The sequence below is a fragment of the Verrucosispora sp. ts21 genome, from assembly GCF_002879555.1.
In the GTDB taxonomy this organism is placed as follows: Bacteria; Actinomycetota; Actinomycetes; order Mycobacteriales; family Micromonosporaceae; genus Micromonospora; species Micromonospora gifhornensis.
On the sequence record NZ_PNOZ01000001.1, the window covers coordinates 1 to 114,314 of the forward strand.

General features: G+C 70.9%; 105 protein-coding genes (1 of these 105 running past the window's edge). 48 read left to right on the forward strand and 57 right to left on the reverse strand.

Annotation, left to right across the window (positions count from 1 at the left end):
- Window positions 1–868, reverse strand: an 868-nt coding sequence (locus C1A38_RS00005; protein WP_102655870.1) for a poly(ethylene terephthalate) hydrolase family protein, incomplete at its 3' end; no start/stop codon positions are given.
- Between the two features lie 191 nt (window positions 869–1,059).
- A complete protein-coding gene (locus C1A38_RS00010; protein ID WP_233196535.1) occupies window positions 1,060–2,070 on the reverse strand; it encodes a PaaX family transcriptional regulator in 1,011 nt (336 codons plus the stop codon).
- 180 nt (window positions 2,071–2,250) lie between these two features.
- Between C1A38_RS00010 and C1A38_RS00015 the strand changes: the two genes are divergently transcribed.
- A complete protein-coding gene (locus C1A38_RS00015) occupies window positions 2,251–2,781 on the forward strand; it encodes a cupin domain-containing protein (protein WP_102655759.1) in 531 nt (176 codons plus the stop codon).
- 79 nt (window positions 2,782–2,860) lie between these two features.
- Here the strand turns inward: C1A38_RS00015 and C1A38_RS00020 are convergent, their stop codons facing one another.
- The gene (locus C1A38_RS00020; RefSeq protein ID WP_102655872.1) at window positions 2,861–4,252 is read right to left on the reverse strand and encodes a DEAD/DEAH box helicase; all 1,392 of its coding nucleotides are present in this window, start codon (window positions 4,250–4,252) and stop codon (window positions 2,861–2,863) included.
- Window positions 4,253–4,433: 181 nt separating this feature from the next.
- Window positions 4,434–4,652 carry a hypothetical protein gene (locus C1A38_RS00025; protein ID WP_102655760.1) on the reverse strand — a complete coding sequence of 73 codons (219 nt, stop codon included), beginning with the start codon at window positions 4,650–4,652 and terminating at the stop codon, window positions 4,434–4,436.
- Window positions 4,653–5,106: 454 nt separating this feature from the next.
- Between C1A38_RS00025 and C1A38_RS00030 the strand changes: the two genes are divergently transcribed.
- Window positions 5,107–6,081, forward strand: coding sequence for a trypsin-like serine peptidase (locus C1A38_RS00030; RefSeq protein ID WP_308441814.1), 975 nt, complete (start codon window positions 5,107–5,109; stop codon window positions 6,079–6,081).
- An 83-nt stretch (window positions 6,082–6,164) separates the two neighbouring features.
- On the opposite strand, the gene C1A38_RS00035 is transcribed toward C1A38_RS00030, so the two are convergent.
- Window positions 6,165–6,749, reverse strand: a complete 585-nt coding sequence (locus C1A38_RS00035) for a hypothetical protein (protein ID WP_102655762.1) — start codon at window positions 6,747–6,749, stop codon at window positions 6,165–6,167.
- 322 nt (window positions 6,750–7,071) lie between these two features.
- Between C1A38_RS00035 and C1A38_RS00040 the strand changes: the two genes are divergently transcribed.
- On the forward strand, window positions 7,072–8,616 hold the full coding sequence (locus C1A38_RS00040) for an NAD(P)-binding domain-containing protein (protein WP_102655763.1): 1,545 nt from the start codon (window positions 7,072–7,074) through the stop codon (window positions 8,614–8,616).
- Here C1A38_RS00040 and C1A38_RS00045 read toward each other — a convergent pair.
- From C1A38_RS00045 to C1A38_RS00060, 4 genes are all read right to left on the reverse strand, one after another.
- The gene (locus C1A38_RS00045; RefSeq protein ID WP_102655764.1) at window positions 8,600–9,199 is read right to left on the reverse strand and encodes a nitroreductase family protein; all 600 of its coding nucleotides are present in this window, start codon (window positions 9,197–9,199) and stop codon (window positions 8,600–8,602) included. The two genes, C1A38_RS00040 and C1A38_RS00045, sit on opposite strands and share 17 nt — an antisense overlap.
- A 166-nt stretch (window positions 9,200–9,365) precedes the next feature.
- Window positions 9,366–10,523 carry a carboxylate-amine ligase gene (locus C1A38_RS00050; protein WP_102655765.1) on the reverse strand — a complete coding sequence of 386 codons (1,158 nt, stop codon included), beginning with the start codon at window positions 10,521–10,523 and terminating at the stop codon, window positions 9,366–9,368.
- Window positions 10,524–10,579: 56 nt separating this feature from the next.
- Entirely contained in the window at window positions 10,580–11,734 is a 1,155-nt protein-coding gene (locus tag C1A38_RS00055) for a M20 family metallopeptidase (RefSeq protein WP_102655873.1), read from the reverse strand.
- 98 nt (window positions 11,735–11,832) lie between these two features.
- A complete protein-coding gene (locus tag C1A38_RS00060) occupies window positions 11,833–12,390 on the reverse strand; it encodes a carboxymuconolactone decarboxylase family protein (RefSeq protein WP_102655766.1) in 558 nt (185 codons plus the stop codon).
- Window positions 12,391–12,795: 405 nt separating this feature from the next.
- Between C1A38_RS00060 and C1A38_RS00065 the strand changes: the two genes are divergently transcribed.
- Window positions 12,796–13,707, forward strand: a complete 912-nt coding sequence (locus C1A38_RS00065; RefSeq protein WP_013734646.1) for a CDP-diacylglycerol diphosphatase — start codon at window positions 12,796–12,798, stop codon at window positions 13,705–13,707.
- Between the two features lie 64 nt (window positions 13,708–13,771).
- On the opposite strand, the gene C1A38_RS00070 is transcribed toward C1A38_RS00065, so the two are convergent.
- The 4 genes from C1A38_RS00070 to eda all read right to left on the reverse strand — a co-directional run bounded on the left by C1A38_RS00070 (window position 13,772) and on the right by eda (window position 16,456).
- Complete coding sequence (locus C1A38_RS00070) at window positions 13,772–14,224, reverse strand: SRPBCC family protein (RefSeq protein WP_233196536.1); 453 nt, start codon at window positions 14,222–14,224, stop codon at window positions 13,772–13,774.
- The gene (locus C1A38_RS00075) at window positions 14,221–14,559 is read right to left on the reverse strand and encodes an ArsR/SmtB family transcription factor (protein WP_102655875.1); all 339 of its coding nucleotides are present in this window, start codon (window positions 14,557–14,559) and stop codon (window positions 14,221–14,223) included. Before C1A38_RS00075 ends, C1A38_RS00070 begins: the two co-directional genes overlap by 4 nt.
- 133 nt (window positions 14,560–14,692) lie before the next feature.
- Complete coding sequence (locus C1A38_RS00080; RefSeq protein WP_102655767.1) at window positions 14,693–15,793, reverse strand: sugar kinase; 1,101 nt, start codon at window positions 15,791–15,793, stop codon at window positions 14,693–14,695.
- Window positions 15,794–15,799: 6 nt separating this feature from the next.
- A complete protein-coding gene (gene eda, locus C1A38_RS00085) occupies window positions 15,800–16,456 on the reverse strand; it encodes a bifunctional 4-hydroxy-2-oxoglutarate aldolase/2-dehydro-3-deoxy-phosphogluconate aldolase (protein ID WP_102655768.1) in 657 nt (218 codons plus the stop codon).
- Window positions 16,457–16,510: 54 nt separating this feature from the next.
- Between eda and C1A38_RS00090 the strand changes: the two genes are divergently transcribed.
- Window positions 16,511–17,287 carry an IclR family transcriptional regulator gene (locus C1A38_RS00090; protein ID WP_102655769.1) on the forward strand — a complete coding sequence of 259 codons (777 nt, stop codon included), beginning with the start codon at window positions 16,511–16,513 and terminating at the stop codon, window positions 17,285–17,287.
- On the opposite strand, the gene C1A38_RS00095 is transcribed toward C1A38_RS00090, so the two are convergent.
- From C1A38_RS00095 to C1A38_RS00115, 5 genes are all read right to left on the reverse strand, one after another.
- Window positions 17,274–17,903 (reverse strand): hypothetical protein, encoded by a 630-nt coding sequence (locus tag C1A38_RS00095; protein ID WP_102655876.1) that lies wholly within the window; start codon window positions 17,901–17,903, stop codon window positions 17,274–17,276. The genes C1A38_RS00090 and C1A38_RS00095 overlap by 14 nt on opposite strands.
- A 137-nt stretch (window positions 17,904–18,040) precedes the next feature.
- Window positions 18,041–19,309, reverse strand: a complete 1,269-nt coding sequence (locus C1A38_RS00100; RefSeq protein WP_102655770.1) for an ABC transporter permease — start codon at window positions 19,307–19,309, stop codon at window positions 18,041–18,043.
- Entirely contained in the window at window positions 19,306–20,064 is a 759-nt protein-coding gene (locus C1A38_RS00105; protein WP_199180017.1) for an ABC transporter ATP-binding protein, read from the reverse strand. The genes C1A38_RS00100 and C1A38_RS00105 overlap by 4 nt, the downstream gene beginning before the upstream one ends.
- Window positions 20,061–20,843, reverse strand: a complete 783-nt coding sequence (locus tag C1A38_RS00110) for a zf-HC2 domain-containing protein (RefSeq protein ID WP_102655772.1) — start codon at window positions 20,841–20,843, stop codon at window positions 20,061–20,063. The genes C1A38_RS00105 and C1A38_RS00110 overlap by 4 nt, the downstream gene beginning before the upstream one ends.
- A complete protein-coding gene (locus tag C1A38_RS00115) occupies window positions 20,840–21,379 on the reverse strand; it encodes an RNA polymerase sigma factor (protein ID WP_102655773.1) in 540 nt (179 codons plus the stop codon). Before C1A38_RS00115 ends, C1A38_RS00110 begins: the two co-directional genes overlap by 4 nt.
- Before the next feature lie 219 nt (window positions 21,380–21,598).
- On the opposite strand from C1A38_RS00115, the gene C1A38_RS00120 reads away from it, so the two are divergent.
- Window positions 21,599–22,264, forward strand: a complete 666-nt coding sequence (locus C1A38_RS00120) for a YceI family protein (RefSeq protein WP_102655774.1) — start codon at window positions 21,599–21,601, stop codon at window positions 22,262–22,264.
- A gap of 147 nt (window positions 22,265–22,411) precedes the next feature.
- Entirely contained in the window at window positions 22,412–23,044 is a 633-nt protein-coding gene (locus C1A38_RS00125; RefSeq protein ID WP_199180018.1) for an HNH endonuclease family protein, read from the forward strand.
- Between the two features lie 49 nt (window positions 23,045–23,093).
- Here C1A38_RS00125 and C1A38_RS00130 read toward each other — a convergent pair whose 3' ends face one another.
- The 5 genes from C1A38_RS00130 to C1A38_RS00150 all read right to left on the reverse strand — a co-directional run bounded on the left by C1A38_RS00130 (window position 23,094) and on the right by C1A38_RS00150 (window position 27,389).
- The gene (locus tag C1A38_RS00130) at window positions 23,094–24,845 is read right to left on the reverse strand and encodes an ABC transporter ATP-binding protein (protein ID WP_102655775.1); all 1,752 of its coding nucleotides are present in this window, start codon (window positions 24,843–24,845) and stop codon (window positions 23,094–23,096) included.
- The gene (locus C1A38_RS00135; RefSeq protein ID WP_102655776.1) at window positions 24,842–26,533 is read right to left on the reverse strand and encodes an ABC transporter ATP-binding protein; all 1,692 of its coding nucleotides are present in this window, start codon (window positions 26,531–26,533) and stop codon (window positions 24,842–24,844) included. The genes C1A38_RS00130 and C1A38_RS00135 overlap by 4 nt, the downstream gene beginning before the upstream one ends.
- 99 nt (window positions 26,534–26,632) lie before the next feature.
- Window positions 26,633–26,884, reverse strand: a complete 252-nt coding sequence (locus C1A38_RS00140; protein ID WP_102655777.1) for a hypothetical protein — start codon at window positions 26,882–26,884, stop codon at window positions 26,633–26,635.
- Complete coding sequence (locus tag C1A38_RS00145; protein ID WP_102655778.1) at window positions 26,884–27,138, reverse strand: DivIVA domain-containing protein; 255 nt, start codon at window positions 27,136–27,138, stop codon at window positions 26,884–26,886. The genes C1A38_RS00140 and C1A38_RS00145 overlap by 1 nt, the downstream gene beginning before the upstream one ends.
- On the reverse strand, window positions 27,135–27,389 hold the full coding sequence (locus tag C1A38_RS00150) for a hypothetical protein (protein WP_102655779.1): 255 nt from the start codon (window positions 27,387–27,389) through the stop codon (window positions 27,135–27,137). The genes C1A38_RS00145 and C1A38_RS00150 overlap by 4 nt, the downstream gene beginning before the upstream one ends.
- 344 nt (window positions 27,390–27,733) lie before the next feature.
- On the opposite strand from C1A38_RS00150, the gene C1A38_RS00155 reads away from it, so the two are divergent.
- Window positions 27,734–27,973 carry a GntR family transcriptional regulator gene (locus C1A38_RS00155; protein ID WP_013734635.1) on the forward strand — a complete coding sequence of 80 codons (240 nt, stop codon included), beginning with the start codon at window positions 27,734–27,736 and terminating at the stop codon, window positions 27,971–27,973.
- A gap of 112 nt (window positions 27,974–28,085) precedes the next feature.
- Here C1A38_RS00155 and C1A38_RS00160 read toward each other — a convergent pair whose 3' ends face one another.
- A complete protein-coding gene (locus C1A38_RS00160) occupies window positions 28,086–29,516 on the reverse strand; it encodes a thrombospondin type 3 repeat-containing protein (protein WP_102655780.1) in 1,431 nt (476 codons plus the stop codon).
- Window positions 29,517–29,691: 175 nt separating this feature from the next.
- Between C1A38_RS00160 and C1A38_RS00165 the strand changes: the two genes are divergently transcribed.
- The 3 genes from C1A38_RS00165 to C1A38_RS00175 all read left to right on the forward strand — a co-directional run bounded on the left by C1A38_RS00165 (window position 29,692) and on the right by C1A38_RS00175 (window position 32,869).
- Window positions 29,692–31,269 carry a helix-turn-helix transcriptional regulator gene (locus tag C1A38_RS00165; protein WP_102655781.1) on the forward strand — a complete coding sequence of 526 codons (1,578 nt, stop codon included), beginning with the start codon at window positions 29,692–29,694 and terminating at the stop codon, window positions 31,267–31,269.
- 69 nt (window positions 31,270–31,338) lie between these two features.
- Window positions 31,339–31,938 carry a cysteine hydrolase family protein gene (locus tag C1A38_RS00170; RefSeq protein ID WP_199180019.1) on the forward strand — a complete coding sequence of 200 codons (600 nt, stop codon included), beginning with the start codon at window positions 31,339–31,341 and terminating at the stop codon, window positions 31,936–31,938.
- A gap of 7 nt (window positions 31,939–31,945) precedes the next feature.
- Window positions 31,946–32,869: a GlxA family transcriptional regulator gene (locus tag C1A38_RS00175; RefSeq protein ID WP_102655879.1), complete on the forward strand. Its 924-nt coding sequence runs from the start codon at window positions 31,946–31,948 to the stop codon at window positions 32,867–32,869.
- Window position 32,870: 1 nt separating this feature from the next.
- On the opposite strand, the gene C1A38_RS00180 is transcribed toward C1A38_RS00175, so the two are convergent.
- From C1A38_RS00180 to C1A38_RS00190, 3 genes are all read right to left on the reverse strand, one after another.
- Entirely contained in the window at window positions 32,871–33,956 is a 1,086-nt protein-coding gene (locus C1A38_RS00180; protein ID WP_102655782.1) for a TFIIB-type zinc ribbon-containing protein, read from the reverse strand.
- A gap of 25 nt (window positions 33,957–33,981) precedes the next feature.
- Window positions 33,982–35,133, reverse strand: coding sequence for an SPFH domain-containing protein (locus C1A38_RS00185; RefSeq protein ID WP_233196537.1), 1,152 nt, complete (start codon window positions 35,131–35,133; stop codon window positions 33,982–33,984).
- A gap of 172 nt (window positions 35,134–35,305) precedes the next feature.
- Window positions 35,306–35,926, reverse strand: coding sequence for an L-threonylcarbamoyladenylate synthase (locus C1A38_RS00190; RefSeq protein WP_102655784.1), 621 nt, complete (start codon window positions 35,924–35,926; stop codon window positions 35,306–35,308).
- 85 nt (window positions 35,927–36,011) lie between these two features.
- Here C1A38_RS00190 and C1A38_RS00195 point away from each other — a divergent pair, with 85 nt between their 5' ends.
- On the forward strand, window positions 36,012–36,398 hold the full coding sequence (locus C1A38_RS00195) for a hypothetical protein (protein WP_102655785.1): 387 nt from the start codon (window positions 36,012–36,014) through the stop codon (window positions 36,396–36,398).
- A 79-nt stretch (window positions 36,399–36,477) separates the two neighbouring features.
- On the opposite strand, the gene C1A38_RS00200 is transcribed toward C1A38_RS00195, so the two are convergent.
- From C1A38_RS00200 to C1A38_RS00210, 3 genes are all read right to left on the reverse strand, one after another.
- On the reverse strand, window positions 36,478–36,774 hold the full coding sequence (locus tag C1A38_RS00200) for an amphi-Trp domain-containing protein (RefSeq protein WP_102655786.1): 297 nt from the start codon (window positions 36,772–36,774) through the stop codon (window positions 36,478–36,480).
- Between the two features lie 87 nt (window positions 36,775–36,861).
- Window positions 36,862–39,012, reverse strand: coding sequence for an amylo-alpha-1,6-glucosidase (locus tag C1A38_RS00205; protein ID WP_102655787.1), 2,151 nt, complete (start codon window positions 39,010–39,012; stop codon window positions 36,862–36,864).
- 156 nt (window positions 39,013–39,168) lie between these two features.
- Window positions 39,169–42,954 (reverse strand): S8 family serine peptidase, encoded by a 3,786-nt coding sequence (locus tag C1A38_RS00210; protein ID WP_199180020.1) that lies wholly within the window; start codon window positions 42,952–42,954, stop codon window positions 39,169–39,171.
- Between the two features lie 128 nt (window positions 42,955–43,082).
- On the opposite strand from C1A38_RS00210, the gene C1A38_RS00215 reads away from it, so the two are divergent.
- The 3 genes from C1A38_RS00215 to C1A38_RS32115 all read left to right on the forward strand — a co-directional run bounded on the left by C1A38_RS00215 (window position 43,083) and on the right by C1A38_RS32115 (window position 46,307).
- Window positions 43,083–43,760: a class I SAM-dependent methyltransferase gene (locus C1A38_RS00215; RefSeq protein WP_102655881.1), complete on the forward strand. Its 678-nt coding sequence runs from the start codon at window positions 43,083–43,085 to the stop codon at window positions 43,758–43,760.
- Between the two features lie 126 nt (window positions 43,761–43,886).
- Window positions 43,887–44,450, forward strand: a complete 564-nt coding sequence (locus tag C1A38_RS00220) for a LemA family protein (protein WP_102655788.1) — start codon at window positions 43,887–43,889, stop codon at window positions 44,448–44,450.
- Between the two features lie 27 nt (window positions 44,451–44,477).
- Complete coding sequence (locus C1A38_RS32115) at window positions 44,478–46,307, forward strand: DUF2207 family protein (protein ID WP_102655789.1); 1,830 nt, start codon at window positions 44,478–44,480, stop codon at window positions 46,305–46,307.
- Window positions 46,308–46,313: 6 nt separating this feature from the next.
- Here C1A38_RS32115 and C1A38_RS00230 read toward each other — a convergent pair whose 3' ends face one another.
- Entirely contained in the window at window positions 46,314–47,276 is a 963-nt protein-coding gene (locus tag C1A38_RS00230; protein WP_102655790.1) for an ArsR/SmtB family transcription factor, read from the reverse strand.
- 59 nt (window positions 47,277–47,335) lie between these two features.
- Here C1A38_RS00230 and C1A38_RS00235 point away from each other — a divergent pair, with 59 nt between their 5' ends.
- From C1A38_RS00235 to C1A38_RS00265, 7 genes are all read left to right on the forward strand, one after another.
- A complete protein-coding gene (locus tag C1A38_RS00235; RefSeq protein WP_199180021.1) occupies window positions 47,336–48,556 on the forward strand; it encodes an MFS transporter in 1,221 nt (406 codons plus the stop codon).
- Window positions 48,557–48,656: 100 nt separating this feature from the next.
- Window positions 48,657–50,582 carry a DUF8832 domain-containing protein gene (locus C1A38_RS00240; protein WP_233196538.1) on the forward strand — a complete coding sequence of 642 codons (1,926 nt, stop codon included), beginning with the start codon at window positions 48,657–48,659 and terminating at the stop codon, window positions 50,580–50,582.
- Window positions 50,583–50,794: 212 nt separating this feature from the next.
- The gene (locus C1A38_RS00245) at window positions 50,795–53,815 is read left to right on the forward strand and encodes a beta-xylosidase family glycoside hydrolase (protein ID WP_286045558.1); all 3,021 of its coding nucleotides are present in this window, start codon (window positions 50,795–50,797) and stop codon (window positions 53,813–53,815) included.
- A gap of 71 nt (window positions 53,816–53,886) precedes the next feature.
- Window positions 53,887–56,298 (forward strand): family 43 glycosylhydrolase, encoded by a 2,412-nt coding sequence (locus C1A38_RS00250; protein WP_102655792.1) that lies wholly within the window; start codon window positions 53,887–53,889, stop codon window positions 56,296–56,298.
- A 27-nt stretch (window positions 56,299–56,325) separates the two neighbouring features.
- Window positions 56,326–56,958, forward strand: a complete 633-nt coding sequence (locus tag C1A38_RS00255) for a hypothetical protein (RefSeq protein WP_102655793.1) — start codon at window positions 56,326–56,328, stop codon at window positions 56,956–56,958.
- A 94-nt stretch (window positions 56,959–57,052) separates the two neighbouring features.
- Complete coding sequence (locus C1A38_RS00260; RefSeq protein ID WP_102655794.1) at window positions 57,053–57,946, forward strand: hypothetical protein; 894 nt, start codon at window positions 57,053–57,055, stop codon at window positions 57,944–57,946.
- Window positions 57,947–58,011: 65 nt separating this feature from the next.
- The gene (locus C1A38_RS00265) at window positions 58,012–58,539 is read left to right on the forward strand and encodes a P-loop NTPase family protein (protein ID WP_102655795.1); all 528 of its coding nucleotides are present in this window, start codon (window positions 58,012–58,014) and stop codon (window positions 58,537–58,539) included.
- A 12-nt stretch (window positions 58,540–58,551) separates the two neighbouring features.
- On the opposite strand, the gene C1A38_RS00270 is transcribed toward C1A38_RS00265, so the two are convergent.
- The 3 genes from C1A38_RS00270 to C1A38_RS00280 all read right to left on the reverse strand — a co-directional run bounded on the left by C1A38_RS00270 (window position 58,552) and on the right by C1A38_RS00280 (window position 62,094).
- Window positions 58,552–59,187, reverse strand: coding sequence for a response regulator (locus C1A38_RS00270; protein ID WP_102655796.1), 636 nt, complete (start codon window positions 59,185–59,187; stop codon window positions 58,552–58,554).
- Window positions 59,159–61,288, reverse strand: coding sequence for a sensor histidine kinase (locus C1A38_RS00275; RefSeq protein WP_102655797.1), 2,130 nt, complete (start codon window positions 61,286–61,288; stop codon window positions 59,159–59,161). The genes C1A38_RS00270 and C1A38_RS00275 overlap by 29 nt, the downstream gene beginning before the upstream one ends.
- Window positions 61,289–61,395: 107 nt before the next feature.
- On the reverse strand, window positions 61,396–62,094 hold the full coding sequence (locus C1A38_RS00280; RefSeq protein WP_102655798.1) for a hypothetical protein: 699 nt from the start codon (window positions 62,092–62,094) through the stop codon (window positions 61,396–61,398).
- A gap of 225 nt (window positions 62,095–62,319) precedes the next feature.
- Here C1A38_RS00280 and C1A38_RS00285 point away from each other — a divergent pair, with 225 nt between their 5' ends.
- Complete coding sequence (locus C1A38_RS00285) at window positions 62,320–62,751, forward strand: Fur family transcriptional regulator (RefSeq protein ID WP_102655799.1); 432 nt, start codon at window positions 62,320–62,322, stop codon at window positions 62,749–62,751.
- A 66-nt stretch (window positions 62,752–62,817) separates the two neighbouring features.
- The gene (katG, locus tag C1A38_RS00290; protein ID WP_199180022.1) at window positions 62,818–65,022 is read left to right on the forward strand and encodes a catalase/peroxidase HPI; all 2,205 of its coding nucleotides are present in this window, start codon (window positions 62,818–62,820) and stop codon (window positions 65,020–65,022) included.
- A 95-nt stretch (window positions 65,023–65,117) separates the two neighbouring features.
- Here katG and C1A38_RS00295 read toward each other — a convergent pair whose 3' ends face one another.
- The 5 genes from C1A38_RS00295 to C1A38_RS00315 form a co-directional block, all read right to left on the reverse strand.
- Window positions 65,118–66,266, reverse strand: coding sequence for a DUF2332 domain-containing protein (locus C1A38_RS00295; protein WP_158244821.1), 1,149 nt, complete (start codon window positions 66,264–66,266; stop codon window positions 65,118–65,120).
- Between the two features lie 138 nt (window positions 66,267–66,404).
- Complete coding sequence (locus C1A38_RS00300; protein ID WP_102655802.1) at window positions 66,405–67,619, reverse strand: S8 family peptidase; 1,215 nt, start codon at window positions 67,617–67,619, stop codon at window positions 66,405–66,407.
- 127 nt (window positions 67,620–67,746) lie between these two features.
- The gene (locus C1A38_RS00305) at window positions 67,747–68,676 is read right to left on the reverse strand and encodes a hypothetical protein (RefSeq protein WP_199180023.1); all 930 of its coding nucleotides are present in this window, start codon (window positions 68,674–68,676) and stop codon (window positions 67,747–67,749) included.
- Entirely contained in the window at window positions 68,673–70,040 is a 1,368-nt protein-coding gene (locus C1A38_RS00310) for a hypothetical protein (RefSeq protein ID WP_102655884.1), read from the reverse strand. The genes C1A38_RS00305 and C1A38_RS00310 overlap by 4 nt, the downstream gene beginning before the upstream one ends.
- The gene (locus C1A38_RS00315; RefSeq protein WP_102655803.1) at window positions 70,037–70,342 is read right to left on the reverse strand and encodes a DUF6403 family protein; all 306 of its coding nucleotides are present in this window, start codon (window positions 70,340–70,342) and stop codon (window positions 70,037–70,039) included. Before C1A38_RS00315 ends, C1A38_RS00310 begins: the two co-directional genes overlap by 4 nt.
- A gap of 134 nt (window positions 70,343–70,476) precedes the next feature.
- On the opposite strand from C1A38_RS00315, the gene C1A38_RS00320 reads away from it, so the two are divergent.
- Window positions 70,477–70,953 carry a molybdenum cofactor biosysynthesis protein gene (locus C1A38_RS00320; RefSeq protein ID WP_102655804.1) on the forward strand — a complete coding sequence of 159 codons (477 nt, stop codon included), beginning with the start codon at window positions 70,477–70,479 and terminating at the stop codon, window positions 70,951–70,953.
- Window positions 70,954–70,999: 46 nt separating this feature from the next.
- The gene (locus C1A38_RS00325) at window positions 71,000–71,335 is read left to right on the forward strand and encodes a DUF952 domain-containing protein (RefSeq protein ID WP_102655885.1); all 336 of its coding nucleotides are present in this window, start codon (window positions 71,000–71,002) and stop codon (window positions 71,333–71,335) included.
- Window positions 71,336–71,371: 36 nt separating this feature from the next.
- Here C1A38_RS00325 and C1A38_RS00330 read toward each other — a convergent pair whose 3' ends face one another.
- The gene (locus tag C1A38_RS00330) at window positions 71,372–72,145 is read right to left on the reverse strand and encodes a hypothetical protein (protein WP_102655805.1); all 774 of its coding nucleotides are present in this window, start codon (window positions 72,143–72,145) and stop codon (window positions 71,372–71,374) included.
- Complete coding sequence (locus C1A38_RS00335) at window positions 72,138–72,710, reverse strand: RNA polymerase sigma factor (protein WP_102655806.1); 573 nt, start codon at window positions 72,708–72,710, stop codon at window positions 72,138–72,140. Before C1A38_RS00335 ends, C1A38_RS00330 begins: the two co-directional genes overlap by 8 nt.
- An 84-nt stretch (window positions 72,711–72,794) precedes the next feature.
- Here C1A38_RS00335 and C1A38_RS00340 point away from each other — a divergent pair, with 84 nt between their 5' ends.
- Window positions 72,795–74,036, forward strand: coding sequence for a YncE family protein (locus C1A38_RS00340; protein ID WP_102655807.1), 1,242 nt, complete (start codon window positions 72,795–72,797; stop codon window positions 74,034–74,036).
- Window positions 74,037–74,189: 153 nt separating this feature from the next.
- Window positions 74,190–74,600 (forward strand): roadblock/LC7 domain-containing protein, encoded by a 411-nt coding sequence (locus tag C1A38_RS00345; protein ID WP_102655808.1) that lies wholly within the window; start codon window positions 74,190–74,192, stop codon window positions 74,598–74,600.
- A gap of 11 nt (window positions 74,601–74,611) precedes the next feature.
- Here the strand turns inward: C1A38_RS00345 and C1A38_RS00350 are convergent, their stop codons facing one another.
- Window positions 74,612–74,998 (reverse strand): DUF2267 domain-containing protein, encoded by a 387-nt coding sequence (locus tag C1A38_RS00350; protein WP_102655886.1) that lies wholly within the window; start codon window positions 74,996–74,998, stop codon window positions 74,612–74,614.
- Window positions 74,999–75,138: 140 nt separating this feature from the next.
- On the opposite strand from C1A38_RS00350, the gene C1A38_RS00355 reads away from it, so the two are divergent.
- Both C1A38_RS00355 and C1A38_RS00360 read left to right on the forward strand, forming a co-directional pair.
- Window positions 75,139–77,301 carry an alpha-glucuronidase gene (locus C1A38_RS00355; protein WP_102655809.1) on the forward strand — a complete coding sequence of 721 codons (2,163 nt, stop codon included), beginning with the start codon at window positions 75,139–75,141 and terminating at the stop codon, window positions 77,299–77,301.
- Between the two features lie 103 nt (window positions 77,302–77,404).
- Window positions 77,405–78,244, forward strand: a complete 840-nt coding sequence (locus tag C1A38_RS00360; protein ID WP_102655810.1) for an SCO4651 family lipoprotein — start codon at window positions 77,405–77,407, stop codon at window positions 78,242–78,244.
- 41 nt (window positions 78,245–78,285) lie between these two features.
- On the opposite strand, the gene C1A38_RS00365 is transcribed toward C1A38_RS00360, so the two are convergent.
- Window positions 78,286–79,248: a DMT family transporter gene (locus C1A38_RS00365; protein WP_102655811.1), complete on the reverse strand. Its 963-nt coding sequence runs from the start codon at window positions 79,246–79,248 to the stop codon at window positions 78,286–78,288.
- A gap of 82 nt (window positions 79,249–79,330) precedes the next feature.
- On the opposite strand from C1A38_RS00365, the gene C1A38_RS00370 reads away from it, so the two are divergent.
- A complete protein-coding gene (locus C1A38_RS00370) occupies window positions 79,331–80,227 on the forward strand; it encodes a LysR family transcriptional regulator (RefSeq protein WP_102655812.1) in 897 nt (298 codons plus the stop codon).
- Here the strand turns inward: C1A38_RS00370 and C1A38_RS00375 are convergent, their stop codons facing one another.
- The 4 genes from C1A38_RS00375 to C1A38_RS00390 form a co-directional block, all read right to left on the reverse strand.
- Window positions 80,228–80,923 carry a DUF624 domain-containing protein gene (locus tag C1A38_RS00375; protein ID WP_102655813.1) on the reverse strand — a complete coding sequence of 232 codons (696 nt, stop codon included), beginning with the start codon at window positions 80,921–80,923 and terminating at the stop codon, window positions 80,228–80,230.
- Window positions 80,924–81,046: 123 nt separating this feature from the next.
- Window positions 81,047–82,690 (reverse strand): ABC transporter substrate-binding protein, encoded by a 1,644-nt coding sequence (locus C1A38_RS00380; RefSeq protein WP_102655814.1) that lies wholly within the window; start codon window positions 82,688–82,690, stop codon window positions 81,047–81,049.
- Window positions 82,691–82,738: 48 nt separating this feature from the next.
- Complete coding sequence (locus C1A38_RS00385; RefSeq protein WP_233196539.1) at window positions 82,739–83,677, reverse strand: carbohydrate ABC transporter permease; 939 nt, start codon at window positions 83,675–83,677, stop codon at window positions 82,739–82,741.
- On the reverse strand, window positions 83,674–84,657 hold the full coding sequence (locus tag C1A38_RS00390) for an ABC transporter permease (protein ID WP_233196540.1): 984 nt from the start codon (window positions 84,655–84,657) through the stop codon (window positions 83,674–83,676). The genes C1A38_RS00385 and C1A38_RS00390 overlap by 4 nt, the downstream gene beginning before the upstream one ends.
- Before the next feature lie 295 nt (window positions 84,658–84,952).
- On the opposite strand from C1A38_RS00390, the gene C1A38_RS00395 reads away from it, so the two are divergent.
- The 3 genes from C1A38_RS00395 (at window position 84,953) to C1A38_RS00405 (ending at window position 88,771) form a co-directional block, all read left to right on the forward strand.
- Window positions 84,953–85,984, forward strand: coding sequence for a LacI family DNA-binding transcriptional regulator (locus tag C1A38_RS00395; RefSeq protein ID WP_102655815.1), 1,032 nt, complete (start codon window positions 84,953–84,955; stop codon window positions 85,982–85,984).
- Window positions 85,985–86,002: 18 nt separating this feature from the next.
- Window positions 86,003–87,046, forward strand: coding sequence for an acetylxylan esterase (locus C1A38_RS00400; protein WP_102655816.1), 1,044 nt, complete (start codon window positions 86,003–86,005; stop codon window positions 87,044–87,046).
- Between the two features lie 318 nt (window positions 87,047–87,364).
- A complete protein-coding gene (locus C1A38_RS00405; protein WP_102655817.1) occupies window positions 87,365–88,771 on the forward strand; it encodes a glycoside hydrolase family 10 protein in 1,407 nt (468 codons plus the stop codon).
- A gap of 169 nt (window positions 88,772–88,940) precedes the next feature.
- Here C1A38_RS00405 and C1A38_RS00410 read toward each other — a convergent pair whose 3' ends face one another.
- On the reverse strand, window positions 88,941–89,915 hold the full coding sequence (locus C1A38_RS00410; RefSeq protein WP_102655889.1) for an SDR family NAD(P)-dependent oxidoreductase: 975 nt from the start codon (window positions 89,913–89,915) through the stop codon (window positions 88,941–88,943).
- A gap of 90 nt (window positions 89,916–90,005) precedes the next feature.
- Here C1A38_RS00410 and C1A38_RS00415 point away from each other — a divergent pair, with 90 nt between their 5' ends.
- The gene (locus C1A38_RS00415; protein WP_013734582.1) at window positions 90,006–90,914 is read left to right on the forward strand and encodes an AraC family transcriptional regulator; all 909 of its coding nucleotides are present in this window, start codon (window positions 90,006–90,008) and stop codon (window positions 90,912–90,914) included.
- A gap of 101 nt (window positions 90,915–91,015) precedes the next feature.
- Here the strand turns inward: C1A38_RS00415 and C1A38_RS00420 are convergent, their stop codons facing one another.
- From C1A38_RS00420 to C1A38_RS00430, 4 genes are all read right to left on the reverse strand, one after another.
- Entirely contained in the window at window positions 91,016–92,629 is a 1,614-nt protein-coding gene (locus tag C1A38_RS00420) for an RICIN domain-containing protein (RefSeq protein WP_233196541.1), read from the reverse strand.
- A gap of 185 nt (window positions 92,630–92,814) precedes the next feature.
- The gene (locus C1A38_RS00425) at window positions 92,815–94,167 is read right to left on the reverse strand and encodes an extracellular catalytic domain type 1 short-chain-length polyhydroxyalkanoate depolymerase (RefSeq protein WP_102655819.1); all 1,353 of its coding nucleotides are present in this window, start codon (window positions 94,165–94,167) and stop codon (window positions 92,815–92,817) included.
- 137 nt (window positions 94,168–94,304) lie between these two features.
- Window positions 94,305–94,475 (reverse strand): hypothetical protein, encoded by a 171-nt coding sequence (locus C1A38_RS31260; protein ID WP_199180027.1) that lies wholly within the window; start codon window positions 94,473–94,475, stop codon window positions 94,305–94,307.
- Between the two features lie 102 nt (window positions 94,476–94,577).
- The gene (locus C1A38_RS00430; protein WP_102655820.1) at window positions 94,578–95,684 is read right to left on the reverse strand and encodes an L-dopachrome tautomerase-related protein; all 1,107 of its coding nucleotides are present in this window, start codon (window positions 95,682–95,684) and stop codon (window positions 94,578–94,580) included.
- Window positions 95,685–95,895: 211 nt separating this feature from the next.
- Between C1A38_RS00430 and C1A38_RS00435 the strand changes: the two genes are divergently transcribed.
- Complete coding sequence (locus tag C1A38_RS00435) at window positions 95,896–96,471, forward strand: STAS domain-containing protein (protein ID WP_102655821.1); 576 nt, start codon at window positions 95,896–95,898, stop codon at window positions 96,469–96,471.
- 271 nt (window positions 96,472–96,742) lie between these two features.
- Here C1A38_RS00435 and C1A38_RS00440 read toward each other — a convergent pair whose 3' ends face one another.
- Both C1A38_RS00440 and pgi read right to left on the reverse strand, forming a co-directional pair.
- Window positions 96,743–97,042: a BON domain-containing protein gene (locus C1A38_RS00440; protein ID WP_043724991.1), complete on the reverse strand. Its 300-nt coding sequence runs from the start codon at window positions 97,040–97,042 to the stop codon at window positions 96,743–96,745.
- 630 nt (window positions 97,043–97,672) lie between these two features.
- Complete coding sequence (gene pgi, locus C1A38_RS00445) at window positions 97,673–99,307, reverse strand: glucose-6-phosphate isomerase (RefSeq protein ID WP_102655890.1); 1,635 nt, start codon at window positions 99,305–99,307, stop codon at window positions 97,673–97,675.
- Between the two features lie 205 nt (window positions 99,308–99,512).
- Between pgi and C1A38_RS00450 the strand changes: the two genes are divergently transcribed.
- The 7 genes from C1A38_RS00450 to C1A38_RS00480 all read left to right on the forward strand — a co-directional run bounded on the left by C1A38_RS00450 (window position 99,513) and on the right by C1A38_RS00480 (window position 107,690).
- The gene (locus C1A38_RS00450; RefSeq protein WP_373306985.1) at window positions 99,513–100,985 is read left to right on the forward strand and encodes a glucose-6-phosphate dehydrogenase; all 1,473 of its coding nucleotides are present in this window, start codon (window positions 99,513–99,515) and stop codon (window positions 100,983–100,985) included.
- Between the two features lie 161 nt (window positions 100,986–101,146).
- Window positions 101,147–102,163, forward strand: coding sequence for a sporulation protein (locus C1A38_RS00455; protein ID WP_199180028.1), 1,017 nt, complete (start codon window positions 101,147–101,149; stop codon window positions 102,161–102,163).
- 326 nt (window positions 102,164–102,489) lie between these two features.
- Window positions 102,490–104,079 carry an ABC transporter substrate-binding protein gene (locus tag C1A38_RS00460; RefSeq protein ID WP_102655824.1) on the forward strand — a complete coding sequence of 530 codons (1,590 nt, stop codon included), beginning with the start codon at window positions 102,490–102,492 and terminating at the stop codon, window positions 104,077–104,079.
- Window positions 104,046–105,080, forward strand: a complete 1,035-nt coding sequence (locus tag C1A38_RS00465; protein WP_013734571.1) for an ABC transporter permease — start codon at window positions 104,046–104,048, stop codon at window positions 105,078–105,080. Before C1A38_RS00460 ends, C1A38_RS00465 begins: the two co-directional genes overlap by 34 nt.
- Window positions 105,077–105,946, forward strand: coding sequence for an ABC transporter permease (locus C1A38_RS00470; protein WP_013734570.1), 870 nt, complete (start codon window positions 105,077–105,079; stop codon window positions 105,944–105,946). Before C1A38_RS00465 ends, C1A38_RS00470 begins: the two co-directional genes overlap by 4 nt.
- On the forward strand, window positions 105,943–107,037 hold the full coding sequence (locus C1A38_RS00475; protein ID WP_233196542.1) for an ABC transporter ATP-binding protein: 1,095 nt from the start codon (window positions 105,943–105,945) through the stop codon (window positions 107,035–107,037). Before C1A38_RS00470 ends, C1A38_RS00475 begins: the two co-directional genes overlap by 4 nt.
- Window positions 107,034–107,690 carry an ABC transporter ATP-binding protein gene (locus C1A38_RS00480; RefSeq protein ID WP_102655825.1) on the forward strand — a complete coding sequence of 219 codons (657 nt, stop codon included), beginning with the start codon at window positions 107,034–107,036 and terminating at the stop codon, window positions 107,688–107,690. The genes C1A38_RS00475 and C1A38_RS00480 overlap by 4 nt, the downstream gene beginning before the upstream one ends.
- A gap of 70 nt (window positions 107,691–107,760) precedes the next feature.
- On the opposite strand, the gene C1A38_RS00485 is transcribed toward C1A38_RS00480, so the two are convergent.
- Window positions 107,761–109,194: a cellulase family glycosylhydrolase gene (locus C1A38_RS00485; RefSeq protein WP_102655826.1), complete on the reverse strand. Its 1,434-nt coding sequence runs from the start codon at window positions 109,192–109,194 to the stop codon at window positions 107,761–107,763.
- Here C1A38_RS00485 and C1A38_RS32120 point away from each other — a divergent pair.
- The gene (locus C1A38_RS32120) at window positions 109,193–109,315 is read left to right on the forward strand and encodes a hypothetical protein (protein ID WP_286045600.1); all 123 of its coding nucleotides are present in this window, start codon (window positions 109,193–109,195) and stop codon (window positions 109,313–109,315) included. The two genes, C1A38_RS00485 and C1A38_RS32120, sit on opposite strands and share 2 nt — an antisense overlap.
- A gap of 136 nt (window positions 109,316–109,451) precedes the next feature.
- Here the strand turns inward: C1A38_RS32120 and C1A38_RS00490 are convergent, their stop codons facing one another.
- Window positions 109,452–109,685: a hypothetical protein gene (locus C1A38_RS00490; protein WP_102655892.1), complete on the reverse strand. Its 234-nt coding sequence runs from the start codon at window positions 109,683–109,685 to the stop codon at window positions 109,452–109,454.
- A 324-nt stretch (window positions 109,686–110,009) separates the two neighbouring features.
- Between C1A38_RS00490 and C1A38_RS00495 the strand changes: the two genes are divergently transcribed.
- The 3 genes from C1A38_RS00495 to C1A38_RS00505 all read left to right on the forward strand — a co-directional run bounded on the left by C1A38_RS00495 (window position 110,010) and on the right by C1A38_RS00505 (window position 113,195).
- Window positions 110,010–110,945 carry a hypothetical protein gene (locus C1A38_RS00495; protein ID WP_102655827.1) on the forward strand — a complete coding sequence of 312 codons (936 nt, stop codon included), beginning with the start codon at window positions 110,010–110,012 and terminating at the stop codon, window positions 110,943–110,945.
- A gap of 136 nt (window positions 110,946–111,081) precedes the next feature.
- Window positions 111,082–112,611 carry a plasmid pRiA4b ORF-3 family protein gene (locus tag C1A38_RS00500; protein WP_102655828.1) on the forward strand — a complete coding sequence of 510 codons (1,530 nt, stop codon included), beginning with the start codon at window positions 111,082–111,084 and terminating at the stop codon, window positions 112,609–112,611.
- A gap of 44 nt (window positions 112,612–112,655) precedes the next feature.
- Window positions 112,656–113,195, forward strand: coding sequence for a hypothetical protein (locus tag C1A38_RS00505; protein ID WP_102655829.1), 540 nt, complete (start codon window positions 112,656–112,658; stop codon window positions 113,193–113,195).
- A 66-nt stretch (window positions 113,196–113,261) separates the two neighbouring features.
- On the opposite strand, the gene C1A38_RS00510 is transcribed toward C1A38_RS00505, so the two are convergent.
- Window positions 113,262–113,993: an HD domain-containing protein gene (locus C1A38_RS00510; protein ID WP_102655830.1), complete on the reverse strand. Its 732-nt coding sequence runs from the start codon at window positions 113,991–113,993 to the stop codon at window positions 113,262–113,264.
- Window positions 113,994–114,120: 127 nt separating this feature from the next.
- Between C1A38_RS00510 and pglW the strand changes: the two genes are divergently transcribed.
- Window positions 114,121–114,314: the start of a BREX system serine/threonine kinase PglW gene (gene pglW / locus C1A38_RS00515; RefSeq protein ID WP_102655831.1), read on the forward strand. Its footprint extends 4,252 nt past the window's final position; 194 of the gene's 4,446 nt are visible here — the first part of the coding sequence; it begins with the start codon at window positions 114,121–114,123; the stop codon falls past the right edge of the window.

A 114,314-nucleotide genomic window follows, 5' to 3' on the forward strand; every position in this document is an offset into this window, starting at 1 on the left:
GTGGGGTGGTGGGCGGCGGGTCGCCGTCGAGCGTCAGGTTCTTCTGCTGGACGGTCCACTGCGTACGGCACAGGCCACAGTTGGGGCCGACGAAGTTGGCCCCGGCGGCGGTGTCGCCCTTGAGCCGCCACTTGAAGTAGAGCGTCGCCACCCGACCGAACTCCCCGCCGTTGGGCTGGTCGTAGGTGGCGCCGTGCCCGACGTTGAGGTTGCCCATGAAGGCGGGCAGCCCGGCCGGCAGCTTGCCCCAGTCGTCCATCGCGTTGGGGTAGGCGATGTCGCTGGGTCCGCCGATGAAGTAGGCGATCGGCTTGGTCAGCCGCCTGAGCTGGTAGTCGTCGGCGTCGTTCAACAGGCCGCTGTTGAAGATGCCGATCGTGGTGATGCGGGGGTCGTTGGAGACGGCGTACGCCTCCACTCCGCCGCAGGAGAAGCCGGCAACAGCGATCTTGGTGGTGTCGAGCTTGTTGTAGTACTTGCTGCCCTGCCGGGAGTTCTCCGCCACGGCCCAGTCGATGGTCTGGGTCAGCATCTGGGCGTTTGTGGAGCCGCCGCCGTTCGGCGCCCCGTTGGCCACGGCGAGGAAGCCGTGGGAGGCGATCTCACGCAGGAAGTTGTGCTGCGAGAGGCCGTTGCCCGAACAGGCGCCGTTGCCCCAGGCGAGGATGGGCAGCCGCTCGGACGGGAGGTTCTGCGGCCGGTAGATGGTGTGGTTGGCCAGGCTGGGCGAGGTCTCGTAGTCGGCCGGGTACGGGCCGGAGCCGCCGACCGCGGCACTTGCCGGACTCACGCTGATCGCCATGATCACAGAGGTGACCGGGACGACGAGGGCGACGAGTCCCGCGTAGACCTTCGATCTCCTTTTCATGCACCCTCCAGGGGATGTCAATGGTGGCACTCCCTGCGGTGGCGGTGGCCGCTGTTCAGCCGTGCCCTGACCAAGGTCGGCACCGGCCGCGAGTCGATGTGGCTGCCCTGACCGCCCGGCTGCGGTCCCCACAGGCGACTGAGAAGGGGGAGCGGTGTGTGCAGTAACTATTACCAGCGCAACGAAAAGTGTCAATGTGGGGAGCGATCCGGGTCGGCCTGCGACGGCGGGCCGGTCGGCGTTGCGCGGACCGGCTCCGGTCGCGCGGGGTCGCTCGACGCGCGGAAGTGCGTGACCCACGAAGCGGCGTCCGGCCAGTACGGCGTTACCACCTCGACGAGGCGGGCCTGCGCCAGCGCACCGAGCGCGGTGTGAATGTCCAGGAAGGTGTCACGGGCCTGCTGACGCGGCCACGGCTGCGGGAGAAGATGCTGCGGCAGATCGGGATCGGAGTCCGCGAACTTGCGCCAGGAGTCCATGGCGGACGTCCGGGCCACCAGCGCTGCGACCGGGTCCACCTTTCGTTTGCGGGCGGCTTCCCGCAGGTCGGCGTACCGCTTGACGAACCGGGAGTACCCGGCAGCCAGAGCGGCCAGGTCGTACGCGCTCGCGGGTCCGTGCGGTCCGGACTCCTCGTCGAACCGGACGTGCATGACCGACCACCGGGCATCCTCGACGTGCTGCAACAACTCGTCCAACGCCTGACGCACCACAGCGGCGTCGGAGCCCGGCCGGATCCACACGCTGTCGTACAGGCCCACGAAGCGCAGCGCGCTCAACGACCTGCGTACGGCGTGACGCAACGCCTGACCGGAACTCGGAATCGAGAACGACACGAGCACCCAGGCGCCGGTCCACTGCGGGGGACGGGCACCGAAGTTCAGGAAGTGCTGCATCCGCGCGCGATGCTTGGCTATCGCCTGCGGCGTCAGGTGGTAGACCGGCGGCCGCGCATCCCCACGCCTGGCGATCAACCCGCGCTTGACCAGGCGCGACAGCGCGGCCCGGGCGCTGGATTCGCTGATCCCGAACTCCCGCAGCATGGCGATGACCGCGGTCGACGGCAGATCAGCGTCCGACGAGTCGAGATACTCGCCGAGCAGGGTCACCAGCAGGTGTTGCGGGCTGGACCCGGCCTGGGCCCGGGGTAATCGGACGGTATCGACTGATTCTTCGGCGTACACCTCCTCAGGGTGCCGCACCGGGTCGCCCACCGTGCCGCCGGGCGGTCGCCCGACCGCCCTCGGGGCTGTCCGAAAAGGAGTGAAGCTCGCCACTCAAGGTTCAAGCTTGAACTTATTGATCTAAGCTTCAAGCTTGAACCTATCGAAGCGAGTGAAGCGGACTACCGCTGAGTGCCGACGGAAAGAGTGGTGACAGGGATGGACAAGCAGCTGCCCCCCAAGGACGACCCGATCTGGACCGCCGCGAGAGGCTTCGTGACGCGTGACGACGAAGGCGTCCTCAAATTGGTCAACGGCGGGCAGGAGGCGGCCCGCGTGAAGGTCACCGGCGACCAGACCGACGGCCAGCTCAGTCTCCTGGCGTTCGATGTCGCACCCGGGTTCGGGAACCGGGCACACGCACACGGGGCCGAGAGCGAGGCCTTCTACGTGGCATCGGGTGAATTCCGTTTCCTCAACGGCAACCGCACCTTCGAAGCCGGTCCGGGCGACTTCATCTATGTCCCGAAGAACACCCGCCACGGCTTCAAGAACCTGAGCAGCGAGATCGGCAAGCTTCTGGTCTTCTACAGCCCGGCGGGAGCGGAGCAGTTCTTCCTCAAGTACGGTGACGACCCCGACCCGGCCGGGAACCCGCCGCCGGCGTGGACCCCGGAGAAGTTCGCCGAGATCGCGGGCGCCCTCGACGCCCACCACATGATCATGTTGCCGGACGAGGACTGGGGCTAGGCCCCGGGTCGACGTCCGGTCAACCGCCCCGGCGAGGCGCCGGATTCGTGGGGGTGAACCCGGGTGGTGTCCGAGCTGGTCAGCGCCCGCCGCGGCGGGCGCTGGGCCGGGCCCGGGCGGAGAAGGCGGCCACACCACCGCGCGCCGGTGCGGATCGCGTCGACGATGCCGCTGCCGTGGCCGGCTTGCCGCTGCGTCGGCCTCGGCCGCCGTTGGCGGGCGGCGCGTCGTGCCGAACGTCGGCTGCCGGGGTCACCGGCCGGGGGACGAGGGTCCGTTCTCCCGGGGCGAGTTCCCGCAGCAGCGCGTCACCGGGGCGCAGTCGGGTCGTGGTGGCGGTGATGCCGGCCTTGCGGGTCAGTTCCCGCACCTCCGGCACCTGTCCGTCGGTCATCAGCGTGACCACGGTCCCGGCCGCGCCGGCCCGGGCGGTACGGCCCGAGCGGTGCAGGTACGCCTTGTGCTCCACCGGCGGGTCGGCGTGCACGACGAGCGCCACGTCGTCGACGTGGATGCCACGGGCGGCGATGTCGGTGGCGACAAGGGTCTGCACCTGGCCGTCGGCGAACGCCTGAAGGTTCCTGGTGCGCGCACCCTGGGCCAGGTTGCCGTGCAGTTCGACGGCGGTCACCCCGGCGGCGACAAGCCGGCGGGCGAGCGTCTTCGCGCCCCGCTTGGTGCGGGTGAACACCACTGTGCGACCCGGTGCGGCGGTCAGTTCGACAAGCACCTCGAACCGGTCCGAGGGCTCGACGTGCAGCACGTGGTGCGCCATCGCGGTGACCGGCGACAACCCCGAGTCGACGCTGTGCACGGCCGGATCGGTGAGGAACCGGCGTACCAGGACGTCGACACCGGCGTCCAGGGTCGCGGAGAACAGCAGGCGTTGCCCGCCGCGCGGAGTCTGCTCCAGCAGCCGTCGTACGGTGGGCAGGAACCCGAGGTCGGCCATGTGGTCGGCCTCGTCCAGGACGGTGATCTCGACGGCGTCGAGGTGGGCGGCGCCGGTCCCGACATGGTCGGCCAGCCGGCCCGGGCAGGCCACCAGCACGTCGACACCGGCGCGGAGCCCGGCGATCTGCGGTCGCGCGGCGACGCCACCGAAGATGGTCATCGTGCGCAGCGACAGGGCCTGCGCCAGGGGCGCCATCACGCTGTCGATCTGGGTCGCCAGCTCACGCGTGGGGACGAGGATCAGCGCGCGGGGGCGTCCCGCCCGCCGTGGCGTCCTGGAGGCGGCCAGGCGGGTCAGCACCGCCAGCACGAAGGCGTAGGTCTTGCCCGAACCGGTGCGTCCCCGGCCGAGCACGTCCCGTCCGGCGAGCGCGTCGGGCAGCGTCGCGGCCTGGATGGGGAACGGCCGGTCCACGCCGCTCGTGGCCAGCACGCGGTTGAGCGCGTCGGGCACGCCGAGCTCGGCGAAGGTGGGCGCAGGTGATGAGGTGGTCTGGTGTGGGCGGCGTGCCGCCATGAAGGCTCCGAACGTCGAAGGGACGTCCCGCCCGGCGCTGACCATCCGGCCGCGGCGCGTGGCGTGGGACATCGAACCCGGCCGCCATGGTGGGCGGGCCGTGCTGTCAGTCTACTCGACGTCGCCGCCGGGCCTCGCCGCCCGCGCACAAGCGGTGAGCGAGGCCCGTGTCGACGGCCGATCAGGTGCTAACCACCTGCCAACGGCTCTGTTCGTCCATCCACGCTCGGGCCAGGATCTCCGCGGACTGTCGGCCGGGGCACTGGTGGATCTTCGACCGGCCGGCTTCGCCGCCGGCTCGGGCCTCCACCTCCCACGACTCACCGTCAGTACGGATGTACACGTCGCGACGCCCCCGCACGGTGCGGTTGCCGTTCCACCAGTGGCGTTCGGTTTTCACCCCTCGACCGTATAGCACAACTTCCGAGGATGGAATGTTGGCGATCTTGGTAAGCGAGGGCACACGCACAGCGACCACCGCAGGCAGGCGGGCCTGGGCGGGCAACCGGGCACGAAGGGATCATCCCTCGCATGCCGCCCGCCGGCACGGTCCGGGCGCGGTAGTGGCGATTCCGTCAATTAGCTTGAGTCGCAATTGCCGACTGCGGTTCGTCAATTACGTCGAAGCTGTGACAGTGCTGAGTCAGATCGCGATTTGCAAAGTTGATTGTGGTGATCGAATGCTGTCCCGTGAGGGCGAAAGGTGTTTGCTGGCGCGTCCGGAACCCGTCAGTTCCCGTTCATTGCGATCTATACACGCTTATCAATACGATTCCCGTGTTCCCGATTGGGAGCCCAAAGGACGAGGGAGGTCCTCTTTGAAATCCACCCTGCGCTGGTCCGCGATCGCGGGAATGTCGATCGCGTTGGTCCTGGGGGGCGCACCGGCCGTCAGTGCAAGTCCCACCACCACCCAGAGCAACGGCAACACCAGCACCGTCGCCCGTACCCTCGACGGTCGGGCGATCACCAACGACAGGATCGCCAAGGAGGTCGCGGAGTTCTGGACGCCGGAGCGGATGGCCTCGGCCGTCGACCTGACCTTCGCCCGACCCGGCGGCGGCGCGGTCGAGTCACCGGCTCTCGCACCGAAGCCCACCGGGCCGGCGGGCGCGGTGGCACCCATGGCGCCGAGGATCGCCGGCACTGACGACGTCCGGACGATGGTCAACGAGTCGCTTGCCGTCGGGAAGGTCTACTTCACCGTCCCCGGCGGTGGCACCGCCTCCTGCTCGGCCAGCACCGTCGCCAGCGGCAAGCGGCGGCTGGTGATGACCGCTGGGCACTGCGTGCACGGCGGCCGGGGTGGCCAGTGGTACAGCAACTGGCAGTTCGTCCCGCGCTACCGCAACGGCGCCCGTCCGTTCGGCACCTTCGTGGCCTCCAGCCTCAACACCCGTAGCGCGTGGATCAACAACAGCAGCTACGCCGAGGACATGGGCATCGCCGTCATGAACAACGGCGGCTCCTACGGGCTCAAGGTCGTCGACACCGTCGGTGCTCACGGCCTGCGCTGGAACTACGGCTACACCGTCTCGGTGACCGCGCTCGGCTACCCGTCCAACCTCGGCGGCGGCGAGAGCCAGTACTACTGCCAGGGCACCACCTGGAACCCCGGCGGTCAGCAGATCCGGATGTGGTGCAACATGACCTACGGTTCCAGCGGCGGACCCTGGCTCCAGGAATACAACGACAGCACCGGGTACGGATTCATCAACAGCGTCGTGAGTCACGGTGACAACCCGGGCAACGGCCAGTTCGACGGCCCCTACTTCGACGACGACATCAAGAGCCTCTACGACTTCGCCGAAAGCATTTCTCCGGCGTAGGGGCACCTGAAATCATCGGCCCCGGCCAACTGGCCGGGGCCGATGAGTGTCGATTACCGCGAAGTGGCGTCACCGAATGGGGGTCACAGCCCCGCCGCGGCGTCGTACCGGCGGCGCAGGTCGACCATTTCCGAGGGGCTCAGCGCCTCCTTCTGCGCCGGCTCCGCGTACTTCGGCGGGAACATCTGCCGCAGCCGGTCGATGAAGATGACGTCCTCGGTCGCCTCCACCACCTGGACGCCCGGCGGGTCGGTCGAGAAGTCCATGATCACTGGACCGGCCAGTTTGACCGCCCAGTCCCAGGTGCGCTTCTGCTCGGCGACCCCGCAGAGATGGAAACCGTAGACCGTCTGCACGTCGGCGAGCTTGCTCGCCTCGGACGGCTCGTACCCGTAGACGTGCACCCCGCAGATCACCGCCGGCTTCGTCTCCTCGCCGTTGGCCACCTGCTCGAGGTTGTGCCCCGCGTGGTTGTGCTGCGCCGGGTCGGCCTGTTCGAGGAAGGTCCGCATCCGGGTCATGATCTGCCCCTGCAGATCCGTCGGCTCCGCCGGCGAGCCGGCCGTCCTGACCACGACGGCCGCGCCGGCCGACACCGCCACCAGGATCGCCGCCACCCACACGTAACGGTGTCGATACCACCCCGCGAAACTTGCTCGGGAAACCATGACTGCTTCTCACCTCGTCGCCGGTACTGCTGAGTTGGCAGGACGTACCCAGGAAGGTGCCCGGTCGGGCAGTGGCCCGGCGCTACGGCGCGAACGTCCGCCAAGTGGCGCGCTGCCGGTAAACGCGATGCTCCCGCGTGGCCGTTCCCAGCGCGGTTGCCCCCACGCTGCGGCGATGTGAGCCATTCCAGCACGCTTTCACCCGCTGCGGCAACAGTTCGGGCACCTGCCGGTTTGCGCGACGGTACGCGCTGGCATTGACACGCGCCGTCATGCATTCCATGGTCAATGGATTCATCTCTCAGTCGAAGGGGCCCGCAGGATGGTCAGCAACGAGCACAGGTACGTCATCGTCGGCGCCGGCCCCGCCGGGGTTCAGCTGAGCTATTACCTTCAGCAGCACGGCGCCGATTACCTGACGCTCGAAAGTGGTGACTCACCCGGCGGGTTCTTCCGCCGGTTCCCCCGGCACCGCCGGCTCATCTCGCTGAACAAGGTGCACACCGACAGCACCGATCCCGAGATCCGGCTGCGGTGGGACTGGAACTCGCTGCTCAACGACTCCCCGGACCTGCTGTTCCCGAACTTCAGCAAGGAGTACCTGCCGGCCGCCGACGACCTGGTGCGTTACCTCGCCGAGTTCCAGCGGCACTACCAGCTCAACATCTCCTTCGGCACGACGGTCGAGCAGATCACCCGTACCGCCGACGGTTTCACCCTGCGGACCAACCAGGGCGAGGTCCGGGCACGATGCCTCATCGTCGCCACCGGTTGGGGCAAGCCGTTCGTGCCGGCCATCAAGGGCATCGAGCACGCGATCGGGTACGAGGACATGGTCGTCGACCCCGAGGAGTACGAGGGCCAGCGGGTCCTCGTCATCGGCAAGGGCAACTCCGCCTTCGAGACCGCCTCGGCCATCCTCGGCCGGGCGTCGATGGTGCACCTGGCCAGCCGGCACCCGCTGAAGTTGGCCTGGAACACCAAACACCCCGGCGACGTACGCGGCCAGTACGGCGCGATCCTCGACAGCTACCAGTTCAAGACGCTGCACTCGGTGCTCGACTGCACCATCGACGAGATCCGGCCGGTCGACGGACGCTTCCAGGTGTCGATCACCTACACCCACGCCGACGGTGAGACCGCCGTGCTCGACTACCACAAGGTGGTGCGGTGCACCGGCTTCCAGATGGATACCTCGCTGTTCGACGAGACCTGCCGCCCCGACATGGTGCGCGACGACCGGATGCCCGACCTGCGCCCGGACTGGCAGTCCACGAACGTCGACGGCCTCTACTTCGCCGGCACCATCGCCCAGGCCCGCGACGTCAAGCACGCCTCCTCGCCGTTCATCGACGGGTTCCGGTACAACCTGCGTACCTTTACCCGAATGCTGCGGGAACGCTACGAGGACGTGCCGTTGTCGTACGCGACGACCCCGGCCGACCCCGCCTCGCTGACCAAGCTGATGCTCGACCGGGTCAACTGGAGTTCGGCACTGTGGACCCAGTTCGAGTACCTCTGCGACGCGTTCGTTCGCGACGACGCCACCGGCGACTTCCGCCACTACGAGGACCTGCCCGAGGACTACGCGGTGGAACGCTTCGCCGACGCCACCCAGTGGTACACGTTGGCGCTGCGCTGGGGCCGTGACGAGTACGGCGACGTCTTCGCCATCGAGCGTCACCCGACCCCCGACCGCGCCCGGGAGAGCGCCTTCATCCACCCGGTGATCCGGCGCTACCGGGGCACGCAAATGGTCGCCGAGCAGCACCTGCTGGAGGATCTGCTGGCGGAGTGGCGTCGCCCGGACCGGCACGTCGAGCCGCTTGTCGAGTTCCTCAGCAAGGACTTCACCAACGGATCATGACCTCGTCGAGCGGTTTGCGGGTCAGGTCCGGGACGCGGGCGTCCGGCGCGGGATAGCCGACCGGCATCACCACGTACGGGCGCTCCTCCCGAGGCCGCTCGCACACCTCGTTGAGGAACCGCATCGGGCTGGGCGTGTGGGTCAGGGTGACCAGGCCGGCGTGGTGCAGCGCGGTGATCAGCACGCCGACCGCGATGCCCACGGACTCCTTGACGTAGTACGGCTTCGGGCTGTGCGGCCCCTGATGCACCTCGAAGACCACGATGACGGCCGGTGCGGTCTCCAGGAACGGCTTCTGCCAGTCGGTGCCGAGCCCGGAGATCGCACCCAGCCACTCCGTCGAGGCGCGGTGGTCGTAGAACGCGCGCTCCTCGGCCTCCGCCGCCTCGCGCAGCCGGCGCTTGCGGGACGGGTCGGTCAACACGACGAACCGCCACGGCTGCACGTTGGCACCGCTGGGTGCGGTCGACGCCGCCCGGATCGCGGCCTCGATCACCTTCTCGGGCACCGGGTCGGGAGCGAAGTCCCGGACGGATCGGCGCTGCGCCATCCGCTCCGCGAACTCCTCCGCCTCGCGGACCATGTCCGCCGGATGTCGACGCCGGTGCTGGATCGGAACCCTGGGTAACAGATGCGCGTGGGTCACCTGTGGCCTCCCCTGAAACAGGTGGACCGGCCGCCACCGGGGGCGATGCCCGCCGTGCGACGTTCGGTTCCTCCAGCATCGCGGAGACAGGTGCCGTTCGTCGTTACGTAAGTGTGCCTTCTTGTTCCGCCAGCACTCCGGGCGCGGTCTGCGCGACGATCTCGTCGACCACATCGGTCAGGCGACCGCGGGCCGCCGCGGCGGCCCGCTGGCGGGTCGCCCCGTCGCCGTCGCCGTCGGCGCCGAGCCGGGCCAGCCAGTCCTCCACCCGCTGCTGGTCACCCGCCTCCTCCAGGGCCGGCCGGACCAGCCGTACCAGCCGATCGGCGAGCGCGGCGGCGGGCAGCAGCCGGCCGGTGGCCACGTCGACGCCGTGGCCCGCCATCCCGTCGCGGGCCGCCCGCCAGTACGCCAGCCGCAACAGCTCCGGTACCGGCCGGGGCCCCTCGTCGCCGCTGTCCACGGCCTGTCCGGCGACCATCACCAGCGCCCGCACCAGGGCGGCCAGCGCCGCCGATTCGGCGGCGGTGACCGGCACGTCGGTCACCCGCACCTCCACCGTGGGGTGGTTCGCCGACAGCCGCAGATCCCAGAAGATCGTCCCGTGGTCGACAAGCGCCCCCGCCTCGATCAGCATGGCGATGTGGTCGTCGTACTGCTGCGCGGAGGTCAGGAACGGCGGGGGACCGGCCACCGGCCACCGACCCCAGGTCACGCTGCGCCAGCTCGCGTAACCGGTGTCCCGCTCGCACCAGTACGGCGAGTTGGCGGTGAGGGCGAGCAGCACCGGCAGGTGCGGGCGCAGGTGATTGCCGATCAGCACGGCCCGGTCCCGGTCGGGCTCCTCCACGTGCACGTGCACGGCGCAGATCGCGAGTTCGTCGTGCAGCCCGCGGAAGGTGGCGTTGCCGCGATCCTGGCGCGGCCCCTCGGTGATGGGCGGTGGCACGGCGTTGCCGAGCACCGGCGAGGCACTGGCGATCACCCGCAGCCCGGCCGAGCTAGCCGCGCTCTGGACCGCCCGCCGGCCCTCGGCCAGCTGCGCCCCCAGCTCGTCCAGGCTCCGGCACGGGTCGGTGCGGGCCTCGACGTGCAGTTTGGTGATCTCGCCGCCCACCCGGGCACCGAGGGCCGGGCGGGCGCGGTCGATGACGGTGGCCGCTGCCGGGACCACCTCGCCACGGTCGGCGTCGACGACGAAGAATTCCTCCTCGACGCCGATCCGGGGGACGGTCGATCCTGGACGCTGTGCCGTAGTCATGCCGCCGTTGACCTCCCGCTGTCGGCCCGTTGCCGACGGTAGGCAGGTTACGGGATTCAGGCGACGAGTTGCGTGCCGAAACCCTCCATCGAGGACACTGTTTCCACGAGTCCGGCCAGCAGTGCCGTCCGCTCCGGCATTCGGTCCAGGCAGACGTACTCGTCGGCGGAGTGTGCTCCGCCTCCGACCGCGCCCAGACCGTCGAGCGTCGGTACGCCGAGCGCGGCGGTGAAGTTGCCGTCGGAGGCCCCGGCGGCGTACGCCCCGACGAGCTCCGGAATGCCGAGCGCCAGCGCGGTCGACCGCGCCATCTCCAGCAGCGGTTGGGCCAGCTCGGCCGGCATGGGATAGCGGTTGATCCCGCCGCACACGGTCAACGTCGCCTCGGACAGGTGCGGTTGCAGCCGGCGGATCGCGTGGTCGACCCGTTCCAGCTCGGCCTTGCTCCAGGCCCGCACGTCCACGGCCAGGCTGGCGCTCTCCGGCACGGTGTTCGTGGTCGTTCCGGCGGAGAGCAGGGTGGGAGTGACGGAGGTGCCCGCGCTGTCCGCAGTGCCGAGCGCGCCCAGCGCGAGCACCTGGTGGGCGACCTCGACCGTGGCGTTGATTCCCCGCTGGGGTTCCACGCCGGCGTGGGCGGCGCGGCCCTGGATGGTGAGGTGGTACACCGAACCGCCCTTGCGGGCCACCTTCACATGCCCTTCCGGGGTCGCGGCCTCGCAGACCAGTACCGCGCCGGAGCGCCGCGCCTCCCGTTCGATCAACGGCCGGGAGGTGACCGATCCGCTCTCCTCGTCACAGGTGAGCAGCACCCCGACCGTCGAGGTGTCCGCCACCAGGCGCAGGGCGGCGAACATCTGCACGATGCCGGCCTTCATGTCGCACACGCCGGGGCCGGTCGCCACGTTCCCGCGTACGGTGAAGGGTCTGGTCTCGGTCGTGCCGATCGGGAAGACGGTGTCGAAGTGGCCGAGGAGCAGCACCCGCTGGTCGACCGCCGGCCACAGCAGGTGCGGTAGACCGTCGAGCACGACCCGTTGCGCCGGGCGCCCGAGCACTTCTGTTCCCCAGCGGGCGAGCAGGTCGGCACAGGACTCGAGATGGGGCAGCGAGCCCGGTGCCGACTCGTACGCGACGAGGGTGCCCAGCTGGTCGACCATGTCTGCCTGCAGCCTGTCGGCGGCATGGCGCAGACGACGTGCGTGGTCCATCGATCCCTCCGAACTCACGGGTGACGGGCCTGGCCAGGCGTGTCCATCGACCATCGCAGAGGGGGAGGGGTGTAGCCACCCTTGTCCGTGCTGTTTGCTCAGTCAGTGCGAACCGCTGCCCCGTAACCGAACTCGACTACCTGACGCGCGGACGCGGCGTAGGCGTCCCGACCGGCGGGCGCGAAGGTGCCGAGCCCGTCGACGTACCGGTTGAACATGCAGAACGCGGCAGCGATCAGCACGGTGTCGTGGATCTCCGTGTCGGTGGCGCCCTGCGCGCGGGCGTCGGCGACCAGTTCGCTTGTGACGTTGCGGCCGCTGACCTGCACCGCACCGGCGATGCGCAGCAGCGCCCGCAGCTTTGCCGAGATCGGGGCGCTGTCCAGGTCGGCACGTACCTGGTCCACCAGGTCGTAACCCTCGTCGAGCTGTACGGCGGCGAACGCCGAGTGCGAGGCGCAGCAGAACTCACAGTCGTTGCGCCCGGACACGTACGCCGCGATCAGCTCCCGCTCACCGGCCGGGAGAGTGTTCGGGGCCCGCAGCAGCACCTCGGCCAGTTCGTTGAGCGGCTTCGCCGTCTCCGGGCGGTAGCGCATCGGGCCGGTGATGCCGGGGAATTCCTTTTCATCGATTCCTAGATCGATGTGCGCCATGCTCGTCCTGCCTTTCAGCAGTGCGTCGTGGCCCGGGCGGGCGGCGCTCACCGAGGGGCGCTGCCCCTGTCGAGGATCGCTGCCCGTGCGGGGCGGCGTAGGCGACGCCGCGCAGCCACGATCACATCCGGTACCCGGCCGCGCTTCTTCATTCGTGCGCTGTCCGCGCCGGCCCGAGGCGGCCACCGAACCGGCGGTACCGGCCGTACCGGCGCTTGGAGGCGAAGCTTCTGCGTGGCGACCCGAGGCGACACGATCAGGGGATCCGTCCGGCTGCCGATGCAGAGCTCTGGGCGGATCGTCCTAGTCTCGACATGTTCATTCCTCGCATCCGTATTGCTCCCAGCTGGGACCGGGGATGGGCACCGAGCGGTCTGCTCGGGTCGCGACGGGCGGAGGCTGAGGATGGGCGACAACAGGGCAACCGGGAACATCCACCGACGTCAGTTCGTCAGGCTCTCGGGAGCGGTCGGCGCCACGGGCCTGTGGGGTCTCGCGGGAGGTGGTGCGGCGCTGGCCGACGGGGGACCGGCTCCCGGGCCGCCGGCACCGGACCCCGGCGGCCCGGGTGGCTCGGCCTGCCCCACGCCGTCGCAGTTGTGCGGCTACCCGAGCGACACCGGCGGCCGGTACGACCTGTGGGACCGCGTGCAGGTCTGTGAGGGGACGAAACCCGGCCCGCCGTTCCCGCAGTGCCTGGCCACGACACCCACCTACGTGATCCTCAACGGTGGGTCCGGGTCCAACCACGACTTCCTGCTCGTGCCCAGTTGCCGCATCAGCGGCATCGAGTGCCCGTTCATTGCCACCTCCAGCGCGCCGAACTACTGGCTCGACGCCTGGAACAACGCGCAACCGGGGCAGCCGGGTCATGTGGTCTATCCGCACATCGGACTGGGCGTCAACTCGGCCGATCCGACGATCCGGCAGCAGGACCAGTTGCACATCCACCTGGCCGGCATCCACTCGGGCATCCAGACGCAGCTCAACAACCACGACAGCGCGATCACCAACGACCCGGCGCGGTGGCGTACGCAGATCGTGCCGGTGTGGGGACTGACGAGCACCGGCGCTCCGGCCCCCCGGTCGTACCGGGTGTTACACGTGGCGAACCTGAACACGAACCTCTTCACGCTGCTGCGCGACAGTGTGGTGCGCCCGACCGGGGCGAGCATGGCGGCGCAGATCCTGGCCGTCACCCCGCGGCTGGTCGGCAACGGTGGGTTCTACGTCCTGAACAGCGAACCCGGCCTACCCGTCCCGCCGGGCCAACCCGGCGGCACCGGCACGGTCGACTTCCTGCTCGCCTACGCGTGATTGCCCGGCTGTCTGGCCCGTGAGCGGGCGGGAACGACCCCCGTCGACCGTCCCCGACCCGCCCTCAGCGGCGCAGGAACGCCTCGATCCGGTCGAGGGCGCCGACCCAGACCTCGTGGGCGAAGAAGTCGCGCATCTCCGCGGCCGGGAATCCGGTCTGGACCACCGTGACGAGGGTGCCGTCCCCGTCGGGTGCGAAGGTGACCTCGACGTGGGTGGTCATCGTGGCGCCGTCCGGGCTGCTGCCCACCGCCTCGGTGACCAGCCGGTGTGGCCGGTCGATCTCCAGGAAGGTCTGCGTCTCGCGGAACAGTTGGTCGCGGCTGGGCCCCCAGACCGCCGTCTGGGTGCCACCGACGCGCAGGTCGGTCTCGATCTCCACGATGCCGGGCTGCTCGTCGAGAATGCTGAACCAGATCTTCTGCTGCTCCGGGTCGGTGTACGCGTCGAAGACCTCCTCGGGAGAGGCCGGCAGGTGCCGGCTCAGGCGCAGGTGCAGGTCGGGCGTCTCGGTCACTGTTGCGTTCCCTTCCGCAGGGTGAAGTAGGCGTCGAGACCGTCGAGGCGACGTTCCCAGAGCCGTTGGTAGAAGGTGATCCACGCCATCGCGTCGTCCAGTCGCTCGGTGCCCAGTCGGCATTGCCGCGCCCGGCCGACCTTCTCCGTGACCACCAGGCCGGCCTCCTCCAGCACCCGGACGTGCTTCTTCATCCCGGTGAGCGAGATGGCGAACGGCTCGGCGAGATCGCTGATAGTGGCCGGCGCGGCCCCCAGCCGGACGAGCACCTGACGGCGGGTCGGGTCGGCCAGCGCCGAGAAGATCCGATCGAGGCGTGCATCTTGCTGAACCATGTGGTTCACCATAGCGATAGTGAACCACATGGTTCAACGTTCGTGGTGGATTCCGCGATGGTCGGTGAGGCGAGAAGTGACAATCGCCCGGCCCCGATCAGCGTCGGGGCCGGGCGACGGCCTCAGCGGTGGATCAGCGCTGGACGCGGGCGCCCGCGCCGCGCATCAGCGCCTCGACCTCCTTGCGGTTGGCCATCGAGGTGTCGCCGGGGGTGGTCATCGCCAGGGCGCCGTGCGCCGCGCCGTACTCCACCGCGGTGGCCAGGTCGTGCTGCTCCAGCAGGCCGTAGATCAGCCCGGAGGCGAAGCTGTCGCCGCCACCCACCCGGTCCATGATCTCCAGGCCGGGCCGGTGGGTGGCCTCGACGAACCGGCCGCCGCCCCAGGCGATCGCACCCCAGTCGTTGACCGTGGCGCTGCGTACCGTGCGCAGCGTGGTGGCCACCACCCGGAAGTTGTCGAACTCCTTGGTGACCTCCTCGATCATCCGCTGGAAGTTGGTCACCTCCAGTTCTGACAGGCTGGCGTCGGTGTCGGGCACCTCGAAGCCGAGGGAGGCGGTGAAGTCCTCCTCGTTGCCGATCATGACGTCGACGTACCGGGCGAGTCGCCGGTTGACCTCCTGCGCGCGGGCCTGCCCGCCGACCGCCTTCCAGAGGCTGGGCCGGTAGTTCAGGTCGTACGAGATGATCGTGCCGTGTCGGCGGGCGGCGACCATGGCCGCCTCGATGGTCTCCGGCGTGGTCTCCGACAGCGCGGCGTAGATGCCGCCGGTGTGCAGCCAGCGCACCCCGAGGTCGCCGAAGAGGTGGTCCCAGTCGACGTCGTCGGCGCGCAGCTGGCTGGCGGCGGTGTGGCCCCGGTCCGAGGTGCCGACCGCGCCGCGGACGCCGAAGCCGCGCTCGGTGAAGTTGAGGCCGTTGCGCACGCTGCGGCCGATGCCGTCGTACGGCATCCAGCGGATGAACGACGGGTCGACGCCACCCTGGAGGATCAGGTCCTCCAGCAGTCGCCCCACCTCGTTGTCGGCGAACGCGGTGACGATGGCGGTGCGCAGCCCGAAGCAGCGGCGCAGCCCTCGGGCGACGTTGTACTCACCGCCGCCCTCCCAGGCCCGGAAGGCGCGGGCGGTGCGCACCCGTCCCTCACCGGGGTCCAGGCGCAGCATCACCTCGCCGAGCGAGACCAGGTCGTAGCGGCAGTCCTCGGCGGGGCGCAGGTCGAGAATGGACATGGCGGATCAGGCCTCCCGGGCGGCGGTCACGGCGGCGGCGGTCAGGGCGGTCACGTCGTCCCACCGGCCCTCGGCGAGCAGGCTGGGCGCGACCATCCAGGTCCCGCCGACGGCGAGGACCGGCGGCAGGCTGAGGTAGTCGCGCAGGTTGCCGGTGTTCACCCCGCCGGTCGGGATGAAGCGTACGGACCGGAAGGGCGCGGCCAGCGCCTTGATCATCGTGGTGCCGCCGAGTTGCTCGGCGGGGAAGAACTTGACCGTGTCCAGCCCGGCGTCGAGGGCCATCTGGATCTCGGTCGGGGTGGCCGCCCCCGGGAAGACCGGCACGCCGACCTGCTGGCAGTGGGCCACCACCCGGGCGCTGAAACCGGGGCAGACGATGAACTTCGCACCGGCCGCGACGGCGTCGTCCACCTGGCCGGGGGTGAGCACGGTGCCCGCGCCGACGAGCAGCTGTGGGTCCTCGGCCATGGCCCGGATGGCGTCGGCGGCGGCGTCGGTGCGGAAGGTCACCTCCACACTGCGCAGGCCACCGGCGGCCAGGGCGGCACCGAGCGGGGCGGCGGCACGGGCGTCGTCGAGCACGACGACCGGCAGGATCCGGCCCGCGGCGATGGTCTCCGAGACGTCGGCGGGCTGTTCAGAAGGATGAACGGCAGTCACATATGTGACCCTACTGCTGATCCCGCGGATGTCAATCCCGCTACAGTGAGCGCCATGACAACCGCCGAGGGCTTCCAACCGGTCAAGTCGGCCGGGCGCACGCTGGAGGTACTGGAGACCCTGGCCGCCTCCGGCGGCCGACGCTCCCTCGGCGACCTGGCCCGCGACCTGGGCATCCCGAAGAGCAGCCTGCACGGCATCCTGCGCACGATGATGCAGCGAGGCTGGGTGGAGGCCGACGACACCGGTACCCGCTTCGGGCTGGGCGTACGCGCCCTCCAGGTCGGTGCCGCGTACCTGGACACCGACGACGCGGTCGGGCTGCTCGCCGGGGTGCTCGACGAGTTGTCCCGGCAGTTCGGCGAGACCGTGCACCTCGGCCGACTCGACGGCGCGCACGTGGTCTACACCGCCAAGCGGGAGTCGTCGCACCCGCTGCGGCTCTACAGCGCCATCGGACGACGCCTACCCGCGCACGCCACCGCCCTGGGCAAGGTGCTGCTCGCCGAACGCGCCACCGAGGACGTGGAGACGATCCTCGGGCCGTCCCCGGCGGCGCTGACCCGGCACACCATCACCGACCTGGCGGCCCTGCACGCCGACCTGGCGGCCAGCCGGGAACGCAGGTACGCCGTCGACCACGAGGAGAACACCGAGGGCATCGTCTGCTTCGCGGTGGCGGTGCCGCTGCACACCCCCGCGGTGGACGCGATAAGTCTCTCCATCCCGGCGGCCCGCCTGAACGAGCAGGTGCAGCAGCGGGTGGTGACCGCGCTGCACCGCGCGGTAGACCAGGTCCGCGCCGCCCGCGGCCTGCTCACCGCCAGCTGAGCCGGGAGCGGATCAGGACCGGCCACCGACCGTGCCCGCCGCCGGCACCGCGCAGGGCGTAGCCGGTGACGCCGGCGACGAACAGCACACCGACGACCAGCCACGAGACGGTGGCCGACGAGGGCTGCACCGGCCAGGCCCAGATCGCGGTGACCCGGTCGGTGCCGCGCGGGGCGGCGGCGTAGACGGCGCAGCCGTAGCAGAAGGCCGGTAGCCAGGCCAGGCGGACACCGAGCAGCACCGCCGCGCCCACCACCAGACCGGTGTGTCCGAGCGTGTTGCGCACCAGGGCGTACGCGCCGAAGGTGTGCGGGTCGGCCAGCCCGGCCAGGCTGAGCACTGCCGCGCTGATGAGGGCGGCGAGCAGCACATGACAGGCCCGCCACGCCCGCCAGGGCAGTGGGGTGCCGCGTTCCAACTCCTCATCGGCGCCGGCCAGACTCGGACCGAGCAGCATGGCGGCCAGCAGGGGAGCCAGGGCGACCACCGGAATGCGGGCGACCGATCCACCGAAGGAGGGCCGACTGGCCAACCAACCGGCCGCCGCCCAGGCCAGCACCGCGATCACGACCAGCCCGACCAGGAACGTCGGTCCACCGCGCGCGGTCAGATGCAGCGCGAAGCGACGGCCGGTCGACGTGGCCCGACGCGCGTACCCCCGGGACCACGCGACAGCGCCACCACCGTCGGTGGCCGCCCGAGGTTGGTCAACGACGGTGCGGCGCGATCGAGGCTGGTCGGCGTTGCGGCCCTTCACCGGGGCTGCCCGAGCCGGATCAGCGCCGCCACATCGCAGGCGGCCGCCGCGCGCAGGTAGTCGGCGAACCAGGCCCGCTGCGCCGGCATCGGCAGCGCGTAGAGCCGGTCGACCGGGACCACGGGGCTCGCCGGCATCTCGAACAGCCAGGCGTGGGCCAGCCCGCCGGTGAGGTCCGCCCGTTCGTCCTCGCGGTCATGATCATCGTAGCGGCAGTTCAGTTCCGTGACCGCCCGCAGGTCGCTCGCCAGCCAGTCCTGGTTGGCCAGGCCGCCCCGGACGGTGGCCTGCTGGTCCAGGTGCAGCCAGATCGTCCCGTCGCCGGGCACCTGCGGTTGGTCGACCGGCCGGGCGGCATCGTCCATCGCCCGGTCGGGTGTGCCGGGAATGCCCTCGATCCGGGCCAGGGCCGGCTGCACGATCGGGGTCACGTCGTCGAGCAGGAACGCGTGGATCCGGGCGACGCACACCTGCGGGCCGCTGTCCGTGCAGACCAGCGCGACCGCGTCCGGGTCGGTGAGAAGCCGGTTCGGGCCGGGGCCGGTGACGATCGGCACCGCCACACCGACCGCGAGCGCCCCGGCCAGCGCGGCGGCGTACCAGCGTCGGGCGGCGAGCGCGAGCAGCGCGACGGTCAACGCCAGCAGCCACCCCGCCTGCCAGGCCACCACCCGACCCGGCACGACCTGGTACGCGGCCTGAGCGACCTGCACGGGGGCAAGCCACACCGCGCTCTTCGTGTCCCAGTACGTCAGGATCGCCAGCCCCAGGTACGCGGCCAACCCGGCGACCGGTGCGGCCAGGCGCAGCCGCACCAACCGGCCGACGCACATGCCACCGGCGGTCGCCGCGCCCAACGCGAGCACCCCGACGAGCAGCGTCCACCACCAGCCGTCCCCGGCGTACGTCGCGACCGGCGCGACCAGTACCGCCGCCCCGGCGAAGGCCACCAGCACACCGACGGTGCCGGCCAGCGTCACCGCCAGCCACGCCACCAGGACCGGTTGCCAGCCGGGACGCGGGGTGGAGTTCACCATCTCGTCGATGCCCCGCCGCCGCTCCCGGCCGGCCTGCCACACGCCCGCCGCGACCATCAGCGCGCACAGGATCAGCAACGAGGTGCGCAGGTAGTTGACCAGCCCGGCCCACCGGCCGCCCCAGTCCTCCGGATGCACGGCCAGCATCCACACTCCGGCGCCACACATCGCCGCCGCGGCCCACGGCGCCGTGCCCCGACGCAGCTCGGTACGCAGGATCCGCCTCACCGGGCTGCCGTCCGGGCGTCGCGCAGCACCGCGGCGTAGCCGCGTTCGATCGGGGAGTCACCACTGTCACCGACCCCACCGGCCGCGATGAGTTCCGCGGGCAGCCCGTCGAACACCAGCCGTCCCGCGTCCATCAGGCTGACCCGGGTGCAGGCCGCCACGACGTCCTCGACCAGGTGGGTGCTGACCAGCACGACCGCATCCAGCCCCAACTCCCGCAGCAGCGCCCGGAACTCCACCCGCTGCTCCGGGTCCAGCCCGGCGGTCGGCTCGTCGAACAGCAGCACCCGGGGATCGTTGACGATGGCCTGGGCGATGCCGGCCCGGCGGAGCATCCCACCGGAGAGGTGCTTCATCCGGTCGTCGGCCCGGTCCAACAGCCCGACCCGCTCGATCGCCCCGTCCACCGCCAACGGGATCTGCGCCGCCGGCATCTCCTTCAGCCAGGCGAAGTACTCCACGAACTCCCGAACGGTGAACCGTGGATAGAACCCGAAGGACTGCGGCAGGTAGCCCAGTTGGCGACGGGCCGACCGCAGCCCGACCGCATCGGACAGCGGCTGCCCGAGCAGCCGTACCTGTCCCCGGTCGGGTCGCCGCACGGTGGCCAGCACCCGCATCAGCGTCGTCTTGCCGGCCCCGTTCGGGCCGAGCAGGCCGTGCACCCCCGGACCCAGGTCGAGATCCAACTCGTCGAGGGCGGTCCGTCGGCCGTAGCTGACCCGCAATCCTCGTACGCTCACCGTCACGCTCACGCGGTTCGTCTCCCTACTCGATCCCGGCGGGTCCACACCACGAGCACGGCCGCTGCCGTGACCGCCAGCCACACCGGACCGGCCTGCACCAGCACCGCCCACTCGCCGATCGGCGCCAGCACGATCGCCGCCCACGCGCCGGCCACCACCGCCGCCGCCTGGCCGGGCTCGATCAGCGAGCCGAGCGCCAACGTCAGGGCGGCGAGCGCGAGACCGGCCAGCGGCCACACCATCGGCATACCGACGCCGGTCACCGCGCCGGCGAGGAGCGTGACAGGCGCGGTGACCGCGAGCACCGCGAGCGTGCGCCACAGGATGATCTGCAGCCCGCCCTGCGGCGTCGACGCCACCATCTCGTGCAACGGATCGGACCACGACCCGTACGACAGGGCCGTGCCGACCGCCGGCAGCATCGGCGCGGCCAACAGCAGCAGCCACGGCGGCAGCATCACCGGGCTGACCGCCAACCCCAGCGCGGCCAGCCCGGTCAGGGCCACCGCCACCAGCCACGCACCTCGGGCGGCCGGACCGGCACCCACCAGGACCCGGATCCGACGCCACCGGGTCGCCGGGCGTACCCGGCCCGGCGGTGGCAGCGGGGCGGCCCACGCCACCGCCGCCGCCTCGACCAGCCGCCGGGTCGCATCGTCGAGCGTGAGATCGGCCCGGCAGGCAGCGCACCGGTCCAGGTGCGTCTCCACCGACCAGGCGTCGACGTCGTCCAGAGCATCGTCGACGTACGCCGCAAGCGTCCGGGCGTCCAGATGAAAAGCCGTCACGACAGCGCCTCCCGCAGCTCCCGGCGGGCCCGCATCGCCCGGGTCTTGACCGTTCCCTCCGGTACGCCCAGCAGCATCGCCGTCTCCCGTACGGTCAACCCGTCGAGCACGGTGGCCTGCAACACCGCCCGCAGTTCCGGCGACAACCGGTGCAGCGCCCGCTCCAGGGCCGCGTCGTAGGACCCGGCCAGCGCCTCGTCCTCGGCCGACGGCGACCAGGCCGACACCGCCTCCGGTGCCACCGACCCGACCGTGGACGGACGGGCCGCGATGCGCCTGTGGGCGTCGATCAGCCGGCGTGACGCCACCGCCCAGAGCCAGCCGGTCACCGCGCCGTCCTCCCGGTAGCCGGCCGCCGCCCGCCACACGGTCAGGAAGGTCTCCTGGAGCAACTCCTGGGCCAACTCCGGGTCACGGCACCGGCGGCGCAGCCGCAGCACCAACCACGGTGCGTGGCGCGCGTAGAGCACGTCGAACGCGTGGCAGTCGCCCGTCCCGACGCGGCGCAGTAACGCTGCGTCGTCTGAATCCATCACGCAAGGTTAGGACGCAGCCGTCGCCGAAACGGTTCTCTGCGGGCGTGACCCGCCGCCCGCCGTCTCCGAGGCGTCTGGCCTGGTGATTGTCCTCACGATCACCACTGGTCGAGGTCGGGAAACCCCCTCTGACCTCCCTATGCTGGGCGTCGACGATCGTCCGGCCGTCCGGTGCCGGTCTGGGCCTTGAGTAAAAGGCGGGGGAGGAAGTGGCGAGCGATGACCGGCTCCACGCGCATCTGGAACGGCATGTCCATCCCCGCGCCCGGCAGTTACGAGCTTGACGCCGGGCACAAGCGGATCGGGTTCGTCGCCAAACACATGATGGTCAGCCCGGTGCGGGGCGAGTTCCGCCAGGCGACCGCCCGCATCACCGTCGCCGAGGATCCGCTGGAGTCGACGATCCAGGCGACCATCCAGGCCGCCAGCCTCGACACCGCCAACGTCGACCGCGACACCCACCTGCGCAGCGCCGACTTCCTCGACGTGGAGCAGTTCCCGACCCTGGAGTACCGCAGCACCGGCATCACCGCCCTGGACAAGACCGATCCGATCTTCTACTGGGCCAAGCTGAAGAACCACCGGCTCGGTCGCCGGGCGGCGGTGGAGGAGCCCGCGCCGCCGACGCGGCCGGTGACCGCCCGGTTCGTGCTCTCCGGCGAGTTGACAGTCAAGGGCATCACCCGCCCGGTGGACTGCCAGGTCGAGTTCGGCGGTGCCCGACGCGACCCGTACGGGCAGGACATCTTCGGGTTCAGCGCCACGGCGGAGCTCAACCGCGAGGACTACGGCCTGGTCTGGAACGTGGCCCTGGACAGCGGTGGCGTACTTGTCGGCCGCACCGTGCGCATCGAGATCGCCGGCGAGGCCATCCGCCAGGGGTAGGCCGTCCGTCATCCGGATTTAACGATCGGTTCGGTTCGCCGGCGTATTCATTGATCACGATCTTTGCGAGAATCCGACTGTCGCCGGTCACGCCCGTCAGCGGGCCACCCCCACCCGCCGTGGCAGGCGACAGTCAGGAGTCGCCACGTGGCTCACGTACGCAAGGCCGCCGTCACCATGGTGGTCGCCGTCGCCCTGTCCCTGGTGCTGATCCCCCGGCCGGCCCACGCCACCCCACCCAACATCCCCTCGTACGCCACGGCGTTGAGCCGACTCAACGCGCTCACCGTCGCCGCCGAATCCCACCAGTCCAGCTACAACCGGGACCTGTTCCCGCACTGGAGCACGGTCACCGGCACCTGCAACACCCGCGAGCAGGTCCTCAAGCGTGACGGCACGAACGTCACAGTCGACGCGAGCTGCTATCCGACCTCCGGTTCCTGGTACAGCCCGTACGACGGGCTGACCCGGACCAGCCCGACGCAGATCGACATCGACCACGTGGTCCCGCTCGCCGAGGCCTGGCGCTCCGGCGCCTGGTCGTGGACCACCTCACGGCGGCAGACCTACGCCAACGACCTCGGTGGCCCCGAACTGTGGGCGGTCACCAGCACGGTGAACCAGTCCAAGGGCGACAAGGACCCGGCCGCCTGGAAGCCGCCGCGCGCCGCGTTCCACTGCACCTACGCCCGCGCCTGGATCCAGGTGAAGTGGTACTACTCGCTCTCCGTCGACAGCGCGGAGAAGTCGGCACTGGCCTCGATGCTGAACACCTGCTGAGCTGTTGGGCCTGGCGGTGCTTGCCGGCACCGCCAGGCTCCTCGTCAGGTCAGCGCCGCCAGGCCGCCCAGAGTTCGGCGTACCGGCCACCGGCGGCGACCAGGTCGTCGGGGCGGCCGAGTTCGACGATCCGACCGCCGGACATCACCGCCACCCGGTCGCAGGCGTGCGCCTGGGTGAGCCGGTGCGCCACCACGATGGCGGTACGACCCCGGATCACCGCCTGGCTGGCCAGTTCGAGCTGCTGGGCACCGGCGCTGCCGGCCTCCGCGCTCGCCTCGTCCAGCACCACGATCGGCGGGTCGAGCAGGACGACCCGGGCCAGCGCCAACTGCTGGGCCTGACCGGGGGTGAGCGGATGCTCGCCGTCGCCGACCCGGGTGGCCAGCCCGTCCGGCAGGGCGGTGACCCAGCCGTGCGCGCCGACCAGCCGCAACGCGGCGTGCAACTGCTCGTCGGTGGCGTGCGGGGCGGCCAGCCGCAGGTCGTCGGCGAGCGTGCCGGCGAAGACGTGCACCTCCTGGGTCACCACGCCCACGGTGCGACGCAACTCGTCCGGGCCCAGGTCGTCGATCAACCGGTCACCCAGCCACACCGCGCCGTCGGTGGCCGGGAACACCCCGCCGAGAATGGCCGCGAAGGTGGTCTTGCCGGCACCACTTTCGCCCACGATCGCCAGCGACTCACCGTCGGCGATCTCGATCGACACATCGTGCACGACCGTCGGGCCGGCGGCGTACCGGTGCGACACCGACTTGGCGGTGACCCCGGCGGGCCCCCGGGTCGGCGTCTCGGCGGTCCGCTGCGCCGGCACGTCGACCTCGGTGACACCGACCAGCCGGGCCAGCGCCGCGCCGGCCGACTGGATGTCGTTGAACGAGATCAGCAGCATGCCGAGCGGGCCGAAGAGGCGGTGGAACAACAGCGCGGCGGCGGTCACGTCACCGACACTGCTGTCCCCGGCGCGCACCAGCAGGAACCCGGTCAGCAGGACGGCGGTCAGGCCGATCGCCTCGGCGTAGTTCATCATGTTCGCGAACCAGAGGAACCCGCGTACCGCCCGCAGCCGGGCGTCGGCCGCCTCCTGGGAGGCCTGCTCGACCCGCTGGCTCTGCCGCTGTTCCATGCCGTACGCGTGCACAGTCCGGACCCCGCCGAAGGTGGTCAGCAGGCGTTGGGTGCGGACTGCGGCGGCCTGCCGTTCGGCGGCGTAGAGACGCTTGGCCGCCGGCACGAACCGGCGCAGGCTCAGCGCGTACACCGGGAAGACGACAAGGAACGCGGCGGCGATGCGCCAGTCCAGGGCGGTGAAGCCGACGAACGTGACCACGACTGTGACAAGTGCGGTGAAGACGCCGGCGGCCAACTGGATCGAGTCGGTGACCTGCTCCACGTCGTCGGTGACCCGGGAGGCGACATCCCCGGAGCCCGCGCTCTCCAGCCGGGCCGAGTCCATCCGCAGCGCGTGGTCGAGGACCTCCTCCCGCAGGTCCGCGCAGGCCCGCATGCCCCACTCGGTGACCAGCCAGCGGGCGGCACCGGTCAGCACCGCGGCGGCGAAACCCACGCCGAGGATCCAGGCCGAGGTCAGCAGCAGCGACCGGGTGGTACCGCCGGCCACCACCAGATCGACAAGCCGACCGAGCAGCAACGGTACGACGACCGCGGCGGCGCTGGCCGCCAGCGAAGCCGCGATCGAGGCCCAGCCGAACATCGGGTGGCGGCGCAGCGCCCGCCAGAAGGTGGCCAGGGCGGCCCGGCCGGTGGCGACGGGCAGCATCGCCGACGTCGGGCCGCTCATCGCAGCACCACCTCGGCGTACGCGGACCGGGCGAGCAGGTCGCGGTGCCGCCCGACGGCCGCCACCCGACCGGCGTGCACGAAGACGACCCGGTCGCAGCGGTCGAGCAGCGGAGCGCTTGTGGTGACCAGGACGGTGGCCCGCTCACCGTCGTCGCGGTACGCGCGTACCCCCTCGGCGATGGCGTGTTCGGTGACCGCGTCGACCGCCGTGGTCGGATCGCGCAGCACGGTGACCGGCCGGTCGGCGAGCATCGCCCGGGCCAGGGCGATGCGCTGCCGCTGACCGCCGGAGAGGTCCAGCCCCCGGTCCAGCAACTCCCGGTCCAGCCCGGCGTCGCCGTCGGTGAGCACGTCCACGCTTGCGGCCGCCATGCCCCGGCGCAGCGCCGCGTCGTCGTGGTCGTCGCCGGTCTGCAGCACCTCGCGCAACGTGCTGCCGAACAGGTCCACCGCGTGCGGTTCCACCAGGACGACCCGGCGCAGCGTGGCGACGTCGAGGTCGGCCACCGGCGTGCCGGCCAGCGTCACCGCGCCCCGCTCGGGTGGCCGCGCCCCGGCCAGCAAATCGGTGATGGCGTCGGCGGTACGGGTCTGCTCGGTGACCACGCCGAGCATCTCCCCGGGACGCACGGTGAGGCTGACGCCGTCGAGGCCGGGGGCGTGCACCTCGTCGAGGACGAGCGGGCCGGGCCGCGCCACCGTGTCACCGGACCCGGCCGGCTGGGGTGCGGCGAGCACCTCGGCCACCCGGGCCGCGCTGGCCCGGGCGGTCGCCAGCCGGAAGACACAGTCGGCCAGGTTGAGCACCGGGTCGCTGAGGAAGGTCGCCAGTCCGACGATGGTGATGAGCTCACCGACGGTGATCCGCCCCTGCAGGGCGAACCAACCGGCGAGCGCGGCGACCACCGTGACCAGCAGACCGGTGGTGAACGTCGACACACCGACGAATGTCGCGCCGGCGCGTACCGCGCCGACGTTGGCCCGCAGCGAGGTACGGCTGGCCGCCCGGTAGCGGCGGGCCGCCTCGTCGACCCCACCGAACCCGCGCAGCGGCCGAAGCCCGCGCAGCAGGTCGGAGGCGGTCGCGGCGGCCCGGCCGATGGCCTGCTGCTGTGCGGAGGTGTGCCGTTCCACCACCGGCCCGAGCGCGTGGAGCCCGAGCACCAGCAGCGGGACGCCCACCACCAGCCCGAGCCCGAGCGACCAGTCGATGCGCAGCAGCACCACCGTCGCCACCGTCAGGCCGAGGAACGCGGAGATCATCCGGCTGCCCAGCTCCAGCAGTTCGGCGGCGGCCTGGGTGTCGGAGGTGGCGATCGACAGCAGTTCGCCGTTCTGCCGGTTGGTCCGGATGCCCCGCCCGGTGAGCACCCGCCGGACCACCTGCATGCGCAGGTCGTGCGACTCTCGCACCACTGCCTTGGACAGGAACCAGAACCCGAACCGCCAGCCCATGGTGAGCGCCAGGAACAGCGCGAAGATCCCCACCACCGACCAGACCATCGCCGAGGTCGACCCGGTCCCCACCGCCTGGTCGATGACCAGACCGATGGCCACCGGGACGAGCGCCTCACAGACCTGGTGCAGCGACCAGAAACCGGCACACAGCGCCGTGTCGCGGCGCTGCCGCCGGAACATCCCACCGATCAGCCGGCCGGTCGGCACCGCCGCAGGGGTCTTCGTCATCCTGGCCTCACTTCTGAAGTTAGGCCAGGCTAACTTGTCGCCTGTCCGGCTGAGCGGCCGGATCGTGCTGACGTGGCCACAGCCGGGGTTGTTCGGACGCTACTGCGCCGTGGTGGCGCAGGGTCCGTCGTGCTGATCGCGGCGTTGGCAGCGGCCGGGTCCGTCGCCCCGGGCGTCACACCACACGCGGGTACGCAGGAACTGCTTGTCCTCTTCACTGAGGGTGGTCTCGCCGAAGTCGACGACGGTGACATGGCCGAGCGAGTCACGTAACGCGATCGCCAGGTCTGCGGCCTGCTCCAGGCTGGTCAGCGTGGTCGGGAGGTGGATGATCCAGCGTGGTGCGCTCATCACCGCCCACCCTGCGGGTGATCTGCCGGGTGGCGGCAGCCGTTGTGCCGGGACTGCCACTGCCGCAACGCCTGCCGGATCCGTTCGGCCTCGGTGTTCGCGGTGACCAACTCCCGCTGCAACCGCGCCATCTCGTCGGCCACCCGACCGAGCAGCGCCTCGACCTGCCCCGGGTCCCATCCCCGCCACCGACGGTCAAACGTGGCAGCCCGTAGCTGATGCGGATACAGCCGATCCCCACTCGCGTAGATCATCGCCGGGGCGCTTCCTGCTCGGCGATCAGCAACCGCACCTGCCGGTCGGTCAGGCCACGCTGGTCCACCACCCGCTGCCCCCACCGGTGCAGCCGACACGGATGGGGTGCCCGGTCGTTACGGCACCGCAGCCCTTCCGGCCACTGCTCCGCGGCATGCACACTCAACGCCCTGACGGCGAAGCCGACATCCTCAGCAGTCACGTACGGCGGCAACGGCAATTCGCCGAGCACCTCGTCGATCGAGTCCATGTCCCTCCCTGGCTAGCGGCACCGAGGCGGGCGGGGACGACGCACGTCGCTCGGGTCGACGCCGCCGGAGCCCAGCACCCGCCCCGGGCCTGCCTGCTTCCCGCCACTACCGGACCTGGTCTCGGATCGTGCGGGCGTTTGGACGCCGGAGCAGCGACTGAGCGGGAGCCTGGGGTCACTCCGCTGATCAGGGGATGCTGCTCCGACGAAGGAGTCACCACAGTGCCTAGCTGGGTGTTTCCTCATCTCCGCACCTTACCGGCATTACTGGTAAAGTCAACGTTGCCCTTGAAGTTCTCCCGGCTGGCGTGATCAGATGTGTGGGCCTAGCTGGGAGTCCTTGCATGCCCACACCACGGAAGTTCGAACCGCACTACCGGCGGATCATTGCCGACATCCGAGCACGCGTCGCGTCGGGAGAGTGGCCACCAGGCCACAAGCTGCCGTCGACGAAGGCGCTCGCCGAGATGTACGGCGTCAACAGTCAGACGACCGTCCGCCAGGCTGTCACCATCCTGATCGAGACCGGCGAACTCTACGGTCACCAGGGGCTTGGCGTCTTCGTGGCGGAGCAGGAAACCTGAGCGCCACACGTTCAGCCGAGGGCTGCCTGAGCGTGGCCACCCATAGCAACGCCCCGACAGGCCAGCGCCCGTCCGGTCACTGACCGGACGGGCGGCGTCGGAGAAGGCTCGGTCAGCAGAGCCCGTTGCACCCGCCGCCGTTCGGCGGTGGCCCGTTGAGCCACGGCTGGGGCAGACCGGGCACGTGCTCCGGCTGGGCCCCGGTGATGCGCGGCTCGGAGAAGACCGAGTTGTACGCGTTGGCGGTGTCGTCGACGTAGATGATGCCGGTCAGCTTGTTCTCTGGGATGGTGCCGTCGGCGTACGTCGGCGTCCAGTTGCGTACCGGCGTGATGTTCGTGCCGACGATCCGGGTGAACCCGTCGCTGCCGGTGAGGATCGACACGACATCGCTCGTGTAGTCCGGGTTGACGTAGCCGTGGTCGTTCTCCGTGCCGTCACCGCCGTCGTCGCCGTGGTCACCCCCATCGTCGTGGCCACCGCCGGAGTCGTTGTCGTCGGAGTCGTAGTACATGTTGATGCCGTCGTCGCAGCTGCCGCTCGCGTCGCAGGTGGTGATGGTCTGGCTGCCGGTGCTGTGCGTCGAGTCGGTGAAGATGACCGACTCCATATGGATGGTGCCGAGCTCCTTGCCGTCCTCGTCGTAGACGTGGTAGATCGTCTCCAGCCAGCTGTCCAGCTTCCCGTCCTTCGAGTGGGACTTCGACGTGGTCTCGCTGACCAGACGTCCGTGCACGTCCCAGACCCAGGTGTGCTCCTCGGTGTAGACGTCACCGTCTTCGCCACGTTCCTCGTACTGGTGCAGGACGGTGTCGCCGCGCGAGCCGTCGGCGTTGAAGTACTCCTGCACCGAACCACCCGGCACCAGGTCCACGACGCCGCGCGATCCGTCGGCGTAGTGCAGCTGGTAGTCGAAGTCGTCGAACCAGCCGCCCTTCTCGGTCTTCACGATGCCGCCGTGCGCGACGGGACTGCGCCCCGTCACACCGGGCTGGTACTCGACGAAGTGCGAGTCGAACGGAGTCAGCAGGCTGCCGCTCAGCGGGTCACCGACGGACTGCGAGATCCGGCCGCGGCCGATCGCCACACCGTCACGCTGCACCGACAGCTTCAACTCGTCGAACCGCTTGAGGTCGATGCCCAGCCGGCTGTAGGCGTCCTTGCGGACCGGCAGCGCGAAGACACCGAGGGCCGGCAGGTTTGTGGTCGTCTCCCTGAGCTTCAGGATCTCCTCGGGGAACGCGATGAAGCTGCCGCGACCGTACGCGAAGGACGGCAGCTTGTTGACCGAGGCCACCTCGACGACCACCGGGAGGCTCGGCGTGCTGTGCGGGTCGTGCGGATCGGTGTCGGCGGCCACCTCGTCGGCGTCGCTGACACCGTCGGCGTCGCTGTCGACGACCCGCCAGGACAGGTAGCAGCCGGTCGGGTCGCAGAGCCGGGCGTACGACAGGCGGGGCCGCTCCGACGGCTTGTCGGCGGCGGCGGGGGTGCTGATGGCGACAAGTGCCATGGACATGGCGAACAGGGGAGCGACGATCATCGCCACTCTCATTCGGTTACGGACTGTCATGATTCGTACGGTCACACCTGCCCGACGCGGCGCAGACCGTTGAGTCGGTAACCAGTCGATCCACCGTCGACCCGGGCGAAACCCTAGCTAGGGTGTGCCTGCTACACCCGCCCGACGAACTACACCCGCCCGACGAAGGACGGACGTGGACATCGATCAGCATTCCCACGGTCTCCAGGAGCGCCAGGAGCAGGAGCCCCAGGAGGAGGCCGACCGGCTGCTGGCCGCGGCCGACCGTGCTGGTGACCCGGTGACCGCCGCCCGTCTGGTCGCGGAGGCGTTCCTCGCGGTGTCCCGTACCGCCGACCCGGCCGGCCTGCCCCCGATGGTGCGGCGACTGGCGGTCCTGCGCGCCCGGGCGGCGACCCCGCCAGCCGGTCTGCCCGTCCAGGCGTCGACCCCGCAGGCCGGGACGCGCAGCCGCGAGGTGGCCGCCCGGCAGCGCGAGATCGAGTTCCTCCACCACGCCATCGCCGCCGCGGTCGGCGCCCGCACCGGCCGCCGACTCGCCCGGCGCGGGCCCGCCACCCCGCCTGGCCCGGCCCACCCCGACGAGGCACTGCGCCTGTTCGCCGCCGCCGGGCTGCACCACGATCCGCTGTACGTCGAGTGCGCCATGATCGCGACGCTGAGCGCCCAGCGTCCCGACCAGATCAGACCGCTCTTCGCCCAGGTGGTCGAGCCGTGGCTGACCGACGACCGGATCGACGCGGCCCGCCGTACGCGGTTGACCACCATGCTCGGCATGGGCGAGGCGTGGTCCGGTGACCTGTTGCGCGGCCGGACCACGCTGCGCCGGGCGCACGGGTACGCCGTCGCCGCCGGCCGCCTCGACCTGGAGGCCGAGATCGCCTCCTGGCTGGCCAAGTGCGAGGCGCTCTGCGGTGACCTGGCGCTGGCCCGGCGTCGGCTCGCCGAGGCGCGGGTGCTGGCCGCCCGATCCGGCTCCGCCTGGGTGGGGTCGCACATCGCCGAGTGCGCCGCCGCGCTGCACCTGGCCAGCGGTGACGTCGACGCCTGGGTGGGAGTGGTGGGCCGGCTCGTCGGCTCGGCCGTCGGGGCCAACTCGGGTCTGGTCTTCGAGCACCGCTGCGAGTTGGCCACCTACCACGCGCTGCGCGGTGATGCCGCCACCGCGCAGGCGGTCGTCGCCGCCATCGAGGATCCGCCACTGGACTGGCCCGGTGCGCCGGCGCTGCCGGCCTGGCGGGCGTGGATCGTCGACCCTCAGAACCCGACGACGATGGCCTGGCTCGAACGCTCCCTCGTCGGCCTCAACCGGCCCGTGGAACGGCTGTCGCGTGCCCGGCTGGCCTGGTTGCTCGGCGGATGGCATGCCCGCTGTGGACGGCGCGCCGACGCGATCCGGTTGCTGGAACTGGCCAGCAGCGAGTACGCGGCGACCGGTGCGGCCGGCCTGCTCGCCCGCGTCGCCGTCGACCTCGCCTCGGTGGCCGAACGGGCCATTGCCACCGGCGCGCCACCGGGCGGCCGGTCCGGCCGCGTACCGACGCCGCCCACCGGATCATCGGCACCTGTCGAGGCCGCGCTGACCACCACCGAGCGCCGGGTCGCCGCCGCCGTCGCCGAGGGACTCAGCAACCAGGAGGTCGCCGCGCGGCTGTCGGTGTCGATCAAGACGGTCGAGTTCCACCTGCGCAACGCCTACCGCAAACTCGGCGTACGCAAGCGCACCGAACTCGTCAGGCACCTGCTGCGCTGACCGGATCGTTCCGCAGCGGTGCTCGATCGTGGCTGGTGCGCCCCGACCGGGGACGGTCAGGATGAACGCATGACCGCAGCACTCGTCGTGATCGACGTACAGGAGTCCTTCCGCCAGCGCCCCAGCTGGACGGCCTGCTCGCAACCGGACATCGTCGGTCAGGTAAACCGGCTGGTCGATGCCGCCCGCAGCCGAGGGGACCTGGTCGTCTGGGTGCTGCACTCCGAGCCGCACAGCGGTGACGTCTTCGACCCGGCGCGCGGCTTCGTCCGACTGATCGACGGGTTGCAGCCCGCCGAGGGCGAGCCGGTGCTGACCAAGTACGTGCACAACGCCTTCACCACGACCCGACTCCAGCACCTGCTCACCGTCCACGGTGTCCAGGAGGTCACCGTCTGCGGCATCCGTACCGAGCAGTGCTGCGAGACCACCGCCCGGCTCGCCGCCGACCTCGGCTACCAGGTCACCTTCGTCGTCGACGCGACCGCCACCATGCCGATCGAGCACCCGGACGCCCCCGCAGGCCGGACGATCGCCGAGATCCTCGCCGATCCGCGTACCCTCGGCACCGACGAGATCATCGAGCGCACCGTGTACGCACTGTCGGGCCGGTTCGCCACCATCCGTACCGTCGACGAGGTGACCACCCCGGTCGGCGCCGACCGCTGAGGTGCACGTGGGCCGGGTCGTCTTCCTGCTGCTTCCGCAGCTGCACCTGCTGGATCTGGCCGGTCCGGCGCAGGTCTTCTCCGCGGCGGCCGACTCCGGGCTCGACTACCGGCAGTCCTTCGTCGCGGAGAGCAGTGAGGTGGTGAGCGCACAGGGGCTGCCGGTGCGCGCCGAAGTCGACTGGCCCGACCTGGACCCGGCCGACCTGGTCGTCGTCCCCGGCTGGCGGTCACCCGCCTCCCGTGCCGAGCCGGCGCAGCCCGCCACGCTGCGCCGGCTCGTCGCGCACCACGCGGCGGGCGGCACCGTGGTCAGCGTCTGCGGTGGCGCCTACCTGCTGGGTCGCGCCGGGCTGCTGGCCGGTCGCCGGTGCACCACCCACCACGAACTCCAGGACGAGTTGGCCCGCCGGTATCCGGCGGCCACCGTGCTCAACGACCGGCTGTACGTCGTCGACGACCGGGTGGCCACCTCGGCCGGCATCGCCAGCGGCATCGACCTCGCGCTGCACCTGATGGCCGTCCGGCACGGGCCGGCGTTGGCCGCCCGGATCGCCCGGGAGATGGTCGTGTACGCCCGGCGCAACGGACACGAGCGGCAGGACAGCGCGATGCTGCGCTACCGCTCGCACCTCAGCGACGTGGTGCACCGCGTCCAGGACGTGATCGACGAACGGTTCACCGAAGCATTGCCGCTGGGGGAGTTGGCCGGTGTGGCCCGGGTGAGCGAGCGCACCCTGACCCGCCTCTTCGACGCGTCCACCGGCCTGACCCCGCTGCGGTACCAGCAGTTGCTGCGGGTCGAGCGGGCCGAGCACCTCATCGGTCACGGCGTCGCCGTGGAGGCCGCGGCCCGGGCGGTCGGGTTCACCGACGCCCGGATGCTCCGGCGGCTGCGGGCCCGCGCCCGCTCGACCCACTCCGTCGGTTGACCTATCGCGACATGAAGAACACGATCATCGCGATCACCGCCAGCGCGGCCAGCACCGCGGCAGCGATCTTGGCCTTGCTGTACGGCCGCTCGCCGATTACCTCACCGGTGCGGGCGTTCACCAGCACCTGGTACGACCGCCCGGCGTGCAGGTACGCGGCGATCCACACCGGCAGCAGGAGCAGCTTGTAGGTCACGTCCGAGTAGCTGGTGTCCACCGCGTCGACCTGCTGCTCGTCGCCACCGATGTCCGAGCGGCAGTCCCGCTCGATCACCGGCGCCATCCGGGCCTTCGCCTCCACCAGGCCGGCCTCCGGCTCGGTGTCGTAGCGCAACGCGTGGTACCCGGCCAGGTAGTCCTGCTCGTACGGGACCGCCTCGTTGAGCGGCCACGGGGCCAACTCGTCGAGCTTGTTCGTCGGCAGGTGCGTGGTGGCGGGCACCAGCACGTCGTCGAAGTCCCGGCGCACCGTGCCGCTGGCCGAGTGCCACCGGGTGTGCCGGACCTGCCGGGTGCGGGTCTCCGTCTTGCCGTCCACCGTCACCGTGTACGTCTCGGTGACGTAGTAGTGCTCGCCGCGCTTGCCCCGGTAGTCGGAGACGGTCCGCGCGTCGAACGTCCAGTGCGGCAGGTAGGTGCCCTTGAGCGTCTCCGCCTCGCTGACCTTTTTCAGGCTGCTCGGGGCGAACCAGCGGCTGCGGCACCAGGTGCTCAGCGCGGTGCGCACCCCGTTGCGGTCCACCGTGAACGGCAGCACCGCCTCCGGGGCGATCAGCTCGTCGGCCGCCTGCTGCGGCACCAGCGGGGTGGCGCAGAACTGGCACCGCTCGGCCAGCGCCGCACTCTCGGTCGAGGCACCACAGCCCGGACACCGGTAGACGTACGCGCCCACGGCGGCGGCCGGCTTGCGGGCCAGGGTGGCCAACCCGTCGAAGGAGTGCTCGCGCACCTCCCGCGTGGCGGCGGCGATCTGCTGCTGGTGCCCGCAGTAGGGGCACCGCAGGGCGGTGGTGCCGGGCGCGTGCTCCACCCGGGCGCCGCAACCCCCGCAGCCGTACGACGGCGGCGAGACAGCGGTCTCACTCATCGGTGTACCCTCCCGATCCCGATGGTCACAGCGGCGGCAGCGGCGGCGGGACGCTCGCCAGCACGGACGCCAGCTCCGGCACCTGCCCGGCCGGCTGCCACTGCGCCATGCCGGCCCGCCAGACCAGGGTGTCCGGGCCGAACCCGCCCGCACCTGCCCGCGCAGCCAGCGCACCGATGTCGAACGGGCCCTGGCGCTCGCCACCGACACCGACGAACCACTGCGCCTGGCCCGGCAGCGGCGGCGGCTCGGCACCACCCGGCGCGGCGGCCGCCGGTGCGGCGTACGGTGCGGCAGCCTGCGGTGCGGCGGCCGGCGGTGCGGTGCTCTCGCCGGACATGGCCCGGGCCATCTGCTGACCCAACGCCATGCCCATGCCCATGCCGACGCCGGCACCCGCCTCGCCACCCGGGTTGTTCGCCGCCGCCTCCAGCGCGGTGGCAGCCTGGTACCGGGTGAACCGGTCCAGGTCGCCGACCGCACCCATCTCGGTGCGCTTGTCCAGCGCCCGCTCCACCTCCGGCGGCACGGAGACGTTCTCGATGACGAACTTCGGAATCGCGATGCCGACCTCGGCGAGTTCCTCGGTCAGCGCGCCGGCCAGCTGCCGGCCGATCGCGTCCTGGTGGGCGGCCAGGTCCAGCAGCGGCACACCGGCCCGGGCCAGCGCGCCGCCGAGCCGGCCCACGATGAGCTGGCGCAGGTACTCCTGCACCTCCTCGGTGCGGAACTGCGGGTCGGTGCCGACCAGCTCCTTCAGCAGCCGCTGGGCGTCCACCACCCGGGCCGCGTACGCGCCGAACGCCCGCACCCGGACCACCCCGAACTCGGGGTCGCGCAGGATCACCGGGTTCTGGGTGCCCCACTTCATCTCGGTGAACTGGCGGGTGTTGACGAAGTACACCTCGGCCTTGAACGGCGAGTTGAAGCCGTACTTCCAGCCCTTGAGGGTGGACAGGATCGGCATGTTGCGGGTTTCGAGGGTGTGGGTACCCGGCAGGTAGACGTCGGCGACCTGGCCCTCGTTGACGAACACCGCCGTCTGGGACTCCCGGACGACGAGCTTGGCGCCCATCTTGATCTCGTTCTGGAAGCGGGGGAACCGCCAGACGATCGTGTCCCGGCTGTCGTCCAGCCATTCGATGATGTCTACGAACTCGCCCCGAAGGCGGTCCATGAGCCCCATCGTGCCCCTCCACTACCGAGATCAACTGTGTGGCGGCGACGATAGCAACCCTGCGCCAGCTGCGGTTCCACCTGCCGTCTCGGTACGGGGGCCCGCTCGATGGAACCGGGGGCCGCTGATCGGGGCGAAGATCATCAGGTATCCTCGCCGCGCTGTGCAGCGGTCAGGCGAACCGCTCCGGGTCGCCCGCGCCGACCCGGACGATCTCCGGTTCGCCATCGGAGAAGTCGACCACCGTGGTCGGCTCGGTGCCGCAGTCGCCCGCGTCGACCACCGCGTCGACGGCGTGGTCGAGACGTTCCTTGATCTCCCAACCCTGGGTCAGCGGCTCGTCGTCGCCGGGCAGCAGCAGCGTGCTCGACAGCAGCGGCTCACCCAGCTCGTCGAGGAGCGCCCGGGTGACGGGATGGTCGGGGATGCGTACGCCGACGGTGCGCTTGCGGGGGTGCAGCAGCCGGCGCGGCACCTCCTTGGTGGCCGGGAGGATGAAGGTGTACTGGCCCGGGGTGGCCGCCTTCACCGCGCGGAAGACCGCGTTGTCCAGCTGCACGAACTGGCCGAGCTGCGCGAAGTCCCGGCAGACCAGGGTGAAGTGGTGGCCGCTGTCGAGGTGGCGGATCTCCCGGATCCGGTCCATGCCGTCCTTGTTGCCGAGTTGGCTGCCGAGGGCGAAGCAGGAGTCCGTCGGGTAGGCGATCAGCCCGTCGCGGCGAAGGAGGTCGACGACCTGCCCGATGACGCGTGGCTGCGGATTGTCCGGGTGCACGTCGAAATACCTGGCCATGAGCGGAAGCTTAGGGCGCGGGCGGGACTGTCGTCTTGCCGACAGTGCAGCCCGGCGGCACATGTCGACAACCATCGTTGTCCGTATGAGCGCGCGTGGCTATCCGGACATGCTCCGGTACCCCGTCATGCCGACACCGGTACGCATCACCGTGCTCGTCTTCGCGCTGCTGTCGCTGCTGTTCGCCCTGGCCACGATCCATCGACTGCTCACCGAGGGCGGCTCGCTGGGCGCGGCGGTCTTCTTCGCCGCGATGACGGTCGCCGGCCTGCTGGTGGCCGCCGGCCTGGTCGCCCGCCGCCCGTGGGCACCCTTTCCGGCGTACGCCCTGGCGGGCCTGCTGGCGGCGGCCTCGCTCGGCCTGTTCGGCGCCATCACCTGCGTCGGGGTCGCGCTGCTGGCCTGGGTGCTCTGGGCACTGAACACCCGGGCCTCCCGCGACTGGTTCGGCGGCCGACACCGACTGCGCTGACCGTCCGCCGCAGTGCGTGTTAAGAGGGGGCCCCTGTACAACGCCAGGCGTTAACAAGGGGCCCTTCCTTACCTGCGGGCTACTCGGCGGCGGTTGCCGGCTCCTCGTCCGCGCTGTCCTCCTCGGCAGCCTTCTCGGCGACCGGCTCCGCAGCGGGGGTGGCCTTCGGGTTGGTCCAGGAGAACTCGATCTCGACCGAGTACTCGTCCTTGCCCTCCTGCTCGATCTCCAGCTCGCAGTTCACCTGGTCGGCCACTGCGAGGGTGCCGGCCGCACCGTAGAAGATCTGCCCGGTCTCCAGCTGGTTCGCCACCTGCCGCAGCCAGGCCGCCAGATCCGCCCGCGACACGGTGCGCTCGTCCTCGTAGATATCCATGCCGACATGCTGGCATTGCCCGTTGCGACCGTGTCGGCAGGGGGCCGGGAGATGTCGAGCGCCTCAGCGGTGCTGGCGGCGGGTGGCTCAGCGGTGCTGGCGGCGGGTGGCGATCGCCTGGCGGGTGGGGCGGCGGACCACGGCGATCCGGTCGCCCCGGGTGCGAATCGAGGTGCGGCCACCCCGTCGACGGCGGACGGTCAGGTCGACCGTGTACCCGCCGACACGTACCCCCTCCAGCACCAGGTCGGGTAGCCAGGCGGGCAGGTGCGGGTCGACGAAGATGGTCCGCAACGGCGCGGCGGGACGCAGCGCCAGCAGGGCCTGGATCAACGCGATCACCGCACTGGCCGACCACGCCTGCGGCGAGCAGGCGCTCGGATAGACGCCGGGGTGGGGATGGGCGTCGTCGCGGGGCAGCCCGCTGAGCACCTCCGGCAGGCGGTGCTCGGCGAACAGGGCGGACGCCGCGAACATGCCCTCGGCGAGTCGGTGCAGGTGCTCCCAGCAGCCGTACCGGGCCAGCCCGAGACCGATGGTGCCCGCCTCGACCGGCCAGACGCTGCCCCGGTGGTAGCTGAACGGGTTGTACGCCGGATGCGCGGCGGACAGGGTCCGCACCCCCCACCCGCTGAACATGTCCGGCGCGAGCAGCCGGTCCGCGACCAGGGGCGCGATCCGCGGCGGCACGATCCCGGTGGCCAGCAGGTGCCCGTCGTTGGAGTTGACCGACCGGACCGGCCGTTTGTCCGGTCCCAGCGCCATCGCGTAACAGCCCTGATCGGGCAGCCAGAAGGCGCGGTGGAAACGGCGGCGCAGGGCGGCCGCCCGGCGGGCCAGGCGGGCGGCGACGAGGGGATGACCGGCCACCGCGTACGTCCCGGCCGCGTGCCGCAGCGCGGCATACCAGTACGCCTGGACCTCGCTGGTGGCGATCGGGTTCGGCACCACCTGCCCGTGTTCGTCGACGATGGCGGTGTCCGAGTCCTTCCAGCCCTGGTTCTTCAGGCCGCCCCGGGACCGGCGGTGGTACTCCAGGAAACCGTCACCGTCGCGGTCGCCGTACCTGTCGATCCAGTACAGGGCACGCTCGGCGGTCGGCAGCAGTTCCCGTACCGTGTCGAGATCCCCGGTCCAGGCGTAGTACTGGCCGAGGAAGACCAGGAAGTCCGGCGCGGTCGACCAGTCGCCGTGGTAGTGGGCGAACGGGTCGACATTGAGCTCGGACAGCGGTCCCCGGCGCGCCTCGTGCAGCGGTTTGCCGGGCTCCTCGTCGCGCCAGTCGTCGATGCGCCGACCGAAGTGCCGGGCGTTGAGCCGGAGGCTGTCCGCGAGCATCGTCGGCCCGGCGAGCATGGCCTGCCAGGACGCCGTCATCGTGTCCCGGCCGAAGATCTCCTGGTAGATGGGCAGCCCGGCGATCGGCGCGGTGGGGCCGGCCGGTTCGCCGAGCGGGAGCCCGGCCAGATCCTCGCGGGCACACCGCCACGCCGCAGTGACGTCGAAGTTGGTGCTGGTCAGCCGGGCCAGTTCGGCGGTGAGTCGGCGGCGTGCCGAGCCGGCGGTGTCGCCCGGCTCGGCGAAGCTCGGCGCGGGCGCGACCAGTCGCTGACCGTCGAAGACCGGCTCGACGGCCAGGTCGATCCGGTCGACTCCGCCCGGCGGCAGCGTCACGTCGATGTCGAACCCGCCGTCGACGTACCGGATCGGGCCCGACGCCCGGACCCGGATCGCCACCGCCCGGTCCAGCCCGTCACACCGGTAGGTCAGCAGCAACTCCTGCCCGGCGGGATCCCACCGGGCCTCGACCGTGCCGGACTGGATGCGGCGACCGCTCTCCGCCTCGCTGGTGTCGGCGAAGTCGGCGTCGAGTCGAATCCGCAGCCGCAGGTCCAGGCGCCGCTCGGCGTAGCTGAACAGGGTCAGCCGGGTACGCAGGCCCGCCGCCACGAACCGCTCGACGGCCAGGTACGCCGCCCGCGACGGCAGCACCTCACCGTCACCGAGTTCGGCGTAGGACAACTGGGCGTGCCCCTGCACGGTGGCCGTACTGAACGGCACCGGCTCCCGACCGTCGACGGTGATCCGCTCGGCGCTGAGCACCCGGGTGTTGCGGGCGAAGAAGCCCTGCGCGCCGACACCGGTGATGCGCCCGCGCACGTCCGTGACCAGGGTGCTCCAGCCGCTGGCCACGTAGAGCAGGTCCGGGCGTACGCGCAGGTTCCGCACGCGACTCATTCCGGCCCCCTGACCTGCGGTACGACGCCACGCGAACGGCTGGTGGGTGCCGTCGGTCGGCGCTTGTTACCCCACCGGGCCGGACGTACACCGGCACCGCAGATCAGGAACAGGTCAGGACCGGCGCCCAGCGGGCGCCGGCCCCGACACGACCGGTCAGCGCAGGCCGAAGGCGCGGACGACGGTCTGGGTGACGCCACCGCCGTTGCGCTGGGCGGCGGTGACCCGGATGGACACGAATTCAGCCCGCTGCGGGGCAGCCAGGGCGGCCCGCCAGTCGCCCTTCTTCTCCTTCAGGTCCTGCCGCTGCCAGGTGACCCCGTCGTCGTACGAGATCTCCAGCTTGACCGAGGAGACCGCGTCCGTGACGGCAGTGCCACCGACCACCACCGGGGTGATGGTGACGTCGCTCCTGCGCTTCGCGCGACCCTCGTCGTCCACCTCCGTGCGGTAGTCCAGTTGAACAAGCGCAACGGACTGAATGTCCGGTGCCGCCCCGGAACTGAAGCGCCACTCGGTGTGCGTGGTGGTCGAGTACGGGCTGAACGCAGGGTCACCCGTCGTCTCGACGACCAGCCGGTACGGCAGTCTCTCCGGAGGAAGCTCACCGGCGAAGAAGTTCGGCCAGCCATTGATCTCGGACCGTTTCCGCTCGCCCTGGTAAAGCGTGATCTTCTGCGGTAGGGCGGCCCCACCGTCGTGGGCGGATCCGGCATCACCGAACCCCTGGATCGTGGCGGACATCCAGTCGCCGCCGCGGGCCAGGATGTTGTTGGTGAGCAGGCGTGGCCGGGTGATCGGCCCGAACCACCGGTCCTGCTGCACGCTGCCCGGCCGGTAGGTGATCTCCTCCGTCTGTGACACCGTCCAGTCGCTGATGTCGGCGTACTGCTGCCACCTGATTCCCGGGCCGGCGGAGACCCAGTCGGTACGCGGTCCGGGGGCGACCGGTCTGGTGGCCAGCGGGCGACCGAAGGACCACTCGTACGGTGGGAAGTCCCGCCGCATCTCGGTCATCTTCTTGCCGGCGGGTGGCCGAGCGAAATGGAGATCGATCCGGGCGAGATCGCGGGGGCCGGTCCGGGCCGACGGATCCTGCGGGACCACACCGACGTGGAAGTCGACCAGGTCGTACACGTACCTCGGCGAAGGGTGCGCCTCGACGGTCAGCGTCGTCCGCTGCCTGCCGGCGGCGGTGATCTTCCTGATCAGGGCTTCGCCCTCGTCCAGGTTGACCGAGGCGACCGGGACGGGCCCGGTGCTCACCCCGTCGGGGTCGCCGTACCAGTCACTGCGGCGACCGCTGCGGTCGTTGACGACGAGCAGCAGCGCCGCACCGGCGGCCTGTGCCGCCGCCACCTGGTCGGTGGCCGCCACGGCGTCACTGGCGCGGACCACCACGGCTCGGCCCCGGGCGGACAGCCCGGCGTAGTCGGCCTTGCGGTCGGCTCCGGCGAAGACCGCGTCCAGCCGCGAGGTGCCCTCGGGCAGCGGCCGGGATCCCGGCTGGACGACAGGGTCACTGAGGCGCTGACCGGGGTAGCTGACCGCCAGCGGGGTCTGCTCGGCCCGGAACCGGGTGGTGAACACGAAGCTGCCCCTGCTCGGCGTGCCCCTGGTCGGCAGGGCCCAGAGGCTGTCGTAGGCGGCACCGGGCAGGATCGCGCGTCGTAGGGCGCTCCAGTCGCCGGGTGCCGGCTCGCGCTGGGTGAACGAACGGTAGATGTCGACCCGGCTGCTGGCGACGATCGTCGGTCTGGCGGTCGCCACCTTCACCTGGCGTGCCTGCGAGGCGTCGAGGTCGACGACCCGGTCGGTGCTCAGGTCGACCTCGGGCACGGTCAGCACCGCCAGCCCGAGGGAGTGCGGCCCGTGCAGACCCTCCACCTCCACCTGTGCGAGCACCGTGTACGAGCCGGGCGCCCACCGACTGGTGAGCTTCCCGTCGGGAACCCACATCACGGTGTAGACGCCGTCGGCGTCGACGATCTCGACCTCGCCGCTGTACGGCCGGCCGGCACGGTCCTTCAGGTGGATGGTGAGGTTGCGCTTCTCCGGCTCCACCGAGACCCCGACCGCGGTGTGCACCTCTCCGGCGGCGTGGCGGGCGATGACCTGGGCGCTGTACCGGCCGGCGGCGAGCCCTTGCGGCTCCACCACCACGTCGACAGTGGAGCTTGCCCCCGCCGGCACGGTGACCCGCTTCGGAGCGACGGTGAACGTCCGGGCGGGGGAGAGGCCGGCGTCGACGGAGAGCTCCAACGTCACCGGGGATCTCGTGGTGTTGGTGTAGGTGACGGCCCGGGTGATCGGCTGCCGTCGCGTACCGGGCGACCAGCGGACCAGCCCCGCGTCCACCGAGCCGGTCGCGACAACCTGGTCCTGGTGGTAGGCGGCAGCGACGTTCACCCGACCGGTCCCGGCCTGGTAGGCGCTGTAGGCGGGAGTGCGTGTGCTGGTGCTCATCAACGCGTCCTTGATCTGCTGCCGGCTCCACTCCGGGTGTTTCTGCGCCAGCAGGACGGCGGCCCCGGCGACGTGCGGCGCCGCCATGGAGGTGCCGCTGTCCAGCCGGTAGTAGCCCTCGTCCCAGTACATGTGCTGGGAGCGTGCGGCCAGCACGTCCACACCGGGAGCCGAGATGTCGGGCTTGAGGCCGTCATCGATCATCCGGGGGCCGGCGCTGGAGAAGACGGCGAGCCGGTCCGCTGCGTCGACGGCACCGACGGTGAGCGCGGCGTCCGCCGTACCCGGTGCACTGAGAGCGTACGGATCCTGCCCGCTGTTGCCGGCGGAGACGACGAACAGCGCCCCGGTCTCAGCGCTGAGTCGGTTCACCGCCTGGCTCAGCGGATCGTCCTGAGTACGCCAGACGTTCACCCCCAGACTCATGTTGATCACGCGGGCCTTCTCGGTCCGGGCCGCCCACTCCATGCCGGCGATGACTCCGGAGGTCGACCCGCTGCCGTTGTCGCCCAGGACCTTGCCGACCACCAGGTCAGCGCCGGAGGCGACACCCCGCTCGACACCGCCGGAGGCGGCGCCGGTTCCGGCGAGGATGGAGGCGGTGTGGGTGCCGTGCCCGGACTGGTCGACGATGTCGTCGCCGGGAACGAAGCTCCGGGACGCGACGACGCGGTCCGCCAGGTCCGGGTGGCTCGGGTCGTACCCGGAGTCGAGGACCGCCACGCGGATGCCGCTGCCGCTGCTCCCGGTCGCCCACACGGCGGGGGCGCCGATCTGGGCGGTGGTGTCGGCCAGGGCGGCCTTCGCCTTGCTGTCGAGCCACACCGCGTCGATGCCGGCGCCGAAGCTCGGCGCACCACCGGCTTGCGGTGTGCCGGCGCTGCGGCCGGTCGCCGACGGGCCGCTGGACCGGTCGTCGGCGGTGAGGGCCGACCAGAAGGCGGCGACCTCCGACCGGCGGGCCCGGACCGCTTCACCGTTGACGGAGGAGAGCATCAGCGTGCTGTCCACGCCCGGCAACGCGGTCCCGGCACGCCGGGTCGCCGATCCTTGCGTACGGGTGAGGATCAGCGGAAGCGCGTCGGTGTGCGCATCGTCGTACCCCTGGGCGATCAGTTGGGTGACGTTGAAGAGCTGCTTGTCGAGCCGCCCGGTGGCGATGTGGGCCATCGCCTCGCCGGGATAGACGTACGTGTCCCGACCCTCGGTGCTGATCTGCACCGGGCCGGTGGCGCCCGGCGCACGTTCCACATCCACAGTGGGGGGTGCTGCGCCGGCTCCCGGAGTCACCGTCACCGTGTCACCGGTGATCAGCGTGACAGTGGCGGGGTCGGGTGACGTTCCGCCGCCGTGGGCCGCCCCCGGCGGCGGCGTCGGCGGTACCGCGGCGCTGTGCGCCGCAACCGGGGTGAGTAGGGCGGCGACCAGGGTGACGCCCAGGGATGCCGCGAATCTTCGGGTGAAAGACAGCCGCACGTTACCTCCATGATCGATGGATGTCGGCAGCTGATCATTCGTCGAAGTCTGGCAAAGGTCGGTTGTGTAACGTTTCGGCCATTGATGCAGGGGTGACACCGCCCGGCGGGCACGAGGAGGTAGTGAGCATGGGAGATGCCCGTACCCCGGCGCAGGGTGGGACGGGAGTCTCGCACCCGATCTTCGCCCGGCTCTACAGCCGGTTCAGTGCGCAGCTCGACCGGGCCGGTGTCGCCGAGCATCGCCGGGCCCTGGCCGCCGGCCTGGCCGGGCGGGTCGTCGAGGTGGGTGCCGGCAATGGTCGGATGTTCGCGCACTACCCGCCCGAGGTGACCGAGGTGGTCGCCGTCGAGCCGGAACCCCGGCTGCGGGCCGCGGCCGTCGAGGCGGCGCGCAGCGCCCCGGTCCCGGTGACAGTCGTCGACGGCCTCGCCGACGCCCTGCCCGGCGACGACGGTGAGTTCGACGCGGCGGTGCTGGCGCTTGTGCTCTGCACCGTGCCCGACCAGGCGGCCGCGCTCGGTGAACTGCGCCGGGTGTTGCGTCCCGGCGCGGAGCTGCGCTTCTTCGAACACGTCGCCGCACCACCGGCCACCGGGCTACGTCGCGTTCAGCGACTGGTGGACGCGACCGTCTGGCCGCTGCTGGTGGGGGGTTGTCATACCGGCCACGACACCGCTGCGGCGATCACCGCCGCCGGCTTCGTCGTCGAGGAGCTGCGCCGGTTCCACTTCCCCGAGACCGGCCCGGTGGGACCGGCCACCCCGCACATCCGGGGACGGGCCCGCAACCCGGGACCGCGATGAGTCGCCGTCCGCCACGGCCACCGCTGTGCGGGCGGGACAACCGTTCGCCTGATTGCGCCCCGTGACTAGGCTGCTCATGCTCGGGCCAGTGCTGCCGGGGGGTGGGGGATGGGCAGAGGAATCCTGATGAGCATCGCCGGCGGCGTGTTCTGCCTGCTGGCGGTGCTCGTGCTCGGTTGGGTGCTGGTTGCGTACAACCGGCTGGTCCGTCAGCGCAACCAGGTGCAGGCCTCCTGGGCGCAGATCGATGTGCAGCTCAAACGCCGCTACGACCTGATCCCCAACCTGGTGGAGACCGTCCGGGGCTACGCGGCGCACGAGAACGCGGCCCTGACCGGGGTGATCGCCGCCCGCAGCGGCGCGATCGCCGTGGCCGGTGCCCCTGCGGTGGTCCACCGGGCGGAGGCGGAGAACACCCTCACCCAGGCCCTCGGGCGACTGTTCGCCGTCGCCGAGGCGTACCCGGAGCTGAAGGCCAACCAGAACTTCGCGTCCCTGCAGGGCGAGCTGGCCCGCACCGAAGACAAGATCGCCTACGCTCGGCAGTTCTACAACAGCGCGGTGTTGACCTTCAACACGACAGTCCAGTCCATTCCCACCAACCTGGTTGCGAACCTCGGTGGGTTCCGGACGACGGAGTTCTTCCAGGCCGACGGCACGGAACGCGCCGCCGTCCAGGTCCGGTACTGACGGCGACCGCGCACGAGGGAGGCCGGGTTGTTCGTCGATCTCGCGGTGAGCGCGGTGGCGCTGGTCGGCTGGTTCGCGGTGTACGGTGCCGTCCGGTTCGCCACCCGACCGGCCAGCCCGACACCGGCACCGGCCACCATGGAGCTCGGCGACGAGCCACCGGCCCTGGTCAACATGCTGGCCAACCGGTGGACGGTCACCGAGGACGCGGCCGAGGCGACCCTGCTCGATCTCGCGGCCCGTGGCTTCGTCGAGCTGCGCCAGCCGGGCGACGACCCGATGCAGACCACCCTGCACCTGCCCGCCTCGCCGCCGGACGAGTCCGGGCTGCGTCCGTACGAGCGCAGGGTGCTCCACCGGGTGCGGGGTCTGGTCGCCGGTGGGGCGCTGCCGCTGACCGCCCTGACCTTCCGCGACCAGGGCCAGGCCAGGGCGTGGAACAGGCGGTTCCGCGCGGAGGTGGTCGACCACGCGCGGGAGGCCGGGTTGTCCCGGCGACGCTTCGGCCCGAACGTGACCGTGCTGCTGTCCGCCGCCGCCCTGGCCGCCGGGGTGTTCGTCTGGCTCGCCGTCACCAACTACGGACTGTCGCATCCGGCGGGGGGCACTCGGGGACTGGCCGCCGGGTTCTTCACCTTCGCCGTGCTGTCCACGCTCGCCGCAGCGACGCCGGGCGAGCGGGACACCTCCCGGGGGGCCGAGGTGGCGGCGCGGTGGCTGGGGGTGCGGGACTGGCTGCGGGGGCATGAGCAGTTCGCCGAACTGCCCCCGGCCTCGGTGGCGATCTGGGACCGGTACCTCGGCTACGGCGCGGCCCTGGGCACCACCCACCTGACCAGCGCGGTCCTTGACCTGGGCATGGGTAACCGGAAGCTGGTCTGGTCGTCGTACGGGGGCACCTGGCACCGGGTGCGGGTCCGCTATCCCCAGGGGGCCCACCACGGTCGCACCCTGCCGGGACTGCTGCTCAGAGCGGTGCTCCTCGGCGGGCCGGCGGTCTTCATGCTGAAACTCTTCGGCCCGGTGGCCGATCCGACCCCGACCAGCGACTATCCGGGCGCCGGGATCTTCCCCATGGTCCTCTTCGGCCTGGTCGTGGTGGCGGGGCTGATGCTGACCCGGGCCGTCTACACGGTGGTACGCGCGGTGGTGGACATGTTCACCGAACGCACCATCACCGGCGAGGTGCTCTGGGTGCAGGTGTGGAAGTCGACCTCCCGCGGGAAGAACATGCCGTCCCGGCCCTGGCTGTACCACCTGGCGGTGGACGACGGCAGCGGCGATCGGACCACCGCCTGGGGGCTGCCGAGTCAGTGGGCCGGAGACTGCCACGACGGGGACACCGTGACCATCCGGGTACGCCCCTGGTCGCGACGGGTGGTCGCGTTCGCGGTGGTGGGCCACGGTCGGTCCCGGAACCTGGCCGAACCGGTCACCCACCCCAGCGAGATGTCGGCCGCGACCGGTGCCGGATCGCCCGCGTACCTGATCACCCCGGAGGAGATCGGCCAGGCGCTGGGCCTGGCGGTGCACGCCCCCGAGGCGGTCGACCTGCCCGGCCCGTTCACCGGGGTGCAGTTCCGGGCGGCCGGCGACGGCCAGCCGGTGCTGACCATCCAGGCGGTCTCCGGTACGGCGGCACAGTGGATCTGGCAGCTCAACACCCGAGGTCAGGAACTGCCCGGAGTGGGCGACGGGGCGTACCTGCTCGGCGAACGGGCCGTGCTGCGCCTCGGTGACCGTACGCTGCTGGTGACCCTGCTCGGTGCCGCCCGATCCAGGACGGCCAGCCTGCCGTGGCTGCTGACCCAGGCCGCCACCCGGGCCTCGGCGGACCGGCCTGAGACCACCGGCTGAGCGGGGTCATTCGGCGGCCATCGGCCCACAGAGGATCGCTCCGCGCGGGGTCTGCCAGTAGAGCACCTCCCGGCCGGAACGACGCTTGGTCACCAGACCCGAGTCGAGCAGCACCCGCAGGTGGTCGCCGACCGCCCCCAGGGACAGCCCGGTGACCGAGGCCAACTGCGAGGTGCTCAGCGGGCTGGTCAGCCGGACGAGGATGGCCGCCCGATTCGCGCCGATCAGCCGATCCAGTCCGTCCGGCACCGGTGGGGCGGTCTCGGCGAGGATGCCGCTGGCGGGATAGACCATGCCGAAGCGGGTCGGCTGGTCCCACAGCACCCAGCCACGCGCGCAGTGGGCCGGCACGAACACCAGATGTTCGGCCCGGTCCAGCGGCAGCGGTGCCGCCGGGTAGTCGTTCACCCGCAGCCAGCCGTCGCCCAACCATCGCATCTCGGGGTCGAAGCCGGCGACGGCACCCGCCCAACCCTCGGCGCTCAGCCGCGCGGTGCGGGCCACGATGTCGGCCATCAGCCGCCGCCTGCGCTCCGGCCACTCCGGCTGCACCGTGTGCGTCCAGACCCAGTCCAGCAGGAACACCACCTGCTCGGTCAGCCCGTCGGCGCACAGCACGTCGGGTAACTGGCCCGGCCGGCACACCAGCAGGTCGGCGCGGACCTGCGCGTCGCCGCGCCCGGCGACGACCGCCAACTCCTCGGCGAAGCTGGGCGCGGCCGTCGCGGGCGCGAGGGTGAGGAAATCCGCCGTCCACCGTGGTTGGAAGGCCGCCGCCAGCAACGCCCGCACCGCCGGCCGCCGCGCCACCATCTGCTGGTACGCCCCGAGGTGCGGGCGTCGCCAGGCGTGCTGCCAGGGGCGACGTGGGCTGTGCAGGGCCCGTAGCGCGGCGACGGTGTCGGTCATCGGCGACACGACGAACCGGCTGCGCGCCAGCAGGTCCACCGGCACCCGCCAGATCGACATGTTTCGCCTCCAGCCGTAACTCTACGTCGTACGCCTCGACGGCCACGAGGATCGATCCGGTGAGGACGTACTCGGAGCTGTTCACCGTTGCCGAATTCCGCAATCTCTTCCTGGCCAACTGCGCCGGTATCGCCGCCCACACCACCTCGGCGCTGGCGCTGGGCTCGCTGACCTACGCCACGACCGGCTCCGCCCTGCTCACCGCGTTGAGCATGTTCGGTGCGCCGCTGGCGGGTGTGCTCGGCAGCCTGACCCTGCTCTCGGCTGCGGACAGCCTGCCGCCACGTCGGGCGTTGAGCCTCGCGGCACTTGTCGCACTCGTGGGCGGCGCGCTCCAGGTGGTGCCCGGTCTGCCCTTGTGGGCGCGGTTCGCGGTCATCCTGATCGTCGCGTACGTCGGGTCGATCACCGGCGGTGCCCGGTGGGCGTTGATCAACGACATCCTGCCGGCCGGTGGGTACGTGCTGGGTCGCTCGGCGATGAACGTGAGCGTCGGCGTCGTGCAGATCGCCGGGTTCGGGGCCGGTGGGCTGCTGTTGGTGTGGCTGGACCCGTACCAGGTCTTCGGGGTGGCCGTCGCGCTGCGGGCGGTGGCGCTCGCGGTGACCCGGTTCGGGCTGCGGGAGCGGGCGGCCCGGTCGGCGGCGACCGCGTCGACGCGCCGCACCCTGCGGATCAACCGACAGTTGTGGCGGGAGCCGGGCTGCCGGTCGCTCTACCTCAACCTGTGGCTGCCCAGCGGTCTGGTGGTCGGCTGCGAGGCGTTGTTCCTGCCGTACGCGGGGGAGCGGGCCGGGTTCCTCTTCGCCGCCGGTGCGCTCGGCATGCTCACCGGTGACGTGCTGGTCGGGCGGTTCCTCTCGCCGGCCGCGCGGGACCGCTGGGTGCTGCCGCTGCGGCTGCTGCTGCCCGTGCCGTACCTGGTGTTCCTGGTCGGTCCGGGGTTGCCGCTGGCGATGCTCGTCGCCCTGGTCGCCTCGGTGGGTTTCGCGGCCTCGTTGCCGTTGCAGGAGCGGCTGATCGCCCGCGCGCCCGCCGAGGCACATGGCCAGGTCCTCGGCCTGCACCACAACGGCATGATGACCGGCCAGGCGGTCTGCGCGGCCCTGGCCGGGTTGCTGGCCGACGTGCTGGCGACGCACTGGGCGGTGGCGCTGCTGGCCGGGCTCTCCCTGACCACGACGGCGCTGCTCACCCCGGGTCTGGCCGGCACCCGACCGGCCCCGGTCACCGGGTCGGCCGGGAACCGGACGGCGGTCGCAGGGCGTCGAGGCCCATGAGTGTCTTGACTTTTGCCATCTATGCAAAAAGATAGATGCGTCTTGGCCAAAGCTGCGCCGTCGTGAGGATGAACTGATGCGTCGTTGCCCTCGGACCACGGTGCGTGTCACCTCTGGCCTGCTCGCCCTGCTGCTCGCCACGGCGGTCGCCCTGCTCGTCACACCGACGCCGGCGTCGGCGCACGGCAGCCTGGCGATGTCCACCCCGAAGGCCGACGCCACGGTGAGCGAGCCGCTGACCACGGTGCAGCTCTACTTCACCGAGCAGGTGGTGCCGAACGCCCACTTCGCGGTCACCGCGCCGGGCGGCACCCGGGTCGACAACGGCTGGTCGCACGGGCAGCCCCGGCAACTCGACCGGCCGGTGCGGGAGTACTTCCTGGTCGACGGCACCTTCCAGCCGCGCGAGTACACGACGGGTTTCCCGGCGGTGGTGAACCTGGCACACCTGCCGGCGAAGGGTCGCTACACGGTCAGCTACCTGTCGGTGGCCTCCGACGGCGAGCCGGTACGCGGGACGATGAGCTTCCGCTACACCGGCCCGGCGACCCCGGCTCCGGCCGGCTGGCGTCCGCCCACCGACCAGCCGGACCCGGCCCTGGTCGCTGCCGCCGACCAGCACGGACACGACAGCGAGCCGTCAGCCGCCTCCGCCGCCCCGCCGGCGGAGGCCCCGCCGGCCGCCGCACCGGCACCGACCTCGGACGGCGGTCCCGGCGCCGGGACCTTCACCACCGTCGCGATCGCGGTCGCCGCTGCCCTGATCGGTCTGCTCGTCTGGCGTCGTCCGGTGCTCGTCGGTCGGCTGCTCGGGCGAGCGGAGCGCACCCCACCGCGCGCTCGCGGCTCCCGCAAGGGACCGAAGAGCACGCCCTCCCGTTCGGCCGCACCGGCCGGCCGGACCCGGTCCGGCTCCGCGACCAGGGCCCGCCCCGGCGCGACCGACCGACGGCGTACGACTGCCGTTGCGGCGGCCCGCTCCGGCGGCGAGGCCGTCACCGCCAGCCCCGCCGCGACTGCACCCTCGACGGCCCAGTCGACGCCACCCTCGACGCCACAGTCGACTGCGCGGTCGACAGCGCAGGGCGACGAGTCGCCGCCGGTCGATCGGTCGAGCAACACCCGGCTGGCGTTGCTCGTCGGCGGGTTGGTGGTCGCGTTGCTGGCCGGGTTCGGGCTCGGTCGCCTCGGTGGTGGCGAGCAGCGGGCGGCGACCGACGCGCAGCCGGGCGGCATCAGCGTGCCCGCGGCCGGCTCGGCCGCCGACGGGCACCAGCATCCGCCGGGCACCGGAGCACACGCGCACAGCGCAGACGGCGGCGACCAGGTCGCCGGGGCGTGGGTCAGCGCCGCCGGATACACCATGCAGCCGGTGCAGCGGTCTCAGCCGCCCGGCGTACGGGTGGACTACCAGTTCCGCATCGTCGACGGCAACCGGCAGCCGGCGACCGACTTCGCGGTCGTGCACGACAAGCCGCTGCACCTGATCGTGGTCGGTCGTGACCTCAGCGGCTACCAGCATCTGCACCCGAGCATGAGCCCGGACGGCGTGTGGACCGTACCGCTGGAGTTGCCCCGGGCCGGTGACTACCGCCTCTACGCCGACTTCTCCGTCACCACCGCCGACGGCCGGCAACTGCCGCTGGTGCTCGGCGTCGACCACCACGTGCCCGGCGTCTACACCCCGGCACAACTGCCCGCACCGGAGCCGAAGGCCACCGCCGGGCCGTACACGGTGTCGATGGAGGGTACGCCGACCATCGGACTGAGCGCCCCGATCGTGCTGCGGGTCGCGGGGGCCTCCGGGCCGGTGCAGTTGGAGCCCTACCTCGGCGCGTACGGGCACCTGGTCGTGGTGCGCGAGGGTGACCTGGGCTATGTGCACGTTCACCCGGAACCGGAACTTGTCGACGGGGCGGTCACGTTCTGGCTGACCGTGCCGAGCGTCGGACGGTACCGGGCCTTCTTCGACTTCCAGGTCGACGGGAAGGTGCACACCGCCGACTACACGCTCGACTTGAGCTGACCGCCTCGACGTCCACTGTGGTGGCCCGCGCGCGCCGCGTCTCCACCCGGCCCCGCTCCAGATCTGTCGGGAGCGGGGTGTGGGAGCGCTCACATCGGACCTTCCGGGAGATGTTGCTTGAAGATTTCACGCAAGTATCGAGCGGGGTCTTGACGATCGTTGTTAGCGCTAACACGATAAGGGTCCCGTCACGCTCGCGTCTGGAGCTCGCTATGCAAGTGTCCGTCGCCGCTGCCGCCGACCCCCGCCCCAAGTCCGGGCCACCTCGCCCCATCACCTCGTTACGCACCGTCGCGCGTGCCGCGACCCGCCTCCTCACCGCGCTGCGACCGCCCCGCCGTGGCCTCGCGTTGGCCACCGCCGGTGCGCTTGTCGGTGCCGGCGCGGTCGTTCCCGGCACCGCACACGCCGCCGAACCCTGGTCGCCCCGCCCGTCGTACACCTCGACCGACCGGGGTGACGGCACCTACACCGTGCCGCTGCTGCGCTCCGACGTGCCGGACATCAGCGTGGAGCGGGTGCCGGCCGCCGAGAACGACGAGGGCCGGGACATCTACTACATGATCAGCACCACCATGCACCTGAGCCCGGGTGCGCCGATCATGAAGTCCTACGACCTGGTCAACTGGGAGATCGTCAACTACGTCTTCGACCGGGCGAACATCAGCGACTCGTTCTCGCTGCGCAACGGCCAGAACTCGTACGGGCAGGGCCAGTGGGCCTCGTCGCTGCGCTACCACGACGGCATGTTCTACGTCGCCTTCAACACAAACAACCTGGGCGGCGCGTACATCTACCGCACCGACGACATCGAGAACGGCGCGTGGCAGCGTACGGCGCTCGGTCGGGGGCTGCACGACCCGTCGCTCTTCTTCGACCACGACGGCACGCCGTACATCTTCTACGGCAACGGCAACATCAGCGCCGTACGCCTCAACGCCGGGCTGACCGCCATCGTGGCCGAGTACCCGAACGTGTTCACCGCCAACGACTACGCCGGCCAGCCGTTCATCGGCGGCCTCTTCGAGGGCGCACAGTTCTACTACATCGACGGCCACTACTACGCGGTCATCATCACCTGGCCCTCCGGTCAGGGCCGCCAGGTGGTCATGCTCCGCTCACCGGAACTGCTCGGCCGGCACACCGCCCCCGGCGGGGTGAACACCTGGCAGGCGCGCGGCGTGCTCAACTCCAACGGCTTCGCCCAGGGCAGCCTGGTGCCGATCGCCCGCCCCGGCGGCGCCACCGACTGGTACGGCATGTTCTTCCGGGACACCTTCCCGATCGGCCGTATCCCGGCACTGATCCCCGCCACCTGGTCCGACGGCTGGCCGACGTTCGGCACCAACGGCGTGGTGCCGGTCGAGGGCGCGTTCGACAAGCCGATCCGGCTCAGCCCGGCGGAGGAACTGTTCGAGCAGCAGAAGAGCATCGTCGTCTCCGACGACTTCGCCAACGACGCGCCGCACAAGGCGTACATGGACGAGCAGTGGACGATTCCGACGCCACCGGCCGTCGACGAGTCGCTGCTCGGCGTCGAACTGCTGGACAACGCCGGCTTCGAGTCCGACGAGGTGTCGCCCTGGGCCGCGCAGTTCGGTGCGACCCTCGCGCGGGACACCGCCGACCCGGCGACCGGCTCGGCGGCGTTGAAGGTCAGCAACCGTACGCTCAACGGCTCCGGCCCCAATCAGTACCTCGCCGGCAAGCTGCAGCACGGCGTCACCTACACCGTCTCCGCGAAGGTCAAGTACACCTCGGGCCCGAGCAGCATCCGGTTCAACCTGGTCGCCGACTGGGGCACGGGCGTGCAGGTGATGACCTTCGGCACCGTCCCGGCGGGGCAGTGGACCACCGTCACCGGCCAGTACACCCTGCCGGCCTCGGCGAACCTGAGCAACGTCAAGTTCGCCGTGGAGACGCCGTGGGCCAACCCGCAGCCGGCCTCGTCCAGTGTGGAATATCTGCTCGACGACGTGTCGATCATCGGGCAGCCCTCCACCACCGAACATCCGACCGAGGCCGAGATCCGACCCAACGGGTCGCGGCTGGACATGGCCTGGGAGTGGAACCACGCTCCGGACAACCGGTACTGGTCGCTCACCGACCGGGAGGGTTGGCTGCGGCTGACCACCGGCAAGGTGGTGACCGGCGACTACGTCTACACCAAGCTGTCCAACCGGGCCGAGCTGGCCTGGTTCGAGGAGGCCCGCAACACGCTGTCGCAGCGTACGTTCGGCCCCCGGCAGTCCGCCGAGACCAGGATGGACATCTCCCGGATGCGCGACGGTGACGTCGCCGGGCTGGCCGCCTACAACCGGGGCTTCTCGTACGTTGCGGTCAAGCGGGCCGGCGGGGTGAACACCCTCGGCGTGGTCAACCGGGGCCAACCCTTCGCCGTCGACCTCGACCAGTCGACGCTGGAGAACTTCCTGCCCGGCACTACCGTCGCGCTGGGTGATGCCACCGAGGTGCACGTCAAGGCCGACCTGGACTTCGCCGCGCCGACCGGGCAGCTGTGGACCACCTTCCACTACAGCCTGGACGGGTTGACCTGGACGCAGTTGGGCAACCGGGTCGGTCCGCAGGTCCTCGACGGCAGCCTCGCCCACTTCATGGGTCACCGGGTGGGCCTGTTCAACTACGCGACCCAGCAGACCGGCGGCCAGGTCGACTTCGACCACTTCCTGCTCAGTGACACCCTCACCGCGCAGAACCGGCCGTTGGACACCACCGCGCTCGACGCGGCCATCGCGTACGCCGGCACGCTCGACGAGGCGCAGTACCCGGCCGACGCCTGGGCCGCGATGCGGGCCGCGCTCGCCGCCGCGACCACGGCACGGGCCGGCGAGTTCGGCACCCAGAACCAGATCGACGCGCCGGAACGGGCCCTGAGCTACCAGCTCGCCCGGCTCGGCGTGCTGCGCGCCGCCACCGGCGAGCTGCCGGTCACCGTCAGCGCGCAGACCCGGTGCGTCGCCGGCAAGGTCTACCTGGCGGTGCAGGCCCGCAACGACCACGACGGGCCGGTCGACGTGGTCGTGGAGACCGCGTACGGCGAGCGCAGCTTCCCGGCCGTCGCGCCGGGCGCCAACGCGTACCAGCAGTTCACCACCAGGGCGACCGCCATCCCGGCCGGTACCGCGACCTTCCGGGTCACCGGCACGGTCGACGGTCGGGACGTGACCACCGTCCGCACCGCGGATCACGCCGCCACCACCTGCGGCGGCTGACCCCCGAGCTGCCCCGGGGCCGGACCCACGCCGGCCCCGGGGCCCCGTCCCACGTTGAAGGAGGACATTTCGTGACACCACATCTGCGAAGGGCGACCCGTCGCCGGGTCACCGCGATCGCGGCTGCCGGCCTGCTGCTGGCCGGCTTCGTGTCGGCGGCACCGGTCCAGGCCGCCGACACGAACCTCATCGTCAACGGCGGCTTCGAGGAGGGCTTGACCGGCTGGTTCGTCAACAACGGCAACTCCACCGACGCCGCCACGCTCACCCCCACCAGCGACGCCTGGTCCGGTGCGACAGCGGTGCACGTCACCAACCGGGCGACCACCGGCTCCGGACCGATGCAGGACCTCTCCGGCAAGGTCCAGGCCGGCCAGACGTACGCGCTCAGCGCCCGGATCAAGTACGACAACCCGCAGTCACCGGGGACGAAGCAGTTCTTCGCCACCATGCACTACGGCGGCGGCACCTACACCAACCTGGTAAGCGTCACCGCGACCCGGGGCCAGTGGGCGCACTTCAACGGCCAGTTCACCATCCCGGCCAGCCAGGGCGTGTCGACCGCCCGGCTGTTCTTCGAGACGCCGTGGACCAGCAATCCGGCAAGTGACCCCAACCTGCACCTGATGGACTTCACCCTCGACGACGTCTCGGTGGTCGGCGCCCCGCCGCCCCCGCCTGCGTCGAAGACCATCGAGGTGGTCGGCAAGCTGCCCGGCGAGCACAACCCGTTGATCGGGCACAAGTTCGGTGCCGACGGGTACGGCTTCGTCCACGACGGCCGGGTGTACATGTACATGACGAACGACACCCAGGGCTACGCCCCGAACCCGACCACCGGGGTCTCGCCGGGCATCAACTACGGCGACATCAACCAGATCACCGTGATCTCCACGACGGACATGGTCAACTGGACCGACCACGGCGAGGTCCAGGTCGCCGGGCCGAACGGCGTCGCGCCGTTCACCAGCAATTCGTGGGCGCCCGGCATGGCCAAGAAGGTCGTCGACGGCCAGGAGAAGTTCTTCCTCTACTACGCCAACAACGGCAGTTCGAGCAACGTGATCACGGGTGCGTCGCCGATCGGCCCGTGGACCAGCGAGCGCACCAGCACCCTGATCGACGGCCGTACCCCCGGTGCCGAGGCGGTCGCCTGGAAGTTCGACCCGGCGCCGTTCGTCGACGAGGACGGCGAGCCGTACCTCTACTTCGGTGGCGGTCCCGCGTCGACGAGCATGCCGGCGGCCGAGCGGTTCAACAACCCGAAGAACCTGCGCGCGATCAAGCTGGGCGACGACATGGTGTCGACCGAGGGCACCGCGGCCGTGGTGGACGCCCCGGTGGCCTTCGAGGCCGCGCAGGTGTTCAAGCGCGACGGCAAGTACTACCTGTCGTACTCGTCGCACTTCGGCGGCAGTGACTTCGGTGGCAACCAGACGCCGCTGCCCGGCTACCCCGGTGGCGGCCAGATCGGCTACATGATCTCCGACGACCCGATGTCGTGGCCCAAGGAGACCTACGCCGGTGTGCTGTTCCCCAACCAGTCGCAGTTCTTCGGCACCGGCACCGGCGGCAACAACCACCAGTCGGTCTTCGAGTACGAGGGCAAGTACTACTTCACGTACCACGCGCCGACGCTGAACAAGCGGATCAACGGCAACACCACCCAGGGCTACCGCAGCCCGCACATCCAGGAACTGGCCTTCAACGCCGACGGCACCATCCAGCAGGTGGTCGGCACGTACGCGGGCGTCGAGCAGGTCCGGGACTTCGACCCGTACCGGGTGTTCGAGGCGGAGACCTTCGGCTGGAGCAAGGGCATCGCCACCGCCAAGGTCGACGGTGGGTCCGCCGAGTTCGGTGGCTCCGCGCCGAACCTGATCGTCCGTGACATCGACAACGGCGACTGGACGGCGCTGTCGTCGGTGAACTTCGGCGCCGGTGCCGGCACCGTGACCGCCAAGGTGCGCCCGCTGGCGGCCGGCGGCCAGATCCAGGTCCGGCTCGACGAGGTCGGCGGGCCGGTGGTCGCCACCATCCCGGTCGACGGGACGATCGGGGAGTGGACGGAGCTGTCCGCCCAGCTCGACGGTGTCTCCGGCGTGCACGACGTCTACTTCACCTTCAGCGGCCCCGCCGGCACCGACCTCTTCGACCTCGACACCTGGCAGTTCACCGCCGCTGCCGCCGAGTTGCCGGTGACCGCCACCGCGCAGACCCGGTGCATCGGCGGCACCGTGTACCTGGCGGTGCAGGCCCGCAACGACCACGACGGGCCGGTCGCCATCGAGCTGGAGACCGCGTACGGTAAGCGCTCGCTGTCCGCCGTCGCGGCCGGGGCGAACGCCTTCCAGCAGTTCAACACCCGCACGGCGACGCTCGCGGCCGGCACGGCGACGGTCCGGGCCACCGGCTCGATCGACGACCGGACCGTGACCACGACCCACACCGTGAACCACCCGGGCGCCACCTGCGGCGCCTGACACCTACGGGCAGAAACGGAGCATTCGATGGACACAGGCAAACGCAAGCGGCTGCTGGCGGCCGGTGCCGCTGTCGGTCTGCTGGCCGGCGCGGTGGCGGTGGGTTCGCCCGCCTTCGCCGAGCCGGGTGACGAGGCCGGGGTGGAGGTGACCGTCGAGATCGAGGAGATCCGGGAGCCGGGTGTCCTGGCCATGACGGTCGCCGCGGACTCGGTGTCGTTGTCGGAGGACGGGTCGACGCTGTTGGTCCGCCAGTTCACCGGCACTTTGCCGACGGTGACGGTCACCGACACCCGTACGGCCGACGAGGTGCCGGCCGGTGCGGCGTGGGCGGTGTTGGGTAGCGCCACCGATTTCGTCGGTGACGCGGATCAGGCGCCGATCGGTGCCGGTCACCTGGGCTGGAAGCCGAAGCTGATCGACGGTGGCGACACCGGCCTGGTCAGCGAGGGTGAAGAGGTCGTCACCGTGCTGGACGAGCCGACTCAGCCGGGTAACAACGTGGGTCTGGTCGACCAGGAACTGCTGGTCTCGACCTTCGATTCGGGTGCGGTCGCCGGTGGCGAGTACACGGTTGACGCGGATCTGTTCCTGCGGACTCCGGCGGATGTCGAGGCTGGTGCGTACACCTCGACGCTGACCCTGTCCCTGTTCGAGTGAGTCGGTGGGGGCCGCCGCCCGGCGGCCCCCATCCCGGCCGGATCCGGTCGCGGATCGGCGAAACCAACAGGGGCCCGATTACGTCAGATCGGGCATGACAACCTCACGCTACGGGCGACTGGCCGTTCTGCCCCTGCTGTTGCTGGCGTCGGCGGCCTGCGGCCAGCAGGCCGGCGCCGACGGCGCCGGGGACTCCGGCGCTCCCGAGAAGTCCTACTCCGCCGACACCGTGGTGTTCCGGATGGACCACGTCGGCGGGTTCACCACACCCGCCATGCTGGCGACCCGGCTGCCCGCCGTCAGCGTCTACGGCGACGGGCGGGTGATCACCCAAGGGCCGGTCACCCTGGCCTATCCCGGCCCGGCCCTGCCCAACCTCCAGGTCGGCACCATCAGCACCGCCGAGCTGGAGAACCTGATCAAGGCGGCCCGGGAGGCCGGCGTGGGCGGCGTGAGCGACCTGGGCAGCCCGCCGGTCAGCGACGTGCCCTCCACCCGGTTCACCGTCTTCGACGGCACCCGGACCGAGCAGCTGGAGGTGTACGCGCTCGAGGTGGGCGCGGACCCCGGCGCGGGTGCCGGCCAGGGTGTGACCGCCGATCAGCAGGCCGCCCGGGACAAGCTGCGCGCCTTCGCCGAATCCCTGACTGCGGAAACCGGCCCGCTGGGCAAGGCGACCACGGACACCCAGGCGTACGCGCCGACCGCTGTGGCCGCCGTCGCCGAGGACTACGTGACCAACTCCGAGGTCGGCGACCAGCCCGAGGTGGCCTGGCCGGGTCCGGCGCTGCCCGGCGCGGAACTGAGCAAGGACCTGGGCCTGAGCTGCGTCACCGCCACCGGCGACCAGGCCAAGCAGGTGCTGGCCGCCGCCGCGAGCGCCAACGCGGTGACCCCCTGGAGCTCCGAGGGCAGGCAGTGGACCCTCCACCTGCGGCCGCTGCTGCCCGACGAGACCGACTGCGGCGACCTCGCCAGCAAGCGCTGACGACCGATCGGGCGGTCGGGCGCTGACCCGACCGCCCGAGCAGACCTCGACTAGGCTGCACCGCGATGAACCCGCCCTCGCGCATCCTGGTCTACGGAGTTCACGGATCCGGCAAGTCCACCCTGGCCCACCTGCTCGCCCAGCGTCTCGGCCTGCCCTGGTACCCGGTCGACGACCTGCTCTGGGAACCGCGCTGGGTGGAGGTGCCGGTCGCCGTGCAACGCAGCCGGATCGAGGCGATCTGCCGCCGCGAGCGGTGGATCCTCGACGGCGCCTATCACGGCTGGCGGGACGTACCGCTGGCCCGCGCCGACCTGGTCATCGGCCTGGACTACCCGCGCGGGCTCTCCTTCCGGTGGCTGCTGCGGCGCACCATGAACCGGCTCTCCACCGGCGAGATCATCTGCAACGGCAACCGCGAGTCGCTGAGCAGCGTGCTGTCCTGGGACTCCGTGCTGCGCTGGCACCTCACCGAGTACGGCAAGGAACGCCGACGGATGCGAGCCTGGCACCAGGACCCGTCCGGGCCTCCCGTGCTGCTGTTCGACACCCCGCAGGCCCTGGAACGTTGGCTGGCCGGCCTGCCCCGCTGAGCCGCGCGCCGCTCACAGCCCCTGTTCCCGAGCCATGCTGATCGCCTGTGCCCGGTCGGCGACCTGGAGCTTGGCGAAGATGTTGGAGACGTGGTTGCGGACGGTCTTGGTGCTCAGCCCGAACCGCGCCGCGATCTGCGGATTGGTCAGATGCTGCGCGATAAGCGTGAGGATCTCCCGCTCCCGGGCGGTGAGTTCGGGAAAGGCCGGCTCGTTGCGGGCCAGTCCGGCGAAGTAGCCCATCAGTCGGGTGGCGATGGCCGGACCGAAGATCGCCTCACCGTCGGCCACCACCCGTACCGAGCGGATGATCTCCTGTCGACGGGCGCCCTTGAGCACGTAGCCGCGTGCCCCGGCCCGCAGCGCGGCGAAGACCGAATCGTCGTCGTCGGCCATGGACAGGATCAACACCCGCACATGCGGACTCATCCGGACCAGCCGCTCGGTCGCCGCGATGCCGCCCATGCCGGGCATGGTCAGGTCGAGCAGCACCACGTCGGGCTGGAGACGACCCGACACGGCCAGCGCCTCCTCGCCACTGGCCGCCTCACCGCACACCTCGATGTCGGCACTGGTGGCCAGCAACGCCCGCAGTCCCGCCCGGAACGGTGCGTGATCGTCAACCAGCAGTACCCGGATCTGATCCATCGGTCCCCTTCGTGCCGGTGAGCAGGGTAACGGTCACCTCGGTACCGCCACCCGGTGTCGAGGTGACGACGCAGGAACCACCGAGTTCCTCGGCCCGTTCCCGCATCGAATGCATGCCGACGCCGTCGGGTCGGCCCGGCCGGCGACCGCATCCGTCGTCGCGTACCCGAAGGTGCAACATCCCGCTGTCCACCCACAGACGCAGTTCGACCGTGTCGGCCCGGGCGTGCCGGCGGGCGTTGTTCAGCGCCTCCACCGCGATCAGGTACGCGGCGACCTCGGCGGCGGCCGACAGCGGGGGCAGCGCCGCCGGCACGTCGACGAGCACCCGCGGCCCGTCGGCCGGACCGGTCGCGACGTGCGACCGCAGCGCCGCCGCCAGATCCATGGTGTCCAGTGCGGGTGGCCGCAGCCCGTTGACCAGGCGTCGTACGTCGGCCACGGCGGTACGGGCGTCGACCACGATCTCCTCCAGCAGTCGCTGCGTCGCCGTACCCGGCCCGAGTTCCTGAGCCGCCTCGGCGCGCATGGTCAGCCCGGCCAGGGTCGGCCCGAGACCGTCGTGCAGATCCCGCCGCAACCGCCGGCGTTCCTCCTCGCGGGCCAGCACCAACTGTTCGCGGGAACGTTGCAGGTCGGCGGCGAGGGACTGGGCCCGGTCGAGGGTGCGGACCGCCTGCACGGCGACGCCGATGTGTCGGGCCAGGTCACGCAGCAGCCGCAACTCCCGGGCACCGAGCGTGCTCTCCCCGGCCCGGGGACCGAGCAGCAGGTGACCGACCGGCTCACCGGCGGCCAGCGGCAGCCGCACCGGCTCGGCCGGTGGCACTCCCAACCGGTACGACCAGCCGTCCACCGTGGCGATCTCCACGTACGACAGTTGCAGCGCCTCGCGTACGGTCGCGGTGCTGGTGGCGAGGACGGCGGCGGCGTCCTGGGTCTGTTCCAGCCGCTGACCGAGCCGGGCCAGCACCGCGTACGGGTCATCCCGTTCGCCGTACACCAGCAGGTTGACCCGCCGTTGCAGCCAGTGCCGCAGCGGGGCGACGAGCAGCGCGGCCGCCGCCGCCGCGACGAACGAGACCGGCAGGTCGGCCGAGGCGTCGAAACCGGCCCCGAGCAGGCCGACGACCAGCACGTACGTGCCCCCGACGGCCGTCGACAGGGCGACGAACACGGCGGTACGGCTGATCAGCAGATCGATGTCGAACAGCCGGTGCTGCCGGATGGCGATGCCGATCGCGATCGGGATCAGCGCGCCACTGATCCCACCGGCCAGATCCCAGAACACGCTGCCGTACGGGAACAGCCCGGGACGCCCGTCGGTCCACCCGGCCACCAGTCGGGCGGCCACCACCGTGACCGCGAGCGCCACCGCGTACCCGAGCCACTTGACCTGCTGGCGGCGCACCCCGCGGGCGCGGCGGGCCTGCCAGGCGAGCGCCGCGCCCGCCGCCAGGAAGATCAGCGCGCTGGTCAGCGTGGCCGCGCCGGCGGCCAGGTCGGCGACCGGTTGCCAGCCCGCGACACCCAGCGGATTGACCGCGCCGACCGGTGCGACCTGTTCGTTGGCCCCGGGCCGCAGCGCGCCGGTGACCATCGCCGCCGCGCCGGTGACGAGCACCGCCCAGATCGCCGGCCGCCACCTCGGCGACGGCGGCCGACCGTCGGGGAAGAACACCGGGATCAGCGCCATCGCCGCGTTGCCGGGCACCCAGAGCCAGTTCTGCGGCCAGGCCAGCGCGGCGGCCAGCGGCAGCGAGCCGGGCGCCACGACGAGCCCGTGCGCCGCGTACTGGCCGCACGCCTCCTGCAAGGCGAAGCAGAACCCACTGGTCAGGGCCAGCCAGCCGATCGGGTGCTCCGGGCGACGCGCGGCTACCGTAGCGCCGACGACCGCGTTCGTCACCACCAGGAACAGGTGAGTGACGTCGTTGACCGTGGCGCGGTTGAGCACGGCCAGCCCGACGGCGGCGGCGGACAGCAGCAGCGTGGCGACGCACACCGGCCAGGCCGCCCGGCGCGCCCAGCCGAGGCGGACGTCGTGGCCCGGGTGCGTCGGCACGTCGGCCCGCTCGCTGGCCGTGCGGTGGCTGGTCATCGCGCCGCCGACACTAGCCGCCCGGTCCGGCCCGGTGGATCGGGCGACCGGCCCGGCATCTCGAACGTCATGCCGAGCCGGCCGGGGTGATCCGGGCGGTTGCACGCTCAGCTCCGTCGGGGCGCCGTACGTTTACCGAACGCCAGCGCGAGCCCGGCCACGATCGTCCAGATTCCGGCGGGCACCAGCGCGATGTACTGCACCGGCGTCAGCTGGGTGGCGGCGATCAACACGGCGATCACCGCGCTGAAGACCGCGAACCATCGGCTCACCGAACCGTGCCGCAACCCGCCGACCGCGACCGCGCCGGCGGTCAGCCCGATGCCGCCCCAGAGCCAGGGCATGGTGGCGACGATTGTCAACTGCGGGGCGATCACGTCGGGGTCGTACTGCTCGGCCGTGCCGAGGGCGAAGAACAACTCCGTCGAGATGCCGCCGCCGACGAGCAGCCCGACCAGCACCAGCCCGACACCCGTCGCGGCCAGCGCCGGCACCAGGCTGTCGGCCGGCTCCTGTGCTGCCAGGTACCGCCGGAGCCCGGCGGCGAAGACCGCCAGGCAGACGATGGCGACCACGGTCACCACCTGGTGCGCCCAGACGTAGCCGGTGCGCTCGCTCAGTGCGGCGACGTAACCGGCGTTGTCGGCCCGGAACTCCTCAGCCGGTGCGGTGAGCGTGGCCGTGGCGAAGATGCCGACCAGACCGACCAGACCACCGACCGTGCCGAAGATCGCCCAGGCCCGTCTCGGGCGTACGGCCTGCGGTGGCACCTCGGTCGGGCCGGCCGTTGTGGTGGCGGGATACATCTGTGGTTACCTCCTCGGTCTGCGGACACTTCAGCACCGACCCTGCCGACCACCCATCCCGGAGCGCATGGGTCACCCGGTCCCGACCGACCGGGATCTCATCCGGGACACCCGAGGATCCGGCGTGCGGAGTGACCAAGTCGACGCCCGGTTTCGCCCGCCGACCACCGTCCCGGGCGAGATTTCTTCTTGACTCATTCCAGAAAAGCGGCAAGACTGCACGGCATGCCGACCTCCGGGGATCTCGAACAGCTGCTGCGTGACGCGGCGCTGCGCGTGACCCGTCCCCGGGTGGCCGTGCTCAACGCGGTGTACGCGCAACCGCACGCCGACACCGAAACGATCATCACAGCGGTGCGTCGGGATCTGCCCAACGTGTCCCACCAGGCCGTCTACGACGTACTCCGCGCGCTGACCGCGGCGGCCCTGGTACGGCGCATCGAGCCCCCCGGCTCGGTGGCCCGCTACGAGTCGCGGGTCGGTGACAACCATCACCACGCCGTCTGCCGGTCGTGTGGCCTGATCGCCGACGTGGACTGCGCCGTCGGAGCGGCACCCTGCCTCACCGCCTCCGACGACCACCGCTTCGCGATCGACGAGGCCGAGGTCATCTACTGGGGCCTGTGCCCCGACTGTTCGACCGCTCAGAGTTCCTGAACCACCCGTTCCCGCAATCCTGGAAGGATCCCCGTGGCTGAGAAGCACGACGCAGTCGTAGGAGACATGCAATCGGAGGAGAGCGAGGGTCGCTGCCCGGTCACGTCCGCGCGCGCCCCGCACCCCACCCAGGGCGGGGGAAACCGCGAATGGTGGCCGAACCGGCTCAACCTCAAGATCCTCGCGAAGAACCCCGCGGTGGCCAACCCCCTCGGTGCGGACTTCGACTACGCCGAGGCGTTCAAGAGCCTGGACCTGCCCGCCGTCAAGCGGGACATCGCCGAGGTGCTGACCACCTCGCAGGACTGGTGGCCGGCCGACTACGGCCACTACGGCCCGTTCATCATCCGGATGGCGTGGCACAGCGCGGGCACCTACCGCATCAGTGACGGCCGTGGTGGCGCCGGCGCCGGTCAGCAGCGTTTCGCCCCGCTGAACAGCTGGCCGGACAACGCCAACCTGGACAAGGCCCGCCGCCTGCTCTGGCCGGTCAAGAAGAAGTACGGCAAGAACCTCTCCTGGGCCGACCTGATGATCCTCGCCGGCAACGTGGCGCTGGAGACGATGGGCTTCGAGACCTTCGGCTTCGCCGGTGGCCGCGCCGACGTCTGGGAGCCCGACGAGGACGTCTACTGGGGCCCCGAGTCCACCTGGCTCGGCGACGAGCGCTACACCGGTGACCGGGAGCTGGAGAACCCGCTCGCCGCGGTCCAGATGGGCCTCATCTACGTCAACCCGGAAGGCCCGCACGGTAGCGGTGACCCGCTCGCCGCCGCCCGCGACATCCGGGAGACGTTCCGCCGGATGGCGATGAACGACGAGGAGACCGTCGCGCTGATCGCCGGTGGGCACACCTTCGGCAAGACCCACGGCGCGGCCGACCCGAACAAGTACGTCGGCCCCGAGCCCGAGGGCGCGTCGCTGGAGGAGCAGGGCCTGGGCTGGCGCAACACCTTCGGCACCGGCAACGCCGGCGACACCATCACCAGCGGCCTCGAAGGCGCCTGGACGAACACCCCGATCGCCTGGGACAACAGCTTCTTCGAGATCCTCTTCGGCTACGAGTGGGAGCAGACCCGCAGCCCCGCCGGCGCCATCCAGTGGAAGCCGAAGGACGGCGCCGGCGCCGGCACCGTCCCGGACGCCCACGACCCGACGCGCAGCCACGCCCCGACCATGCTCACCACCGACCTCTCGCTGCGGGTGGACCCGGTATACGAGCAGATCTCGCGGCGCTTCCTGGCCAACCCGCAGGAGTTCGCGGACGCGTTCGCCCGGGCCTGGTTCAAGCTGACCCACCGCGACATGGGCCCGATCCAGCGCTACCTGGGCCCGGAGGTCCCCAGCGAGACGCTGATCTGGCAGGACCCGCTGCCGCCGGTGACCCACGAACTGGTCGACGCCGAGGACATCGCCGCCCTCAAGCAGCAGATCCTCGACTCCGGGCTCTCCGTGGCCCAGCTGGTCTCCACCGCCTGGGCGTCGGCGTCGACGTTCCGGGGCAGCGACAAGCGGGGTGGCGCCAACGGTGCCCGGATCCGCCTGGAGCCGCAGAACGGCTGGGAGGTCAACAACCCCGACGAGCTGGCCCAGGTGCTGCGCACCCTGGAGGGCATCCAGGCGTCGTTCAACGCCGCCCAGACCGGTGGTAAGCAGATCTCGCTTGCCGACCTGATCGTGCTGGCCGGCTCGGCCGCCGTCGAGCAGGCCGCCCGCAACGCCGGGGTCGACGTTGAGGTGCCGTTCACCGCCGGGCGTACGGACGCCTCGCAGGAGCAGACCGACGTGGAGTCCTTCGCCGCGATGGAGCCCACCGCCGACGGGTTCCGCAACTACCTCGGCAAGGGCAACCGCCTGCCGGCCGAGTTCCTGCTGATCGACAAGGCCAACCTGCTGAACCTCAGCGCGCCGGAGATGACCGTGCTGGTCGGTGGCCTGCGGGTGCTCGGCGCCAACTACAAGCAGTCGCAGCTGGGTGTCCTCACCGCCACCCCCGGCGTCCTGACCAACGACTTCTTCGTCAACCTGCTCGACCTGGGTACGGCGTGGAAGTCGACCTCCGAGGACGCGAACACCTTCGAGGGCCGGGACCTCGCCACCGGTGAGGTCCGCTGGACCGGCACCCGCGCCGACCTGGTCTTCGGCTCGAACTCCGAGCTGCGTGCGCTGGCCGAGGTGTACGCCAGCGACGACGCGCGCGAGAAGTTCGTGCACGACTTCGTCGCCGCCTGGGTCAAGGTGATGGAGCTGGACCGCTTCGACCTCGCCTGATCCACCCTCGACGCCCAGGTCGGCCCGTCTCACGGGCCGCCCTGGGCGTCACCCTTTCCGGACCTTGCCCTCCAGGGGCACTGCCGTACCAAGATCTACTTCTGCGCGCCGAGCGTGATCGGCGTGCCCAGCTCGGGTAGCGGCTCCAACCAGGCCAGGTGACCGTCGGCGACGGCGATCCTCCGGCTCCCGGCGGCGTCCGTGGCGGTCAGCCCGATGCCGGCCCGACCGGAGGGCGCGACACGGTGGTCCTCCTCCAGCGCGAGGTGCAGCATCGGCCCGTCCGCGGCGAAGGCGGCCACCCCCGCGTCGAAGGCCGGACGTCGGTCGACGGGCACATGGATCCGGGTCGCGGTGTGCACCACCAGACGCGGCAGCCCGGCGGGAAGGGACGCCGCGACCTCGGCACCGATGTCCGCGACGTCACCACGCACCACCCGCGGCGGATCGTCGGCCACCATCCGCATCGCCTCGGCCAACAGCGCCGCCTGATGCGCGTTCTCCGGCCACACCAGCGCGCGGAGCCAGGCCCGGTCCTCGGGGTCGGTGAGATCGGGCGGATCGAGGTCGACCCCCACGACATCGGCGACGACCGGCAGCCGGTCAAGATCGGGCAGCAGCCGGCCGTCCGGCACGTCGGCCCGGATGTGCACCCGACTTCCGCCGCGAGCTGACCATCGGCCACCGGACACAGAGTCGCCCACAGTGCTGTCGCCCACGCCCACGCCCACGCCGACGGCGCTGTCGCCCACGCCCACAGTGCTGTCGCCCACGCCGACAGTGCTGTCGCCCACGCTGAAGGCGTACCGGTCGGCGCGCAGGTTCAGACCCGCACTGCACCCCACCTCGACGACGCAGACCGGCGCCGCCGTGGCACGGCGCAGCAGCGCCAACCCGAGCCGGGTCACCAGGGATCGCTGCACGTGGTTGGTCTGCACCAGCCGGGTGGCCAGGATCGCGGCGATCCGGTCGGCATGCGTGCGACAGAACCGGGTGAAGGCCCGCCCGGTGTCCGCGTCGACCGGCCGGGCCCGTCCACCGACGACCGACGGATAGTACGCGGCGAGCGGATCGACCACGCCGCCCAGCAGCAACTGGTGCACGGCACCGAAGAGCGCGAACGTCGGCTGCTGACCCGGCCGGGTGCGCGACGCCAACTCGACCAACGCTGGCTCGTCCGCCACCACGGCGAGCAGATGCCGGTACAGCGGCGAACTGTCGAACCCCCGCGCCGTCCGAAACACCTCCGCCGTCCCTCCACCCCTCATTCCTCCGACTCTATCCATCCACCACCGCGGATCTTGGTACGAAACCGTCCTCATAGGGGCGCTTTCGTACCAAGATCTATCTGCGGCGTTGGGGTGCGGGATGGGCGTCGGTGGCTAGAGGTTGCGCTTGTTGAGCAGGCGGTTGGGGGTGCCGGAGAGGCTGCCGCCGACCACGCCGGTGGTGGCGTTGTTGACGATCCAGTTGTGCACGGTGGCCTGGCTGGCGTCGCCGTAGGTGGCCTTGTAGAGGGCGGCGACGCCGGCGGCGTGCGGGGTGGCCATCGAGGTGCCGTTCAGGCTGGAGGTGGTGGAGGTGGGGTACGTCGAGACGATCGCCGAGCCGGGGGCGTAGATGTCGACGCACGAGCCGGTGGAGGAGTAGCTGGCGCGGGCGTCGGTGTTGGTGGTGGCGGCAACCACGAGCGTGGCGGTGAGGTTGCGCGGCAGCCGGTCGCACGAGTTGCCGCCGGTGTTGCCGGCCGAGGCGGCGAGGAAGACGCCGCTGTTCATCATGTTTGTCAGCGCGGTGGCCAGGGTGGCGCTGTAGGTGTAGTTCCAGGAGGCGTTGGCCACGGCCGGCTTGTTGGCGTTGCGGGTCACCCAGTCGACCGCGCCGACGGCGGCGGACAGGGTGCCGCCACCGCCACAGTTCAGCCACTTCACGCCGTACAGTCGGACGTTCTTGGCCACCCCGTGGCTGGTGCCGCCGATGGTGCCGGCCACGTGCGTGCCGTGGCCGTTGCAGTCGGTGTTGTTGGTGTCGATCGCGTTGTACGCGAACGTGGCCCGGCCGCCGAAGTCCGGGTGGTTGGCCTGGATGCCGCTGTCGATGACGTAGGCGTGCACGCCGCTGCCCGTCGAGGTGTAGGTGTAGCTGCGCGACAGCGGCAGGTTGGTCTGGTCGATGCGGTCCAAGCCCCAGGAGGGCGGGTTGCTCTGGGTCGCGTCGATCACGTCGTACTGGATGACGTCGCGTTCGATGCTCAGCACGTTGGCGTTGTGCGACAGTTCGGCGACCTGCGCGGCGGTGAGTCTGGCCGCGAAGCCGTTGACCGCCCGGCTGAAGTAGGCGGTGGGAGTGGTGCGCAGCGCCCGGCCCGGTGCGGTCGCGTCGGTGCCCGGCTTCATGGTGACGACGTACGCCCCGGGGATGACCGCGACGTCGCCGGCCGCCTGCGGGGTGAAGATCGGCACGGCGGTGGCCCGGTAGGGGCCACCTGCGGCCATCGCTGGCTGCGGCAGGGTGAGCAGGGCGGCGACGACGGTGCTCGCGGTGATGCCGGCGGCGGCCGCGACGCGGCGCAGGCGCACTGGACGTGCTTGTGACACGAAGCCTCCTCAGGGCGGACCCTCCGATGTGGAAAGTCGCTGACGCTGAGAGGAGGCTATATAGACATGCGCCTACATATAAGACGACGGATGTTACGGATTGATGTCGCCTCGCCGCAGGCAGGTGTCACAGCGCCTTGCTCGGGACGCCCGGCTCGTCGGCGAGCCGGGACGCCTGCCGGCTGAGGGTGTCGACCTGCTCGTGCAGCCGGCGTACGACGCTCTCGTCGTCCGCCCGCACCGCCGTGACCTCGTCGAGCAGTCGGGTGTAGTCACTGGCCAGCCGCAGGTACGCCGGCTGTGCCTTTGTCCCCAGACGGCCGCCGAACCGCTGGTCCAGGTCGACGATCTGCTGGGCCAGCGCGGCCGTTGCCGCGGTGAGGGCCGCACGCCCGTCGACGTACCCGGCGCGGCGGGCCTGCCGGGCATGGGCGAGCCGGCCCGCCCGCCGCCCGATCAGCCAGAGCCCTGCCGCGCCGGCGACGACACCACCGGCCGCCGCGCCCGCCAACAGGTATCGGGGCAGCGACGGACTGATCGTGCGCGCTCCGTCGGGTACGGTGCCGGCCCGCACCAGCAGGTCGTAGTTGAGTGTCACCACCTTCAACGCCTCCAGCGGCTGATCGACGAAGGCGTCGATACCCCGGCTGATCGTCGTCTCCATCACCACCGCCCGACCGAAGTCCCGGTTGTCCCGCTGGGGAAAGCGGGAACAACCGTAGGTGTCCCACTCCTGCCCGTCCCGGCTGACGACAAGCACGAGGGTGCCCGACGCGGCCCGCTCGGTCTGCTTGCAGGCGGCCCGCAGATCGTCATCGGGCGCCATCAACAGGACGACAAGCCGACGGTTGCCGATGATCCGCTCGGCGGCGGGCCGGTCCAGGTCGACGCCCGGCGCGACGTACACCGACGACGCGCGGACCTCACGGGCGATCGGACCGTCGAGAACCCCACCGGACCACAACGCCCACCCGGCCAGCACCAGGGTGGCCAGCACGGCACCGCCGAACGTACTGCCGAACAGGCCACCGAGCAGGCGGCGGAGCGTGGCGGTCACGACAACCTTCCCTGGAGGTAGCTGGCCGGCCGGTAACTGGCGATACCCACCATCCGGGCGGTCTCGTCCAGCTCGGCCGTCGCCTCGTCGAGCAACTCCCACACGTGCCGGGCGGGCAGCCCGTCGTCCAGTGCCGCGCGGGCGGCCTGCAGCTTGCCGATGCCCCGGGTCAGGGCGGGATTGCTGCGGGCGTCGGTCAGCAGCGACACCTCGACGGCGAGCGCGGTGAGCCCGGCCAGCCGGGCCGCCCCGGCACCGTGACGGGCCCGGCCCGAAACGCCGAGCGCACCCGAGCGGCGCAGCGAGCGGGCCGACAACACCAGGAACCCGGCCACACAGCCGGTGAAGATCCAGGGCAGCGCCGGCAACGCCACCCGCAGCGGGTCCAGCGGCCGGTACGGCAGCGGCCGGTCGAACAGGCCCGCGTACCGGATGTCGGTGACCTTGCCCAGGTACGCGCCGAGCACGTTGCGCTGGGGGTAGTCGTACCGGCTGAGTCGGCTGCCGAGCTGGGCGTAGAAGCTCACCGCGGCCAGGTCGGCGAACTCGGCCGCCGCCGGACCGTGGTACTCGATCCAACCGCCGTACAGCACCACGATCGGCTGGTCCGGGGCGAGTCGGGTCAACGCCGGACCGTACGCCGGCAGCGGCTCGCCGTACGGCTGCGCGGGCAGGGCCACGTACCACGCCCCGTCGGGGAAGGCGGTCCGCGCCACCTGTTCGGGCACCCCGTCGAGGGTGGCGCCCCGGCCGACGTGGGACCCGCCGGTGCGCAGGTCGGCCAGGACGGTTGCCAACTCCCGTTCCGACGGTTCGCGCCACCGCAGGTCGTCGCGCTCCGCCGGGGCCGGCGCCTTGCGCAGTCTGGCGATGAGCGCGGTCAACTGGTCTGTCACGTCGTGGGTGGCGAACTGCGCCCGCCAACCGGCCACCGTGTCCGGGGTGGACACCAGGCCGCCGCCGCTGACCTGCGTGCCGATCACCCGTACGGTGGCGTTGTCGACCTTCCGTACGCGGTCGTGTTCGGCCTCGTCGAGGCCGGGCGGCGCGACCAGGATCCGGATGTCGGCGTCGCCGATCGCCTCGCGTACCCGCTGCTCGTCCCAGCGGGCGACGGCACCGGGCAGCCGCACCACCGAATCGGTGGCCACCAGGGTGGTCATTTCCTGCGTCGACGGCACGGTGGCGTCGCTCAACTCGCCGGCCGAGCCCTCCTCGATGCGCACCGACGACGACGGCGACTGGCCGTAGCTGACCTCGATGCTCTGCCGCTGGGCCAGCACGAACACCACCAGGACGAGCACCGCTACGACGAGCAGCACCCAGCGCAGCAGGTGAAGGTGCCGCGACAACCGGGCCCTCACGACTGCGACCGCCACAACCGGTCGGCCTGCCGGGCGTGCTCGGTGGCGACCTGCGCCGCCGCGGTACCGCCGCGTTCGGCGGCCAGCAGCTCGGCGCGGGCCAGCAGCCGATCGGCCTCGGGCAGCCGTACGGCCGCCGCGTCCCGACTGACCGTGGCGCTGTCGATCGCCGCCCGCGCCCTCGACCAGGCGACCCGGGTCGCTCGGGTGCGGGTACGCAGGCGGGGCAGCAGGGTGGTGACGATCCCGGCGGCCAGCAGCAACACGCCACCGACCAACCAGATCAGCAGGGATGGTGACATGTGCTCCCACCGTCCGAGGGGTTCCGGTACGGGTACCTGTCTAGCCCAACCGCGCCAGAGCGGCCACGCCAGCCCCCTGCCCGACGGGGCGCAACGCGGGGTGCTCCGGCGTCGAGGCGTCGTAGAGTTCCACCATGTCGGACATCGTCGAGTTGCTGGCCTCGCCCGCGCACCGGTTCGTGGGCCGACCCTCCGACGGCCCGGCACCCGCCCCGCCGGGGGAGTTGGTCGGGCAGGTCGACCTGCGGGCGGAACTGGGCATCGTGGGGGACCGCTACTTCGGCAAGCCCGCGCACCGCGAGGCGAGCGTGACCGTGATCGCGGCCGAGTCGCTGCCGCCGGGCACCGGCCTGGCCCAGGTCCGCCGCAACATCCTGACCAGCGGCATCGCCGTGGACGAACTGGTCGGCACGGTGCTGGTGCTGGACACGGGGCAGGGACCGGTGCGACTGCGGGTGAACCGCCCCGCCCACCCGTGCGCCTGGATGGACGTCACCGTCGGCCCCGGCGCCTGGCGCGGGCTGCGCGGCCGGGGCGGCGTACGCTGCACCCCGCTCACCGACGGCGTGCTGCGGGTCGGCCCGGTCGACGTACAGATCGAACGCGCCTAGCTCAGTCCGGGCCCCGTCGGCCGTGCGGCTGTGGCAGCATGGCCGCGTGCTGATCTACAAGATCCTGCTGCCCGACGAGTGGGCGCAGTTCCAGGCCGCCGGCCTGTTCGACGGTTCACCGTTCGACCGGGACAGCGGTTTCATCCACTGCTCGTCGCGGACACAACTGCCCGCCACGGCGAACCGCTTCTTCGGCGAGCAACCACAACTGGTGGTCGTCGCGCTCGACGCCGACCGGTTCGGCGACACGCTGCGCTGGGAGAAGGCGTCGGACGGCGGGGTGTTTCCCCACGTCTACGGGGTGTTGCCGGCAGACGCCGTGACCGGGGTCCACCACGTCGCGGGCGCGGCACGCATCGACGAGGATGTCCCTCCCGCATAAGCCGGACGACCACCTGCGTGAACGCCAGGTCGCTCGTCACGTCAGGGACTGTGCGACCTCGACCGCCTCGGTGAGGGTGAACGCGCCTTCGAGGCGGTAGGTGACGTCGTCCCGCTCCCAGATCAACGTCTCCGCCGCCAGACGGGCGCTCTCTTCGCGCACCACGCCGGAGCGGTCCACGTAGGACACCGGGTGCGGAGCGTCGATCCATACCGCCTGCCGCCCGTCGACGAACGTCCACTCCGCTCCCGCTCCACCGGCCTGCTTGAAGAAGACCGGATTGAGCTTCCCGTCGAAGGCGTCCAGCCGCACCGCACCGCCCTGCCAGAGCACTGTCACCACCCGGTGCCCACCGCTGCCGTCGGGGTCGGCGACAAGCACCCGCTCGGGTGGTCCCAGGGCCGCGGGCAGCCGGATCGGGAAGCGCACCGCCTGCTGGGCCTGCGTCAACCCGGCCGGGTGCTGCGCAGGCAGCGGGGACGGGGACGCGGTCGGCAGCACCGGCTCCGGCGAGGTGCTGATGGTGATCCCGGCGAAGCGCAGCAGCCCGGTCACCGCGTCGGCGAGCGCCGCCCGCCCGGGAGGCAGCACCGCGACCAGCAGCGTGACCAGTGCCGCCACCACAGCGTACCGCCAACGCCGCCGCCTCCCGACGGCCCGCAGGCGCGGCGTGCGGATCTGGAAACGCGGCGGGGAGGTCGCGGTGCGTTCGGCGGTCAGGCGGGCGCGGACCTGGGCGGTCACGTCCGGCGGATCGGGGGTCTCCAGCCAGGCGGACAGTTCCCGCAACTCCCGGTCCAGGTCAGCCACGGCTGAGTTCCTCGACGTCGAGCAGGCCACGCAGCTTCGCCAGGGCGCGGGAGGTGCGTGACTTCACGGTGCCCCGGGCCCAGCCGAGCATGGCGACCGTCTCGTCCTCGCTGAGGTCGAGGAAGTACCGGCAGACGATCACCTCACGATCCCGCTCGGGTAGCTGCCGCAGTGCCTGAACCAGGGCGTTGCGTCGTTCCTCGGCGAGGACGGCACCGACCGCGCCGTCCTCGCCGGCCTCCGAGCCCGGTGCCACCCGGGCGGCCCGCAGCACCAGGCCGGTGCGACGCTCGCGGGAGCGGTGCAGGTTACGGGTCTCGTTCGCGACGATGGCCAGCAGCCAGGACCGGAACGACGAGTCACCGCGATAGTGGGACAACTTCCGGTAGCCCTTCACGAACGCCTCCTGGATGACGTCTTCGGCCTCCGTGCCCGCGCCGAGCAGCACCGCGGTCCGGTACGCGGACGCGGTGTGCCGGGCGACCAGGAGTTCGTACGCCTCCAGGTCGCCGGCCTGTGCTCGGGTGACGAACTCCCTGTCGTCCAGTGCTACCTCCGATGGCATCACCCCTACTGACACCGGCCGACCCGGACGGGTTCCACCTCTCGTCGACGGAACCCGAACCTGCTCCGGCGGTGTCATCCGGTCATGACTGCCACACCGATGATGTCGCGCCGTACTCTGCTGGCCGCCCTTGGTGCCGTAGGGGCCGCCACGCTGACCGGCTGCGAACCGGACGGTGGCCGGACGGCGGAAACGCTGCCGGACCCGCTGCTTGTGGAACTCGACGGTGGGCTCGCCGTGTTGCGCGGCGCTGCGCCGCAGGTGCTCCCGCACGCGATCGCCACCGCCGACGCACGGTTCATCCACGCCACCGCCCCGGACGGCGACGACACCGCGCTCTGGCGCATCGATGTCGGCACCGGCGCGGCCTCCGAGCGGGTCCGGCTGCCGGGCCGGTGGGTGCCGCAGACCGTCTCCACCGACGGTACGCAGGTGGCGTTGACCACCGAGGAGGTGAGCGCCACCAAGGAACGCCCGGCGGGGCGTACGGAGACGCCGGTGCTGATCGCCGACGCCGGTGGCGTACGGCGGCGGTTACGGCTGCCGGGCAACGTCGTGCCGGAGGCGTTCACCACCGACCACACCGGCCTGTTCGTGCTGGAATGGTTGCCACCGCACGCGCCCGACCGGTACCGGGTCCGGGTCGTGGACCTCGACAGCGAGGTGTCCGGCCCGCTGTCGACCCGGCTCAAGGAGGCGATCCCGGCCGGCGCGGAGGAGGAGATGCGCGGCGACGGGCGGCAGGCGGTGCTCGCTGCGGACCGTCGGGTGCTCTACACGCTCTACACCCACCAGCCCGACCACCAGCACACCCGGGACCGGATCAGTGGGCGGCCGGGCAGCGACGTGCACGCCTTCGTGCACACCCTGCACCTGGAACAGCGGTGGGCGTACTGCGTGGATCTGCCGCACCCGTTCGGGCACGGGCCGGCCGAGGGCCACGCCATGACGATCTCCCCGGACGGCACCCGGCTGCTGGTGGTCGACGTCGGCTCGGGCATCGTCGCGGACATCAGCACCGAGGAGCTGACCGTACGCCGGACGGCCGCGATCACCGGCGGTGCCGGATCGGCGTACGCGGTGACCGACGGTGACCGGCTGTTCGTCGCCGCCGACGCCTCCGTGGTCGTCTGCGACCTCGCTGACCTCGGTGGCGGCGTCGAGTTGACGACGGGGGAGCGGATCAACGGGCTGCTGCTCAGCCGTGACGGCAGCCGACTCCACGTGGCCGGGCCCACCGCGCTGAGCTGGCACGACTCGACAAGCGGCAGGCAACTCGGCCGGCTCGCCGTGCCCGGCCTGACCGGTCTGCGGGGCCTGGCGTAGCGCAGCAGCGCCCACCGAGGCGGTGGGCAGGGAAGACGGACCATCGGGACGAATCCGTCCGCCCCGGCTGATCCACAGCGAGTCGGTCATCGTACGTTAGAAGGACCGACGAGCGTACTGTCGGTAGTCGCCGCCGAAAGGAAGGACAGCCCTATGCCCTCTGCCCTGATCGCCGACAACCTGGGTCGTGCACTGGACGACCTGGTCGACCGGGTGCCGGGCGCCCAGTTCGCGGTGGTGCTCTCGCCGGACGGCATCATGCTTGGCGCATCCCGGGGCATCGACGGTGAACTGGCCGAGCAGTTGTCCAGCATGGTCTGTGGGCTTCAGGCGTTGGGCACCGCCGCCGCCCGGGTGTGCGGCGAGGGCGAACTGCACCAGGTGGTGATCCACATGTCGCGGGCCTTCCTGTTCCACGCCACCACCGGCAACGGGGCGATCCTCACCGTCGGCATCGACGCCGAGGCCGAGGTCGGCGACATGGCGTACGAGGTCGCCATGTTCGTCGCCCAGGCCGGCGACCACCTGCCGGTCTATCTGGAACCGGCCGTCGCCGACGCCTGACCCGGCCCCGGTCACTCGTACGGCGGGACCGGGTTGGCCACCTGCCACAGTTCGGCCGGCAGGTGCGTGATCACGTCGTCGTACTCGTCGGCGGTGGTGGCGGCCCGGATGGTGTCGAGAACCGCCCGGATGCCCGCCTCGGCCAGTTCCGGGTCGACGTCGGCCCGCCCGCCGACGCGCTGCACGAACACGTCCAGCCCGAACCGCTCGGCGTCCTCGTGCGGGGCGAACGTGTACGCCCGCAGCCCTTCGGGAAGTTGGTCGGCGAGTTCCCGGGCCTGCCCGCCGTCGATCCGCTCGGCCAGGGTGGTCAGCGTGGCCCGCGCGATGGCGGTCGCCTGCTCGGCCGACGCCCCGGTACGGCTCGCCACGGAATCGATGAACTCGTTGTCGTCCACCTGGCCGGCCCCCTTCTCGCTGCGGATGCGGCGTGTACCCGCACAGCGGCTCAGCAAACGGCGGCCGAGGGCGGTCACCGGCCTGGTGGATCTTCCGGAAGCACCTTGACGCATCCAGGAATATCGTTACGATCTGCGCAATGCGACGGCACCGCGACCAGGTGCGGATGAGCACCCCCGATCCGACCGACGTCCATCCCGCGTGGCTGCCGGACGAGGCGTGGCGCGCCATCGGCGTCCGCCGCATCCTGGTCTGCGGGGAGGGGGCCCTCGTCGACACCGTTCAGGCCGAGGTCGAGCGGGCCGCCGACCGGTACGGCGGCACGGCGCGGCGGAACCCCACCGAGGCCGACCTGCCACCGGCGGACCTGGTGCTCGCGTTGACCGACGCACTGCCCCCCGACAGCTCACCCGCCACCGAACCCGGCCCGCCCGAGACGCTCACCGCCACCGCCACCGCCACCGCCACCGCTGTCGCCACCGCGATCGCACAGCTCGGCACCGCGACGGCGCAGCTCGGCGAATCGCTCGGTGTCGAGGGGTTCGCCCTGGCTCGGCACGCCGGGGTGACCGTGGTGCTGGCCGACGCGCCCGCCGGGCTGCTCTACGGGCTCTTCGAGCTGGTCCGGCTCGGGGAGGCGGCTTTCGGACCGACACACCCCGTCCGGGTGCATCGTCCGGTCATGGCCCGACGGATGCTGGATCACTGGGACAACGTCGACGTGCACCCGGTGATGGGGCAGGTCGAGCGCGGCTACGCCGGCGGATCGATCTTCTGGCAGGACGGTCGACCCCGTGGGGACGTCGCCCGGGTCACCGCGTACGCCCGGCTGCTGGCCGCGTGCGGGATCAACGCCGTGTCGGTGAACAACGTGAACGTGCACGCCATCGAGGCACGGTTGCTGACCGAACGCCTCGACGACGTCGTCGACCTGGCCGATCTGCTGCGCCCGTACGCCATCCGGGTGCATCTGGCGGTGACCTTCGCCGCCCCGGTGGTGCTCGGCGGCCTGCCCACCGCCGATCCGCTCGACCAGGCGGTGCGTGACTGGTGGGCCGAGACCACCGCCCGGGTGTACGCCCGCATCCCCGACTTCGGCGGCTACCTGGTCAAGGCCGACTCGGAAGGCCAACCGGGCCCGTTCAGCTACGGTCGTGACCACGCCGACGGGGCGAACCTGCTGGCCGAGGCGCTGGCACCGTACGGCGGGGTGGTGCACTGGCGGGCCTTCGTCTACAACCACCGGCAGGACTGGCGCGACCGCTCCACCGACCGGGCCCGCGCCGCCTACGACCACTTCGCGCCGCTGGACGGCCGGTTCCGGGACAACGTGATCGTGCAGGTCAAGCACGGGCCGATGGACTTCCAGACCCGCGAGCCGGTCTCCCCGGTGATCGCCGCGATGCCCGGCACCCGGCTGGCCGTGGAGTTCCAGGTCACCCAGGAGTACACCGGCCAGCAGCGCCACGTCTGCTACCTGGCCCCCTGGTGGAGCGAGATCCTGCGGTTCGCTCCCTGGGGCGACGACGGGCGCACCGTCGCCGACGTGGCGGCCGGCGGCGGTGGCCTGGTCGCCGTCTCCAATGTGGGTGACGACCGGTTCTGGACCGGGCACCCGCTGGCCCAGGCCAACCTGTACGCCTTCGGCCGGCTCTGCTGGAACCCCCGGCTGCGCCCGCAGGAGGTGCTCGACGAGTGGATCGACCTGACCTTCGCCCCGGACGCCCGCGTCGACCCGGAGCTGCTGCGCCGCACCCTGCACGAGATCATGGACGACTCGTGGCGAACCTACGAGCGGTACACCGCGCCGCTCGGCGTCGGCTTCATGGTCCGACCCGGCCACCACTACGGTCCCGACGTCGACGGGTACGAGTACACCCCGTGGGGCACGTACCACTTCGCCGACCGGGACGGCGTCGGTGTGGACCGTACCCGCGCCACCGGCACCGGCTTCACCGGCCAGTACCCGCCCCCCTGGTCCGAGCTGTACGAGTCGATCGACACCTGCCCCGACGAGCTGCTGCTCTTCTTCCACCACGTGCCCTACGGCCACCTGCTGCACAGCGGCAGCACGGTCATCCAGCACATCTACGACACCCACTTCGAGGGCGTACGCGAGGTCGAGGCGATGTGCCGGCGCTGGGAATGGCTCGCCCGGCTGGTCGACCCGGCGGTGCACGCCCGGGTCACCGAGCGGCTGGCCGAGCAGGTGCGCTGCGCACGGGAGTGGTGTGACCAGGTCAACGCCTACTTCCACCGCAAGTCCGGCATCCCCGACGCCCACGGCCGCGCCCTGCACTGACCGTCCGCCCGCCCGTGCGGCGCTGCGCTGCTTGACCGGCTGGCATAGCGTGTTCCTTCGATCGCCTGTCCAAGCCAGACGAATCCGGGAAAGAGGCTGTTGCATGTCAGTGTGGAAGAGGCCCGCGGTGTTGGCGGTCTCCGTCGTCGCGGCCGCGGTGTTGACCGCTTGCGGCGACACGAAGTCCGACGGGGGCGCCGACGCGCCCGCCAGGTCCAGCGCGCTGGAACTGCTCGCCACCGATCTCAAGGGCTCGTTGCAGAAGACGGTCGAGGCCACCGAGAAGAGCGACTCGGTCACCCTGACCGTGCAGGGCAGTGTGGGCGGCGAGAAGATCTCGATGACGGGCGCGGTGGACCTGCGCGACCCGATCAAGGCCGAGCTGACCACCACCAGTTCGGAGAACCAGACCGTCACGGTCCGGATCATCGACGGGGTGATCTTCGTCGAGGTCCCGGCGGATCAGCGGGACAGCATGGACGGCAAGAGCTGGATGAAGATGGACCCAGCCGCGGGCGGCGGGCAGCAGGGCTTGGAGTTCAGCAAGCAGTTGGACGACGTCGACCCGACCAAGCAGGTCAAGACGCTGCTCGCCAGTGAGGGCGTCACGGTCGTCGGCGAGGAGACGCTGGACGGCACCCGTACCGTCCACTACACCGTCACCACGCCGTTGGCGAAGTACCTCGACCAGGTCGACGCCAAGCTGCGTCCGGCCGTCGAGGGGCAGTTGACCGAGCAGGGCGTCAAGGAAATCAAGATCGACCTCTGGGTCGACGAGCAGTACCGGCCGCGGCGGGCAGGCGTGGTGATGGGTGAGATGAGCGACCTGACGATCGACTACACCGACTATGGCAAGCCGGTGACCGTCGAGACGCCGCCGGACGCGGAGACCCTCGACCTGGCCAAGATGATCGCGGATATGCAGAACCCGGACAACAACTGACCTCTCCGGGGGCGGTGGGCGAGACCCACCGCCCCGGCCCGTCAGCGGCGGGTGGCGAGGACCACGCCGGCCAGGCAGAGCGCGCCGCCCAGCAGCGCGAGCGGTACCGGCACCTCGCCCAGCAGCATCCAGGACAGTGCGACGGTCACCGGCGGCACCAGGTAGGTGGCCGCGGTGGTGCGCCCGGCAGTCCAGCGGGACAGCACGTAACCCCAGGTGAGGAAGCCGATCGCGGTCGGGAACACGCCCAGGTAGAGCATGCCCAGGGTGGCCGACGTCGGCGCGGCGGCGAGTTCGTCGAGCAGCGCGGGCGTGAACGGCAGCAGGGCGATCGTGCCGGCCAGCGCGCCGATCCAGGTCATCGTCACCGCGTCCACCCGGGCCAGCAGACGCTTCTGCAGGAGCACGCCGAAGGCGTACAGCACGGCGGCGAGCACCGCCAACGCCACGCCGAGCTGATCGACGTGCCCGGTGAAGCCGGTGGCCGCGATCAGGGCCACGCCGACGAAGGCCACCGCCACCCCGACACCGAGCCGCCCGGTCAGTCGCTCACCCAGCACCAGGGTCGCGGCCACCGCGACCAGGATGGGGGCGACCGCCACCAGCAGCGCCGCGGTGCCGGCGTCGACCAGCCGCTCCGCGCCGTTGAGCGCCACGTTGTACCCGCCGAACCAGGCGACGCCCCAGACCGCGACGAGCCCCAGGGTCGCGCCCCGCGGCCGACGGGTGCGGGCCGGTACGGTGGATCGCCGACGTCGGGCGGTAAGCGCCACGAACCCGCTCAGCGCGACGGACGCCGCCAGCATCCGGCCCAGTGCCATGGCGCCGGGGGAGTAGTCGTGTCCGGCGAATCTGATGCCGACGAAGGCCGACGCCCAGAGCAGCACCGTGGTCCCGGCGGCAGCGATGACCGGCCAGGAGCGACCTGCTCCGGTCGGCGGGGCGGGCGGCATCGCGCGCTCGACGTGGGCCCCGGAGGGGGCGGGCATCTCCAGACTGGTCATAGGGCCGATTCTGGTCCCGTCGACATTTCAGTACCAGCGACGATTTCTTCACGACGATTAAGTCCGGCTTTATAGTTGTCCGGTGCTCGACGTTCATCGCCTCCGGATCTTCCGCTCCGTCGTCGCCTCCGGGTCGGTGCAGGCCGCCGCCGTCAACCTGGGCTACACCCCCTCCGCCGTCAGCCAGCACCTCACCGCGCTGCAACGCGAGACCGGCCTCGCCCTGTTCGCCCGAGCCGGTCGCGGCATGCGACCGACCGCCGCCGGGCATGCCCTCGCCGCCGAGGCGGATCGGCTGCTCGCCCGCGTCGGCGAGGCCGAGTCACTGATCGCGGACCTGCGCGCCGGCCGCACCGGCGTGCTCACCATCGCCTACTTCGCCTCCGTCGGCGCCGCGTGGATGCCGTACGTGGTGCGCCGGATCAGCGCCGAACTGCCCGGGGTACGGCTCAAACTGGAGTTGCGTGAGGAGATCCCCAACACCCGGGAGGAACGCGCCGACCTCCAGCTGGTGGTCGCGCCCCGCAGCTTCGACCCGGGCTCCGGCTTCACCGCCCACCACCTCGTCGACGACCCGTACGTGGCGGTGCTGCCGGCCGGTCACCGCTTCGCCGACCAGCAGGAGGTGGAGTTGGCCGCCCTCGCCGAGGAACGCTGGGTGGACAACGACTTTGCCCGCGGCTGGTGCCGGGCCAACCTCATTGAGGCCTGCACCGCGGCCGGGTTCACCCCGACCTTCGGTGTGGAGGCGCACGACTACCCGACCGCACTGGCGTTCGTCGAGGCCGGCATCGGTCCCACGGTGCTTCCCGCGCTCGGCGCGGTGCGGCTGCCCGACGGCGTGACCCGGGTCGGGCTGCTCCGTCCGACCCCGGTCCGGTCGATCCACCTGGTGATCCACGACGCCGTCGAGCACACCCCGGCGGTGCGCATCGCGATCGCCGCGCTCCGGCAGGTCGCTACCGGGCCCGTTCAGTGATCAGTCGCCGTTCGACCGGGTGAACTCCTGGCGGATGGCGGTGGTCATCGGCTCACCGCCGCGGACCAGGGCCAGGGCCAGCACCGAACCCAGCGCGGCGAGCACGGCCTCCGAGGTGACCAGGGTCAACACCACCGCCGTGACCAGCAGCAACGCGGTGCCCACCGCCACCGCAGGGGTACGCAGCACGAAGTATCCGGCCAGCCGGAGCACGTCGCGCAGCCGGAAGGCGAACAGCGAGGTGATCACCAGCGCGTTGACCCCGACCACGGCCACCCCGGCGGCGACAAGCATCAGCGGCGCCACCCACCAGCGGGGCAGCCCGACCGCCGTCAGGTTGACCAGGTTGATCGCGAGCAGGGCCAGCCACATCAGCATCGGCACCCAGACCAGCAGTGATCCCACCAGGTTCAACCGGTAGCCGCGCCAGAACAGCCGGGCCGGGTGCAACTCGGTCAGGTCGAGACGCTGATGGTGCAGCGTGTACAGGGCGGCGGACAGGGCCGGGCCGAGCGGCACCGCGCAGACGGCGACCAGCGGCAGGTTGCTCACGTGCCGTTCCAGGGCGAACAACGCGACAAGTCCGGGTGCCGCGCAGACCAGCAGCAACACCTCGACCACCAGCAGCGTGTAGACAAGCGCGGCCACCCGCGACAGCGGCCCCGCACCGAACTCGCGTCGGGTCGCCGTACTCATGACGGCCCTGCCGTGACGGTCCGACCGCGGGGGTACGCGGCGACGGTGATGCGCATCGGTGTCCTCATCGTCCGGTGGTGCGGGGCCGGTCCGGCACCCACCGGAACCGGACCGGCCCCGACATCACTTGTGCTCGTCGCGGTAGCGCTCGTACGCCTTGTTGACCGTGTCCAGGTAGGCGTCCATGTTCTTGCTCTTCAGCTCGGTGACGTAGGCGTCCCACTGGGCGAGGTCACGCTGGCCCAGGGCGAACTGCAACGTCGCCTGGTAGACGTGGTCCTTGAGCGGGGTCTCCCAGAGCGACACCTGCTCGCGCTCCTCGTCGGTCAGCGGGTACGGCGGCGGCGGCGACTTCGGCGTACGGGCGTTCATCACCTTCTGGAACTCCTGCTCCTCGGCGGAGAAGAACGCCTGCACCAGTTCCGGCCTGCCGCCGTAGGCGAACACGCCGTTGGCGAAGCCGAAGTCCTTCTGCAGGTGCTTGGGTGCGCCCGGGTTGAGGCCGATCATGTCGACGTCCTCGGCGAGGCCGGCCTTGCCGGTGGCGTCCTTGACGTAGGTGGTGCCCTCCACGCCCCACCGGGCGAACATCTGACCCTCGTCGGAGTACCAGAGCCAGTCGACGAACTGCATCATCGCCACGAAGTTCTTGCTGTCGCGGGCCTTCGAGGAGATCATCATGCCGTTCTCCAGCCGACTGGCCGGGTTGATCTCCCCGGCCGGGCCGACCGGCAGCGGAATCTTGGTGATCTTCGCCTTCGGGTTGGTCGCCGCCAGGTCCGGCCGGTAGTCGTTCACCAGGGCCTGGGCGTTGCCGCTGATCACGAAGGACTTGCTGTTGGCCAGCTTCTGCCGGGCGAGGTCGTCGGTCTGGGTGAAGCTCTCCGGGTCGAGCAGCTTCTCCGCGACCAGCTTGTTGAGGTACTCCAGGATGTGCCGGTAGTGCTCGGTGGCGCCGGTGTACTCGAACTTCTGCGCGCCGGCGTTCCAGCTGACGTGCTGGAAGTTCCAGCCCGCGCCCTCCAGACCGTGCGACACGGCCAGCAGGTTGAGCAGGTTGCCGGCCGGGTTGGGCTGGCTGTACCGGTCGGAGAACGGGTAGACGTCCGGGTACTTCGCCTTCATCGCCTTGAGCACGGTGTACAGCTCGTCCCAGGTCTTCGGGATCTCCAGGCCCAGCTCGTCGAGGATGTCGGTGCGGACCACCAGGGAGTACTCGTGCCACGGCTTCTCGTGCACGCCGGGCAACAGATAGAACTTGCCGTCGGCCTGGCGCAGCGTGTCCAGCTCAGGCTTCAGGTTCCACTTCTCGATCTTGTCCTTGAGGTTCGGCATCAGGTCGAGATAGTCGCTGACCGGCAGGATCGCCCCGGAGGAGACGTACGCGTGCACGTCCGGCGGATACGTCTTCGGAATGAGCAGCGGCGCGTCACCGGCCCCGATGAGCAGGCTGCGCTTCTGGTTGTAGTCGCTCAACGGCACGGCGACCGGTTCGAGCGTGACGTTCGTGCGTGCCGTCAACTCCTTCCAGAACAGCCAGTCGTTCTTCAGCGGGTAGTTCGGGTGGTTGTTGTAGAGGACGGAGAAGGAGAGCGGCTCGGTGGCCTTGAACTGCGTACCGGCGGCGTAGTTCTCCATCGCGCCGGCCCGGTTCTCCGACAGGTCCTTCGCGTCGGACGAGTCGTCGCCACAGGCGGTGACGCTGGAAAGGGCGAGCAGCGCGACGGTGGCCACCGCCGCGGTGTGACGCCACGATCTGCGGAACATGGCAGGTCCTTTCGGAACTGGTGGTGGGAGGGTGGGGGTGTTGCGTGCTCAGCCCTTCACCGCGCCGAGCATGATGCCGCGGACGAAGTACCGCTGGACAAAGGGGTAGACCAGCAGGATGGGCAGGGTGGTGAGCACGATCGTCACGGCCTTGAGGGTCGCCTCGGCCTGCACCTCGTTGGCCTCGGAGATGGCGCCGATGTTCTCCGCGCCGGTGGCCCCGGCGATCAGGTTGCGCAGGTAGATGGTGACCGGCCACAGCTCCTGCCGGTCCAGGTAGAGGAAGGCGGCGAACCACGAGTTCCAGAAGGCCACGGCGTAGAACAGCACCATCGTGGCGACGATGGCCTTCGACAGCGGCAGCACGATCCGCCACAGGATGCCGTACGTGTTGAGCCCGTCGACCGCGGCGGCCTCCTCCAGGTCGTTCGGCAGGCTCTCGAAGAACGCCTTCATCACCAGCAGGTTGAACACGTTTATCGCGTTCGGCAGCGCGATGGCCCAGACGCTGTTCTTCAACCCGAGGCTGGTCACCAGCACGTAGTTGGGGATCAGCCCGCCGGTGAAGAACATCGTGAACACCGCGATGCCGACCAGCGCGCTGCGTCCCTTGAGGTCCTTCTTGGACAACACGTACGCGTAGCAGGTGGTCATCACGATCGAGATCAGCGTGGCGGTGACCGTGTAGAACACCGTGTTGCGGTAGTTGGTCCAGAACATCGAGTCGGAGAGCACCAACTGGTACGTGTCCAGGGTGAATCCGCGCGGCACCAGGTTCACTTGCCCGGCGATGATGTACGCCTCGTGGCTCATCGACCGGGCCACGATGTTGACGAACGGGTACAGCGTCACCACCACCACGGCGGTCAGGATGATCGCGTTGACCACCTGGAACACCCGGTAACCGCGGGTCTGCTGGATGCCGCGTCGCCGTCGTCGGGGTTCGGGCGTGGGTGCGGTGGCCGGCTCGGCGGCCTCGATGCTCACCACAGGCTCGTCCCCACCGTACGACGGGCGATCAGGTTCGCCGACAGCACCAGGATCAGCCCGATCACCGCCTCGAACAGCCCGATCGCGGCCGCGTAGCTGAAGTTGCTGGACGTGAAACCGACCCGGAACAGGTACGTGGAGATGACATCGGCGGTCGGATAGGTAAGCGGGTTGTACAGCAGCAGGATCTTCTCGAACCCGACCGCCATGAACGTGCCGATGTTGAGGATCAGCAGGGTGACCATCGTCGGCCGGATCCCCGGCAGCGTCACGTGCCAGGTCTGCCGCCAGCGGTTGGCCCCGTCGATGCGGGCCGCCTCGTACAGGTCGTCGTCGATGGTGGTGAGCGCGGCCAGGTAGAGGATGGTGCCCCAGCCGACGGTCTGCCAGACCTCGGAGGACACGTAGATGGTGCGGAACCACTCGGGCCGTTGCAGGAACGGGATCGCCTCACCGTCGCCCGCGCGGACCAGTTGGTTGATCGTGCCGTCCATGGACAGCAGCTGCATGACCATGGCCGCCACGATCACGATCGAGAGGAAGTGCGGCAGGTACGACACCGACTGCACGAACCGCTTGAGTCGGCCGGCGCGTACCTCGTTGAGCAGCAGCGCCAGCACGATCGGCAGCGGGAAGCAGAACAGCAGCGTCAGCGCGCCCAGCGTCAGCGTGTTGGTGAAGACGTTCCAGAACGTCGGGTCGTTGAGGAACATCTTGAAGTACCGCAGGCCCACCCAGTACTCGCCGAAGATGTTGCCGCCGGGCTGGAACCGGCGGAAGGCGATGACGTTGCCGAGCATCGGCAGGTACCGGAAGATCAGGAAGAACAGCAGCGGCAGGATCGCCAGGGAGTACAACTGCCGGTCCCGCCGCAGCGCCCGCCGCCAGGTCCGCCGCGCCGCGCGGGGCAGGCCCGGAGGCGGTACGCCCGGAAGCGGTGGCGCCGGTGGATCGTCGACGGACAGCTGGCTTGTCATGCGCCCCTCCGGTCACGTCCGGGAGGTCGTCCCGACGGCTCCACCTGCTGCTGCGGAGCAACAGCGATCATCGAAAATTTCGGAAATCAGCTCGAAGCTTGTGTCGGGAACCTAAGTGTGTCGATAAATCGATGTCAAGGCCTGGAAATCCGCCTACGCCACTGGCACTGTGGTGCAGGTAAGCGATTGCCTGTCCTCGGTGGCCATCGCCCGAGTCATCGACTGATGTCATCGGCGCTCGGTCCAGGCATGCTAAGTTCTCCGATATTTTCGGGGCCGGGTGGTAGAGGGGCCGATGACTGAGAACCGCTCGGCGGCCGCGCTCGGCGCCACGACACTCGCGACAATCGCCCGGGAGGTCGGCGTCTCCTCGGCGACGGTGTCCAAGGTCCTCAACGGCCGCTCGGACGTGGCGGCCGCGACCAGGGCCCGCGTCGAGGCGAGCCTGGAACGGCACCGCTACCGACGCCGCGCTCGGCGTACCACCGGGGACGGCCAGATCGACCTGGTGTTCCACGAGTTCGGCTCGGACTGGGCGCTGGAGATCATCCGCGGGGTCGAGGCGGTCACCGCCCCCCAGGGGGTGAACGTGGTGCTCTCGCAGCTGGGCGGGGCCCATCGACCGACGCAGCCCTGGTTCGACGCGATGCTCACCCGACGCCCGCTCGGTGTCCTGCTGGTCATGTGCAACCTCACCGACCAGCAGCGCAAACAGCTGCGGCGACAGGCCATCCCGGTGGTGGTGGTCGACAGCGACAGCGCGAGCGTGGCCTCCGGGCCGACCGTCGGGTCCAACAACTGGAACGGCGGCCTGCTCGCCACCCGGCACCTGCTGGACCTCGGCCATCGCCGGATCGCGGTCATCTCCGGCCCGCAGGACGTACTCTGCGCCCGGGCCCGCACCGCGGGCTACCGCTGCGCGCACGAGGAGCTCGGCGTACCTGTCGATCCCAGCCTGGTCCGCTCGGGGAACTTCCATCTCGACGCCGGCTACACCCACGGCATCGAGCTGCTGAGCCGACCCGACCGGCCGACCGCGATCTTCGCCGGCTCCGACCTGCAGGCGATGGGGGTGCTGCGGGCGGCCCGGCAACTCGGTCTCGACGTGCCCGGCGACGTCTCGGTGGTCGGCTACGACAACCTGCCGGTCTCCGCCTGGCTCGGCCCCGCGTTGACCACCGTGCACCAGCCGCTTCACGACATGGCCGGCACGGCGACCCAGATGCTGCTCGACCTCGCCCGCGGCGTAGCGCTGCCCACCAGTCGCATCGACCTGGTCGCCGAGCTGGTGGTGCGCGAGAGCACCGCACCGCCACCGCGATCCTGACGACAGCTGCGAGGACCCATGTTCGACCTGCCCCTGGACCAACTGCGGCAGTACGCGCCCACGGTGGCCGAGCCGGAGGGCTTCGACGACTACTGGCGAGGCACCCTGGGCGCGGCGGAGGCGGTGCCGGTGCTGCTCGACGTCCGTCCCGAGCCGACCGATCTGCGCCTGCTCGACACCTGGGACGTGACCTTCGCCGGGTTCGCCGGCGACCCGGTCCGCGCCTGGTACACCCGGCCGGCCGGGGTGGACGAGCCGCTGCCGGTGATCATCGAGTACGTCGGCTACGGGCGAGGTCGGGGCACCCCGCACGAGCGGCTGACCTGGCCCGTCGCCGGGTACGCCCACCTGCTCATGGACGCCCGAGGGCAGTCCGGCCAGTACGGCGTCGGCGACACGGCCGACCCGCACGGCAGCGCGCCGGGCGGCCCGTCGCCGGTGACCCGGGGCATCCTGTCCCCGCAGGGCTACTACTACCGTCGGCTCATCACCGACGCGGTCCGGGCCGTGCAGGCGGCCCGGCTCCTGCCGGCGGTCGATCCGCAGCGGGTGGTGGTGGCCGGCAACAGCCAGGGCGGTGGACTGGCGCTCGCGGTCGCCGGGTTGGCGTCGGGGATCGCCGCCGTGCTCGCCACCGCGCCCTTCCTCTGCCACCTTCAGCGGGCCATCGAGATCACCGACGTCGGCCCGTACGGCGAGATCGCCGGCTACCTCGCCGTCCATCGCGAGGCCGAGGCGGCGGTACGACACACCTTGTCCTATGTGGATGTCGCCTGCCTGGTGCGCCGGGCCACCGCCCCGCTGCACCTGGGCGTGGGGCTGCGCGACCGGGTGTGCCCGCCGAGCACGGTGTTCGCCGCCTACCACCAGTACGGTGCCGCCAACGGCGGGTCGGTGCCGCAACGGAGCCTGCACGTCTACCCGTTCAACGGGCACGAGCACGGCGAAGCGGTGCACGTACGCCGGCAACTGCGCTGGCTCGCCGACCTGCTGGCTGATCGGCCCGGCGCGCCGCAACCGGATGGCGCGGCCCGGCCGGTGCAGCCGGCGGTCGCCGGCTGATCGGCGGCCGACTCGCGCGGACCGAAACTTTCGGTCCGCGCGGTCGATGCCGGCCGGCTGCCAACTCTGGTCAACGGCCGTCGGAGTCGCGGCGCGGTGGGCCGTGTCGTTGCCGAGAAGACCGTCGGGCACGTTGAGCTTACGGACGGGTTTCGATACTGTTTTCGATAGAACAGCTCCGATCTACTCACGATGGCCGGCTGAGTGCACCGGCCTGCGCGTCAACCGGGCGACCGCGCAGGTGACGGAAGGCCATCGTGTTGGGCGGTAGTCGGAGCCGGCTTTCCATCAGCACGGCTTCGTCGAAAGGCTCATGCCATGAACAACGCGTTCGCCCGCGCCAGCGGGCGTCCCGCGACCCGACTGCGATCACGCCCCGCGCTGATCTCGGCCGTGGTCGGTCTCTCCCTCGTCGCCACCACCGTGGTGGTGACGGCCTCCAGTGCCAGTGCGGGGACCACCCTGGGCGCCGCCGCCGCGGAGAGCGGTCGGTACTTCGGGGCCGCGGTCGCGGCGCACAAGCTCAACGACAGCGTCTACACCGGAATCCTCAACCGTGAGTTCAACTCGATCACGGCTGAGAACGAGATGAAGATCAACGCCCTGGAGCCGCAGCAGGGTGTCTTCTCCTACGGCACCGCGGACCGGATCGTCAACCACGCCCTCTCCCGGGGCTGGAAGGTCCGGGGCCACACCCTGGCCTGGCACTCGCAGCAGCCCGCCTGGATGGAGCGGATGGAAGGGCAGGCGCTGCGCTCGGCCATGCTCAACCACGTCACCCGGGTCGCGACCTACTACCGCGGCAAGATCGACTCGTGGGACGTGGTGAACGAGGCGTTCGACGACGGCAACAGCGGCGCCCGCCGTAACTCCAACCTCCAGCGCACCGGCGGAGACTGGATCGAGGCCGCGTTCCGGGCCGCCCGCGCCGCCGACCCGGGCGCCAAGCTCTGCTACAACGACTACAACACCGACAACTGGACCTGGGCGAAGACCCAGGCCGTTTACAACATGGTGCGGGACTTCAAGCAGCGCGGTGTGCCGATCGACTGCGTGGGCTTCCAGTCGCACTTCAACGCCCAGTCGGCGTACAACAGCAACTACCGCACCACGCTGTCCAGCTTCGCCGCCCTCGGGGTGGACGTGCAGATCACCGAGCTGGACATCGAGGGTTCGGGCAGCACCCAGGCCAACACCTACCGCGCCGTGGTCAACGACTGCCTGGCAGTCCCCCGCTGCAACGGCATCACCGTGTGGGGCATCCGGGACAGCGACTCCTGGCGTTCCTACGGCACGCCGCTGCTGTTCGACAACAACGGCAACAAGAAGCAGGCGTACAACGCGACGCTGGAGGCGCTGAACGCCGGTGGCACCACCCCGCCGCCGACCACTCCGCCGCCCACGACGCCTCCGCCGACCACCCCGCCGCCGTCCGGTGCCTGCACCGCGACGTACACGTTGGACACGTGGAACGGTGGATTCGTCGCCCACGTGCGGGTGACAGCCGGCTCCAGCGGTCTCAACGGCTGGGCGGTGAACATGACACTCCCGGGTGGCACCTCGGTGACCAACTCGTGGAACACCCAGGCGAGTGCCAACAGTGGCGCCGTGACCTTCCGCAACGTCGGCTACAACGCCAACGTGGCACCGGGCACCACTACCGAGTTCGGGTTCCAGGGCACGGGCTCCGCCCCCTCCGGCACCCCCACCTGCAACGCCAGCTGAGTTGAAAGGAGGGGCCCCTTCCTAACGCCTCGTGCATAGGAAGGGGCCCCTTTTAACGCCTCAATCACTCCCGGCCAGTGCAAACGCGCGTGACGGGTGACAGCCGACCGATGGCCCGGGCAAGCGCGTCGCCTCGGGCGTGCACATCTCCGGCCGCTCGTGGGGAGGGTTATCCGCGTCCGAGAGACGCCAGGGCCTGACTTGCGTATGCCCAGAGGCGATCGGCGGCGGCCGGGTCAACCGCGTGCGCGGCGACCCCTCCAGTGGCCTCCGGGCCGCCGGCCACGACGTCGGCCTCCTGGTTGTCGTCAAAGTACCGGCCGGTGACGCCCTCGACCAGCGGCGACGCTGCCAGCAGCACGCTGGTGGCCGCGCCCTGGGCGGGTGTCTTGAAGTAGGGCTGTTCGATGCGGTTGCCCGCCTCGTCCATCGCCCCGAACGCGCGCAGCGTCTCGTCGTCCATGTGGCGTTGAAGGTTGGTCGTGATGAAGCCGGGGTTTAGCGCGTTGGCGGTGATCCCATCTGTGGCCCAGCGTCGGGCGATGCCGACGGCGAGCAGTACCTCGGCGGTCTTGGACCGGCCGTACGCGGCCCAGCGGTCGTAGGGCTGCCGCTCGAACTGCGGGTCGTCGAAGTCGAAGGCCTCCCGCAGGTGCGCCCCGGAACTCACCACCACCACCCGCGCCGAGCCGGCGACTCGCAAGTTGTCGTGCAGGCCGCGAGCGAGGGCGAAATGGCCGAGATAGTTCGTACCGAGCTGAAGTTCCCAGCCCTGCGGAGTCAGCTGCCGGGTCGGGATCGCCATGACCCCGGCGTTGGCCACCAGGGCGTGCAACGGCCCCTCCCAGGCCGCGACAAAGGCATCGACCGAGGCCAGGTCGGCCAGGTCGAGACCGGCAGCCCGTACGGTGCCGGGGCCGGATCCAGCGAACTCAGCCACCAGCTCGTCGGCGCTCGCCGGATTGCGGGTGGCGACGGTGACCTCCGCTCCGGCCCCGGCCAGGGCGCGGACCGTCTCGGTGCCGATGCCGGAGGCGCCGCCGGTGACGATCATCCGACGACCGGTGAGGTCGACGCCGTCGAGGACCTCGGTGGCGGTGGCGCGGGCGGTGAACGGGATGCTGACTCGGGTGTGGGCTGTCATGACCTCCACGCTATGAGCGGAGGCCCTGGACTGTCCGTAGTCTAGGATCCATCACTCTTTAGTAAGCGTCCAGGAGCAGTAGGGGAGACCGTGGATCCGTTGGAGGAGGTGCTCGCGCTCGTCCGCGCGACCAGCCACCTGTCCACGGCCGTGGCGGCCGGCGGTCGCTGGGCCATCCGCTTCGACCCGCCGGCCGGCGTCAAGTTCAACGCCGTCCGACACGGCAGCTGCCTGCTACGGGTCGACGGCGTGCCCGAGCCGGTCGGTCTGGCCGAGGGCGACTGCTTCCTCCTGACCAGGCCGCTGGGTTTCACCCTGGCCAGCGACCCGGACACGCCGCCCGAACCGGCCGGGCCCATCTTCATGGCGGCCGTCGACGGCGTGGCCCGGGCCGGCGCGGGCAACGACGTCTTCGTCATCGGTGGCGCCTTCTCCTTCAGCGAGCGGGCCCGTGCCCTGCTGCTGGACCTCCTGCCGCCCGTCATCCACGTGCCCGCCGCGACGCCGGAGGCCGCGACCGTACGCTGGGCGATCGGGGAGATCGAAACCGAGCTGCGGTCGGCGCCGCTGGGCGGCACGCTGGTCGCCGAGCACCTCGCCCTGGTCATGCTGATTCGGACCCTGCGCCTGCACCTCGCCCAGGGCCGCGGTGCCGGCTGGCTGGCCGGCCTGGCCGAGCCGGTGCTCGCCCCCGCGCTGCGGGCGATGCACGCCCACCCCGCCCATCCGTGGACCGTGGCCGAATTGGCCCGGGTCGCTGCGGTCTCCCGGTCCACGCTTGCCGCACGGTTCAAGGAGGTCGTCGGCCAAGGCCCGCTGGAGTACCTCACCCGCTGGCGGATCGAACTCGCCGCCGACCGAATCCGTCGCAGCGACGACACCCTCTCCAGCATCGCCCGCGCGGTCGGATACGGCTCGGAAAGTGCGCTCAGCGTCGCATTCAAACGCATCACCGGCCTATCCCCCCGCACCTACCGCAGCCTCCCCGCCCCGGCGTGACCACCCCCGCGATCTTGCACTTTCGGTCGGGGAACAACGGGCGTATGGCCCATGTCGGCGACCAGAAGTGCAAGATCGCGGGGGCGGTGTGGGGAGAGCGGTCAGCAGCGGTTGATTGACGCGTTGTTGAGGGCCACGTTGCTGATCACCAGGTTGGCTGTGCAGGGGCTTTCCAGGATCCGGCTGTTGAACAGGGTGAAGTTGCGCAGGGTGATGTCGCGGTTGCCGGGGAACTCGCTGCGTGCGGCCAGCCGCACCTCACCGCCACCGCTGATCGTGCCGCCACCGGCGGCGACGTCCACCCCGTAGCAGTTCTCGATGAGGATGGCGTTGTTGCCGGTGTTGGCGATGTCCACCCGGTTGACCGCCAGGCCGCCGGACTCCGAGACGCAGAAGATGCCCCGACCGCCGCCGCGCGCCCGTACGGTGCCCACCCGGATGTTGATCGGGTAACCGGAGTTGATCCGGCCGGCCCGGTTGGCGATCCGGAACGCCGCGTACCCGGTACCGGAGCCGGCGTTCTCCGCGTCGACAGTGGTCACGGTGGCGTTGATGGTCTCGTTGAGCAGCAGTCCGGACTCGCCGACGTTGCGGGCCGTCACCGTGCCGATGGTCAACCCGTCGACGCCGTACGTCTCCACGGCGTGCGCGCGGGCACCCGAGACGTACACGTTGTCGATGCGGATGTTGCGGCTCCACTGGCTGGTGTCGCCCCGGTTGTCGATGCGGATCCCGAGCCCGCTGGACAGCCGCATGTCGATCTGACCGAGGATGACGTTGCTGACGTTGCGCATGAAGATGCCGTACAGCGGGGTGCCGGTGACGTTGAGGTTCTGCACCTCGACCTGGGTGGTGCCGCGCGAGTAGATCGGCGCCTGGTCGCCGCTGCCGGAGCCGGTCACGTTGATCGTGCCGCACACGTCGATCGTGGTGTAGCTGGGCAGCGAGATCCGGGAGCCTGCGCTGATCGAACCGGAGCCGCGTACCACGACCCGCTGCTTGCTGGTCCGGCCGGAGTTGAGGCTGTTGATCGCGGCCTGCACGGCCTCCCGCATGTCGCCGCCGGTGTAGACGGTCGTGCCACCGTTACGGGAGGTCCAGGTGCCACCGTTGAGCACCGCCTCGGCCTGGAAGCTGCCACTGCCGCAGCCACTGCCGCTGCCGCCGCCGAGGGTGATCAGCCGCCACTGCTGATTGGCACCGTTGACGTCCTGGTACTGCGAGATCATCGCCCCGTCGGCGGTGGACCAGCCCCACAGGTCGAGCGCCTTGTTGGAGTGCCGGTTGATGAACCGGACATGACCGCCGTCGGAGTCGGCCAGCCGGAAATGCTGCCGGGTGTTGCCGCCGGCCGAGGTGTTCTGCACCAGCTGTACGCCGTCGTTGGCGTTGGGCAGCTCAAGGACCTTTCCGCTGTGCACCGACCGGATCTGGTAGTAGCCGCTGCCGACGTCGACGAAGCGCCACTGCTGCACGGCGGCGTCGTTGCGGGTGAACTGGTTGATCGGGGCCTGGTCGGCGGTGGACCAGTTCCACACGTCCATCGCCTTGCCGCTGTGCCGGTTGACGAAGACGTACGTGGCGTTCGGGTCGACGGTGGCGGCCTGCGCGGGGCTCGGCGCGGCGATGGCCGTACCGGCGGCGACAAGCACCAATGTGCTGGCGGCGACCAGCCATCGGGGCGTACGCCGGGGTGTTGTTGTCCTGGACGGCATGTGAGCTTCCTTTCCGGACGGACGGGTGGTGGTGAAGGGGGGCGAGGCACCTGCCAGGGTAAGCGCTTTCCTGAACGGCGCGAGTCGGGTCCCGACCAGCGACGTGTCGAGGTGCCGGTGCTCACGGACAGCGGACCCGTACCGCCGCCCCACGGCGTGCCTCCGTGGGGCGGCGGCCTACCGGATCATCTGGGGGAGTAGTAGCAGGAGCGGCCGTTGAGCATGAACGCTCCCGGCTTACCGGCGTCTCCGGTGTGGTTGGCCTGGAACCCGATCGTCGTCGAGGTCTTCGGCGCGATGGTGCCGTTGTAGGAGACGTTCTGGGCGGTCACCGCCCCGGAGGTCGGCGAGTACGTGGCGTTCCAGCCGTTGGTGATGGTCTGCCCGCCGGGCAGGGTGAACGCCAGGCTCCAGCCGTTGATGGCGGTACTGCCGGTGTTGGTGATCTGCACCGAGGTGGTCAGCCCGGTGTTCCAGGCGTTGACCTCGTAGTGGACCTCGCAGGCCCAGTCCGGCGGCAGGGTCGGCGACGTCGTGGGGGTCGGGGTCGGCGACACCGGCGGCGGAGTCGGAGTCGGGGTGGGGGTCGGCGTAGGAGTCGGCGTGGGCGTGGTGGACGGGTTGTTCAGACCGAAGAACCGGATCGCCTGTGTGGCATCGACCGGCAGGTTGTGCGACACCCCCTGCATGCTGATCGCCTCAACCGACGCGAAGTTGCCGGAGCCGCCGTAGCGGGTGCGGGTGTAGCCGGCCTGCGGGCTGTCAGTCACGGTGGGGGTCTGGCTCAGCCCGTGCACGTTGGTCCACTGCTTGATCTGCTCGCCGAAGTTCGGGTAGCGCAGGATGTCGTCATTGGTGCCGTGCCAGGTCTGCATCCGCGGACGCGGGCCGTTGTAACCGGGGTAGGCGTTGCGCACCAGGTCACCCCACTGCTGGGGAGTACGGCTGATCTGCCCGTTGGCGCACTGGCTGTTCCACTCCGAGCCGTTGGTGGTGGCGAAACAGCCGAACGGCACCCCCGCGAAGGCGGCGCCGGCGGCGAAGACGTCGGGGTAGGTCCCGAGCATCACGTTTGTCATCATCGCCCCGGACGACACGCCGGTGGCGAAGATCCGGGACGGGTCGACCGAGTAACGCGACCGAACGTGGTCGACCATCGACATGATGCCCACCGGGTCACTGCCACCGCCGCGGCGTAGCGCCTGCGGCGAGTAGACGTCGAAACACTGGCTGCTGCGGGTCACCGACGGGTAGATGACGATGTAGCCGTACTGGTCTGCGAGGGCGGCGAACTGAGTGCCCGAGTGCAGGGCCGGCCCGGTGCCGGTGCAGTAGTGCATCGCGACCAGCAGGCCCGGTCGCGGCGCGACCCGATCCGGCACGTAGAGGTACATGCGCAGGTTGCTGGGGTTGGCGCCGAAGTTGGTCACCTCGGTCAGGGTGGCCGCCGAGGCCGGGCTCGGGATCGACAGCGCGGCGAGCGTCGTCAGGGCGATGGCCGTGAACGCGGCCCAGCCGAGTTTGATCGCTTTCTTCATGGGCAGGATGTCCTCCGGACGGATGTGTACAGGGGGGTGTTCCGATCGAGGCTGCCCGGTGCCCGATCTCGTCCGGCTCAAGAACATTGATGATTATCGGTCTTGAGGGTGCGCGGTGACAAGCCGCGCCATGCTGGTCACTGATCGTCGTCGACCACCTCGGTCTCGTCGTCGTGGGTGAACCGCACCGACAGGTGCTCGTCGGGCTGCGGCGCCTCCGCCAGGGTGTGGTGCGGATCGCCGTCGGGGGAGAAGAGCACCCGATCGGTCTTGCGGGTCTTCTCCTGGTCTTCCTCCGGCTCGGTCACCGGCCCACTCCTCACCTCGGGGTCACGTCCCACCGACGCTATGCGGGCACCGGTGGGCGCTCGCCCCGGCCGGCGCAACCACCACCCGTTCGAGGGGCCGGGTCAGGGCCGCAACAGGACCGGGCCGGCGTCGATGCGCGTCCGGAACAGGGCGTACGGCTTGCGCCGCAGGTCCCGGCCGCGGTTGAAGGGGGGCTGGCGGTGCACCTGGTTGGCGATGACGTACAGGTGCCGGTCCCTGGCCACACTCAACGTGTCGGGCCACAGCAGGCGCGGATCGTGGACGACCGTCTCGTACTCGCCGTCGGGGCGTCGCCGCAGGATCGCGTTGTGCTCGTAGTTGGTGAGGTAGAGCCGCCCCGCGTCGTCGGATTCGAGCCCGTCGGAACCGCCACCCTTGTCGCCCTCGTCGCGTACGGTCGCGGCCACCTCGTCCTCGTCGACGCTCCGGTCGACGAGCGCGTCCGTGGCCACGCTGAACCAGCGGCGCGAGGCGAGCGCGCAGTAGTACAGCCGGACGCCGTCGGCGGAGATCGCGATGCCGTCCGCGCCCACGCCCACCGGCTGCGGCGGCCCCTGCGGCGGTCGGACCAGGAACGGCCGACCCTCCACCACCGGGCGGAAGTTCACAAGCGACTCCGCCTTGGTGGACGGGTGGTCGTTCAGCCGCCGCCACGAGGTGCCGCTGGCCAGGTCCACCACGATGATCGCGTTCGGCGCGCCGTCCGCCGAATCGGTGATGTACGCGATCCCCGCCGTCCCTCGCCGCAGATCGAAGCGCACGTCGTTGAGATAAGACGTGGGCAGCGCCACGTCGGGCGGGAAGGTGATCACCTGGGCGACGGTGTTGGTGTTGAGGTCGATGCGTACCAGCTTCGGTCCGCCGGGAACGGTGGGCTGGAACATCGGGCTGCCGGTGTCGAGCACCCAGAGCCGGTCGACGGGATCGACCACCACGCTCTGCACCGACACGAACGCCGACGCGTCATCGTTGCCGGCGGGGGAGTTCCACCGCAGGTCGGGATAGGGCACCTCGCGGTTGTGGCGCAGCTCCACCACGGTCGCCGGCACCTCGTCGCCCCAGCGGGGAAAATTGACGAAGATCCGCCCGCGGTGCGAGACGGTCACCCCGGTCGGCATCGGCCCCCGGAATCGGTGTACGACCTCCAGCGTGCCGACTGGTTCATCGGTGGGCAGTCCGGTCCGCATCCTTCGACCTCCTGTCGCACACAGTGATATTTCCGTACCTCACTGTCATAGTCCCAGATCAACGGTGTCGGGGCAGTCGGCGGTCAGCCATCCGACCCGACGCCCACGGGAAGTCGATTCGTCACCCAACCGTCATGTGTCCGCGCGGTGCCCGCCACCTGGCCCGTGCAGGGTGGGTGGCCGATCATCACGACGTGGGAAGGAGCCCGGTATGGCCGTCGTCCTGGCTGCCCAACTGGCCACCCTGACCTGTGACAACTGCGGGGACAGCGTCACCGGTACGCGTCCGCTCGCCGACGGCGAGGTCGTCTGGACCCTGCTGTCGGAGCACGGCTGGGGCGGATCCCCGCTGGCCGACGGTCCCCACCGGTGCGCCCACTGCATCCGGTTCGGCCCGACGCCCGGCACCCCGCCCGGCGGCATCCTCGGCATCGAGCACCTCGGCGGCGTCACCGTGGTGACCACCGCCGGCGACGTGGACCTCGACACCGGAGACACCCTGCGCATGGCGCTACGACACGCGGCCGACATGGGTGGTCACGTGCTGGTGGATCTGGTGCGTACCGACCTGATCGACTCCACCGCCCTCGGCCTGCTCGTCCGCGCCCACCACGACGCCGTCGAACGCGGCGCGCGGTTCTGCGTCGCCGTGACGTCGCCGCTGATCCGCCAGGTCCTGCAGGTCACCGGCCTGCACGACGTGCTCGCCGTGGCGGACACCCGCACCGCGGCCCTCGCCTACCTGGCAGCCGACCGAAACGCCGCCCCCACCACCGCCGCCTCCTGACCCGGCCCCCCACCCCGCCCTGCGGCCCGAGGCGCGCCCGCCCGCCCGGCACCACCCCCCACGCCCCGCACGGCGAGCCCACGCTGCGGCGATCTTGCACTTTCGGTCGCCTTTTTGCGGCTTATCGCGGGATCTGCCCCGTCGAGAAGTGCAAGATCGCGTGGGTGCGTGGGTGCGTGGGTGCGTGGGTGCGTGGGTGCGTGGGTGCGTGGGGGGTGAAGTCCGACCCGCTCGCGCTCGCCGGTGCCGGGCGGCGCGAGCGGGTCGAAGTTCAGCGACGGCCGCGTCGATGCCCGGCAAGTCGGAGGGCGTTGCAGACATCCGCAACGCCCTCGACGTCCCAGGCCAACTCGCCGGCGGCCCGCCGGGTCTCCGCGCCGGCGACCAGACCGGTGAGGATCACGACGCGGTTCTGCACCATCACCGTGATCTGCTGACGACGGGTGCTCCAGTCGGCGCTCAGTCGCTGGGCGACAAGTGCGGCGAGACGGACATCCTCGTCATGGTCCTGCGGCGCGTCCCACAGTGCGCGGAACGAATGATCGTCGGGCATCGGCCAGGGCCACGGCATCACCACAGCGGTCTCCTTCGTCGTCGAGGTCGGCAACCCGACGCGCCGTCCCGATCGGTGACCACCTTGCGCAAGGACCTTGGAGTCGACCGCACGGTTGGATGACATTTGCGTGACAGATCCCGCCGCCAGTCGTTCCCTGTGCCCGCCGTTCGGGCCTGTCCCAGGTCAGCAGCGACGCGGTGAAAGGCCAAGCAGAACACCGAGGAGACCTCTACCCGCCTGGCCGGGTCCACGGTTGCAAGTCCTCGAAACCAGTAGCCGACCTGAGCAAGCACCCTTCCGCTGCAAGGTCACGCTCGATCAGGGATCGAGTGGCATCAGAGCGACAAGGTGACCACTCGATCCTGGATCGAGCGTGACCTTGCAAAAGGGCACCGAAGCCGAGCGCTGGAGGTGGCGGAGCTGGCAGTGCGGATCTGGTACGCGCGCATGCCGCACTCAGGGTGTGCCGCGACCGTTCGGCGCCCCGCCGCCGCACCGACGCAACGCGACTACCCACCCCCACCCGCCTGACCCACCCCCGCGCCCTGGAAGTTGACCAAGAGGTTTTGGTCCTGTGTGTCGGAGCGCCCTGACCAGACCCTCTTGATCAACACCGTGGGGCGCGGAGGGGGGAGTTGTGGGAGGTCAGGGGCGGTGGCGTTGGGTGCGGTAGCGGTGGATGAGGGTGGCGGTGGAGGAGTCGAGGGTGGTCAGGTCGGCCTCGTCGCCGGTGAGGAGGGGGGCCAGTTGGTTGGCCATGACCTTGCCTAGTTCCACGCCCCACTGGTCGAAGGGGTTGATGTCCCAGATCGCGCCCTCGGTGAGGACGATGTGTTCGTAGAGGGCTACCAGTTGGCCGAGGGTGGCGGGGGTGAGGCGGGCGGCGACGATCGAGGTGGTGGGGTGATTGCCGGGCATCACCCGGTGCGGCACCAACTCGGGCGGGGTGCCTTCGGCGGCGACCTGCTCGGCGGTACGGCCGAAGGCCAGCGCGGCGGTCTGGGCGAAGAAGTTCGACATGAACAGGTCGTGCATGTCGCCGATGTCGTGGTGAGGCTCGCTGAACGCGATGAAGTCCGCCGGGATCAGCCGGGTGCCCTGGTGGATGAGCTGGTAGAAGGCGTGCTGGCCGTTGGTGCCTGGCTCGCCCCAGAAGATCTCCCCGGTGTCGTACGACACCTGCTGGCCGTCGGTGCGTACCGACTTGCCGTTGCTCTCCATGGTCAGCTGTTGCAGGTACGCGGGGAACCGGTGCAGGTACTGCGAGTAGGGCAGCACCGCGTGGGTCTGCGCGCCGAGGAAGTTGGTGTACCAGACGTTGAGCAGCCCGAGCAGCACCGGCGCGTTACGGGCCAGCGGCGTGGTGCGGAAGTGCTCGTCGACGGCGTGGTAGCCGGCGAGCATCTCGTCGAAGCGGGCCGGCCCGATGGAGAGCATCACCGACAGGCCGACCGCCGAGGGCAGCGAGTACCGGCCACCGACCCAGTCCCAGAAGCCGAACATGTTCGCCGGGTCGATGCCGAAGTCGGCGACCCGCTGGGCGTTGGTGCTGACCGCGACGAAGTGCTTGGCCACCGCCTGCTCGTCGCCGCCGAGCCCGGCCAGCAGCCAGCGTCGGGCCTGATGGGCGTTGGCCAGTGTCTCCTGGGTGGAGAAGGTCTTCGACACCACCACGAACAGGGTGGTCGCCGGGTCCAGGTCGGCGGTGGCCTCGGCGATGTCGGTCGGGTCGATGTTCGACACGAAGCGGCAGCTGATGCCGGCGTCGCGGTACGCCTTCAGGGCCTCGTACGCCATCACCGGCCCCAGGTCGGAGCCGCCGATGCCGATGTTGACCACGGTGCGGATCCGCTCGCCGGTGTGCCCGCGCCACTGCCCGCCGCGTACCTGCTCGGCGAACTGCGCCATCCGCTGCCGTACGGCGTGCACGTCGCCGACCACGTCCTGACCGTCCACGGTCAGCGCGGCGTCGGCGGGCAGTCGCAGCGCGGTGTGCAGCACCGCCCGGTCCTCGGTGCCGTTGATGTGCTCACCGGCGAACATCGCGGCGATCCGGTCGGCGAGCCCGACCCGCTCGGCCAGCGCGGTCAGCAGCCCGAGGGTCTCGTCGGTGACCAGGTTCTTGCTGTAGTCGACATAGAGGTCGGCAACCTCGACGGTCAACCGTTCGCCCCGCTCGGAGTCGGCGGCGAACAGGTCCCGCAGGTGCGTCGCGCGGATCTCGTCGGCGTGCTTGCGCAGGGCCTGCCACTCGTCGGTGGTGGTGACGTCCGCAGCCATCGGATCGATCGTCTCCTCGCTGTGTCGGCACACCGCCGGGGTCCGACCGACGGCTGAGACCAGCCTGCCACATGAAGATCGCCGTGCCAGCCCGACGCCCGCGAGTGGTCACGATCCGCAGGTGAGCGGCGACCGGGCGGGTCCGCCGAAGGCGAGGTCAGAGGCCGCGGTACGACCTGGGCCGGGGACAGGGCATCGTAAGGACATGACGACGTCGGCCCCGATCGCCTCCCCAGCCGCTCCCGCGATGCCCACCACCACCCGCATACCGCAGACCCTGCTGGTGCTCGGCGCCAGCGGTGACCTGACCGGTCGGCTGCTCCTGCCCGGCCTGGGTCGGCTGGTGGCCAGCGGCGCGTTGCCGGGGCTGCGGCTGATCGGCAGCGGCATGGACGACTGGGACGACGAGCGGTGGCGTCGCCGGGTCACCGAGTCCTTCGCCACCGTCGGCGCGGACGGCCCCCGCGAGACCGAACTGATCGGCCGGAGCTGGTACGTGCCGGCCGACGTGACCCGCGAGGAGGATCTGCGGCGGCTGCTGGGCGACTGCACCGGCCCGTTGGTGATCTTCTTCGCGCTGCCGCCGATGGTGGCCGCCCGCTCGGCCGCCGCGCTGGCCCGCATCGGCGTACCGCCCGGCACCCGGCTGATGCTGGAGAAGCCGTTCGGTGTCGACCGGATCTCGGCCCGGTCGCTGAACAACCTGCTGGCCACCCTGGTGCCCGAGGAGCAGGTGCACCGCATCGACCACTTCCTCGGCAAGTCGACGGTGCTGAACCTGCTCGGCCTGCGGTTCGCCAACCGGATCTTCGAGCCGGTGCTCAACTCCACGCACGTGGCCTGCGTGGACATCGTCTTCGACGAGACCCTCGGCCTGGAGGGTCGGGCCGGCTACTACGACGGCGCGGGCGCGCTTGTGGACATGGTGCAGAGCCACCTGCTCCAGGTGCTCGCCCTGCTCACCATGGAACCGCCGCCCAGCCTGGAGGCCCGGGAGTTGCGGGGCCGCCTGGCCCAGGTGTTGCGGGCCACCCGGCTGTGGGGTGACGACCCGGTGATGTCCAGCCGCCGGGGCCGGTACACCGCAGGCGAGATCGCCGGTCGGCGGCTGCCGAGCTACGTCGACGAGCCGGGCGTCGACCCGGCCCGGGGCACGGAGACGCTTGCCGAACTGGTGTTGACCGTGGACACCTGGCGCTGGGCGGGAGTGCCCTTCCGGTTGCGGTCGGGAAAGGCCATGGCCGGCGTACGCAAGGAAGCGGTCATCACCTTCAAGCAGCCGGACCGGGTGCCCGACGGGCTGACCGGGTACGAGCGTCCGGACCGGCTGCGGATCGGGTTCGGCCCGGACCGGCTCGGCCTGGACCTCAACATCAACGGTCCGGGCAACCCCTTCGACCTGGACCAGGTGGACCTGCTGGCGGAGTTCGGCCCCGGTGACCTGCCGGCGTACGGCGAGGTGCTGCGCGGCGCGTTCGACGGGGACCCGACCCTGTCGGTGCGCGGCGACGTGGCCGAGGAGTGCTGGCGCATCGTCGAGCCGGTGCTGGCCGCCTGGAAGGCGGGCGCGGTGCCGCTGCGGGATTACCCGGCCGGCTCCGCCGGACCCGCCGACTCGTTGCTGGGCCCGGCGAGCGGCTGGCGTCTCCCGCGCCCGGCAGAGCGAAGCTCTCACTGAGTGTGACATGCTGACCCCTCTCAGCTATCTCTCAGCCGGCGGTGTTAGCTTGCCGACCCGACGGGATCCATCGTGGATGGCGCTGATCCCGTTGCGGCACAACGGATCTGCGTAAGAATCTCGCGTCCGCGCCGCGCCCGCCGCTGTCGAGGGAGATGCTCGTGGTGTTCAAGAAGATGCTGGGTGCCTTCGGGATCGGCGCGCCCAGCGTCGACACGGTCCTGTCGAATCCGAGCACCCGCCCCGGGCTGATGCTCGGTGGGCAGGTGAACCTGACCGGCGGCAGCCATGACGTGGACATCGACCAGATCGTCGTGGGGCTGGTCACCCGGGTCGAGATCGACGGCGAGGAGGGGGACCACGACGCCACCGTCGAGTTCCACCGCGCCCCGGTCGCCGGTGGGCTGCGCCTGGCGCAGGGGCAGCAGTTGTCCCTGCCGTTCCAGGTCCAGATGCCGATCCAGACCCCGGTGACCGACGTGTACGGCCAGCGCCTGCCCGGCATGACCATGGGGCTGCGCACGGAGGTGGTCATCCGTGGCGCGGTCGACAAGGGCGACCTGGACCCGGTGCACGTGCACCCGCTGCCCGTGCAGGAGCGCATTCTCGAGGCCTTCGGTCGGCTCGGCTTCCAGTTCAAGGGCGCCGACCTGGAGCGGGGGCAGATCGCCGGGGTGCACCAGACGCTGCCGTTCTACCAGGAGATCGAGTACTTCGCCGCGCCGCAGTACGCCCACGGGGTCACCGAGGTCGAGGTGACCTTCCTGGCCGACGAGCAGGGCATGGACATCGTCCTGGAGTTCGACAGGCGAGGCGGCCTCTTCACCGGCGGCCACGACTCCTACGGCCGTTACCGGGTCGCGCACGCCGACGCCGAGCGACTCGACTGGGCCGCCGTGGTGGACGGCTGGTTCCGCGAGGCCCTGGAGCAGTACCGCGCCACCCAGCCCGGCTACGGCCAGCCGGGGTACGGGTATCCGCCGCATCAGCCCGCCTACGGCCACGACCACGACCACGACCATCATGGGCGGAGTGGGCCCGGAATGGGCGCGGTGGCTGCCGGTGTGGTGGGCGGTGCGGCGCTCGGGTTCGCCGGCGGCATGGTGGCCGAGGAGGTCTTCGACGCCTTCGGCGACGACGGTGGGGACGAGGGCGCAGACGACGGCGGCGACGAGTGACCGGAGATGTCGCACCGGCGCGTGAGCTGGGCACCAGGGGCGTGTGAGCTGGGCTTTCATCGGGTGGTGGGCTGCGGTTAACCCGGGCGTGAGCTGCGGTTTTCCGGGGCTTGGATGATGCAGGACGGCCGGGTCTGACCCCTGGTCGGCGCGGGTGGAGCGAACGTGGCAATGGCCACAGCGCGCTTTCTTGCCATGAGTTTGCAACTACGCAAGTATGGCGCTGTGGCGATCCAAGATCCCTACCCATTGGGCGGCTCACCGGCCGGTCACCTCGGGTCGGACGCCGCACCCATCGTCGCCACCCGCGAGGAGCGGTAACAGTCATGTCCCGAACGACAGGTGTCCGGCTGGCCGCCGGCACCGCACTGCTACTCGCCCTGGTCGCCTGCTCGTCACCGACCAACCCGTCGGGCGCTCCGGCCGACGCCCCCCTGATCGTGGCGACCGCCGGAGAGCCGGACACCCTCAACCCCGTACTCAACTACGGGGTCGACGGCGCAGCGCTGATCTTCGACGGTCTGGTCAGCCGGGACGAGCGTAACCACCTCGTCCCGGCCCTGGCCCGGGAGTTGCCCACGGTCTCCGACGACGGCAAGAGCATCACCGCTCGGCTCCGGGACGGAGTGCTCTTCCACGACGGCGCCCCGCTGACCGCGCGGGACGTCGTCTTCACCTACCAGGCGGTGCTCGACGAGAAGGTCGACTCGACGCTGCGCAGCGACCTGGACATGCTCGCCTCGGTCACCGCGCCGGACGACACCACAGTGGTCTTCACCCTCCGGTACGCCTACGCGCCGTTCCTGCAACGGCTGACCCTCGGCATCGTGCCGGCCGCCGCATTCGACGGGCAGGACGTCAACAAGGCCGCCTTCAACCGGCAACCGATCGGCACCGGGCCGTACCGGGTCACCTCGTGGACCCCGGGTGACCGGCTGGTGCTGGCCGCCAACGACCGCTACTGGGGTGGCCGACCCACCAACAGCGGCGTCGTGGTCGCCTTCGTACCCGACGACAACGTCCGCGCCCAGCGCACCCGCGCGGGCGAGTTCGACGCCGCCGAACTGCCACCCAAGCTGGCCAGCGGCTTCGACACTCAGCCCGGCTACCGGGTGCACAAGACGCCCACCGCCGACTACCGGGGCGTCATGCTGCCGATGGGCAACCCGGTCACCGGCGACGTGGCGGTGCGCCGCGCGCTAAACGTCGCCGTCGACCGCGCCGCGATGGTCAACGGCGTCCTCGGCGGGGCCGGCGAGCCGGCGTACGGTCCGGTGCCGCCGTCGTCGGAGTTCGCCGAGCCGTCCGTGGCCGGCGCACCGACCGCCGACCCGGCCGCCGCCACCGCGCTGCTGGACGCCGCCGGCTGGCGGCCCGGCCCGGACGGCATCCGGGTCAAGAACGGCACCCGGGCCGCCTTCAGCCTGATGTACCCGGCCGCCGACAGCCTGCGCAAGGAGCTCGCCCTGGCCGTCACCGCGGACGCGAAGAAGATCGGCATCGCGGTCACGCCCGAGGGCCTCACCTGGGACGCCATCACTCCCCGAATGGGCTCCGACGCCCTGATCATGGGTTACGGCACCCCGTACGACCCGGACTTCGTCTCCTACAAGCTGTTCCACTCCGACTTCGCCGGGCAGGGCTTCTTCAACCCCGGCTCGTACGCCTCGGAGGTGACCGACCGGGCGTTGCGCGACGGGCGGGCCGAGGCCGACCCCGCGCGACGCAAGGCCGCCTACGCCACCTTCCAGCGGCAGCTGGCCACCGACGTGCCGTGGGTGTTCCTCACCTACCTGGAGCACACCTACGTGGTGCGGGACTCGGTGAACGGTGTGGTGCCCCGGGTCGAGCCGCACGAGCACGACGTCGCCAACAGCATCTGGTGGAACATCCACACCTGGACCCGGCGATCGTGACCGCCCCGACCCGGGCCCGGCCTCGGCGGCGCACCGGCGCCGGCCGCATGATCCGCAACCGGCTGCTGGTGGCCGTACCGGTGCTCTTCGCCACCAGCGCGGGCATGTTCGCCCTCGGTGCGGCCTCACCGATCGACCCGGCCCAGCAGTACGCCGGTGCGGCGGCCTTCACCACGAGCGAGGAGAACCTCGCCCAGATCCGGGCCAACTGGGGCATCGACGACCCGCTGCCGGTGCAGTACCTGCGCTGGCTGGGCAACCTGCTCCAGGGTGACCTGGGCTGGTCGACCAGCCGACACGAACCGGTGGTCGACGTGCTGGCCGCCCGCGCCGGCTGGACCCTGCTGCTTGTCGGTGCCGCCCTGGTCGTGGTGCTGGTGGCCAGCCTGCTGCTGGGCACCCTGGCCGCGTACCGCCGGGGTGGCTGGTTCGACCGGGCGCTGCGCACGACCGCGTACGCGATCCAGTCGGTGCCGTCGTTCTGGCTCGGCCTGGCCGCGATCGCGCTGTTCGCGCTCAGCCTCGGCTGGCTGCCGGCCGGCGGCCTGACCGACATCACCGCCACCAGCACCGACGTGGCCGACGTCGCCCGGCACCTGATCCTGCCGGTCGGGGTGCTGGCAGTGTCCCAGTTGCCATGGTTCGTGCTGTTCATCCGTGACTCGGTCGCCGACAGCCTGCGCGACGACCACGTGCTTGCCGCCCGCGCCCGTGGCCTGCCGGGGCGTACCGTCCTGTTCGGTCACGCCCTGCGCACCGGACTGCTGCCCTTCCTCACCCTGATCGGCACCCACCTGCCCGAACTCGTCGGCGGAGCGGTGCTGGTGGAGACCGTGTTCTCGCTGCCCGGCCTGGGTGCGGTGACCGTGCAGGCCGCGCTGGGCAGCGACTTCCCGCTGCTGGCGGCGATCACCCTGGCGACCACGGTCGTGGTGCTGGCCGCGAACCTCGCCACCGACCTCGCGTACGCCGCCGCCGACCCACGGGTACGGCTCGAATGACCACCGCCGTCCTCACCCGGGTACGCCGACTGCCTCGACTTCGGCCGGGCCGTCTCGGCGCGACCGTCGCCGGCACGGTGCTCGCCGTCGCCGTGCTCGCCTGCCTGCTCGCCCCGGTGCTCTGGCCGCTGGACCAGAGCGCGATCGACCTGTCGCAGACCCGGCTGGCGCCGTCGCCGGCCCACCCGGCCGGCACCGACGATCTCGGCCGCGACGTGCTGCTGCGCAGCATCTACGGGCTGCGCGTCTCGCTGCTGGTCGGCGTTTTCGCCGCCGTGGTCGCCGCCGTCATCGGCGGTGCCGTCGGTGCGCTCGCCGGCACCCTCGGCGGCTGGGTCGACCGGATCCTGATGCGGCTGGTGGACACCATCGCGGCGATGCCGCACCTGCTGCTGGGCATCTTCATCGTGGCGATGCTGCGACCCAGCCTGGGCGCGGTGGTGCTCTCCGTCGGGCTCACCCACTGGCTGTCCACCGCCCGGATCGTCCGGTCCGAGCTGCTGAGCCTGCGGCACCGGCCGTTCATCGACGCGGCCGTCTCCGGTGGGGCCGGACGGATGCGGGTGCTCACCCGGCACCTGCTGCCGCACGTGCTGCCCCGGCTCGCGCTGGCCACCACCCTGATGATCCCGCACGCGGTGTGGCACGAGACCGCTCTGTCCTTCCTCGGTCTCGGCCTGCCCCCGCACCTGGCCTCCCTCGGCAACATGATCAACGACGGTCGGGGTTCCCTGCTCGCCGGCGCCTGGTGGGCCAGCCTCACCCCGGGCCTGGTGCTGATCGTGGTCACGCTCGCGTTGGCCACCCTCACCGCCCACTGGCGGGACCACCTCGACCCCCGGGTACGCGCGGAGTTGCAACTGTGACCACCACCGACCCGCTGCTGGCCGTCGCCGGACTCACGGTCCGCTTCCGGCTGCCGGACGCCGTCGTCCACGCCGTCACCGACCTGCACCTGGACATCCGACCCGGTGAACTGGTCGCCGTCGTCGGCGAGTCCGGCTGCGGCAAGTCGGTCCTCGCCCACGCCCTGCTCGGCCTGCTGCCCCGCAACGCCACGGTCACCGGCCGCGCCCTGCTGCGCACCGACAGCGCCGGATCGCGCAGCGGTAGCGCCGGCTCGCGCACCGACAGCGCCGGATCGCGCGGCGGTAGCGCCGGCTCGCGCGGCGGTAGCGCCCTGGCGCGCGGTGGCGACGGGGCAGCGCCGGTCGACCTGCTCGCCTGCCCGCCACGACAACTGGCCCGGCAGGTACGCGGACGGGTCGTCGGGCTGGTGCCGCAGAGCCCGGCGACCTCGCTGACACCGGTGCGTACCGGTCGTCGGCTGCTGGTGGAGACGCTGCGGGCACACGGTCACACCGGCGCCGACGCCCCTGTCGCCGCCGACCGCCTCGCCGTCGACGTCGGCCTGGACCCGGCCGACCTCGACCGCTACCCGCACGAGTTGTCCGGCGGCATGGCCCAGCGGCTGGCCACCGCTCTGGCGCTCGCGCCCGACCCGCCGCTGCTGCTTGCCGACGAGCCGACCACCGGCCTGGACCGCCCGCTTGTCGATCACACCCTCGACCTGCTGCGCCGACGCTGCGACGCCGGCGCCGCCGTCCTGCTGATCACCCACGACCTGGCTGCCGCACAGCGGGTGGCCGACACCGTGGCGGTCATGTACGCCAGCCGCATCGTCGAGCACGCCCCCACCGAGGCGCTGTTCGAGGCACCCGGGCACCCGTACAGCGCGGCGCTGCTCGACGCGCTGCCGCAGCGGGCGTTCCGGCCCGTGCCGGGGCACCCGCCGATGCTTACCGACCTGCCGGCCGGCTGCGCGTTCGCCGCCCGCTGCGACCGGGCCACCCCGGCCTGCCGGGTGCAGCCCGCGTTCACCGGCATCCGCGCCGGTCAGGTCGCCTGCCATCACCCGCTGGAGCGCGCCGAACTCTGCGCCGAGGTGCCGGCGTGACCGGCCGCGCCCTGGCCGCCTGCCAGGTCAGCGCGAGCTACGGCTCGCAGCGGGTGCTCGATCGCGTCGACCTGCACATCGCCGCCGGTGAGACGGTGGGGCTCAGCGGCCCCTCCGGCAGCGGCAAGTCCACCCTGGCCCGGTTGCTGGCGCTGCTGCACCGGCCGGACTCCGGTCACGTCAGCCTCGACGGCGCCGCGGTGACCGGCACCCGGCATCAGGTGCCGGTCGCGATGCGTACCCGGGTGGCGATCCTGTTCCAGAGCCCGCGCGCCGCCACCGACCCTCGGCTCACGCTGGCGGAGATCATCGCCGAGCCGTTGCGCGCCACCGGCACCCCGGCCGAGCAGGCCCGCGAGCGTACGGCCGAACTCGCCGACACCGTCGGGCTCACCACCGACCTGTTGACCCGGCGCCCGCACGCGGTGAGCGACGGCCAACTGCAACGGGCCTGCCTGGCCCGGTCGCTGGTGCACCGGCCGGCGTACCTGCTCTGCGACGAGGCGACCGCCATGCTGGACGCCTCCACCCAGGCCCACGTGGCGGCGGTGATCGGGGAGTACCAGCGCCGGCACTCCGCCGGCGTGCTGGTGATCAGCCACGATGCCGCGCTGCTGGCCCGGTGGGCCGACCGTGTCGTCGACCTGTCCTGACGAACCGGTGCTCACGTACGACGGCGGCCCCGGGGGAAGATCCCCAGGGGCCGCCGTGGCGTGGCACTGATCAGCTGGTCGGGAAGTTGTCCGGGGTACGGATGCGCTCCCGCATGAAGACACCGGACGGCGTCAGCACCGAGGTGCCTGTGTAGTTGCTGCCGTTGCAGGTGCCCGGTCGCAGCGCGGCGCTGCCCTCGGCCTTGTCGGAGAAGGTCCAGTTGGCGTACCCGATCTTCAACCGGTCCAGCAGGTCCAGCCACTGGGTGCTGCTGGCCAGGTCGACACCGCCGTCACCGGTGTAGTCCACCGTGCCGAACTCGGTGACGAACAGCGGCAGCCGGGCCGCCGCCCGCTCCACCTCGGCCCGGTAGTTGTCCCGGTGCGAGGCGGCGTAGAAGTGGAAGGCGTACATGACGTTGCTGGCGTTGACCGGGTTGTTGACGATCTCGGTGTGGTTGGCACCCTCGGAGACGCCAAGCGAGGACCAGCCCCGGGTGCCCACGATGACCACCGCGTCCGGGTCGTTGGCCCGGATCACCGGGATGACCTGGTCGGCGTAGTTCTTGATGGTCGACCAGCTCACCCCGTTGGGCTCGTTGGCGATCTCGTAGATCACGTTGTTCTTCGACGCGTGCCGGGCGGAGACCGCGGCGAAGAAGGTCTTCGCCCGCTCCAGGTTGAACATCGGGTCACCCGGAGTGAGCAGGTGGAAGTCGATCATCGCGTACATGCCGCGCCGGGTGGCCTCCTCGACCAGGGTGTTCACCCGGTTGGTGAACCTGGCCGGGTCGGTCTCGTAACCCTGCTCCTGCACGTACATCGCGATCCGGAACAGGTCCGCCCGCCAGTCGGTGGCAAGAGCGTCCAGGGAGGCGTTGTTGTAGCAGTTGTCGAACCACTGGATGCCGTGGGTGCTCATGCCGCGCAGCTGGATCGGCCGGCCGTACTGGTTGCACAGGTTGACCCCGCAGACCCGCAGCTGACCGTTGATCTGCACCGGGGTCTGCCCGGTCGGCGGGGGAGTGGTCGGCGGAGGGCTGGTCGGTGGCGGGGTGGTGGGCGGGGGAGTGGTGGTGGAACCGGTGCAGGGCACCCCGTTGAGGGTGAAGGCGGTCGGCGACGGGTTGCTGCCGGTGAAGCTGCCGTTGAACCCGATGCTGGTGCTGGCCCCGGTGGCCAGGTTGCCGTTCCAACTCTCGCTGCGCGCGGTGACGGCGTTGCCACTCTGGCTCCAGGTCGCCGACCAACCCTGGGTGACCCGCTGCCCACTGTCCGGGAAGCTGAACCCCAGGGTCCAGTTCCCGATGGCGTCGCCCAGGTTGGTGACGGTGACGTTGGCGGTGAAGCCGTTGGACCAACTGTTCGTCGTGTAGGTCACGGAGCAGCCGGTCGCGGCCATCGCGTTGGAGGCGGGCAACGCCGCGAGCGCGCCGAGGGTCAGCGCGCCGACGGCGCCGGCCGCGACCAGGAGACGTCGTGGACGGGACGGGGGATGCTTCATGGGGGACCGTCGCAATCTGGTCGTGGTGGGTGCGACCCTGCTGGGGGTACGGCTCGGTGTGCGGGTGTGGCTCGGTGGGCGGGTGCGGCTCGGTGGTGGTACGGCGGGTCCGGCCACATAGGACGGTGGCCGGGAGCGCTCCCACGAGAGCCTACGTCGGGTCGAAACAATGACGCAATATTTCGATGCATCGAAGTCCGAGCAACGGTCGACGCCCCGGGAAGTGCTCCCCGGGGCGTCGTGTCGGGCGCACCCGCTCAGCTCTGCTCGGCCGCGCGTCGCCGATCGGCCTCGGCGTCCGCGGCACCCACCGGAGTCGGGTCGGTGTCGCGCCGCGCCTCGCTGAGGTCGATGTCCGCGCCCGCCCGGGCGGCATCGGCCGCCGCGTCGTCCGCGCCCACCACCTCGCCGCCGGCGGTGTCCCCGCCGTCGGCGACCAACTTGCCCGCCGCGGTGACCGCGATCGGGGTGTACCTGGGATCGGTGGTCATCTCGTCCTCCCTCGTGCAGGTGAGGGTCAGGTACCCGCTCGTGGCTGCGGCCACACGGGACGACGCGCCGATCGGTGCGAATGCGCGGCTGGTTGCCCTATGGCAAATGCCACACCTCGTTCCGGCGGTCTGCCCCATTAGTCCGCACCGCCGGATCATGTCGTCGCAGCCTGCACGGGAGTCGACACCAACGGTGGTGAATATGGCCGCCGGCCTGTTCACGTTACGGAATCGGCGCAGCGTGACCGTGCGCGAGTTTGCGCCGGTAACTACCCTGACCCTGATCATGTGCCAGCGAACCTCTCGACTTGACAAGGGCCACACATGAGTGACAGTTACCCGCCGTACGGGGGGCAGCCGGATCCCAACGCCGGGGGCTGGGGCACCCCGCCCGGATCCCCGGTCGGACCGATGCCGCCCGGCTCCCCTGTCGGTCAGCCGATGCCGCACGGCTCCCCGGCCGGTCAGTCCGGCTACCCGTCGCCGTACGGCACGCCGGTCCCACCGCCCCCGCCGCCGTACGGCGCCCCACCGCCGCAGAAGTCGAAGAACGGTCTCTGGCTGGGGCTGGGCATCGGTGCCGCGGTGATGGCCGTGCTCGTCGCCTGCGGCGGAACCATCGGCTACTTCATGCTCTCCGCGGACGACGAGGACAACCCCACGCCGGTGGCCAGCGGCTCGAGCAGCCCGTCGGCCGCCGCTCCGCAGACCTCCGAATCCCCCTCGGCGGCACCGCCGCCCGTGGACGAGGAGCAGCCGGACAACAACAACGCGATCACCGCCCGCAGTTCCAGCGACCTGTCGGCGGTGTGCGACGGCAACCCCGTCCTCAACGCCGCGCCGTACACCAGCGCGAAGAGCGCCAAGATCTACACCTTCGCCAACTCCCCGGACCGCCCGGAATCCTGGCTGAGCAAGTCGGTCGGCTACAACAAGCCGTACTACGCCAAGGTCGCCGACTGGTCCAAGGTCTCGGTCGTCGGCTGCCTCACCTTCGAAGAGGGCAGCGAGGGCGAGCCGCGCAAGTGTGACTACAAGGACAGCGACGACAAGAAGATCACTGTCGACTATGTCTCCGCGCGCTACACCCTGACCTTCCACAACGCCAAGACCGGCGAGAAGATCGGTGACGGCGGCCGGATCAACGCTCCGGCGATCCGCTGCCCGAGCTTCATCTCCTACAACAAGTCGACGATGAAGGCGTACGCCTCGCCGGACGACGGCGCCATCGAGCTGGCGCTGGACAAGTTCACCTCCTGATTCGTACGCGACCACGGCGGGGACCCGAACCGGGTCCCCGCCGTGTCGTTGCACGGCTCGATCGGCCTGGTGTGGCGCGGGCGTCGGACCGTGTCCATGAGTTGCCGCGTCGTCGGCATAGGGCAGACTGCGTTGCGTGAGTCCCGTGAGTCGTCGCCGTAAGCCGAAGAGTCGATCCGTCCGACGCGGTGCGCCGCTCGTCGTGGTGGACGAGCCCGAAGAGTGCGACTGCCCGTACTGCGCCGGGGATCAGCCCACGCCGGAGCAACTCGACAGCCTGATGCCGCTGGTCGACCTGGACGCGATGCAGGACCCGACGGAAATCGAAGTTGCCGCCGCGATGTTCCTGGCGGTCGGTGCCCTCGTCGGGGAGGACTTCGACCGGGCGTTGCCGGAGCTGTTCGTACCGACGCTGGAGACGACGGCCACGGCATCGGCGCGCGCCATGCTCGCCGGCATCGCCGCAATCTGCGACGGCGACACGAGTTGCCTCGCGGCGCAGGCGGCCGGTCGGCTCGCCGAGGCAGGCGTCGACGCGCCGGCCTGGCTCGCCGAGTTGGAGATCCCGGTCGTGGCACAGGAGTGCCGCCAGTTCCTCAACCCGATGGGGGAGACCTTCCTGCTGGCCGGCATGTTCCAGCGGGCCGGCCGGTCGCTGGCCGTGTTCGTGGTGGTCGATCCCCTCGACTGTGGCGCTGCGCAGGAGATTCTCCTGATCGACCCCGACCAGTGGGATGCCGCGCGCCGGTCGCTCCGATCCGACCTGCGGGCCGGTGGCGTCTCCATCCGGGACGAGAGGATTCAGCCGGCAGACTTCCGCCGCGCCGTGCAGGAGGCGCTGGAGGTCCGTGCCGACCACGACCATGACCGCGACGTGGACGACCTCCTCGACGACGAGGACGGCCCCGGCTACCCGGCGTTCGCCCTGCTCCTGCGCAGTTGGCTACGGGCGCTGCCGGAGCCGGCCAGCCTGCCACGTCACCGGCACGACGGCGAACTGGACATCGCCTCGATCTCCGCGCTGCTGGACCGCATACCGGGGCGGGGGCGAAGAGGTGCCGTACCGGGACCCCGCACCGCCAAACTGCCGCCCAGACGGAAGAAGTCCGCCGGGCCGGCCCCCATCTACCGGATCAAAGTCGGCCTGAGGGGAGCCCGCCCGCCGATCTGGCGCCGCCTCGACGTTCCCGGGGACGTCACGCTGGCCCGGCTGCACACGCTGATTCAGGTCGCCTTCGACTGGGACGACAGTCACCTGCACGTCTTCGAAACCCCGTACGGCAGCTTCGGTCGTCCGGACGCAGAACTCGCTCACCGGGCCGAGTCGCGGGTCACCCTGGAACAGGTCGCGACCGCCGTGAACGACAAGCTCCACTACACCTACGACTTCGGTGACAGCTGGGAGCACGACATCCTGGTGGAACAGATCCTCGACCGTGATCCGGCCGTGACGTACCCGCGCTGTGTCGGTGGCCGGCGGGCCGCCCCGCCGGAGGACTGCGGAGGCGTGTGGGGTTACGCGGAGTTGGTGGACATCCTCGCCGACCCCACGCACCCCGAACACCAGGACCGCCGCGACTGGCTGGGCCTTACCGAATCCACCCCCTTCGACCCGGCCCACTTCGACGCGAAGGCGATCACTGCCGCGCTGCAACGGTTGCGCTGACGCCACCAGCCGCCGGGTTGCCGGCGGTTGGCAGGCTGTGCGCCATGGGGAGCCTCGTCACACAGTTGCCCGCCCTGATCGGTGTGCTGGTCGGCACCATCGGCACGATCGTGGCCACGTCGCTCGCCGACCGCGCCCGCTGGCGTCGCCGCCAGGGCGTGCGATGGGACGAGCGGCGACTCGACGCGTACGCCGAGTTCGCCCGCGCGCTCAAGGAGGTGCACACCATCGCCAGCCGGCTGATCGGCGGCTACCTCGACCGCGAGCAGGAACTCGCCCTGCTGACCGAGGCCAACTTCCGGCACACCATCGCCTGGGAGAACGTCCTGCTGCTCGGCGACGCCCCGACGGTGACCGCCGCCCGGGCGTGGCGCGACGCGGTCTGGGAGGTCGAGAGCCTGGCCCGCGACGGCTCCGCCACCGACGGGCTGCCCGACCTGCTGCACCGTGCCAACGAGGCGCGGGACCAGTTCTACGACGCGGCCCGCGGTGGCCTCGGCGTCAGCGGCGGCTCGGTGGCCCAGGCCGCCCTGCTGGTCGACCGGCTCTACCCACGCCACAGCCGCCCGCCCGCGCAACGCTGAGCTCAGTGAGCTGATGCCCTGATCACCCGGCGGCGCTCAGCCGCGCTGTGTTCAGCCGCGCTGTGTTCAGGCGTGGTGCGCGGGTTGGTCGAGGATGGCGCTGAACCGCTCCTCGGCCAGGTCGAGCTGGTCGAGGATGTGTTGGCGCACCGGCGCGGACAGGGGAGTGTCGGCGCGGGTGACCAGATCGCGGAAGACCGACACCAGTGGGCGGTACTTGCGCGCCAACGCTTCCACCTTCGGCCCGACCGAGTGGATGACGCCGACACCGTTGTCGGTGAAGTCGGAGACCTTGATGACCCGGGCCCACGGCTCACCCTCGAGACTGTGCACGAGATGCTCGCGGTACTGCTCGTTGCGGTCCCGCTCCGGATCCCACGGCGGATTGGTGACCGCCGCGACCAGCCGCGCCACCCGCGTACCGAACCGGTCGGCGAGCACCGCCAACGCCGCACTGGTCGGATCACCCCCGGTGTACGCCTCACCGGCCAGTTCCGCCGGATGGTCCTCCACCGCGTCGTGCAGCAGACCGGCGACGATCACGTCCGGTTCGCGTACCTGGTAGTGGTGCATCAACCGGATCGCCACCCGCAGCAGATGATTGACGTACGGCTCCCGGGACCGCCGGTCGTCGCGGTGCAGCCGGGCAGCCAACTCCAACGCCTCACCGAACCGACGCCGGGCGTCGGCGTCGAACGCCGCACACTCCAGCCGGAACCTCTCCCGCAGGCCCGGCTCGCCGTGCATCTCGGTGATGGCGTGCATCGGCATGGTGGCCAGATACGGCGGTAGATCCATCCGTCTCTTATATCCGATGTCCACCACCTCTCCCGACCGCGCACGCTGTCGTCATGACGGCCATAACAACCGAGTCGGGGCCCATCGGCTGCCGTGACACCTCGCCGTGAGCGCATAGGATCTGCCCATGCAGGAGGGCCGGTGGACGACGATCACCCCGTCGCAGTTCGCGCACGAGCGGGAAGCGCTGGCCCACGTCCAGGCCCTGTTGCCGGACACCGAGCCGTACCGCGCGTGGTCGAATTTCACCTTCACTGCACAAACCGGGCACCCGTACGAGGTCGACCTGCTCGTCGCCGCCCCCGGCGGCCTCTATCTCGT

Coding starts and splice junctions, on each gene's coding strand:
- C1A38_RS00015 (WP_102655759.1), top strand. CDS start 2,251: ATGGACAAGCAGCTGCCCCCCAAGGACGACCCGATCTGGACCGCCGCG.
- C1A38_RS00020 (WP_102655872.1), bottom strand. CDS start 4,252: ATGGCGGCACGCCGCCCACACCAGACCACCTCATCACCTGCGCCCACC.
- C1A38_RS00030 (WP_308441814.1), top strand. CDS start 5,107: ATGTCGATCGCGTTGGTCCTGGGGGGCGCACCGGCCGTCAGTGCAAGT.
- C1A38_RS00035 (WP_102655762.1), bottom strand. CDS start 6,749: ATGGTTTCCCGAGCAAGTTTCGCGGGGTGGTATCGACACCGTTACGTG.
- C1A38_RS00040 (WP_102655763.1), top strand. CDS start 7,072: ATGGTCAGCAACGAGCACAGGTACGTCATCGTCGGCGCCGGCCCCGCC.
- C1A38_RS00045 (WP_102655764.1), bottom strand. CDS start 9,199: ATGGTCCGCGAGGCGGAGGAGTTCGCGGAGCGGATGGCGCAGCGCCGA.
- C1A38_RS00050 (WP_102655765.1), bottom strand. CDS start 10,523: ATGACTACGGCACAGCGTCCAGGATCGACCGTCCCCCGGATCGGCGTC.
- C1A38_RS00055 (WP_102655873.1), bottom strand. CDS start 11,734: ATGGACCACGCACGTCGTCTGCGCCATGCCGCCGACAGGCTGCAGGCA.
- C1A38_RS00060 (WP_102655766.1), bottom strand. CDS start 12,390: ATGGCGCACATCGATCTAGGAATCGATGAAAAGGAATTCCCCGGCATC.
- C1A38_RS00065 (WP_013734646.1), top strand. CDS start 12,796: ATGGGCGACAACAGGGCAACCGGGAACATCCACCGACGTCAGTTCGTC.
- C1A38_RS00075 (WP_102655875.1), bottom strand. CDS start 14,559: ATGGTTCAGCAAGATGCACGCCTCGATCGGATCTTCTCGGCGCTGGCC.
- C1A38_RS00080 (WP_102655767.1), bottom strand. CDS start 15,793: ATGTCCATTCTCGACCTGCGCCCCGCCGAGGACTGCCGCTACGACCTG.
- C1A38_RS00090 (WP_102655769.1), top strand. CDS start 16,511: ATGACAACCGCCGAGGGCTTCCAACCGGTCAAGTCGGCCGGGCGCACG.
- C1A38_RS00120 (WP_102655774.1), top strand. CDS start 21,599: ATGACCGGCTCCACGCGCATCTGGAACGGCATGTCCATCCCCGCGCCC.
- C1A38_RS00130 (WP_102655775.1), bottom strand. CDS start 24,845: ATGAGCGGCCCGACGTCGGCGATGCTGCCCGTCGCCACCGGCCGGGCC.
- C1A38_RS00135 (WP_102655776.1), bottom strand. CDS start 26,533: ATGACGAAGACCCCTGCGGCGGTGCCGACCGGCCGGCTGATCGGTGGG.
- C1A38_RS00140 (WP_102655777.1), bottom strand. CDS start 26,884: ATGAGCGCACCACGCTGGATCATCCACCTCCCGACCACGCTGACCAGC.
- C1A38_RS00145 (WP_102655778.1), bottom strand. CDS start 27,138: ATGATCTACGCGAGTGGGGATCGGCTGTATCCGCATCAGCTACGGGCT.
- C1A38_RS00150 (WP_102655779.1), bottom strand. CDS start 27,389: ATGGACTCGATCGACGAGGTGCTCGGCGAATTGCCGTTGCCGCCGTAC.
- C1A38_RS00155 (WP_013734635.1), top strand. CDS start 27,734: ATGCCCACACCACGGAAGTTCGAACCGCACTACCGGCGGATCATTGCC.
- C1A38_RS00160 (WP_102655780.1), bottom strand. CDS start 29,516: ATGATCGTCGCTCCCCTGTTCGCCATGTCCATGGCACTTGTCGCCATC.
- C1A38_RS00170 (WP_199180019.1), top strand. CDS start 31,339: ATGACCGCAGCACTCGTCGTGATCGACGTACAGGAGTCCTTCCGCCAG.
- C1A38_RS00180 (WP_102655782.1), bottom strand. CDS start 33,956: ATGAGTGAGACCGCTGTCTCGCCGCCGTCGTACGGCTGCGGGGGTTGC.
- C1A38_RS00185 (WP_233196537.1), bottom strand. CDS start 35,133: ATGGACCGCCTTCGGGGCGAGTTCGTAGACATCATCGAATGGCTGGAC.
- C1A38_RS00190 (WP_102655784.1), bottom strand. CDS start 35,926: ATGGCCAGGTATTTCGACGTGCACCCGGACAATCCGCAGCCACGCGTC.
- C1A38_RS00195 (WP_102655785.1), top strand. CDS start 36,012: ATGAGCGCGCGTGGCTATCCGGACATGCTCCGGTACCCCGTCATGCCG.
- C1A38_RS00200 (WP_102655786.1), bottom strand. CDS start 36,774: ATGGATATCTACGAGGACGAGCGCACCGTGTCGCGGGCGGATCTGGCG.
- C1A38_RS00205 (WP_102655787.1), bottom strand. CDS start 39,012: ATGAGTCGCGTGCGGAACCTGCGCGTACGCCCGGACCTGCTCTACGTG.
- C1A38_RS00215 (WP_102655881.1), top strand. CDS start 43,083: ATGGGAGATGCCCGTACCCCGGCGCAGGGTGGGACGGGAGTCTCGCAC.
- C1A38_RS00220 (WP_102655788.1), top strand. CDS start 43,887: ATGAGCATCGCCGGCGGCGTGTTCTGCCTGCTGGCGGTGCTCGTGCTC.
- C1A38_RS00230 (WP_102655790.1), bottom strand. CDS start 47,276: ATGTCGATCTGGCGGGTGCCGGTGGACCTGCTGGCGCGCAGCCGGTTC.
- C1A38_RS00245 (WP_286045558.1), top strand. CDS start 50,795: ATGCAAGTGTCCGTCGCCGCTGCCGCCGACCCCCGCCCCAAGTCCGGG.
- C1A38_RS00255 (WP_102655793.1), top strand. CDS start 56,326: ATGGACACAGGCAAACGCAAGCGGCTGCTGGCGGCCGGTGCCGCTGTC.
- C1A38_RS00260 (WP_102655794.1), top strand. CDS start 57,053: ATGACAACCTCACGCTACGGGCGACTGGCCGTTCTGCCCCTGCTGTTG.
- C1A38_RS00265 (WP_102655795.1), top strand. CDS start 58,012: ATGAACCCGCCCTCGCGCATCCTGGTCTACGGAGTTCACGGATCCGGC.
- C1A38_RS00270 (WP_102655796.1), bottom strand. CDS start 59,187: ATGGATCAGATCCGGGTACTGCTGGTTGACGATCACGCACCGTTCCGG.
- C1A38_RS00275 (WP_102655797.1), bottom strand. CDS start 61,288: ATGACCAGCCACCGCACGGCCAGCGAGCGGGCCGACGTGCCGACGCAC.
- C1A38_RS00280 (WP_102655798.1), bottom strand. CDS start 62,094: ATGTATCCCGCCACCACAACGGCCGGCCCGACCGAGGTGCCACCGCAG.
- C1A38_RS00285 (WP_102655799.1), top strand. CDS start 62,320: ATGCCGACCTCCGGGGATCTCGAACAGCTGCTGCGTGACGCGGCGCTG.
- katG (WP_199180022.1), top strand. CDS start 62,818: ATGCAATCGGAGGAGAGCGAGGGTCGCTGCCCGGTCACGTCCGCGCGC.
- C1A38_RS00315 (WP_102655803.1), bottom strand. CDS start 70,342: ATGTCACCATCCCTGCTGATCTGGTTGGTCGGTGGCGTGTTGCTGCTG.
- C1A38_RS00320 (WP_102655804.1), top strand. CDS start 70,477: ATGTCGGACATCGTCGAGTTGCTGGCCTCGCCCGCGCACCGGTTCGTG.
- C1A38_RS00335 (WP_102655806.1), bottom strand. CDS start 72,710: ATGCCATCGGAGGTAGCACTGGACGACAGGGAGTTCGTCACCCGAGCA.
- C1A38_RS00340 (WP_102655807.1), top strand. CDS start 72,795: ATGACTGCCACACCGATGATGTCGCGCCGTACTCTGCTGGCCGCCCTT.
- C1A38_RS00345 (WP_102655808.1), top strand. CDS start 74,190: ATGCCCTCTGCCCTGATCGCCGACAACCTGGGTCGTGCACTGGACGAC.
- C1A38_RS00355 (WP_102655809.1), top strand. CDS start 75,139: ATGCGACGGCACCGCGACCAGGTGCGGATGAGCACCCCCGATCCGACC.
- C1A38_RS00360 (WP_102655810.1), top strand. CDS start 77,405: ATGTCAGTGTGGAAGAGGCCCGCGGTGTTGGCGGTCTCCGTCGTCGCG.
- C1A38_RS00365 (WP_102655811.1), bottom strand. CDS start 79,248: ATGACCAGTCTGGAGATGCCCGCCCCCTCCGGGGCCCACGTCGAGCGC.
- C1A38_RS00375 (WP_102655813.1), bottom strand. CDS start 80,923: ATGAGTACGGCGACCCGACGCGAGTTCGGTGCGGGGCCGCTGTCGCGG.
- C1A38_RS00380 (WP_102655814.1), bottom strand. CDS start 82,690: ATGTTCCGCAGATCGTGGCGTCACACCGCGGCGGTGGCCACCGTCGCG.
- C1A38_RS00390 (WP_233196540.1), bottom strand. CDS start 84,657: ATGACAAGCCAGCTGTCCGTCGACGATCCACCGGCGCCACCGCTTCCG.
- C1A38_RS00395 (WP_102655815.1), top strand. CDS start 84,953: ATGACTGAGAACCGCTCGGCGGCCGCGCTCGGCGCCACGACACTCGCG.
- C1A38_RS00400 (WP_102655816.1), top strand. CDS start 86,003: ATGTTCGACCTGCCCCTGGACCAACTGCGGCAGTACGCGCCCACGGTG.
- C1A38_RS00405 (WP_102655817.1), top strand. CDS start 87,365: ATGAACAACGCGTTCGCCCGCGCCAGCGGGCGTCCCGCGACCCGACTG.
- C1A38_RS00410 (WP_102655889.1), bottom strand. CDS start 89,915: ATGACAGCCCACACCCGAGTCAGCATCCCGTTCACCGCCCGCGCCACC.
- C1A38_RS00420 (WP_233196541.1), bottom strand. CDS start 92,629: ATGCCGTCCAGGACAACAACACCCCGGCGTACGCCCCGATGGCTGGTC.
- C1A38_RS00425 (WP_102655819.1), bottom strand. CDS start 94,167: ATGAAGAAAGCGATCAAACTCGGCTGGGCCGCGTTCACGGCCATCGCC.
- C1A38_RS00430 (WP_102655820.1), bottom strand. CDS start 95,684: ATGCGGACCGGACTGCCCACCGATGAACCAGTCGGCACGCTGGAGGTC.
- C1A38_RS00435 (WP_102655821.1), top strand. CDS start 95,896: ATGGCCGTCGTCCTGGCTGCCCAACTGGCCACCCTGACCTGTGACAAC.
- C1A38_RS00440 (WP_043724991.1), bottom strand. CDS start 97,042: ATGCCGTGGCCCTGGCCGATGCCCGACGATCATTCGTTCCGCGCACTG.
- pgi (WP_102655890.1), bottom strand. CDS start 99,307: ATGGCTGCGGACGTCACCACCACCGACGAGTGGCAGGCCCTGCGCAAG.
- C1A38_RS00450 (WP_373306985.1), top strand. CDS start 99,513: ATGACGACGTCGGCCCCGATCGCCTCCCCAGCCGCTCCCGCGATGCCC.
- C1A38_RS00460 (WP_102655824.1), top strand. CDS start 102,490: ATGTCCCGAACGACAGGTGTCCGGCTGGCCGCCGGCACCGCACTGCTA.
- C1A38_RS00470 (WP_013734570.1), top strand. CDS start 105,077: ATGACCACCGCCGTCCTCACCCGGGTACGCCGACTGCCTCGACTTCGG.
- C1A38_RS32120 (WP_286045600.1), top strand. CDS start 109,193: ATGGGGGACCGTCGCAATCTGGTCGTGGTGGGTGCGACCCTGCTGGGG.
- C1A38_RS00485 (WP_102655826.1), bottom strand. CDS start 109,194: ATGAAGCATCCCCCGTCCCGTCCACGACGTCTCCTGGTCGCGGCCGGC.
- C1A38_RS00490 (WP_102655892.1), bottom strand. CDS start 109,685: ATGACCACCGATCCCAGGTACACCCCGATCGCGGTCACCGCGGCGGGC.
- C1A38_RS00495 (WP_102655827.1), top strand. CDS start 110,010: ATGAGTGACAGTTACCCGCCGTACGGGGGGCAGCCGGATCCCAACGCC.
- C1A38_RS00505 (WP_102655829.1), top strand. CDS start 112,656: ATGGGGAGCCTCGTCACACAGTTGCCCGCCCTGATCGGTGTGCTGGTC.
- C1A38_RS00510 (WP_102655830.1), bottom strand. CDS start 113,993: ATGGATCTACCGCCGTATCTGGCCACCATGCCGATGCACGCCATCACC.